Below are 115,343 nucleotides of genomic sequence, written 5' to 3' on the forward strand. Positions count from 1 at the left end.
AGCCGGCCGTCGAGGTCGAGGGCCACTGGTTCGGCAACGACCGCCTCGACTTCCGGCCGGAGCAGTACTGGAAGGCCGGCACCAAGGTCACCGTCGACCTCAACCTCGACGGCGTCGAGGGCCGTGACGGCGTCTACGGCGAACAGGCCAAGACGGTCTCCTTCACCATCGGCCGCAGCCAGATCTCCGTGGTCGACGCGAAGAAGCACACCATGAAGGTGATCCGCGACGGCAAGGTGATCAAGAAGATCCCCGTCACCACCGGCGCCCCGGGCTACGAGACCTGGAACGGCAAGATGGTGATCAGCGAGAAGCACACGGTCACCCGCATGAACGGCGAGACGGTCGGCTACGCCGGCGAGTACGACATCGCGGACGTCCCGCACGCCATGCGCCTGTCCACCTCCGGCACCTTCATCCACGGCAACTACTGGGGCGGCGACGCCTTCGGCAACCGCAACGCCAGCCACGGCTGCATCGGCCTGCGCGACGTGCAGGGCGGCTGGGACAAGAAGGCCCCGGGAGCCTGGTTCTTCGACAACTCGCTGATCGGTGACGTGGTCGAGGTGAAGAACTCCGACGACGCGGTGATCGCCCCGGACAACGGCCTCAACGGCTGGAACATGTCCTGGGAGAAGTGGAAGGCGTAGGACGCCCTCTTCCCGATCCACGGCCCCGGTGCCCGCACCGGGGCCGTCGTCGTATCTCCGCGATGTGAGCCACGGCACCGGCTCACCCGCCGTTGGTCACCGTGCTGTGCTTGCCCGGGGGGCGGCCCCCGGGCCCCCGGCACGGGTGTGAGCCACGGCACCGGCTGCCCTGCCGTTAGTCACCGTTAACCTGCTGGCATGACCGTACATCTCGAAGTCGCCGAGGGCGTCGGCACGCTGCGTCTGGACCGCCCTCCCATGAACGCGCTGGACGTCGCCACGCAGGACCGTCTGAAGGAGCTCGCCGAGGAGGCCACGCGCCGCGAGGACGTGCGCGCCGTGGTGATCCACGGCGGCGAGAAGGTGTTCGCGGCGGGTGCGGACATCAAGGAGATGCAGGCCATGGACCACACGGCGATGGTCCTGCGCGCCCGTGCCCTCCAGGACTCCTTCACCGCCGTCGCCCGCATCCCCAAGCCGGTCGTGGCCGCCGTCACCGGCTACGCGCTCGGCGGGGGCTGCGAGCTCGCCCTGTGCGCCGACTACCGCATCGCCGGGGAGAACGCCAAGCTCGGCCAGCCCGAGATCCTGCTCGGCCTGATCCCGGGCGCGGGCGGCACCCAGCGGCTGGCCCGGCTGATCGGCCCGTCCAAGGCCAAGGACCTGATCTTCACCGGCCGTCAGGTGCGGGCCGACGAGGCGCTGTCCCTCGGCCTGGTGGACCGCGTGGTGCCCGCCGACGAGGTCTACGCCCAGGCCCACGCCTGGGCCGCGAAGCTGGCACAGGGGCCGGCGCTCGCGCTGCGGGCGGCCAAGGAGTCGGTCGACACCGGACTGGAGACGGACATCGACACCGGACTCGCGGTGGAGCGCAACTGGTTCGCGGGCCTGTTCGCCACGGAGGACCGCGAGCGGGGCATGCGCAGCTTCGTGGAGGAAGGCCCCGGCAAGGCGAAGTTCCTGTGATGGGCGGGTGAAACCCCCACATCGGAATTGCAGTTGACGTCATGCCCGGCCCGGCCCCCCGGTGGTGCGCATCATGGGTGTCTTGACGCACCCTTAAACCGTTTCCGTCGAGGGGCCCGTCGATTGCCCGAGCATGCGTCGTCGCAGGCCGAGCACGCTTTCGAAGCCATGGAAATGCCTTTGGCGTATACCGGAGCACGGGGGTCGACCGGGGGCGCGCGGGGGGCGTATTGCCTCGGAACGGCCCCTGCCTCCCCGGCGTTCGGCCATGATGAGGGCATGGCGGGGCTGGAGGGCACGGAACAGCCGCGGGGAGACGGGCGCGCCGCCGCGTCGCGCTGGTCGCCGACGGTCGAGGACGAACGTGCGGTAGAGGCACTGGAGTTGTACGGCGACCCCGCGGAAGGTGAAGTTCCGCTCCCGTCCCGTCCCGAGTCCGCCGCCCTCGCCCGCCGATTGGTCCAGATCGTCATCCTGCGCCGGTGGGGCCTGACCCCCAAGCTCACCGAGGACGCCGTGCTGCTGGTCTCGGAGCTGGTCGGCAACGCCGTACGCCACACCGGGGCCCGCGCCTTCGGCCTGAGCATGCGGCACCGCCGGGGCTGGATCCGCGTCGAGGTCCGCGACCCGTCCCGCGCCCTGCCGTGCCTGATGCCGGTGCAGGAGACGGACGTCAGCGGCCGCGGCCTCTTCCTCGTCGACAAACTCGCCGACCGCTGGGGCGTCGACCTCCTCTCCCACGGCAAGACCACCTGGTTCGAGATGCGCGTGGCGGACCGCTGACCAGCGGCGCCCCCGGGCCGGATAATCTGGCCCGCGTCAGTACACGTACGAAAAGAACGAGGGGCGGATCGGTGGCGGACATCGAGGAAGCACGGAAGCAGTTCGAGCGGATCGACACGAACGGGGACGGGTTCATCACCGCTGCCGAGTTCAAGACCGCGCTGGCCCAGGGCGGCGACTGGAACGTCACCGAGACGGTCGCCGAGGCCGTCATCGCGTCGCGGGACCTCGACGGCGACAAGCTGCTGTCCTTCGACGAGTTCTGGGCGCACCTGGACAGGTAGGCGTGCTCCGGGGGTGGGCCGGGGTCAGGCGCCCTCGGCCCACTCCTTCAGCGCCGACCTGCTGGAGAAGTCCGCGACGTTCTTGTCCAGCGGGTCGTCGGTGTACTGGTGGAAGCGCCACTCCGCCTGGATGCGGGGCTTCCCGGCGGTGACGTAGTCGGCGATCCAGAGGCCGTCGCCCGCGTAGGACGTCGTGTCGACGTTCAGCCAGAAATTCCGATTGCAATACAGAATGACCCTGTTGTTGGGTCGCAGCTCCTTCACCTTCCGGATGAAGCGGTCCTTCTCCGCGTTGCTCGCATGCGTTCCCTCGCCCGTCGTCTCCCAGTCGACCGCGAGGACGTCCCCCCGCTTCTCCGGGGCCCTGCCCACGAAGTACTCCGCCTGGGCCGTGAGGTTGCCCGGCCAGAGGAAGTGGTAGAAGCCGACGACCAGGCCGGCTTCGCGGGCCCTCTCCGTCTGGGCCGAGAGCCTGGGGTTGGTGTACGAACGGCCCTCCGTCGCCTTGATGAAGACGAAGGACAGGCCGTCGGTGTCGTACGAGGACGACTGGTACGCACTCACGTCGATGCCGCGCAGCATGGGGCTCCCTGAAGTGCTGGTGGGGGAGTCGGAATGACTTCTTCCCCACCCTGGCACGGGTGACCCGTCCGGGGCGGGGAAAGTCAGGTCCCGGAGGTCACCGACGTCTCCGGTGTCACTCCGATGTCGCTTCTCCGCCATGTTCCGCTCACTTCGCACGGATGAACTAGCCGGAGAAGTGGCGTGAGTCGACGCCCGATGAGAGCGTGGAGAGACGAAATGGCCGAACCGGCTGAGGCGGTGGCGTTACCCGCACCGCTCGACACCCTCCTCGCCGCCGCCGTCGCCCGGCGCTTCTACCTGGAGCAGCGGTCGAAGGTGGAGATCGCCAAGGAGTTCGGCATCAGCCGGTTCAAGGTGGCCCGCCTCCTCGACGCGGCCGTGGCCCACGACATCGTGCGGATCGACATCACCGTCCCGGCCGAGATCGACGTCCCGCTCGGGCGGGAGCTGACCGAACGGTTCGGCCTCCGGCACGGGATCGTCGTCGACCTGGGCCGCGACGAGGACGGTACGGCGGGTCCGGCGGACCAGCGGCAGAGCGGCCGCTGGCTCGGTACGGCGGTGGCCCGGCTGGTCTCGGAGATCGTCGAGGAGGGCGACGTCCTCGGGCTGGACGGCAGTCACGCGGTGGACGCGCTCAGCGAGGCGGTCACCCGGCTGCCGCCGTGCGACGTGGTCCAGCTGACCGGGGTGCACGGGCGGGACCTCGCCCATGACGCCGCGATCGCCGCGGTCCGCCGTACGGCCGCGGCGGGCGGCGGCAGGGCGTTCCCGCTCCACACCCCGTTCCTCCTGCCCGACGCCGTGACGGCCGCCGTCCTGCGCAGCCAGCCCGCCACCGCCGAGACGCTGGGCCGGTTCGGCCTGGTCACCAAGGCCGTGGTCGGCGTCACGGCGTGGGACGCCCCGCACTCCACGGTGTACGACGCCCTGTCCGAGCGGGAGCGGGAGGCGCTCCGGGAGGCGGGAGCGTGCGCCGAGGTGGCCGGCCACGTCCTGGACGCCGCGGGCCGGGTGATCCCCACCGAGCTGACCGCCCGCACGATCGCCGTCAGCCCCGCGGAACTCCGCGGCGTCACGGAACTGATCGGCGTCACGGCCGGTGGACGCGGCGCCGGGGCGGTCCGTGCCGTGCTGAGGTCCGGACTGCTCACCGGAGTCGTCACGGACGCCACGACCGCGCGCCGCCTCCTCCGGCACGACGACCCGGACGACCCGGCACGGACCGCACCGTCGTCCCGATCCACCGAATGAGGACAGCGATGAGCCAGCAGGACGAGGCGCTTCCGCCCGTTCCGGACGACATCCGCGAGGCGGGCCGCCTCGCCCCGGACCACTGGCTGGGGGTGGTCGACCCGATGTGGTCCGGGGAGGGGAGGCCCCCGGAGTGGGCGATGACCGGCCGGTGGCGGTCCGGCCTCGACGGGGAGATCGTCGAGTGGGAGGACAACCCCGAGTACCGGCCGTCCCCGCGCGCGCTCGGCTGGCCCGAGCCGGAGGACGAGGTGGACCGCGCCGTCCAGCTCGCGTCGACCGGGTACGGGCCCGGTGAGGCGGTGCCGGCCGCGCTGGCGGGACGCGAGGTGGCCGTGCTGACGGCGCCGGGCGGCGGCCCGCTGACCGCGGCGGCGCCGGACGGGACGCCGGTCGTCCCGGTGTTCACCTCGCCGGTGTTCCTGAACACGGCGGGGCGCTTCGCGTTCGAACTCGTCGGCGCGGACGACCTCGTGACGCGCGTCCCCGAGGGGCACGCGCTGTACCTGAACCCCTCGGCCGCGGTGAGCATGCTGCTGGACCCCGGCGCCGTGCGCGACGCGGTCCGGGACGGTGCGGGGGAGCGGCCCCCCGCTGCCGCCGCGCCCGCGGGCCGTACCGCGCGGGTGCTGACCGAGGCCGTCCACCCGGTGCGGGGGACGGACGCGTGAGCCGCTGGTCGTCCGTGATGCCGGGCCGGGGACGCAGGTCCGGCTCCGGTACGGGCCGCCGCGGCCCGGCGAGTCCGGCCGGCGGCGCGAACGGCGCCGGGAACGGCGCCGGGAACCGGGGCGTCGGCGGCCCGCCGGTCGAGGACGTCGACGGTGTGCTGCTGGTGCGCTCGGTCGAGGACGACTCGTTCCCGCTGGACGTCGTGGCCGAGGTGGCGGGCGCCGTCGGGCGGGAGGAGGACGTCGTCACGGTGATCGTGGGCTCCGCCGGGGGCGGGGGACCCGACGCCGACCACTGGGCACGGCTGGGCGCGCTGCTCGACTCCCTCCGCGCGCGGGGCACCGAACGGGTCCGGCTCGTGATGTCCGGCGCCGGTGACGACCGGCCGGACCGGCCCAGCGTCGCCCGCAGGATCGCGGACGCCTGGGAACTGGAGGTGACGGCCCCGGACGGGGCCGTCCTGATCACGCCCGGGGGAGCGCTCTTCGTCCACGGCGACTCCGGTCCCGGACGCGCGTGGTGGCGGTTCGCGCCCGGCGCGGAGCCGCGGAAGGCGGGCCGGCGCGCCCCGGCGCCCGTCTGGGAGGAGGCGCTGGACGGGGTGCCCGTGCGCACGGCCGGCGGCTGTGTCGTGGACCGTGTCCCGGCGGGCGTGGTGATCCGCCCGGCCGAGGCGCCCGGGCCGGCCTCCGACGCCCTGTGCTTCTCCGTGCCCGTCGACTTCGAACGGCTGACGGTGCTGGTCGGCGCCCCGCAGGCGGAGGACGTCGCCGCCGACGAGGTCGCCGCCGTCCTCAGCGGGCTGCCGGAGGCGGAGCGCGCCCGCACCCGGATCGCGCCCGGCGGCCGGCGCGACCTGCTGCGGCTCGGGCAGTCGGTCGCCGATCTGCTGGGCGCCGAGGTGGAGGTGCTCACCGGCCTGCCGCTGCTCGACGACCACGCGCCGCCCGGGACGCCTCCCCGGCCGACGCTGGTCGGGCTGGACGGCAGGCCGAGCTGGCGGCCGTTCGTGTCGTCCGTGATCTGCGGTCCGGTCGACTCCGAGGGGCGGGCTCCCGTCCCCAGGCCGGTGGAGGTCCACCCGCCCGACTGGATCCTCGGCGGCGGTGAGCGGGGGACGGTACGGCTGACGGACCGCTGGCAGGCGACGGTGACCCGGGCCGGCCTCGCCCTGTGGACGCCGGACGGCCCCCGCCCGGGACCGCTCGGACCGCCCGTCGACCCCGAGGTGTGCGCCATCGAACTGGGCATGCCCGGCCAGCCGCTGGACGACTCCCTGCTGCCCGCGCTGTCCCGCCTCGTGCGGGGCCTCGGAACCGACGTCCGCTCGCGCACCACCCTGCTGGTCCGCGGCAGGCTCCTGGCGGGCGACGGCGCCCTGCGCCGCCTGGCCGCCGAACACGGCATACCGGGCATCCGCTACGTCACCGCCGGCCGGCCCTCGCGCCCCGGCCCGGCCGCCGGCCGGCCGGGCGCGACCGCGGAGCCCGGCCGCGTCCCGCCGCCCGGAGGGGCGGCCCAGGGGCCGGGTCCCGCCGTCGGGACCGGCCGGGCTGTGCCGACCGTGGCCCACGGCCCCGGTACGGCCGCCGCCCCGCCCGCCGCCGAGGCGGGCCGTGCCGTGCCGCCCGGTGCGGGTGTCGGTGGCCCGGGGGCGGTCGAGTCCGGCCGGACTCCACCGCCCGCCGGAGTGGTCCGTGGGCCGGGGACGGCCGCCGAGTCCGGCGCCGGGGCGGGCCGGGGGGCCGGCGGGACCGCCCTCGGCCCGTCGGCCGCCGGTCCCGGTGGGGCTTCGCCGGCCGGCGAGGCGACCCGTGGGCCGGGGACGGCCGCCGCCGGCCCACGGGCCGGCGGTCCCGGTGGAGCTCCGGCGCCCGGTGGGACGGTCCAGGGCTCCGGCGCGGACCCTGCCCTTCCGGCCGCCGGACCCGGAGGCGGAGCGGTCCGCCCCGGCGGTGTGACCGCCGCCGATCCGCAGGCCGCCGGGCCCGGGGCGCCGACGCCTGCGCCTGCGGAGTCCCCGGATGCCCTTCAGGGCGGTGGGACCGCCGGGACGGACGGTCTTTCGGCCGTCGGTTCCGGGGGAGTGCTGTCGGACGTCCGCCCGGACGGGGGTGCTCCCGGTCGGTCGGCGGGCCGTGCCGGAGGTCTTGTGCCGCCGGGCTCCCCTGGGGAGGGCGGGACCGTGCCGTCGCCGGACTCGCCCCCGGACGGCGGGGCCGCCGGTTCCGGGGGAGTGCTGTCGGACGTCCGCTCGGACGGGGGTGCTCCCGGTCGGTCGGCGGGCCGTGCCGGAGGTCTTGTGCCGCCGGGCTCCCCTGGGGAGGGCGGGACCGTGCCGTCGCCGGACTCGCCCCCGGACGGCGGGGCCGCCGGTCCCGGGGGAGTGCTGCCGGGGTCTCCGCCGGAGGCCGCCGGCCCAGAGGGACCGGAGGCCGCCGGCCCAGAGGGCGCGGACGTCGGGGCGTCCGCGCCCGCCGCGCCGCCGGAGGCCGGGGACGGCGTCGGGAGCGAGCGGGGGACTTCCGGACCCGGTGCGGCGCCGGACGCCGGGACGGGTCCGGGCGCCACGGGGCCGCGGACCGTCTCCCCGGCCGGGCCACGCCCCGAAACCGCCGACGGGGGAGGCGGCCCGGGGCCGGACGGTGGCCGGGCCGGGCGTGCCGGGACGGGGACGGGACCGCGCGGGCGGAGCGGTGCGGCGCCCGTCCCGGAACGCGCCGCCCTTCCGTTCGTGCCCGGACACGTCAGCGGGGCCGCCGAGCGCGCCGCGTTCCGGGACGCCGCGGCCGGCGCCTGGGAGGGTCACGCCGCCGCCGTGTCCCGGGTGCTCACCCGGATGCCCGCCCTGCGCGGTCACGAGCTGGAGGCGGCGCGCACCGATCTCGTCGCCGCGCACGCCTACCTCACCGCCGGGGAAGGGCCGCTGCACCACCGCGAGCTGATCCGGGACCTGCACACCGGCGAGGGACGCCTGCTGCCCTACGCCGGCTGTCTGGCGTCCGCCCTGCGCCGGCTGCCCTCCTACCGGGGCGTGGCCCTGCGCGGCGGGGACGCCGACGGCCCCGAACCGGCGGTCGGCGCACTGCTGCACGACCCCGCCCCGGTCAGCGCCCTGACCGGGGCCTCGGCGCTCCCCGCCGGGTCCCCCGTGCGCTATGCGATCTGGTCCGTCACCGGCCGCAAGGTACGGCAACTGCTCGACCGGCCGGGCGGCCCCGCGGAGACGCACGAGGAGATCGTCTTCGTGCCGGGGACCGGCTTCCGGGTGCTGGGGGTGCGGACCGCGCCCGCGGGCCCTCCCGTCGTACTGCTGCGCGAGCTCCCCGGGAACGCGACCGCCTACATGGACGGGTCGCAGGAACTGAGCGGCCTGGACCTCAAGGCCCTCACGCACCTCGAGGAGTCGCTGGCCAAGGGCTTCCGCGTCGGTGACGGCCCGCAGTGGCCGGAACGCTGTTCCGGGCCCGTGGGCCAGGACGGATAGCGAGCGACGGGGAAGACACCACCACCCATCACCCCACAGCCAAGGAGAACGATGGCAATGCGCAATCAATCGCCCCCCGAGGGGCCCGACGGCACGGGCGGTTCGTCCGTCCGCAGGGCCGTCTCCCTCGGGTCGGCGGCGGCCGACCCCGGCCCGATGCTGGCGCCGGCCGCACGGCGTACGGCCGCACCGGAGCCGGACGAGGGCGGCACCGAGGGAGCGGAGGCGGCGCGGCCGGCCCCGCACACCGCCGGGAGCGAGGCCGCTCCCGAGCGGCCCGCCGCCACGGGCGGTACGACCGGGGAACCGGTCGCGGCGTCCGCCGCACCCGACGCGTCCGCCGCACCGCAGCGGTCGGAAGCGGAGGGCGGGAGCGCCGCCGAGCCGGCCACCGCCGTCCGGGCCGTCCCGGTCGCCGCAGCCGACGAGGCCGGCGGGGCCGTCGGAACCGCCGCCGGCGCCGGTGCGGACGGTCCGCCGTCCGGGAACCCGAAGAAGCCCCTGCTCGCCGCCGCCGGCATCGCGGGCGTCGTCCTCCTCGCCGTGCCGCTGCTGATCTGGGCCACGGACGACTCGCAGCGGAAGAAGAAGGACGACGTGGCGGTGGCCGTCGGGTCCGACACGCTGCTCGAGGAGGAGTCCCTGGAGGTGCCGAAGGGCGACTACGCCCCGGCGGAGCCCACCCCGGAACCCTCGACGAAGAAGCCGTCCGCCGAGCCGAAGCCCGTCGTCGAGAAGGCGGCCCCGGTGGTGAGTTCGGCGGCCCCGGTCAGCGAGTCGCCCAAGGCGACGGAGGAGAAGGCGGAGAAGAAGGCGGAGAAGAAGGCGGAGCCCCGGGCCGAGAAGCGCGAGGCTCCCGAACTCCCGCCGAACACCGCCGCCTACGCCGTCCAGCGGCTGGCCGCCCAGGACTCCGGCCGGCACATCTGCTACCGGGTCCACCGGAAGGGGGCCGGCTGGACGAACCCGAGGTGCGACGGGGCCATGTCGGGCAAGGGGCTGCCGATCACGGCCATCAACATCGCGGTGGTCGGCGCCAAGAAGGTGTCCGCCAACGAGTTCGTCCAGAAGGACGGCTGGACGACCGCCTGGTCGAGCGCGGCCGACGCGACGGATCTGACGCTGGGCAGCGACTCCCCGAACGCGCCCAACCTCAGCGGGTACGCCATCGGCGTCGACGACGGCAACGTCTGCCACCACCACAAGCTCGGCGGGCACGACTGGGGCGCCTATCTGTGCGAGTCGTCCCAGGGCTGGAGGTTCGGCGGGTCGCTGGACCCGGACGTGTGGCTGGAGAGCGTCAAGTTCAACCTCTGACTCAGCCTCTGAGGGGCGCGACAGCGCAGCGGACGCCCGCCGGCACCGGCCGGCGGGCGTCCGTCCTCACCGCGAGGGCTGCTGCCCCAGGACCTGCCGGACGGGCAGGTCCTGGGGCAGCAGGGTCGTGAGGTCGGCGAGGCTGGGCGAACTCAGCCCGCCCAGCCGGCGGGCCTGGCTCGTCATCATCGACTCCAGCAGCTGCCGGGCGAGCCGCGCGTTGCCGAAGGACCGGTCGCGCGGGATGGCGTCCACATGGGCGCGCAGCGCCTCGACGGTGGCGTCGGCGCACTCGTACCCGGAGGCGGCGGCGTGCCGGGACACGATGGTGACCAGTTCGTCCGTGCTGTAGTCCTCGAACGTCACGAACTTGGAGAACCGGGACGTCAGGCCGGGGTTGGAGGCGAGGAAGCGCTCCATCTCCTCGGTGTATCCGGCGACGACGACCACGATCTCGTCGCGGTGGTCCTCCATCAGCTTCAGCAGGGTGTCGACGGCCTCCCGGCCGAAGTCGTTGGAGGAGCCCTCGGGGGTCAGGGTGTAGGCCTCGTCGATGAACAGCACCCCGCCCAGCGCGCTGGTGAAGACGTCCTTGGTGCGCTGGGCGGTGTGGCCGACGTACTGGCCCACCAGGTCCGCCCGCGCCACCTCCACCAGGGAGTCGCGGGGCAGCACCCCCAGCGAGTGCAGGAGCCTGGCGTACAGCCGGGCGACGGTGGTCTTGCCGGTGCCGGGCGGTCCGCTGAAGACGAGGTGGTTGCTGATCCGGGGGGCGGGCAGCCCCGCGGCGATCCGCTGCCGGGCGTTGGTCAGCAGACTGACCAGGTCGGCGACCTCCCGCTTCACGGCGGCGAGCCCCACCATGGCGGTGAGTTCGGCCATCGGGTCGGACGCGCCGTCGGCGTCCTGGGCCGTGCCGCCGACGGCCGCCGCCTCCGCGTCGCCGACGTCCTGCGGCAGCAGCAGCGTCAGGTCGTTCTCCGCCGGGTCGGTCATGGCCGCGAGCCGGAACGCCTGCCGGTCCACCATGTTCTCGAACACGCCGCGGGCCGCACGGCCGTTGCCGAAGGTCGCGTCGCGCGTCATCTGCTCGAAGCGCACGGCGAGGGCCTCCCGGGTCAGCGGCCCGAGCTCGAACTGGTGCCGGCGGCAGAGGCTCTCGGTGATGGTCACCAGTTCCTCCACCGCGTAGTTGCCGAACTCGATGGTGCGGGTGAACCGGGAGGCGAGGCCCGGGTTGGCGGTGAGGAACGACTCCATCTGCTCGGAGTAGCCGGCCGCCACCACGACCACGTCGTCGCGGTGGTCCTCCATCAGCTTCAGCAGGGTGTCGACGGCCTCCCGGCCGAAGTCGTTGGACGTTCCCTCGACGGTGAGCGTGTAGGCCTCGTCGATGAACAGCACCCCGCCCAGCGCGCTGTTGAACGCCTCGGTGGTCTTGATGGCCGTACCGCCGATGACCTGCGCGACGAGATCGGCGCGGGCGACCTCGACCAGGTGCCCGCTCCTGAGCACGCCCAGGTCCGCGAGGATGCTGCCGTAGAGGCGGGCGACGGTGGTCTTGCCGGTGCCGGGCGGCCCCGCGAAGATCAGGTGCCGGCTCATGGACGGGACCGGCATGCCGAGCCGGCGCCGGCGCTCCGCGAGCTGGTTCAGGTTGACCAGCGTGCGCACCTGGTGCTTGACGTTCTCCAGGCCGGTGAGCGCCTCCAGTTCGGCCAGCGGGCCCTGGGGCTCCTGCTCCTTGCCGGTCCCGCCCGGGGCGCCGTCCTCGCCGGCCGTCCCGGCGGACTCGCCCCAGCTGTCCGGCAGGCCGTTGTCCGCGCTGGTCAGCAGCTCGACCGTGAGCCGTTCGCTCGCGCGGCTCTGGCGCAGCCCCGCGCCCCGGTTGTCGCGCACGACGCACCGGGTGACGTCGACCGGTTCGGCGCTGTCGATCCGTACGCCGTCGCCCGTGCTCCCGGTGATCTCGCAGGCGTCGAGGACGGCCCGGCCGCCGCGCGACACCTGGACGCCGTGGGCCCTCGAACCGTGCACCCGGACCCGCTCCAGGGTGATCTCGGCGCCGTCCCGCACCCCGACCCCGGCGTCGGCGCTGTCGCCGATCTCGCAGTCCCGCAGGGTGCCCCGGCCGCGTTCGCCGACGAGCAGGCCCGAGCGGGCGGCGGAGCTCAGCACGGTGTCGCTGATCTCGGGGTCGGAGTCGTCGTCGATGTGCAGCGCGCAGCCGCCTGCGGACTCGATCGCGCAGTGCTCGAGCCGGCCGCGGCCGTCGTCGGTGAACTCGACGCCGTGGCCGCCCGCGCCGGTGATCCGGGCGTGGCGCAGCAGGGGGTCGGCGGCGGAGCGCACGGAGACGCCGACCCCCGCCGCGTCCAGGACCTCCAGGCGTTCGAACTCGGCCGTGGAGTCGTCCCAGAGCTGCACCGCCCCGGCGGTGTCGGCGCAGTCGCTCACCACGGTGTCCCGCAGCAGCGGGGCGCTGCCCTCGACGACCCGTACGGCGCCCTCGGTGGAGCCGTGGAACGAGCAGCCCTCCAGGGTTCCGCGCGAGCGGTCCAGGACGAGCAGCCCGCTGGTCCTGGTGCGCCGGGTGACGCACCCGCGCAGCATCGGGTCGGCCCCGCCGGAGATGACGATGCCGCTCTGCGCGATGGACTCGAAGGAGGTCTCCTCGACCTCCGGGCGGGACATGCTGGTCACCAGCAGCCCCACCGAGGTGTGGTGCACGACGCACCGCAGCACCCGGGTCGAGCTGTGTCCCTCCAGGGCGATGGCCGGCTTGTCGGTGCCGGAGATGTCGCAGCCCTCCACGGTGCCCCGCGCCTCGCCGCTCGCCAGGACGCCGTTGGCCCGCGCGCCGCGGATGCGGCAGTCGCGGACCAGGGGCCCGGCGCTCTCGCCGATGACCACCGCGGAGGTGCCGAAGTTCTCGAACACGCAGTCCTCGACGACGCTCTCGGACTCCGAGGAGTCGACGAGCCCGGCGCCGCCGGGGTTGCCGATCCGGCAGCCGCGGGCGGCCAGCGAACCCTTGCCGCGGACCAGCAGCGCCGTCCATCCGGCGCCGGTCACGGTGCATCCGTCGAGGGCGGCCTGGCCGGCCGGTACGTCCACGACCGCGGCCTCCTTGTCGCGGCCCCGGAGGGTGAGGGCGCTGAGCATCACGGCGTCGGCCATGAGGGTGACGGCGGTGCCGTCCCGCGGGCAGAGCTCGACGCCGCCCGGCTCGCCCTCGCCGACGATCGTCACCCGGTGGCGGATGACGAGGTTCTCGGCGTAGCGGCCGGGACGGACCCGGATCACCGCCCCGGTACGGGCCTGGGCCAGTGCCTCACCGATCGTCCGGAATCCGTCCGACCGTTCCGGGCCGACCGTGAGTATTTGCCGTGCCACGCCTCGAACCTCCTTGTGCTGCTGCGGTAGTTGGCGTTGTGTGCCGTACATCTTGTGTGCCTATCATGCGGCTCATGCGGAATGTCATGAAAAGCCGGAGTGCGGGCTGTGTGCTGGCGATCGCCGTGGTCCTGCCGGCCGTCGGCGGGCCGGCCCTCGCCCTCCCCGCCGCCCCGGCCGCACCGTCGGAGAGCCCCGGCGCCGACGGCCCGGTGGCCACGCTGCTGCCCCCGCTGCCCGTCCGGCTCGGCGAGGACAGTCCGTGCACCGGGATCTCGGAGCGGACGGCCACCGGAGCGGCGTGGTCGCAGACGGCGCTCGGACTGTCCCGGGCCCAGCGGATCTCGCGCGGCGGCGGCGTGACCGTCGCGGTGGTCGACACCGGTGTCTCCACCGGCGTCCCCAGCCTGTCCGGCAGGGTGGAGGCCGTCGACGCGGCGGCCGACGACTGCGTGGGCCACGGCACGTTCGCCGCCGGCCTGATCGCCGCCGCGCCGGAGAGGGGCAGCGGCATCACCGGGGTCGCCCCGCAGGCGGAGATCCTCGCCCTGCGGGGCACCGACGACCGCGGGGTGCCCTCCGTGGAACGCGTGGCCGCCGGCATCCGGACGGCGGCGGACCGCGGCGCGCAGGTCATCTACGTCGGCCAGGCCCTGCGCACCGGCAAGGCCGAACTCACCGCGGCGGTCGCCCACGCCACCCGGCGCGACGCGCTGGTCGTCGCCCCCGCCGCCCCGGACGCCGTGCCCCGCGAGGAGCAGGGACCCGACGGCGAGATGCCCGAGGGCCCGTACTGGCCGGCCGCGGCGCCCGGCGCGCTCGCCGTCGTGGACTTCGGCCCCGGCGGCGCACGGCAGGAGAACGCGCCGCCCGCCCACGAGCCCGACCTGTCCGCGCCCGGCGACGAGATGGTCAGCGTCGGCCCCGGGGGCGCCGGCCACTACATCGGCTCCGGCGCCTCGCTGGCCGCCGCGGGCGTCGCGGGCACCGCCGCACTCGTCCGCGCCTACCACCCCGACCTCACGGCGGCCGAGGTCACCCGCCGTCTCCTCGACACCGCCTACCCCTCGGACACCCCCCGCCTGGACCCCTACGCGGCCCTGTCCCTGGTCCAGGACCGCACGGAGCCCTCCGCGCAGGACCCCGCCCCCGCACGGATGCCGCCTCCCGCCGACCCCGCTCCCCGCACCCGCTCCCTGACGATCGCGGCCGTGGGCCTGACCACGGTCCTCCTGCTCGCGGCCCTCGCCGCGGTGATCCCCCGGGGCCGCGCCCGCAACTGGCGCCCCCCGGCCGGCCCTTAGCCCCGTGACCGCGGGCAGTCGTGCCTCCCCCCGTGCCTGAACGGCCTGGGAGGCACCCCGCAAGCGCCGGGCTGCGCGACCGCCCCCCGGACCACCCCGGCGCGGCGCACTCCGCACACCCCGGCTCACCCCGTGCGGACGCCTCACCACGCGTCCTCCACGAGCCCCGTCTGCACCTGCAGGGTCTTGCGCCGGGCGATCCGGACCGCCCGCCCCGGAATCAGCTCCCGCCCCTTCACACTCCCGAACAGATACCCCTCGCTCGGCGGACACGACATCAGCAGACCGGGCGTGTTGACCTCCTGCAGCCTCCGCAGCAACGCCTCGTTCAGCCCGCGTCCGGCCCCCGCCGACGACCGTGCCACCACCAGGTGCAGCCCCACCTCGTGCCCCAGCGCCAGATGGTCCAGCAGCGGGGCGAACGGCTGCGTCATCGGTCCGCCGCCCACCATGTCGTAGTCGTCGACCAGGATGAACAGCCGAGGCCCCTGCCACCAGTCGCACAACCGCATCCGCGACGGAGCGATGTCCTCGCCCGGAACGCGCTGCTTGACCGCCCGCGCCGCCCCGTCCACCAGGTCCCTCAGCATGTCCAGGGACACGGCGTGCCCCAGCCGGTACGCCTCGGGAACGCTCTCCACCAGTTCCCGCCGGTAGTCCACCGTCATGATCCGCGCCTCGGCCGGCGTGTACCGCTCGGTGATGCCGCGTGCGACCAGCTTCAGCAGGTTCGTCTTGCCGCTCTCCGTGTCGCCCACCACGATCAGATGCGGGTTCTCGGCGAAGTCGTGCCACACCGGGGCCAGTTCGTTCTCGTCCAGGCCGATCGCGATCCGCAGCCCGTTCTCGCCCTCCGCCTCCGGCAGCTCCTCGACCGGCAGCCTCGCCGGCAGCATCCGCACCCGCGGCGCGGTCGGCCCCGTCCAGCTCTCGGCGATCGCGGCGACCAGCCCCGCGACCCCGTCCGCGAGGTCGTCGGCGTCCTCGACCCCGTCGACGCGCGGCAGCGCCGACAGGTAGTGCAGCTTGTCCGAGGTCAGCCCCCGCCCCGCGCTGCGCGGGATCGTCGCCGCCTTCCGGGAGTCGATCTGGGAGTCCATCGGATCACCCATCCGCAGCTCCAGCCGGGTCCCGGTCTGGTCGCGCACCGAGGACGACAGCTCCACCCAGCGGGCGGTGGTGACCACCAGGTGGACGCCGTAGTTGAGCCCGCGGGCGGCCAGCGCGTTGAACGTGGCGATGTGCCGGTCGAAGTCCTGGCGCACGGTGGCCCAGCCGTCGATGACCAGGAAGACGTCCCCGTGCGGCTCGTCGGGGAACTCGCCCGCCGCGCGCCGCTTGCGGTACGTCGCCATGGAGTCGATCCCGTGCTCCAGGAAGAACCGCTCCCGCCGGGCGAGCAGCGTGGTGACCTCCGCGATCGTACGGCCCACCCGCTCGGTGTCCACCCGCGCCGCGACCCCGCTCATATGGGGCAGCTCGTCCAGCGAGGCCAGCGTGCCGCCGCCGAAGTCCAGGCAGTAGAACTGGACCTCGCGCGGGGTGTGGGTGAGCGCCAGCGCGGTGATGAGGGTCCGCAGCAGCGTGCTCTTGCCGCTCTGCGGGCCCCCGGCGATGGCCACGTGGCCGCCGGCCGCCGACAGGTCCACGGTCAGCAGGTCGCGCAGCTGGTCGAAGGGCCGGTCCACGATGCCCACCGGCACGGTGAGCCGCCCCCGCAGCGGCCAGTCGACCGTGGTCAGGCCGTAGCGCGGATCGGGTGCCAGCGGCGGCAGGATCTGGTCCAGGGTGGCCGGCCGGCCCAGCGGCGGCAGCCACACCTGGTGCGCGGGCGGTCCCGCCCCGCGCAGCCGGTCGAGCGCCACCGACAGCAGGGTCTCCCCGCCGCCGTCCCCCTCGCCCTCCGGCTCGGGCTCCGGCTCACCGGTCCCGCCCGTCAGGTCCGGGTCGGCGGGCGCGCGCGGCACCACCCACTCCGCCGTCCACGGCACCACCTGGCGCGCCACCTGCGCCTGCACGACGGCCCGGCGCCGCTGGTACGGCCCCGAGACGTACGCGGCCCGGAACCGGGTCAGCGCGTCGACGCCGCTCTTGAGGAAACCGGCGCCCGGCTGCGCGGGCAGTTCGTAGGCGTCCGGCACGCCCAGCACGCCCCGGCTCTCCATCGCGGAGAACGTCCGCAGACCGATCCGGTACGACAGATGGCTCTCCAGCTGGTGCATGCGGCCCTCGTCCAGCCGCTGCGAGGCGAGCAGCAGGTGCACCCCGAGACTGCGCCCGAGCCGGCCGATCATCACGAACAGCTCCATGAAGTCGCGGTGCGAGGCGAGCAGTTCGCTGAACTCGTCGACCACCACGAACAGGCTGGGCAGCGGCTGCAGCGGGGTCCCGGACTGCCGTGCCTTCTCGTACTCCAGCGCGGAGGTGTAGTTCCCGGCGGCGCGCAGCAGCTCCTGCCGCCGGATCAGCTCCCCGTGCAGGGCGTCCTGCATCCGCGCGACCAGCGCCACCTCGTCCGCGAGGTTGGTGATGACCGCCGAGGTGTGCGGCAGCTCGTCGAGGCCGAGGAAGGTGGCGCCGCCCTTGAAGTCGACGAGGACGAAGTTCAGCGTCTCGGAGGAGTTGGTCAGCGCCAGCCCCAGCACCAGCGTGCGCAGCAGCTCGCTCTTGCCGGAGCCGGTGGCGCCGATCAGCATGCCGTGCGGTCCCGTGCCGCCCTGCGCGGACTCCTTGATGTCCAGCTCCACGGGCCTGCCCTCACCGCTCACCGCGATCGGCACCCGCAGCCGGGCGCTGCCGGTCGCCTTCTCCCACAGCGTGGCCGGGTCGTGCCGGTGCAGATCGGGGATGTTCAGCAGCGAGGTCAGTTCGACGTCGTCGGCGAGCGGCTTGGAGTCGTCGCCGCCCACGCTCATCCGGTACGGCGCCAGCAGCCGGGCGAGCGCGAGCGCGCCCACCGTGCCCAGCCGGTCGGGCCGGCCGAGCACCGTCGACTGCTCCTTGCGGTCGCGGTCGGTGCGCACCAGCGCGACACCGCCCTCGTCCACCTCCAGGCGCAGCGTGGTCCGGCCGGGCTTCCAGGCGAGTGCCCCGGTGAGGTCGAGCACCACCGCGTTGCGGAAGCCGTGGCCGTCGAAGCGGTGCCCGGCCGGCACCGTGCAGCCGTCGATCACGACGACCGTGTACGGCTCCTCACGTCCCGGGGCCGCGTCGGGGTCGGCGCCCGGCCGCTCCAGGAACTCGGCGCCGAGCAGGTTCTCCAGCTCGGTGAAGGCCGAGGCGATCAGGCGGGCCGGTCCGGCGCCGTCCTCCTCGTGCCGGTGCAGGCTGTGCGGCAGCCACTTCGCCCACTCCCACTCCGCACGCCGCTCGTCCGAGACGCACAGCGCGATCCACAGGTCGTCGGGGGAGTGGAACACCGCCAACTGCGCGAGCAGGGCCCGCACCTGGGCGCGTATCCGCTCCTCGTCCCCGCGGAACAGCACCTTCGACCAGGCCCGCAGGTAGATCGCGATGGGCTGGTCCCGGACGGTGGAGTAGGCCCGGGTGAAGCTGCGCAGCGCGTGCGCCGACAGCGGCTCCAGGTCCTCGACGGGCTTGGTCGACAGCGGCGTCAGCTTCATCGCCAGCCGCTGGTCGCCCACGCCCATCCGCACCTCGGCGAAGTCCTCGTCCGACGACCGCCGCTCCCACAGCCGGGTGCTGCGCACCAGCGACGACAGCGCGTCGGGTTCCGGGTGGCGCCAGGCGAGGGCGCGCTGCTGCTCGACGATGGACGCCCGCACCATGCGCCGGGTCTGCCGCAGGTACCGCAGGTAGTCGCGGCGCTCGCCCTTCATCCGCTGCTTGCGTTCGCCGTTGCGGCGCATGACCTGACCGAGCATCATGCCCGCCGACGCGATCACCATCACACCGAGCGCGATGTAGATGAACCCGCCGCTGCTCTGGCTCATCCCCGGCCGCATGAACATCAGCATCATGGAGACCGACATCAGCGCCATCGGCAGGTACGTCCACACCGCGGAACTGTCCGGCACGACCTCCGGAAGCGTGGGCGGCTCCTGAAGACTCAGTTCCCCCGACGGCATTTCCGGCCCTTTACGGCGGGCCGGCCGGCGGAACAGGATCACGCTCAACGAACGTCCTCCTCAATGATTTCGGAAGGAATTCCGGGGGAACCTCGCGGAAACGTCGCGGGTTTTTCCGTAATGAGTCAGAGTCCCGCGCGACGGCGTCGGGAAAATGACCGGGAGGTGCCGTGAAGGCGAACTCCCGGAGTGGTGTTGCGAAAAGCCCGGAGTACGGTCAAACTCGTCGGCGCATGCCCCGTCCGACTTTTCCGTCGCGTTCGGCGACCGGCCGGTGTGCCGCTGCCACCTTCCAGCCACCGCGTATCGCGTGGTCCGCCAGAAAGTGTGAACCCCGAGCCCATGACTGAGATTCAGACGGCGAGCCTGTGCCGCGTCACCGTACGTGCTCCGGCCAGGACCGTCGACCTGGCCGTGCCCTCCGACGTCCCCGTCGCCGATCTGCTGCCCACGGTGATCGGCTACGGAGGGGACGACCTGGAGGAGTCCGGCCTGGAGCACGGAGGGTGGGTGCTCCAGCGCCTCGGCGGTCCCCCGCTCGATCCCGAGAGTACCTTGGACTCCCTCGGTCTGCGGGACGGAGAGGAGCTTCATCTGCGGCCGCGCACCGAGGCGCTGCCCGAGGTGCACATCGACGACCTGGTCGACGGCATCGCCGACGGCATGGGCCGCAGGCCGCACGGCTGGAGCCCTCAGGCCGGCCGGCGGCTGCTGCTCGGACTGGCCGCGGCCACTCTCACGCTGGGCGTCGTGCTGCTGGCCATGCCGGGCACGGCGGGCTGGATGCGGGCCGTCGCCGCCTCGGCCGCCGGACTGCTGCTGATCGCCGGAGCGGGCTCCGCCTCCCGTGCCGTCGGGGACGCCGGAGCCGGCTCGGTGCTCGGCCTCATGGCGGCCCCCTACTTCGCCCTGGCGGGCTGGCTGCTGCCCGGCGGTGACCTGGGCGGCGCCGACGGCGAGGCCGTCCTCGGCGCGCGGCTGCTGGCGGCGTCCGCGGCCGGCGGCGCGGGCGCGGTGCTCGCCCTGGCGGCGGTCGGGGTGTACCCGGCGCTGTTCATCGGCGCGGCCTGCGTCGCGGCGGCGGGCGCGCTCGGCGCCGCCCTGATCACCCTGGACCTGGCGCCGGAGCAGGCGGCCGGCGTGGTGGCCGTCGTGGTGGTGCTCTTCGGCGGGTTCGTCCCGTCCCTGTCGTTCCGGCTGGCCGGCATGCGGATGCCGCCCCTGCCGACCAACGTCCAGCAGCTGCAGCAGGGCATCGACCCGTACTCCTCCTCGGACGTCGACGCGCGCTCCGCGCTGGCGGACGGCTGGATGACCGCCCTCTACGGCGCCATCGGCCTGGTCTGCCTGCCCTGCCAGGCGGCGCTCATGGCCGCGCCGGGCCTCGCCGAGGTCCTCACCGTCGTGGCCCTCTCCCTCCTCCTGCTGCTGCACAGCCGGGGGCTGGGCAACGTCTGGCAGCGGCTGGCGCTGACCTGTGCCGGGGCCTGGGGAACGGCCCTGCTGCTGTTCCTCTCCGCGCGCTCCCTCACCCCGGTGGACCGGCTGACCCTGACGGCCGGTCTGATGGGACTGGCCGCCGCGATCACCATCGCCTCGTGGACCGTGCCCGGACGGCGGCTCGTCCCGTACTGGGGGCGCGCGGCCGAACTGCTGCACTCGCTCGCCGCCATCAGCCTCCTGCCGCTGACGCTCTGGTCGATGGGCGTCTACGGCTGGCTCCGCGGCATCAACGGCTGACCCGGGAGAACGGCGACATGCACAGCAAGCGCGACCAAGTACAGGCGCACCTGTTCATCATGGGACGGCTGGCCTCGGCCATGCTGCGGTCCGAGCCGGACGCCCCGGAGAGCCCGCTGGGCCGGACCAACCGCGGCGCCGCGATCGGCGTGATCATCGCCGTGCTGGTGTGCGCCGGCGCCTTCGTCTTCGGGCTCATCAAGCCCGGCGGCAACGACTCGTGGCGCTCGGGGGAGAACCTGATCGTCGACAAGCAGACCGGCGCGCGTTACCTGTACCTGGACGGGCGGCTGCGCCCGGTGCGCAACTACGCCTCGGCCCGGCTGGTCACCGGCGGCGAGATCGGCGTCACGACGGTGGGCACGTCCTCGCTGGCCGGCACCCCGCACGGAACGCCCGTCGGCATCCCCGACGGGCCCGAGGCGCTGCCGGGCACGGGCGACCTGGACCGCGGCCCCTGGCTGGTCTGCTCGGACGTCCTGCCGCGGACGACGGGCGTCGTCACGGCGACCACCACGCTCGCCCTCGGCGCCGACGCTCCGCAGGACGTGCCCGGCGGCAGTCGACTGGGCGAGGACGAGGGCGTGCTGGTCACCGGCCCCGACGACGCCACGTACCTGCTGTGGCAGGGCAGCCGGCTGCGGCTGGACGAGCGGGCGAAGGCGGCCGAGGCCCTCGGGTACGGCGACGTCACCCCGCGTCCCGTCTCCGCGGCGTTCCTCGACGCCTTCCCGCTGGGACCCGACCTGGCCCCCGCCGACGTACCCGGCCGGGGCGAGCAGGGTCCCGAACTGGCCGGGCGGAGCACCAGGATCGGGCAGCTCTTCAAGGCCGGCGTGCCCGGCTCCACCGCCCGCCACCACCTGCTCACGAAGGACGGGCTCGTGCCGCTGACGGACACGGAGGCGACCCTCCTGCTGGGCGATCCGCGGACCCGTGAGAAGGCGTACGGCGGGGACGACGCGACCGTGACGATGCTCGGCGCGGACGCCCTGGCCGGGCACCTCGCCCCCGACGCGCGGAGCGCGGAGTCGGCGAGGCTGCCCGCGACGCCGCCGAGGGCGGTCACCGTCGCCACCGGCTCGGTGGCCTGCGCCGAGGTCGACTCCGCGGACTCCGGCGTGCGGGTGGGCGCTTCGGTGCTGCCCCGGAGCGCCCTGCCCGGGGCCGTGCAGGCGCCGTCGCCCGAGGTCGAACCGGGGTGCCTGAAGGTCGACTCCATCGCCGTACGGGCCGGAAAGGGTGCGCTGGTCAGGGCGTTGAGCGCGAGCGGCAGCGCTCTGGGCGACACCACGTACCTGGTGACGGACGAGGGCGTGAAGTACCGGCTGCTGTCCCAGGAGGCGGTGACGGCGCTGGGCTACGAGGGCGTCGAGGCGCGGACGATGCCGTCCCCGATGCTGGCCATGCTGCCCAGCGGCCCGGACCTGACCCCGGAGGCGGCGTCCGAGGGCGAGGCCCGGGTGACGCTGCGGTGCCCCGGGCAGTAGGGGGGCGGGAGGGGGCGGCCGGGCACCGTCGGCGATCGTCCGGGAGGGAAATTCTTGGCGTCCACCCGGTCACCCCACGTTTATCCGGGTACCGGGTGGCGCCCGGCGGACGGCGCCGATGTCCGGTCTGTCCGGCTGGATTCACCATGCCGCTCACCTGAGCGGCATGAATTCCGGGCCATTGCTCAATTGAGCTCCTTAATGGGGGAGTTCGCGGTTCCGTCGGCAATTGCCAAACAAGTTGCAGCCTGCATAGCATCTGGCCACCCCATGACCCCGGCGTGTCATCCGTGAGCGCGGGGAAGCCCTGTCTGCCCGCAGGGTGAAGTGAGGGCCGCAGTCCGGTGAGTTGTGCCGAAAGGGAGTTCTCTCATGGCCATGCAGCAGTCCGAAGAACGCGCGACCCGCAACGGGATCATGGCACTGGAACAGGCCTTCTCCGGTGTTCAGCGCTGTCAGCAGGACGTGCAGACCACGTCGCACACGCTCGCCTCGAATTACGGGGGCGTGGACGGCGGCAAGTACAAGAAGCTGCTGGAGCAGTGGGACGAGCACGTCGACACCATCCTGATCAACCTGGACCGGATGGTCGACGAGCTCAACGGCACCCTCCGGGAGCACGGGCTGGTGCAGGGATCCAGCAACGACGCGATCGACGCGGAGTACTCGCGCTCCACGCAGGTGTTCGACGAGCTCAACGGCACCAACACGTCGTCGAACTGACTCCCGGCGCACCCGCCAGGCACTGCCCCTTCCCCCACTCGTCATTCCCCCGGTGAATCGAGGAATCCGATGGACTTCTCCGACGGCTACATCTACGTCGACTACAACCACGCCGAAGGCGCGGCGGACGACATGGTCAGCCAGTCCAAGGCGATCATGAGCATTCTGGCCAACCTGGAGATGGAACTGGCCGACCTCCGGAACAGCTGGATCGGTGACGACCGGGACGTCTACAGCGAGGTCCAGGCGAAGTGGGACAACGCTGTCGAGAACATCAAGAACCTGCTCGCCAACCACTCCGGTCTGCTGACCGAGATCTCCAACAACTACCGGTACACGGAGCAGAACCTGTCGCAGCGGTGGGGCGACATCAGGATCGGCAGCCGCTGACGCCGACCGGTGACGGAAGGGTGATCGCATGGCCGTCACGGTCCTCGACAGCACGTTCCTGAAGAACTTCATCAACAACCAGATCGACGACTTCCGGACGTCCCTGGAGAACATCCTCAAGGACAGCCCGACCGCCGGCCCGGCGATCTCGTTCATCGCGGACAGCATCTCGACCACGACGATCCTGTCCTCGAAGCCGCTCGTCCTCGGCCCCATGGCCGACGAGAACAGCCTGGTCGGCGGAGGATCCCTGAACAAGGTCATCCGGCAGGGCGCGGGCGAGGTCGAGCGCATCCTGGAGGACCAGACGGTCCTCTTCGAGGACCTCGAACAGGCGTTGTGGGACACGATCGACGAGCTGGCCAAGGCCCAGGGCAAGAACCTCGAGAACATCACCGCGGACGAGTTCATGGACATCTTCGAGGATGTCGACAGTGACCTCGACAATCCGGGTGGCACCGAAGAGGAAGAGTAGCGGAGTTCGGCGATGGCCAGCCCCAAGGACAACAACGACGACTACTGGAAGAAGGCAGTCGACCTGCTCACCGGCTACGTTCTGCCGGAGCGGAAGACGTTGTTCGACACCCTCAAGGGCAACGACGACATCCCGATGATCCACGTCCGGGTGGAGGACGAGGGCGGTCCGGACTATTCGTCGGGTTTCATGAACTCCGGTGGCTGGGGCACGCGCAACACCAACTACACCATTCCGTACTACCAGCCGGCCGGAAACGGCACGGACGTCTCCGAGGGCAGCTACCTCTACCAGTACCGCGTGTACATCACCTTTCTCGCCACGCCCTCGGCCGCGCCCCCGAGCGGGGAGAACGTGATCGCGAAGTTCGAGAAGACGAGCAAGGTCCTGATGGACAAGGGCGGCTCGAACAGCGAAGGCGAGAAACTCGACTGGGACACCAGCGCCCTGGTCCAGTACATCTACGGTTCCAAGGCCGCCCTCGATCAACTGACGATGTGGCCCTACTCCACCCACGGATTCGAGAACCGCGGCATCACGGTGGGCGACGGCGCCTACGTCGACCTGCTCTCCTTCACGAAGACGGCCCAGGCGTTCGACCGGGTCGTCGAGTTCTTCAAGGACAGCGCGGTCACCATCGGCAAGTGGGACAACGAGAACATCGGAGAGGGCAGCGACTCCTGGGACGGCACGTCGGCCGCCATCTTCAAGGAACTCATCCACAAGCTGGCCCGGAACTACGAGGGGTACGCCGACCAGATCGACGGCAAGGGCACCGGGGGCTCCGCGGTCACCATCGACACGGTGACGGTGACGTCCGAGCCGGCCCGGGCGCTGGCCGCGGCCCAGGCTGTCATCCTCGAACAGGCGCAGAACCTGCGCAACGCCTGGGTGGCGTGGAGGGCCGAGAGCAATCCGCAGCGCTGGCTCTACGACATGCTGCAAGAGGCCCGGTTCTTCCTCATCGACAACCAGTTCGGCAATACGGACTTCGACACGGTGTCCAGTGGTTCCGGGCCGTACACCACCTGGCACAACTACGTGGTGTCGACCGCCAAATTCCGGAACGAGATCGTCATCGAGGGGAAGCCGTACGGCAAGCCGAGCGACATGACCACGTGGAAGGCGATCGCCGACGAGGCGGTGCGCCGGTGGGAACAGTCCGTGCAGGACTGGCTCAGCACGAAGGGCGCCGAGGCCATCGTGGCCATCAACAAGGCGTTCAAGGAAGCCGAGAAGGCGTTCGACACCAGCATCACCGACAGGGACGGCCGCCCCCTCTCCGAGATCTCCGCCAAGGCGGAGGCCGACGCCGAGAAGAAGAAGGCGGAGGCCGAAGCGGCGGCTGCCAAGGCGGCAGCCGAGAAGGAGAAGGCGGAGGCGAAGGCGGCGGCAGAGAAGGAGAAGGCGGAGGCCAAGGCCGAGCGGGACCGCGAGAAGGCGGAGGCCGATAAGGAGAAGGCCGAGGCGAAGGCGGCGGCCGAGAAGGAGAAGGCGGAGGCCAAGGCCGAGCGGGACCGCGAGAAGGCGGAGGCCGATAAGGAGAAGGCCGAGGCGAAGGCGGCGGCCGAGAAGGAGAAGGCGGAGGCCAAGGCCGCGCAGGAGGCGGCCAAGGCGGCAGCCGAGCAGGAGAAGGCCGAAGCCAAGGCCGAGCAGGAGAAGGAGAAGGCCGAAGCCAAGGCCGCGCAGGAGGCGGCCAAGGCGGCAGCCGAGCAGGAGAAGGCCGAAGCCAAGGCCGAACAGGAGAAGGAGAAGGCCGAAGCCAAGGCCGAACAGGCTGCCGCCAAGGAAGCGGCGGAAAAGGAGAAGGCCGAGGCCAAGGCGGCGGCGGCCGAGCAGCAGGCGTTCGTTCTCGCGCAGAACCAGAAGGCGCAGGACGAGGCGAAGAAGGAGCGGGAACGGGCCGCGGCCCAGGCCGAAGCCGACCGCGCCGAGGCCGAGGCCGAGCAGGAGGCGGCCAAGGCGCAGGCGGAGCAGGAGAAGGCGGAGGCGAAGGCCGAGCAGGAGGCCGCGCAGGCCGAGGCCAAGCGCGAGCAGGAGGCGGCCAAGGCGCAGGCGGAGCAGGAGAAGGCGGAGGCGAAGGCCGAGCAGGAGGCCGCGCAGGCGCAGGCGAAGGCCGAGCAGGAGGCGGCCAAGGCGCAGGCGGAGCAGGAGAAGGCGGAGGCGAAGGCCGAGCAGGAGGCCGCGCAGGCCGAGGCCAAGCGCGAGCAGGAGGCGGCCAAGGCGGAGGCCGCCGCCGAGCGGGAAGCCGTCAAGCAGGACCAGGCCGACGCGCAGGCCAGGGCGGAAGCCCAGCAGGAGGAGGCCCGCCGCGAGGCTCTGCAGGAAAGGCAGCAGGCCCGGCTGGACGCCGAGAACGCCAAGGCCGAGGCGCAGGCCGACTACGAGCAGCAGAAGGCCGAGGCCCGCGCCGAGCGCGACGCCGCCCTCCAGGAGGCCGACCGCCAGGAGGCGGCGGCGCGACGGGAGTACGAGCAGGAGAAGGCCGAGGCCCAGGAACAGCGGGACCAGGCGCGCCGGGACGCCGAACAGGAACGCGCCGAGGCCCGCCAGGAGTACGAGCGGGAGATCGCCGCCGGCACCGACGAGGCAGAGGCCCGCGAGGAGTACGACCGGCGGATCGCGGAGATCGACGCCGCCGAACGGGAGGCCCTCGAACGGGCGGACGCCGCCGAGGCCGAGGCCAGGCGCGAGTACGACCGGGCGAAGGCCGACGCCCAGGCGGAACGCGAGGAGGCGCGTACCGAGGCCGAGCAGGCGCGCAAGGACGCCAAGTCCGAGTACGACCAGCGCATGCGCGACATCCAGGCCGAGTACGACCGGATCAACGCCGGTGAGAAGAACATCGACGAGCTGATCCGGCAGCGCATCGCCGACCTTCCCCAGCCCCCCGATCTCTCCGCCTACAACGGGGGCGGCTCCATGGGTTCCGTCGGCTCCGCCGGCTCCGCGTACTCCTCCGTGTTCGACGACAACCTCTACAACCAGGACGACCTCGCCTCGGCGCTCGGGCGTCCGCAGAGCGGTGACGCCCTGGCGGGCGCCTCCGCCGACGGCACCGGCACCGGCACGGGGGCGGGATCGCCGGGGATGTATCCGCCGATGACGCGCGGCGCGGGCGGCGAGGCCGGCGGCAACAGCGGCGAGCGCACCAGGACCGTCATCGAGCCCGCGGTCGGCCGCTCCGGCCGGACGGCCGCCGCGCGGACCGTCGAGGACGAGGAGCACCGCGTCGTCCCCAGGACCACGCAGACCAGCAGCAGCACGCCCTTCATGCCGCCGATGGGACCCATGGGCGGGGCGGGGGACAGGCCGCAGACGGAGAGCGGGGACCGGGAACGGACCACGTGGCTGGCCGAGGACGAGGACGTCTGGGGCACCGACGAGGGCGGCGCGCCGCAGGCCCTGGGGCGCTGAGGGAAAGGGGAGCGGGATGAGTCAGCCGATGGAGGACCGGGTGGCCCAGGCGATGGCCCACCTCAAGGCGGCGGAGGAGGCCGCGGCCTCGGCACGGGCCGAGCTGGACGCGGCGTCGGCCACCGCGCGTTCGGCGGACCGGTCGGTGCGGGTCTCCGTCGGTGCGAAGGGGGAGCTGACCAGTCTGGAGTTCCTCGACGGCAAGTACCGGACCATGGCCGCCGCCCAGCTCTCCGCGGCGGTGCTGGAGGCCGCGAACACGGCGCGGGCCGAGATGGCCCGCCGGGTCGTCGACGTGCTCGACCCGCTCACCCGGATGACCGCGCGCGGCGCCGCCCCGGAGCGGATGGGCGTCGACTGGGGGTCGGTCTTCGGCTCGCTGCTCAGCGAGACCGCCGTGCCGAAGGGACCCACGGCGATGAGCAGGCTCCGCGACGAGATCGTCGAGGACGACGAGGAACCCGCGGCCCCGCCCAGGGCGGTCCGCGCCGCGGGCGACGGACGACGGGAACGACAGGGAGGCGCGTGACCATGGCCGGCAACTACTCCGCCGACATCGAGGCGATCCTGCAGGGTTCCCGGCACCTCGCCGACGCCGTGCGCCACGGCGACGAGATGCTGCCCCGGTTCGAGACCGGCTGCGCGGAGTACGCGGGCTGGTGGGGCGAGGAGGGCGGCGACGACGAGTTCGCCAACGCGGTCGGCGAACAGGTCCGGCGCGAACAGGAACAGGTGAGGGACACGGTCCTGTCCATCACCAGCGGGTTCATGGCGCTGGTCGACGCGGTCGCCGCGGAGGCCGACCACGTGCAGCGGCCGCAGATCCAGGCGGTGGAGGACATCGAGGCACACGGCTCGGAGAGCGAGAACAGGCGCTGAATGGCCATCATGTTCCCGCCCGGGCTGCGGGAGTTCATCGAGGTCTGGGTGGGCGCGAACGTCGCCACCGGCAACGAGGACCGGGGCTTCGACAGCCGTAACCCCTACAAACGGCTGGCCGACGACGTCAGGGACCTCTCCGACGCGATGAAGGGGGCGATCTCCACCGCCGGGAACTCGCTCCCCCCGCAGATCGCCAAAGAGTTCGTCGCCGCGATGAAGCTCTTCGTCGACGACAACGGCCAGAACCACCTGCAGAAGTTCTCCGACGAACTCCGGGACCTGGGCGCCCAGCAGGTGAACCGTTCCATCAAGCTGTCCGAGGCGAAGTACCAGATCCTCATCGAGTTCATCCTGATGAACATCGAGCTGGCCCTGATCGCCGCGCTGGCGGTCTTCACCGGCGGTACGTCGCTCACCGAGATCGCCATCCAGAAGGCGCGCACCGCGCTCACCATCCTGCTGATCCTCCAGCGGCTGGGACGCGCCGTCCCCACACCGCTCTCGGTGCTGCTGGAGGCGATCCAGGAGGCGTTCGTCGCGTTCGCCTCGCAGTTGATCTCCATGACCGCGCCGGACGACCCGGAGCGCCGGCGCACCAAGTTCGACTGGACGGAGATCGGCCAGTCGGCGGTCGCCGGCGCGTTCGCGGGGCTCTTCGGAGGCATCTTCGGGGAGATCGGCGGAAGGTTCATCAACAAGTACTTCAAGAACAACAACTTCTGGAAGGAGGCCTCCGAGCTCCCGTTCAGCTTCCTCAACGAGGGGCAGGCGGAAACCTTCGCCGAGGCCTTCACCGGCCTGATCTTCCTGGGCACGTTCACCCTCAATCCCGGTACGTTCCTGAGCGCCGGCCTCAGCGGACTGATCTTCGAAGCGGCGTCCACCGGGGCGGAGTTCGGCGGGAAGTTCGTCTACAAGAACTACTTCCAGAACACCGGATCCGGCGACGTGAACGGCCTGCCGGGCGGCGGCAGCGGGAACGGCGGCACGAGCGCGGGCGGCGACCGGTACGAGGACGAGAACCGGTACGACGGCGCGTACGGCGGCGGAAGCACGCACCAGGACCTCTACGGTGACACGTACACGTCCGACGGCACGAGCGGCGGCACGTACAACGCCCCGTACACGAGCAGCGGCACGTACCGGGACGCCTACGGCGACACGTCCGGCGACACGTCCGACACGTACACGTCCGGCGGCACGCACAACGCCCCGTACACGAGCAGCGGCACGTACCGGGACGCCTACGGCGACTCCGTCCCCTCCGCCGGTGACACCAGCGACACCGCGTCGGTCCTCAGCGACACCAGCCACATCAGCGACGTCCCGTCGGTCTTCAGCGACACCAGCCACATCAGCGACGTCTCGTCGGTCTCCTCCGTCTCCTCCGTCTCCTCCTCGTCCCTCCCGGACCACGACGCGGTCCACGGCGTGGACGACAGCGCCGACGCGTACGGACTTCCCGGGGCGACGGGAACGGTCAAGCCGTCGTCCTCCACCACCTCGCCGAACACGTACGGGGATCCCTACCGGGACTCCCCGGCGGACGTCACCGACACCGCCACCGACACCGTCTTCTCCACCCTCACCCCGTCGGCGACCCGGACCCCGGGGACCGACTGGACCGGCCACACGGACGACACCCTGCCGGTCGACGGAACCGCCACCGTCGGCTCCTCCGTCCCGGATCCGCCGTCGGCCCGGACGGGCGGCAGCGACTTCACGCCGGACGGGACCGGACGACAGCGGTCCACGGACGACGACACGACCCGGTCCGCCTCCGACGGGCAACAGCAACAGCCGAACGCACAGGCGCCCCTCGCGACCTCCCCCGCGCCCACCCCGTCGACCACCGCATCCCCGGGCCACGCCTCGCCGAGCGCCACCGCGCAGTCGCGGCCCCAGACCACACCGTCCGGCGACCCGGCGGTCACCGCCGGGACGCCCGACCCGGACACGGCCGACCCGGACACGGCCGACCCGGACGGCACCCGCGCCCCCGCGCCCGAGGAGTCCGGGCAGTCCCGCCCGTCCTCCGCGGTGCCGAGGGCCGAGACCCGGACCACGTCCGACGATCCGGAGCCCTACCGGCCCGTACGCACCGAGTCCGAGGACCTGCCGGCCACCACCGGCTCCACGGCGGAGCCCGCCCCGGTCCTCTCCCGCGAGGCGCCGGCCGCCCAGCCGCTCACCGTCGACGAGACGCCGCTCAGCTCCCGGGCGCCGGACGGGATCCCGACCGGGGAGTCCTCCGCGCCCGGTTCCCCGGACTCGGTCGACATGATCATGGACTGGGAGGACGACCAGGACGCGTCCGAAACCGAGTTCGGTTCCGAGCCCGAGCCCGAGCCGGACCCGGCCGCCGGGGCGCCGTACGACCGGCTGCTGGCGGACGTGTTCGGTCCCGCGATCGGGACGAGCCACCTCCACCCCGCCCTCCGCGACACCCTCGCGCACCTCGACCAGCTCCGGCAGGCCGTCCCCGCGCTCCGCGACGGCCCGCTCGACCTGGACGCCCTGACCCGTCAGGTGCTGCTCCTGGACCCCGCCCACCCGGTGACCGACGCGCAGCGCGGCGAGCTGTTCCGGGTGGCGATGGCCCCGGAGGTGGAGTCGGCGGGCAGTCTGGCCGCCCTGGCCGCCTTCCACCTGGAACTCCGCGGCGTGCTGTCCCCCACCCAGGCGCTGACCGCCGACGACGGCGCCGTGCGGGGCCGCAACTGGACGAACGCCACGATCCCCGACCTCGACCTCACCGAGGTGGGGAAGGTGGTCCGGCAGCCCGACGGCGCCCTGGGCCGCGGCGACGTGCAGCCCGCGCCCTGGCACCGGCCCGGTGAGCCGGAGCCGTACGTCGTCATGGCGGAGGGCGACCACCGGCAGATCGTCGTACGCGGCTACGACGGCGCCCCGCGTCAGGTGCCGGTCGACGTGTTCGCCGAACTGCTGGCCCGCGACCCCCGGCTCGCCGGGCTGCCCCCGGGCACCCCCGTGGTGCTGCTCGTCCCCGGCGCCGGTGCCCGCGGCCTGGACCTGCCGCGCCGGGCGGCGGACCGGATCGGCCGGGACGTCTGGTCGGCCAACGGCGCCGTGAAGGTGTCCCCGCAGCGCGACCCGTCGCAGCCGCACGTCGTCTCCCTGCTGTTCGGGGAGGGGCTGCCGCGCGCCGACTGGATCCGCAGTACCCCCGGCCAGGTGCTCGACCCGGCGGAGCGCGAGGACGCGCCGGAGTGGGAGCGCGAGATGCTGTCGCACAGCGTCGTCGGCGACGGGGGCACGACCATCGGCAGAGGTGTGTTCGAGGACGCCGAGGCCCCGCGCCGGATCGCGGTGCTGAAGCTCGCGACGGAGTCGTCGGAGCTGTGGCACTACAACCCGGTCACCAAGGAGACGGTCAAGGACGACGAGCCGGTACCGTTCGCCGGCAAGCCGACGTACGTCTTCAGCGCCCACGCCCGGCCGGGCGCGACCCGGGTGCCGACCACGACGGACCCGAGGCACCACACCCACCAGCGGGAGACCGGCCGGATGCTCAGGCGGCGTCCGAGCCTGGCACAGCTCCCCAAGGACCACGCCGTGCTGATGGAGGCGTGCTCGAGCGCCAAGCCGCCGGGAGTGGTCCGCACCCGCAGGGGCATCGACGACACCTTCGTCCCCGACCCGCTGGCGGTCGTCAGCGAGAGCCAGCACGTCGCCAACGAGACCGGACGCACGGCGTACGGCGGCACCCACATGGTCAGCTTCGCGACGCTGCCGGACGGGAAGTTCGTCCACCGCCTCTACACGGACTCGCGGGGACGGCGCGGCCAGTGGGTGGAGCACCGGCCGGAACCCGCCGGCGACCTGCTCGACGACCGCGCCCGGGCGGCCGGCCTGCACACGGACCCCGCGCGGCCCGTCACGGACGCCGCCCGCGAGCGGACCCTGCGGCTGGTGCGCGCGCTGCGACTGGCCTTCGGGGCGGCGATCGAGGACGACAGCCGGTACGGCGACCTCCTCGCCGGGATCGGCGCGCTGGAGACCATGCGGGCGGCCGACCCGGCCCTGCGCGACCTCGGCCCGTTCTCCATGGACCTGTTCGAACGCGCGGCCCACGCCCGCCGGCCGGGTGTCACCGGTCCCGACGCCTACCGGGACCTGCTCACCGACGCCGCCGACGCCGTACGCCGCGGGCCGGACACCGTGCTGTCCGATTTCGTCGCCCTGCCCCACGTCACCGCCGCCGCACAGCGTCTTGGCGGCCTGACGGACCAGGAGCTGGACACCGAGGCCGCCCGCGTCCTGAACCTGTACGGCGGACCGGCGGCCGTCGGGGAGCCCGAACGGGCCCGGCTGTTCTGGGCGACGGCCAAGGCCCTGGAGTGGGAGAGCCGGACCCCCGACCCGGACGCCCTCACCGGCAGGGTCCTGCACCTGGACCGGCCCGACCCGGCCCGGCGGCCCGAACTGCTCGACCTGGTCGCCCGGGCGGCGGCCGTCGGCGTCGACGTGGACAACCCGACCGAGCTGGGCGCGTTCCACCTGGAGACCCTGGGCGCCCTGGCCCCCCAGACCCAGTTGCTCGACCTCAACGGCGTGCCGACCGGGCGGCGCTGGTCCCCGACCCCGCCGAACGCGGCCACGACCACGCTCACCGACCGCGTCGTCGTCGCCGCCCCGCAACCGGGCGGCGGCTACCAGCCCGTGGGCCAGGAACGCCCGCCGTGGAGCGCCCCCGGCGGAACGCCGGCCTACCTGGTGTGGGCGGGCGGCGGCCCGGACCACCTCCTCATGACCCTGCCCGGCGGCTTCCGCGCCCGGGTCCCCTACGACGAGGTCGCCGAGCTGCTGGCCCGCGATCCGGTGCTCAACACCCGGCCGCAGGACACCACGGACATCGTCCTGGCCGTCCCGAAGGCGGCCCCGGCGACATCCACCGCACCAGCCGGCGGCGGCACCCCGGACACCGATCCGCGGGCCGTCGTCAGTGCCGGGACAGGCCGTACCGTATGGGCCTCGCGGGGCAGTGTGAGCCTGGCCCCGACCGGACCGTCACGGCCGTACGTCCCCTCCCTCCTGCCCAGCGCGCCGGGGCGTCCCGCGGCGGCCGACTGGGCGGCCGTCCGGCCCGGCGCCGACGGCACCGGAGCGGACGACGTCACCTTCCCGGACCGTCACGGGAGCGAGGACCCGTCCGAGCCGCCCGCCGCCCTCGCCGACCTTCTCGATCCCGGACCGGCCGGGGGCCTCGACACTCCGTTGCCGAGCCTGGACGGTGTGCTGGAGGGCCTCGACACTCCGTTGCCGAGCCTGGACGGTGTGCTGGAGGGCCTCGACACTCCGTTGCCGAGCCTGGACGGCGTGCCGGACGGCCTCGACACCCCGTCGGCGGACCACCAGGACGACGACACGGACGGGGACCGGGCGAAGGAGCCGACCCCGGAGGAGGCCCGGCACCGGGAACTGCTGGCGGACGTCTACGGCCCCGACGTCCTGTCGAGCCCCCTGTACCCGGACATCCGCGACGGGCTCGCGCGCCTCGACCGGCTCCGCAGGACCGACCCCCTGCTGGACTCCGGCCCGCTCGACCTGGACGCCGTGGCCCGCCGGGTGCTGCTCCTGCACCCCGCCGACCCGGTGAGCAACGTGCAGCGCGGCCGGTTGCTGGGGCTGGCCACGGCACCGGAGGCACGGGCGGCGGGCGGTCTGGCCGCCCTCGCCGCGCTCCACCTCCAGCGCCAGGGCGTGCTGTCGCCCACCCACGCCCTGACCACCGGCCTCGACGGGCGCCCCCGCGGCCGCGACTGGACCCGGGGCAGGGACGGACTCGACGACCTGGACCTCACCCGTACCGGAAGGACCGGGCCCCGGGCCGACGGCGGCCTGTCCCGCGACGAGACGGGGCCCGCGCCCTGGCACCGGCCCGGCGGCCCGGACCCCTACGTCGTACGGGCGGACGGCGGCCGTGACCAGGTCGTCGTACGCGGCCACGACGGCGCCCCGCGCGAGGTCCCCCTCGACGTGTTCGCCGAACTCCTCGCCCTGGACGCCGAGCTGAGCGGGCTCCCGGCGGACGTGCCGGTGCTGCTGCTCGTCTCCGACGCCGGCGGAGGGGGCCTGGAGCTGCCGCGGCGGGCGGCGGACCGGATCGGCAGGGACGTCTGGGCGGCCAACGGGGTCGTGGACGTCGCCGAAGGCCCGGACGGGAACGCCTCCCACCCGTACGTCGTGCCCCTGCGGAGCGGCCGGGGCAGTGACCGCACCGACTGGATCCGCAGCTCCCCCGGCCTGCTGCCCGACCCCGCGGAGTCCGCCCGCGCCCCCTTCTGGGAACAGGACCTGCAGTCCCACACCATCGTCACCGATCAAGGGCCGATCGGCAGGGCCGTGTTCCGGGACGGCGAACGCGTGCGGCTGCTGCGGGGGATCCGGCACGCGGCGACGGCGACCGAGCTCTACCACATCAACCGGCAGGACGGGACCTGGACCAAGGACGACGAGCCCGTCCCGTTCGCCGGCAAGCCGGTGTACGTCTTCGCCGCGCACAGCTATCCCGGGGGGACGGCGCTGCCGACCCGGGCGAACCCCCGCCACCAGAAACGGGATCGAGCGGTGGGCGGCATGCTCAGGCGCCGTCCGAGCGTGGCGCGGCTCCCCAAGGACCACGCCATCCTGATGCAGGACTGCTTCGCCGCGACACCGCCGAGCATCACCCGCACGCGCAAACTGGTCACGGACACCTTCGTCCCCGACCCGCTGGCCGACGTCAGCCAGAGCCAGCACGCGGCCAACGAGACCGGCCGGACCGTCTACGGCGCCACCCAGGAGATCGGCTTCAAGTTCGAGGACGACGGCCGGGTCTCCCACTACATCGTCATGGATTCGCGGGGCCGGCGCGGGAAGTGGGTGGAGCACCGGCCGGAACCCGGCGACGCCGCGCTCGACGACCGCGCCCGCGCGGCGGGCCTGCACTCCGACCCGGTGGGGCCGGCTTCGGAGGAGGTCCGCGAGCGGACGCTGCGGCTGGTGCGCGCGCTGCGGCAGACGTTCGGGGTGGCGATCGAGGACGACAGCCGCTACGGCGAACTCCTCGCGGGCATCGGCGCGCTGGAGTCCCTGCGCGCCGCCGACCCGGTGCTGCGCGCCGCCGTTCCGTTCAGCCTGGACCTGTTCGAGCGCGCGGCCCGCGAGATCCGGGCGACGGAGCACGGCGACCCGGACGGCGACCTGGGCCCCGACGCCTACCGGGACCTGCTGGCCAGGGCCGCCGACACCGTGCGCCGGGACCCCGGAGCCGTGCTCACCGACCTCGTGACCCTGCCGCACGTGATCACGGTGGCGGAAGGACTGGACGGCCTCACGGACGAGGAGGTGAACGAAGAGGCGGCCCGGTTCCTGGGGCTCGACCCGGACCAGCTGGTCATCGGGGCGCCCGAGCGGGCCCGGTTCTTCTGGGCGACCGTGAAGGCCCTGGAGTGGGAGAGCGGGACGCCCGACCCGGTCGCCCTCACCGGCAGGGTGCTGCACCTGGACCGGCCCGATCCGTCCCGGCTGCCCGACCTCCTGGACCTGGTGGCGCAGGCGGCGGCCGTCGGCGTCGACGTGGACGACCCGGTCGCGCTGGGCGCGTTCCACCTGGAGACCCTGGGCGCCCTCACGCCGGACACCCTGCTGTTCGACGGCTCGGGCGCCCCGGCCGGCCGGAGCTGGACACCGGGCCCCCCGGGTGCGGCGGTGGACGTCAAGTCCGCCCTCGTCATGGCGGCGACCCCGGACGGCGGCCACCGTCCGCTGCGCCAGGCGAGGATGCCGTGGACCACCGACACCGCCAAGCCCGCCCCGTACCTGGTGCGGGGCGAGGCCGGGCCGGACCACCTCACCATGGAGCTGCCCGGCGGACTCCGCGTCGCGGTCCCCTACGAGGAGGTCGCCGAACTGCTCGCGGTGGACCCGGCGCTGAACGACTTCCCGCGCACGGCCGACATCGTCCTCGCCTCCACGACCGCGACCCAGGCCCCGACGGACCCGCAGGCCACCGACCGGCGGGCCCTCGTCGGCGCCGGGACCGGCCGCGGGGTGTGGACCTCACCGGGGCCCGTGGGCCTGCTCGCCCAGAGCGACCCGTCGAAGCCGCACGTCCTCTCCCTGCTTCCCAAGGCGGACGGCCGGCGCCAGCAGGCCGACGACTGGTCGGCCGTCCGGCAGGCCCCCGCGTCCCCGGCGGACACCCGCCTGTCACCCACCACGGCCACGACCGGGAACGGAACCGCCACTCCTCCCGGCCCGCCGCCGCCCCCGGAGCCGGATCCGCCGTCTCCGAACGCCCCGCGCCTCGACCCCGCCATGGAGCCCCCGCCGGTACGCCGCACCCCGGCCCGGTTCGAGGACGGCAGGCGGATGCCCGCGTACGTCGACGACCTCCGGTCGCTGCTGCCGTCCGACCTGACCCCCGCCGAGCTCGAACAACTCCTCGCCAGCCCGAGCACGTTCGGCCAGAGCACGGTCGTCCTGCGGGGCTACGAACAGGCCCTGGACGCCATCGGCCGGGAACTGGGGAGCCGGCCGAACGCCCGGCCCGAGGACGGCGCACGACTGCTGGACGACGTCCGGCAGACGCTCCGGGACAAGCCGAAGACGCTGGCGGACGGCAAGGGGCGCCCCTTCCCGTACGTCAACGCGGACGGGAAGAAGCGCGTCCTGTGGGTCAGAGCGCGTCACTACGGCAACTGGACCCCGTTCGACGACGGCGTCGGCGACTCGACGAAGATCGACAGCATGCACCGGGCGGCCGCGGCCTTCGGGCTGACCAAGAACATGCAGGCCAACTCCCAGTACGGCCTCGGCGGGCCGATCGGCCCGGCGGGCAGCGCGGCGTTCGGCGGCTTCGGCCGGATCGCCGTGCGGTTCGGCTTCATCGACAAGGTCGGCTACGCCCTCACCGACCAGCGCATGAACCAGATGGAGACCCGGACGCTGGACAAGTCGCGGGCGTACCTGGACGACATCCACTACGAGATGCGCGTCACGGACGCCGCCGGACAGGACATCACGGGCACCGACACCCGTACGGACAAGACCGAGAGCAGCACCGACACCGGGACCACGACCGGGACCGGCACCAGGACCGGCACCGGGGCCGAACCGGCCCCGCCCGCCCGGTTCGCCTTCGGCATCCGGGGCGGCCTGCGCGTGCGCCTGCCCGACAGCGTGACCAAGATCCCGGAGCCGGGCCGGATCCCCCGGACGATGACCCTGGACCGCGACTCCCAGTACCGCTTCGTCCGCATCGAGGGCTTCGGCCCCGTCGCGGCGATCCGTGACTGGGCGGCCGCCCGGATCGGAGCCCTGCCCGGCACTTCGGCCTACACCGAGCTGGACAGCTTCTTCTCCGGCGACAGCTTCCAGCGGCACGGCGGCACGATGGCGCGCGGCCGCATCACCACCCCGCAGCTGTTCGCCGACGACAAGAAGAAGTCACCGCTGGGCGCCTTCGTGGTGGAGGAACTGATCCCGATGTCGGCGGTGCTCGTCGGGGAGACCGACCAGGCCGAGATGCGGGACGTCAACACCTCGACGGTCCGCAGCGAACGGAGCCGGGCCCACGGCAGGAGCCTGCTGCTGCAGGCCGTCGCCGGACCCGCCTTCAACTTCCACGACCCCGGCACGGCCCCCTTCGACCTGCGGCTCCAGCTCGGACCGACCCTCCAGGCCTCGTTCGCGAAGACCTGGTCGATGGGGCTCGGCGCGGCCGGCACCCTGAAGTCCGCCGGACAGGTGAAGGGCCCCAGGACCGCCCTCTACCTGGTCGTGAAGTCGGTGCGGGTGCGACGGTCCGGTGACAACACACCGCCGACGCGCTTCCTCACCTGGAGCCTGGACCGGATGACCAGCTCCGAGGCGCGGCGGCTGGCCGGATGGGACGACGGGACCACGTTCGCCCTGCGCAACGGCGTCGCCCCGCCGTTCGTGCCCGCCTACCTGACCGTGGACCGGCCGCGCACCCTGGGCATGCACCGGGTGAAGGAGTTCGCCTTCGACGACGGCCGGCGCACCCGTGTCACACCGGACGCGGCGGACGGCATCGGCCGCACCCTGCTGGACGCGTTCGCCGACGGCTTGGTCGACGCCATCTCGAACCTGCGCCAAGGCCTGGTGGTGCCCCTCGACCAGCTGCTGCCGCCGAACCTGCCGAAGGGCTGGCGCGCCCGCCTGGGCGACCTGCTCACACGCGATCCCGACCGGGTGCTCCAGGCCGCCCAGAGCCTTCCCGTGCCGCCCCGGTGGACCGACCCCGTCAAGTACCGGATCGCGCTCCAGAACACCCTGCAGGTCCTCGGCGTGCTGTCCCAGCAGAACGTCACCGCGACCCTGGAGGGGCTGACCACGGTCGGCCTGCCGATCAGACTCACCGATCCCGACTCCGTCGGACAGACCTACTACACCGTCCGGGTCCACGGGACGCTGACCGGACGGCGGTACGAGGGCAGGGACGACAGCGAGGGCATGCGCTTCAGCGCCCAGGGCGTCGACCGGATCGACGGCCAGACGAGCGCGAAACGCGGCCTGGACCTGGGCTTCGAGGGCGCCTTCTCGGGCCGTGACAACAACGTCGACGACCTCGCAGGCCTGCCCCGGAACACGCTCGGGCTGACCCTGGGCGCACGCGGGGGCTGGCAGTGGGAGACGGAGACCGGCTTCGGCTCGACCGTCACCAACGAGCCGATGTCGGTGAGCAACCAGCCCACCCATCTGTACCGCTACGACCTGTCCCTCACCGCGGCCATGAGCGGCTATTGGCGGCCCCGCGGCCTGATCCGCGGTCTCGGCCTCGGGCTGCCGGGCCTGCTGGTCCTGGACGAGCCGGTCAACGTGCTCTTCGGCCGGACGCCGCTGGGCCACCTGCGGGGCGGCGGTCCGAGGACCGGGCAGGTGCTCATCGGCGTCCCCGTCCAGCACACCCCCGACGCGGACCCGCACGCGGCCGGGGCGCCCAACCCCTACCTGTCCGACGAGCCCGCCCCCGCGCACATGACCACCGAGGGGGCCCTCGCCCTGGCGAGGGGCGACCTCGTGCTGCCCGCGGACCCCGGCGCGAACCGGCCCGCCGGACGGCTCGCCGACCGCGGGACGGAGCAGTTCAAGGCCTTCCGGCAGCATCCGTTCGTCATCGTGAACATGGTGGTGTCGCCCGTCCTCCTCGCGGAGGTGGACCGGGTCCTGGGGGAGGCGTCGGGCAACGCCTGGCAGCTGACGAAGGAGGGCGCCGCCACCCGGGACGCGATCGTCCGCTCCTTCACCCCCCAGTCCATGGCGTCGGGATTCGACCAGAGCTCGGGACCGCTGGGCCTGGTGGGCAGCGGCCTGCTGGGCAAGGGGCCGTACGGCGAGCTGTGGGGGACCTTCCGGTACGCCACGGCGGTCGGGAACCTGCGGGCTCTCACCCCGTCGGTGTCCATGGACACCGAGATGACGCTCGGCGGGACCCGTCAGGCGGCCGGAAAGATCAGCACCAGCACCGGCTTCGTCTTCGGCGGCCAGCTCGTCTACTCCGTCGCCCAGAACCCGGGGCACGGCCTCATGGGCGCGTACGGCCTCGTCGCCAACCCCGTGTCGACGTCCCACGCGCAGAGCCGCAGCGTCGTGCGCACGGTCGTCGCGGACATGAACCGCAAGGGGTTCACCCACCAGGTGCTGGTCGCCGGCGACGTGCAGCACTGGTTCGCGCTGTTCACCAGCCGGCTGGGCACGGGCCGGACCGGAACGGCCGCGGCGGCCAGGACCTTCGTGCCGAGCCTCTTCGCCGGAGCGGCGGGGACCGCGCTGACCAGCCAGGGCGGACTGCTGGGGCACCTGCCGGAGAAGAGCGCCCACCGGATGGGACTGATCGACGACGGCATGGGCGACGTCCCCCGCTACACGGACCAGCTCTGGGCGCCGCAGCCCTGGATGCGCGGCACCGCCTTCGGCACGTACGCGGTGAACCCGCTGGACCCCACCGACGCACTGCTCGCGTTCGACAGGCGGATCGGGGAACTGGGGCTCGACGACGAGAGCCGGGAGCGGATCCGGCAGCTGGTGACGGCCCGCGCCACGCGGGCGCTGAAGGGGGAGATGACGACCACCGCCCCGTCGACGCTGGTCAAGGCCGGAGGCTGGGGCTGGGACAGCATCCGGATCGGCAGCCGGCAGGTGCGGGCGCGCGTCGAGCTGATCCCCGGGACGCCGGTGTTCGAGGGACTCGACCACAGCGCGGAGCTGGAGGAGAACCGGCGGGCCATCGAGACCGCCCAGGAGAACTCGGAGGCCTCCTCCGGGGCGGACCTGGGCCTGCTGACCAGCCAGCTGGTGTACACCGGCAACACGCAGGTCCCGGCCGCCGGACCCACGTACACCGAGGGCGGCTCGAACCGGAAGACGGTCTCGTCCAGTCACACGGTCACCACCGTCACGATCTACCGGGCGGCGTCCACCGAACCGCACGCGGAGATCGTCACCCCGTACCGGATGCGCATCACCCTGGAGGCCGACGACACCCCGAACACCGGCGCACCGGCAGAGGCGGAGCCGGCGGAGGCGAAGTCCACGGTCCTCGCCCGCTTCCGGGGCCGGCTGCGCATCGTCGAGGAGGGCGACGTCGGCGAGCTGCGCGAGCACGTGCCGCTCAGCCTGATGGAGCCGGTGCGGCCGCGGGAGGACGAGGGGACCGGCCGGCTGCTGCCCGCGCCCGACCCGGCGGCCGACCCCGCCCTGGCCGGCCCGCCCCGGCCGATACCCCTTTCCAGGGCGGTGGAGGAACTGAAGGTCCGGGACGGGGACGGCGTCGTACGGTCGTTCACCTTCCCCGAGAACGGCATGCACCCCCGCGGGATCATCGGCACCGAGAACATCCGCACGGCCGGCGAGCTCCTCCTCACGAAGGCGTACGACGCCGGCTTCCCCCTCCAGAGGCTGGAGGCCGGGGACGGCTCCGGCGCCACCGCCCTCACCGAACTCCTCCGCAGGACCAGGGAGACCGGGCTGACCCGCCTCGGTACCGGCTCGGCGCAGGCGCTGGAGGACGGCACCAGCTCCACGGCGGTCACGGCGTTCTTCCCGCGCACCACCGAGCCGGGCGGCTACCAGGTGGCGGGGCTGACCGAGAAGTCCCTCCTGGGCACCGACACCGGACAGCTGTCACTGCGCTCGGCACCCGACTTCAGCCGCGCGCGGCTGCTGACGGTCGCCGACGGCAAGAAGCTGGAGGTGCTCAGACGGTACGGGGACAACACCGGCACGTCGTCGTCCGTCGAGCACAGCCAGTCCTCGAGCCTCGGCGGAGGCTTCCTGTACGACTCTCCCCACAACGCCGGACTCAACCAGATCGGAGCCTTCGGCCCCGGCCCCAACGACCTCGACGGCGACGGCATGCCGGTCGGGGACGACCACCTGACCTCGCGCAACCTCAAGCCCACGACGGGCCGGTCCTTCCTCTTCGCCGTCCCGGCCACCTGGATCGGCGTCGGCGACGTGCACCGCAACATCCTGGACTCGAAGCTCGCGAACCGGGTCCGGGCCGGGACTCTCGCCAAGGCCAGGCCGGGTCCGCAGGCGATGAGGTCCGAGGCGTACGTCGTCACCTGGATCCGGGAGGACGTCGCCCGCGATCTGCGGATCATCACCGACGCGAACTTCCCCCCGCGCGTCTCGAAGGCGTGGGACGCGGTCGGGAAGGCGAGCAAGGCGTGGGTCGAGGCCGACAAGGCCTACTGGAAGAAGCGGCGCGCCTCCGGCGGGCTGCGCGCGGACCTCGACGCCGCGCAGGCCGCTCTCGACAAGGCCGTCCGGGTCGCCCGCGCGGCCGTGCGCCCGGTCGACCTGGCCCGGGCCGACGTCGATGCCGCGGACACCGCCCTGTCGCAGGCCGAGACCGACGCGCGCCGCGACCACGACCTCGCGGACGGGTCCGTGGCCGCCGCGCAGGCCGAGGTCGACGCGTTCGCCGAGAACGCGTACGGCTCCGCGCCCGAGCACGACGGCTGGGCGGAGGTCCTGCGGGAGGAGGAGGACGCCGCCCTGGCCCGCCTGGCCGACGCGCAGGAGGCCGCCGGGAAACTGCGGGAGGCGGCCGATCTGCGGCTGGAGGCCGCCCGCGCCGAGAAGGCGGCGGCCGACGCGCGGCTCGAGGCGGCCCTGCTGTCCGCGAGAGGACCCGGCCGGGAGCTCGACGAAGCCACCACCCGCCGGGACGCGGCACGCGACGCCCTCGAGACCCGGCGTGCCGAGCTGGACGCGCTCAGGGACACGGCGGAGAAGGCCGCGGCGGAGTACCACCGGGTACGGTCCGGGGCGGACCAGCTCACCCGCTGGCACCGGCTCGCGGCCACCGAAGAGGGCCGCGAGGAACTGGACGGTCTCGCCGAGCCGCCCGAGGTGACCTACCAGGCCCCGCCCGAGGCGCCCGGGGCCAAGCCCCCGGCCCCGCCCCGCTACACCAGGACGACCGAGGGGCCGGGCACCGTCCTCACGTCCCCCACGAGCGAGACGTACACGCTCCAGGACGTGCCGAGGGACGGCGACGCCTTCTTCCACGCGCTCGCCCGGAGCCTCGAACACGTCGCCCCGGGGCTGCTGGCCGCACAGGGCATCGACCTCGCCGACCCGCGGGCGACGTCCGGGATGCGCCGGAGGATGGCCTCCTGGCTCACCGACCACGCCGACGAGGACCTGCTGGCCGCCGTCGCCCCCGACCACACCGACGCCTTCAGCGCGGAGGAGATCGCCGCGGCGGGCCTGGACCTCGGGACGGACACCCCCGCGCGCCGTGAGTTCGACGGCCTGGGCGGTCTGATCCCGCACATCGCCGACCTGACCCCCGAGGTACGGGCCAACCTGGCGATCACCCAGCTCCTCCGACGGGGTGACGCCCCGTCGGAGGCCGGCTGGAACCACGGCGCGGCGGACCTGCTCCCGCTGCTCGCCGCCCGCACCTTCGGCGTGCGCGTCACGGTGGTCGGGAGCGACGGCGGCTTCCAGGACTTCGCCCCCGAGGATCCGGCGGGACTCGGGAACCTCGAGGGACTCGTCGGCGCGTCCCCCCACTCCGGCGCACACGTGGTCCTGAGCCTCGACGACCGCCACTACCAACCGGCCCTGCCGACCGACCCGGAGCCGCCTGCGCCGGAGCTGAAGCCGGGGCCGAGGCCGGAGTTGAAGCCGCCTGCGCCGGAGCTGAAGCCGGGGCCGGGGCCGGAGTTGAAGCCGCCTGCGCCGGAGCTGAAGCCGGGGCCGGGGCCGGAGTCGGAGCCGCCTGCGCCGGAGCTGAAGCCGGGGCCGGGGCCGGAGTCGGAGCCGCCTGCGCCGGAGCTGAAGCCGGGGCCGGGGCCGGAGTTGAAGCCGCCTGCGCCGGAGCTGAAGCCGGGGCCGGGGCCGGAGTTGAAGCCGCCTGCGCCGGAGCTGAAGCCGGGGCCGGGGCCGGAGTCGAAGCCGCCTGCGCCGGAGCTGAAGCCGGGGCCGGGGCCGGAGTCGAAGCCGCCTGCGCCGGAGCCGGAGCCGGAACCGCCCCGAGGGGACGGCAAGAAGGGCACCGCGCCGGAGAGCGACAGCGGTCGGGCGAGGGGGCGCCGGGTGCCGGTGCCCGGCACGGGGGAGTGCCTTCTGTACTCCTTAGTGGCCGGCGACCCCGTGCACGTCCGCAGCCGTCTGGGCGGTCTCGCCGCCACCGACCGCGCCGCGTACGACTGGCTCGGGGACCCCGACGCGGTCCGCGCCGACCTGCGCCGGCAGGCCGGGTCCGGCACCGTGGCCGGCCCGTCGCGGACCGTGCTCCGTGCCATGCGGTCCTACGTCGAGGACTACGTGCGCCGCAGCGCGGGGCGGCTGCACCCGCAGATCGTCGGCCAGTTCCGGCAGACGGTCGCCGACGCCTTCGCCGCACGGGTCCGGGGAATGAACCGGGCCGAGATGCTCTCCCTCCTCGCTCACCACGGCGTCCGGCAGGTCCCCGTCCCCGAGGCCCTCGACCCCGCCGGTCTGCTGAGGCGGTACGTCGACGCCCGCATGGCGTCGGGCCCCGCCGACCCGGGCGTCTCCCCGCAGGACGCCCGGACCGTACTGGAAGCGGAGGCCGAGGACCTGGGTCCGCGCCAACTGTTCGAGTACCTCAGGCAGCACGATCTGCTGCCGGCGCCCCGTGACCTCGACGACACCGCACTGGGCCGGCTGCTCACCACCGCCTACACACAGAGCGCCGCACCGCTGGACGACACGGAACTGCCCGCGCTCCTGGACGCCGTCGTCCACTGGGAGGACAGCTGGGGGACGCCGGAGGGGGAGGCCTTCCTGCCCCTTGCCGCGCACGCGTTCGACCTTCGGGTCGACGTGGTGCGGCGGTTCCCGACGGGCGCCCGACGGATCAGCAGTGCCGGCCCCGACAACGCCACGCGGCAGACGGAGGTCTACTACAACGGCGTCGACCACTACGACGGCAGCGACGCCGATCCCCGCGACCGGTTCGGCGACCCGGTCCTCCCGAAGCGGATCAAGGACGAGGAACGCGACCAGGACGGCGACGTCCGGCTCAACCCCCTGTGGGTGCCGCTGGACGAGGTCGATCCCGACCTGCTGATCACCGGCAACCGGGACGCGGTGTGGCTGTACACGGTCACCGATGACGGGCGGGTGATCCTCGGCACGGAGGACCTGAGCGGGATCGTCACGCCGGAGCAGTTCGACGCGCTGCTGGCGGGCATGCGGGAGAAGGACCCCGGTCTGACGGCGGAGGCGCTGCGCGGGACGCTGGACGGACTGGGCCACACCGGCATCGCCGCCGGTTTCGTCGACGGCGGCGGGGAGACGGCCGGCCGGACGCTGCCGGGCCGCAGCCGGGTGTCCGGCGAGTTCCGCTGGAGCGAGAAGCTGCGTTCCTGGGTGGTGAACGACAAGTCGGGCCGCTACATGAGCGAGTCGGTCCGGCCGGGGCTGGACGCCGCGGAGGCCGCCGACTGGCTGACCAACGTGGCGGCCCTGTTCAGCGACCGGCTGGGCGTCGTGGTCCGGACCGACCAGGTGAAGACCGCCGCGGCCGCCCCCCCGCCCCCGCCCCCGCCTCCGCCCCCGCCTCCGCCTCCGCCCCTGCCGGAGCCCCCGCAGACGCGGACGGCGGCACTGGGCCCCGACGGGCACGACCCGGCCCCCCGGCCGGGACCCGGTGCCGGGGACGACGTCCTCGATGCCGAGGAGGTCCTGCGCGGCGACGGTGTCCAGGCCGAGGGCACGGCGACGCCGGACGACGGCGGCCCCGCCGGGCCCGCCCCGGAGCCTCCCCCGTCCCGCTCCCGGGTCGCCTTCGAGCACCGCCACCGGGACATCGCCGACGTGGACCAGCGCCGGCAACTCGTCGGCCTGGCCGAGCAGATGGTGCTGTCCGGCCTGCGGGACCTCACGACCGGCGACGGCACCCCGCTCCAGGAGCCGCCCCCCGAGGAGGCCCGGCGCCGGTGGATCGCCGGCCAGGTGGGCGCGGACGACCTGCCCGGCGACCCGCCGGGGTTCACCGGGTCCGAGACCGTCACCCTGGACGAACTGAGGGACGCGGGCATCGGGATCACCCCCGGCATGGACGTCGAGGCGCAACTCGGCGGAGGCGTGCGGGGCGGCGGACTGGCACCGCTCGACCAGGTGCGGCTGCTGCTGGCCCGCCCCGGCCCGTGGCCGGACGCCCTCGACGCCGTCGCGGCCACGGTGTCGCGCCGGATCTGGCGCTCGGCGTTCACCGACTTCGAGAACGCGTTCCCGGACACGGACGCCGCCCGGGTGTGGGACACGGCCCTCGGGCTGCTCCTGCCGGGCGACCCGGACTCCGTGCTCGCGGAGTGGCGGTACGCCGCGGAGGCGTACCGCGACGCGGTGCGCCGGCTCGCCGGCCTGCTGGCGGCGGAAGGGACGGACCCCCGGACGCTCGCGCGTCTCGCCGCCGAGTTCCGGGAGATCCTCGGACTGCCACCCCTCGGGAAAGTGAAGACGGGCGAATGAGATGGGTGAGCGGATCGGGGCGGCGGCGCCCCCACCCGCCCCCGCCGCTCCACGGGCTCTTCGCAGCCGCCGGCGCCGGCCCGGCCCTGCTCGCGGTCGTCCTGCCGGCGCGAGCGGCGCTGCGCCGCCGGCGATCGCGTGCGAGCGGGCCGGTCGGGGCCGTTCCCTCAGCACTCGATGATGTTCACCGCGAGCCCGCCCCGGGCCGTCTCCTTGTACTTGACCGACATGTCCGCGCCGGTCTCCTTCATGGTCTTGATGACCTTGTCCAGGGACACCTTGTGCGAGCCGTCGCCGCGCATCGCCATCCGCGCGGCGGTCACCGCCTTCACCGCGGCCATGCCGTTGCGCTCGATGCACGGGATCTGCACCAGGCCGCCCACCGGGTCGCAGGTCAGGCCCAGGTTGTGCTCCATGCCGATCTCGGCCGCGTTCTCCACCTGCTCGGGGGAGCCGCCCAGCACCTCCGCGAGGGCGCCCGCCGCCATCGAGCAGGCGGAGCCCACCTCGCCCTGGCAGCCGACCTCGGCGCCGGAGATGGAGGCGTTCTCCTTGAAGAGCATGCCGATGGCGCCGGCCGCGAGCAGGAAGCGCACCACGCCCTCCTCGTCGGCGCCCGGCACGAAGTTCATGTAGTAGTGCAGGACGGCCGGGATGATGCCGGCCGCGCCGTTGGTCGGGGCCGTGACGACCCGGCCGCCGGCCGCGTTCTCCTCGTTCACCGCCATCGCGTAGAGGGTGATCCACTCCATGGCGAGCGCCTGCGGGTCGCCCTCGGAGCGCAGCTTGCGGGCGGTGGTGGCGGCCCGGCGGCGGACCTTCAGCCCGCCCGGCAGGATGCCCTCGCGGGACATGCCCCGCTCCACGCAGGCCCGCATCACGCGCCAGATCTCCAGCAGCCCCGCGCGGATCTCCTCCTCGGTCCGCCAGGCGCGCTCGTTCTCCAGCATCAGCGCGGAGATCGACAGGCCGGTCTCCTTGGTCAGGCGCAGCAGCTCGTCACCGGTGCGGAAGGGGTACTTCAGCACGGTGTCGTCGAGCACGATGCGGTCCGCGCCCACCGCGTCCTCGTCGACGACGAAGCCGCCGCCGACCGAGTAGTACGTCTTCGTCAGCAGTTCCGCGCCGGAGGAGTCGTACGCCCACAGCGTCATGCCGTTGGCGTGGTAGGGGAGCGCCTTGCGGCGGTGCAGCACCAGGTCGTCGTCGAAGGAGAAGCCGATCTCGTGCTCGCCCAGCAGGCGGATCCGGCCGCCGTCCTTGATCTTCTCCACCCGTTCGTCGGCCGACTCCACGTCCACCGTGCGCGGCGAGTCGCCCTCCAGGCCGAGCAGCACCGCCTTGGGCGTGCCGTGTCCGTGCCCGGTGGCGCCCAGGGAGCCGTACAGCTCGGCCCGCACCGAGGCGACGGACTCCAGCAGGTCTTCGTTGCGCAGCCGCCGGGCGAACATCCGGGCCGCCCGCATCGGGCCGACCGTGTGCGAGCTGGACGGGCCGATGCCGATCGAGAACAGGTCGAAGACCGAGATGGCCACGGGAGGACTCCTCAAGGTTCGGCGGACGGCGCTGTCCACCGGGGGAAGGGCGGTTCAGTGGGTCGAGAGCGTGGGTGAATCGTTCATGCGGGGCATGGTGCGGGGCACCGCGCCCACCGACCCAGTGTGCGCGATGCCCCGTACATCCGTACAAAAAGCGGATGAAGTTACCGCAGACCGGGGTACAGCGGGTGCTTCGCGGCCAGCGCCGCGACCCGGCCCCGCAGCGCCTCGGCGTCGTAGGACGGCTTCAGCGCCTCGGCGATCACGTCCGCGACCTCGGCGAAGTCCTCGGCCGTGAAGCCGCGGGTGGCGAGGGCGGGCGTGCCGATGCGCAGACCCGAGGTGACCATCGGCGGGCGCGGGTCGTTCGGGACCGCGTTGCGGTTGACCGTGATCCCGACCTCGTGCAGCCGGTCCTCGGCCTGCTGCCCGTCCAGCTCCGAGTTCCGCAGGTCCACCAGGACCAGGTGCACGTCCGTGCCGCCGGACAGCACGTCGACGCCCGCGGCCTTCGCGTCGCCCTGCACCAGACGCTCGGCCAGGATGCGGGCGCCCTCCAGGGTGCGGCGCTGGCGCTCCTTGAACTCCTCGCTCGCGGCGACCTTGAAGGCGACCGCCTTGGCGGCGACCACGTGCTCCAGGGGGCCGCCCTGCTGGCCCGGGAACACCGCGGAGTTGATCTTCTTGGCCAGCTCGGCCGTCGAGAGGATCACACCGCCGCGCGGACCGCCCAGGGTCTTGTGCGTGGTGGTGGTCACCACGTGGGCGTGCGGCACCGGGTTGGGGTGCAGGCCCGCGGCGACCAGACCGGCGAAGTGCGCCATGTCGACCATCAGGTACGCGCCGACCTCGTCCGCGATCCGGCGGAACGCGGCGAAGTCGAGCTGACGCGGGTACGCCGACCAGCCGGCCACGATCAGCTTCGGCTTGCTCTCCTTGGCCAGCCGCTCGACCTCGGCCATGTCGACCCGGCCGTCGTCGCCCACGTGGTAGGCGACCACGTCGTAGAGCTTGCCGGAGAAGTTGATCTTCATGCCGTGGGTCAGGTGCCCGCCGTGCGCGAGGTTCAGACCCATGATCGTGTCACCCGGCTTGAGCAGCGCGAACATCGCGGCAGCGTTGGCCTGGGCGCCCGAGTGCGGCTGGACGTTGGCGTGCTCGGCGCCGAACAGCTCCTTCACCCGGTCGATGGCGATCTGCTCGATCACGTCGACGTGCTCGCAGCCGCCGTAGTAGCGGCGGCCGGGGTAGCCCTCGGCGTACTTGTTGGTGAGGACCGAGCCCTGGGCCTCCATGACCGCGACCGGGGCGAAGTTCTCCGAGGCGATCATCTCGAGGGTGGACTGCTGCCGGTGCAGCTCGGCGTCGACCGCGGCGGCCACCGCCGGGTCGAGCTCGTGCAGGGACGTGTTCAGAAGCGACATGCGGCTACGGCTCCTCAGCCCGCGATGAACGCGTCGTACTCGGCGGCGGACAGCAGGTCGGCCGGTTCGTCGGTGACCCGCACCTTGAACAGCCAGCCGCCCTCGAGGGGGGCCGAGTTGACCAGCGCCGGGTCGTTCACCACGTCCTCGTTGATCTCGGTGACCTCGCCGGAGACGGGGGAGTACAGGTCGCTGACCGACTTGGTGGACTCCAGCTCGCCGCAGGTCTCGCCCGCGCTCACCGTGTCACCGACCTCGGGGAGCTGGACGAAGACCACGTCGCCGAGCGCGTTTGCCGCGTGCTCCGTGATGCCGACCGTCGACACGCCGTCCTCGGCGGCCGACAGCCACTCGTGCTCCTTGCTGTAGCGCAGCTGCTGGGGGTTGCTCATGGCTGGAATTCTCCTGTACGCGGGAAACTGCTGATGACGGGGACGGCGCGGGACGCGGCCGGACGGGTGGGGCGCCCGGCCCGCGGACGCGCGGGGACGGCCCGGGGGCCGTCTACGACGGTGTCACTTCCGCCGCTTGTAGAACGGCAGCGCCACGACGTCGTACGGCTCGTGGCTGCCGCGGATGTCCACACCGACGCCCTCGGCGCCCGGCTCGGCGTGGCTCGCGTCGACGTAGGCCATGGCGATCGGCTTGCCCAGGGTGGGGGAGGGGGCGCCGGAGGTGACCTCGCCGATCACCTCGCCGCCGGCCACCACCGCGTACCCGGCGCGCGGCACCCGGCGGCCGTGCGCCACCAGGCCGACCAGGACGCGGGGCGGGTTCTGCGCGGCGCGCCCGGCCGCCTCGGCGAGGGCGGCGCGGCCCACGAAGTCGCCCTCCTTCTCGAACTTCACCACCCGGCCCAGACCGGCGTCGAAGGGCGTGAGGGAGGTGCTCAGCTCGTTGCCGTACAGCGGCATGCCCGCCTCCAGGCGGAGCGTGTCCCGGCAGGACAGGCCGCACGGGACCAGCCCGTGACCCTCGCCCGCCTCGGTCAGCGCCTGCCACAGCTCCACGGCGCGCTCCGGCTTCACGAACAGCTCGAAGCCGTCCTCGCCGGTGTAGCCGGTGCGGGCGATGAGCGCGGGGATCTTGGCCACGGTGCCCGGCAGGCCGGCGTAGTACTTCAGGCCGTCCAGGTCGGCGTCGGTCAGGCTCTTGAGGATCGCCGGGGACTCGGGGCCCTGCACGGCCAGCAGCGCGTAGGCGTCACGGTCGTCGCGCACCTCGGCGTCGAAGCCCGCGGCCCGCTCGGTCAGCGCGTCCAGCACCACCTGGGCGTTGGAGGCGTTGGCCACGACCAGGTACTCGGTCTCACCGAGCCGGTAGACGATCAGGTCGTCCAGGATGCCGCCGTCCTCGCGGCAGATCATCGTGTAGCGGGCGCGGCCCGGCTTCACGCCCGAGATGTTGCCGACCAGCGCGAAGTCCAGCAGCGCGGCGGCCTGCGGGCCGGTGACCGTGATCTCGCCCATGTGCGAGAGGTCGAAGAGGCCGGCCCTGGAGCGCACGGCGTTGTGCTCGTCGCGCTCGGAGCCGTAGCGCAGGGGCATGTCCCAGCCGGCGAAGTCGGTCATCGTCGCGCCGAGCGACCGGTGCAGGGCATCGAGCGCGGTGCGGCGGGGTTCGTTACTGCTCATCGGTCGGTCTCCCAAGGCGATGGGGGTCCCTCCCGCGCGAGTTCATTCGAGCGTGGGGGAAGGCGAGGACGTTTCCTCCCCATCTGTCATCGGAACCTGAGAGGTTCGCCATGACCACCGGTGGTACGGCGGTCAGGACTTGCACCTTGGGTGGAGCCACCGGAGCACTGCGACGGCGGCCCGCTTTTCAGATGTGCCTCGCCCGCGCGGTAACGGTGCCTGAGAGATTCAAGGGAGGGACTTGCTCCTTCGGCGCCCCGGCGGCACACGGTGCCGGGGACTCTCCCGCGCGGATTCAAACGGCCGGTATGCAGTTGGCGCGCACATCATTGCACGCATCGCCGGACACCGGCAGGGGGACCCTTGCCGGGGGTGCACCGTTCGTGCAGGCTCGGTCACAGGGAGCTGTGACAGGCCTGTATCGGGAAGAACACGGAACCGAGAGCGACCTGGCATTACCTTCTCTTTACACACGGCGGGGATCGGACCCCTTATCCGGCCCCAGGGGAGGACGACCACGGTGAACAGGCCCACGGCGCACGCCGGCACCACAGGCGTCGCGCTGCCGCGGCAGCACGCGGACGGGGCCGGCGGCGCGGCGCCCGCCCCGCTCGTCCAGGACCTGCGCGAGCGCTCCGGCCGCAGCCCGCGCGCCCTGCTCTTCGGCCCCCGCGACCTCGTCGTCGTCACCGGACTGCCCGGCAGCGGCAAGTCCACGCTGATGCGGCGCACGGTGCGCGGCGCCCGCGTCGACTCCCAGGACGCCCGCGACCGCTGGGACCGCCGCATGCCCCGCCCGCTGCCGTACGCGGTGTACCGCCCGCTGGTCCGGCTCGCCCACTACGCGGGGCTGCGCCGCGCGCTGCGCTCCGGCCGGCCGGTCGTCGTGCACGACTGCGGCACACAGACCTGGGTCCGGCGCTGGCTGGCCCGCGAGGCCCGGCGCCGCGGGGCCGCGCTGCACCTGCTGCTGCTGGACGTCACGCCCCAGGAGGCCCTGGCCGGCCAGCTGGAGCGGGGCCGGGGCGTCTCGCGGTACGCCTTCCGCCGGCACCGCACGGCGTGCGGCCGGCTGCTGGACGCGGTGGAGGCCGGCCGGGTGCCGGAGGGCTGCGCGTCGGCGGTGCTCGTCGACCGGGACGCCGCGAACGCCCTGCGCCGGATCGGCTTCACCGGGGAACCGGTTAGCCTTTCCGCCACAGCAGTGGCACCAGGCAGGCGGTAGGCGACAGATGGACTTCCCGGCGGACATCCCGGACCGGACGCACTTCCACCCGCACGGCGGGTGGCCCGGCAACGAACTGGAGGAGGCGCTCTCCGCCTCCCTGGGCGTCCCCTCGGCGGGCCCCCGGATCGTCGAGGTGCTCGGCCGCAGCTTCCTGTGGGTGCCGCTGCCAAGCGGCGGCGGCCCGCACAGCGGCCCCCTCGACCTGCCCACCATGGAACTGGACGGCCAGGCGTACGTGCCGGTCTTCAGCTCCGAGGAGCAGTTCCGCCAGGTCGTCGGCTCCCACATGGGCTGCACCGTCGCGCCCGCCGTGGAGTTCGCCCGCGGGCTGCCCCCGCAGGCCGGCATCGTGGTCAACCCGGGCGGCACGGTCGCCGTCCCGCTCCCGCCGGCCGCGGTGGCCGACCTGTGCCGGGCCGGCCGCTCCCCGCTGGACGGCCCGTCGGGCGGCGGCCGGGTCCGGCTGTTCGAGCCCGACTGGCAGGACGACCCGGTGGACTTCCTCGCCGCGGCCTCGCAGGAGTTCGACTCCCTCGGCGTGGTGGCGACCGCCCGCCGCTGCCTCGCCGCCATCGAGACGGCCGACCCGGTGCTGTTCGTCGGCGTGGAACTGCTGCACTGGGAGGGCGACCCCCGGTCGCTGCCGCTGGACGCCCTCGGCCGGGCCCTGGGCCGCAGCCCCGCCCGCTGGCCGGTCAACCTCATCGTCCTCGACGTGGCCCAGGACCCGGTCGCCGACTGGCTGCGCGCCAAGGTCCGCCCCTTCTACCAGCGGGCCTGACGCGCCGCTCCCCGCCTTCCGCGCACCGACCGCTCCCCGCCTTCCGCGCACGGACCGCAGACCGGCGGAGGCCGTCGGCTTAAGCTAGGGGACATTGGCCGGCTGGGTGTTGTACGGAGGGGCGATACAAGTGAGCGCTGGCACCGCGGCGGCCGGACAGGTCGAGCACATGCTGCGCCAGGTGACGCCCGGGCGTTACGACGCCTACGAGGCCTTGCTGCGCGCCCTCGCCACCCCCTCGTCCGGCCGGGTCTGGATGCTGCTCTGGCACGGCCAGGCCGGCTCGCCCGACGCCCAGTACGGGACCATGGAGGTCGAAGGACACGGCTACGCGCCCTGCGTGACCTCCGCCCAGGAGCTGTCCGCGAGCGGCTGGAACCGCTCGTACGAGGTGGTCGACGGGCTGGAGGTGGCCCGTGCCCTCTACCCGGACCGCCACGGTCTCTGGCTCAATCCGCACGCGCCCGGCGGGGGCGTCGGCATCCCCTGGCTGGATCTGCGCCGTATCGCCGGCGGCCTCGACCAGCAGCCCGCCGGACCGCTGCGGCTGTCCGAGCCGGCCATCGAGATCCCGCAGTTCTACGCCCTCCTCGCGCAGAACGCCCACCGCACCCCGGCCGTGCGCGCGCTGCGCCGCGCCTGGGTGCAGCCCGCGCTGGGCGCCCCGTACCTCGCCATCGGCCTGGACGTGTACGACACCTCGCCGCCCGCCGTGGAGTCGGTGCGGGCGATGATGCGGCAGTCCCTGCCCGCCGTGCCCGACGGGCTGCCCGTCTCCACCGTCGCCCTGGCCGACGAACACGACCCGGTGGCGATGTGGCTGCGCGTCAACGCGCGCCCCTTCTACGACCGCGAGGCGCACGCCCCGGCGCCCGCCGCGGGCTACGGCTATCCGCCCGCGCACCGCCTCTGACCGGTACGTCCTCCCAGAGCCCCCGGCGCGGCCGACCCGCCGCCGGGGGCTCTCGCGCAGGGTGACGCAGCGTCACCGTGTCCAGCATGTGGACACGGTGATCCGGTTCGGCCCCCGTCCGGACCCTTCGACCGCTGATTTTGCGTCAGATTCCGCCGAACGCGCTCAGCTACCTTTCGCTAACCGCCTGTCACCTGCGGTTTCACTGCGTCTTCAAATCATCCGGGGCCTGGCGAAAGGCACTTGCCGAGGTGTCATATGTGTCCGGCGCGTTACATCACCGCGCGAAGATGCCGGAAGAGTCCCTTATGTCAACTGTTCAGATCTCAGGTAGGTATCACCGCTATCCGGACTGTTCCTGACTCACTGCGAACGTCTGTAGTGTTCGGCCGGTCAAGATGCATCCACATAGCGGACCCGGAGTGGCCCCAGTATGCGCATATTCAAGCCCCGAGCCGCTCGGGCGATCACGACCGCGGTCGCGGTCGGTCTGATCGCCACGGGCTGCGCCAGCGAGCGGGACAGTGACAACGAGAGCGGCGGCAAGAAGGACACCTTCGTGTTCGCCGGTGCAGGCGACCCGGGCTCCCTGGACCCTGCCCTCGCGAGTGACGGTGAAACCTTCCGCGTGACCCGCCAGGCGTTCGAGGCCCTCCTCGAGCACGAGTCGGGCGGCACCAAGCTGGTCGGCGGCCTGGCCGAGACCTGGTCGAGCAACGACGCGGGCACGGTCTGGACCTTCAACCTCCGCAAGAACGTGAAGTTCCACGACGGCGAGGAGTTCAACGCCGCGGCGGTCTGCGCGAACTACGACCACTGGTTCAACTGGAAGGGCACCTACCAGTCGAGCGCGGTCTCCTACTACTGGCAGACCATCATGGGCGGGTTCGCGAAGAACGAGGACCCGGAGACGCCCGAGGCGAACTACAAGAGCTGCACGGCCAAGGACGAGCACACCGCCGTCATCGAGGTCAAGAAGCCCTCCGCGAACCTCCCCGGCGGCTTCTCCCTGAACGCCCTCGCGATCCACTCGCCGAAGGCCATCGAGGCGTACAAGAAGCAGGACGCCACGGCCAAGGGTGACGCCATCACGTACCCCAAGTACAGCCAGGAGGCCGGCACGGTCGCCGGTACCGGCCCGTACAAGATCGTCAAGTGGAACAAGGGCAACAAGGAAGTCACCCTCGAGCGCTTCGACGACTACTGGGGCGAGAAGGCGAAGATCAAGAACCTGGTCTTCCGCACCATCGACACCGAGGAGGGCCGCCGCCAGGCGCTCCAGGCCGGTGACATCGACGGTTACGACCTCGTCGCCCCGGCCGACGTCAAGACCCTCGAGGAGCAGGGCTACGTCGTCCCGACCCGTGGCGTCTTCAACCTCTTCTACGTGGGCATGAGCCAGTCGGCGAACCCGGCCCTGAAGAAGAAGGAAGTCCGCCAGGCGATCGCGCAGTCGATCGACAAGGAGAACCTGGTCAAGACCCAGCTGCCCGAGGGCGGCAAGGTCGCCGACCAGTTCATGCCGGACACGATCGAGGGCTACTCCAAGAACGTCACGCAGTACCCCTTCGACCCCGCCAAGGCCAAGCAGCTGCTGAAGAAGGCCGGCGAGGAGAAGCTGCAGATCGAGTTCTGCTACCCGACCGAGGTCACCCGCCCGTACATGCCTGCCCCGCAGGACCTGTTCGAGCTGATGAAGGCCGACCTGGAGAAGTCCGGCATCACGGTCAAGCCGCGGGCCATGAAGTGGGCCCCGGACTACCTGGACGCCACCGAGTCGGGCTCCTGCGCCCTGCACATGCTCGGCTGGACCGGTGACTTCAACGACGGCTACAACTTCATCGGCACCTGGTTCGCCGGGTTCGACAAGCAGTGGGGCTTCAAGGACAAGAAGGTCTTCGACGCGGTGAACGCCGGCTCGAAGATGGGCAAGGCCGAGGAGCGCATCGCCGCGTACCAGAAGGCCAACGAGGTCGTCATGGACTACCTGCCGGGTGTCCCGGTCTCGTCCTCCCCGCCGGCCATCGCCTTCGGCAAGAACGTCAACCCGCCGAACGTGTCGCCGCTGACGCAGGAGATCTTCGCCGAGGCCTCCTTCAAGTAGGCGGAAACGGCAGGAAGCCAATAACGGGGGGGTCCGCCCGGCCACCGCAACTCGGCGGCCGGGCGGGTCCATTCATGTAAGACCTCACGCAAGAAAGGGGCATGCGGGGTGCTGCGTCTCGTCGTACGAAGACTGCTCCAGCTCATACCCACGCTGCTCGGCCTGTCGGTTCTGCTCTTCCTGTGGCTCGACCGGCTGCCCGGTGGACCCGCCTCAGCGATCCTGGGGGAAAAGGCCACCGAAGCCGAAGTGGCGCGCATCAACCGTGCGCTCGGGCTCGACCAGCCCGTCTACGTTCAGTACTGGCGCTTCCTCAAGCGCATCTTCGAGCTCGATCTGGGCACCTCCACCCAGACCGGACAGCCGGTGTGGGACGAGTTCGTCCTGCGCTTCCCCGCGACGGTGGAGCTGTCCCTCCTCGCGATCCTCATCGCGGTCGCCGTCGGCGTGCCCCTCGGCTACTTCGCGGCCCGCAACCGCGGCGGGTGGCTCGACGTCAGCGCCGTATCCGGCTCCCTCGTCGGCATCTGCGTCCCGGTCTTCTTCCTGGCCCTGATCCTCAAGCAGATCTTCGCCGTCCAGCTCGGCATCTTCCCCAGCTACGGACGCCAGGAAACCGGTATCAACGCCACCGACGTGACCGGCTTCGCCGTCCTGGACGGCATCCTCACCGGGGAGTTCGACGCCTCGTTGAGCGCCCTCCACCACCTGGTCCTGCCGGCCGTCGCCCTGGCCTCCATCCCGCTCGCCGTCATCGTGCGCATGACCCGCGCCAGCGTGCTCGAGGTGCAGGACGAGGACTACGTCCGCACCGCCGAGGCCAAGGGCCTCAAGCGCAGTGTCGTCCGCGGCCGGCACGTGATGCGCAACGCGCTGCTCCCCGTGGTGACGGCGGTCGGTCTGCTCACCGGCTCCCTGCTGTCCGGCGCGGTCCTGACCGAGTCCGTGTTCTCCTTCGGCGGCATCGGCTCCTTCATCCGGACCGCGATCGACGGCCGTGACTACCCCGTGCTCGTCGGATTCATCATGTTCATCGCGCTGGTTTACGTCTTGATCAACTTGCTGGTGGACCTGGCGTACAGCCTGATCGACCCGAGAGTGCGGGTGCACTAATGAGCGTCGCCACCAAAACCGACAAGATCCAGCGTCTCGCCGAACTGGCCGCGACCAAGGACACCAGTACCGGAGCCAGCCTGTGGCGGGAGGCGTTCCGACGCCTCAAGCGCAGCAAGATGGCGATCGTCGGCGCGATCGTCATCGCCGTCTTCATCGTCCTCGCGGTCATCGGGCCGTACATCGCCCCGTACTCGCCGACCGCCCAGACCTGGCGCAACGAGGTCTTCGCCAACCGGGGCGAGTTCGTCGGCATGCGCGGCGAGAACTGGTTCGGACTCGACCACCTCGGCCGGGACATGTTCTCCCGCATGCTGGTGGGCGCCCGTCAGACCCTGCTCGTCGGCGTCGTCGCCACGACGATCGGTCTGATCATCGGCTTCCTGATCGGCGGCCTCGCCGGCGCCTTCGCCACCCTCGGTGGCGACAGGGGCAGGCGCATCGACTCCGTCATCATGCGGTTCATCGACATCATGCTGGCGATGCCCTCGCTGCTGCTGGCGGTGTCCATCGCGGCCGTCATGGGACAGTCGCTGACCACGGTGATGATCGCCGTGGGTGTCGTGCAGATCCCGGTCTTCGCCCGGCTGCTGCGCGGCTCCATGCTGGCGCAGGGCGGCTCGGAGTACGTGCTCGCGGCCAGGTCCCTCGGTGTGCGCAAGCGGCGCATCGTGCTGTCCCAGATCATCCCCAACTCGCTCAGCCCGGTGATCGTGCAGGCCACGCTCTCCCTGGCCACCGCGATCATCGAGGCGGCCGCCCTGTCCTACCTGGGCCTCGGCAACCCCGACCCGGCCATTCCCGAGTGGGGCGTCATGCTCACCCAGGCGCAGCGCTTCTTCGACAACGCGCCGATGATGGCGGTCTACCCCGCCGTCGGCATCATCATCACCGCCCTCGGCTTCACCCTCCTCGGCGAGGCCATGCGGGAAGCCCTCGACCCGAAGCTGAGGGGCTGAACCACCATGTCTCTGCTCACTGTCGACGAACTGACCGTCACCTTCGGCGGCCAGGGCCGCAAGGAGTCCCGGGCGGTCGACGGCGTCTCCTTCGAGGTCGACCAGGGCCAGGTCGTGGGCCTGGTCGGCGAGTCCGGCTGCGGAAAGTCCGTCACCTCGCTCGCCCTGATGGGCCTGCTGCCCGCCAAGGGCCTCACCCTCGGCGGCCGTGCCGAGTTCAACGGCACGGACCTGTTCACGATGAGCCCGTCCGCCCGCCGCGACCTGCGCGGCAGCGAAATGGCGATGATCTTCCAGGACCCGCTGTCCTCACTGAACCCGGTCGTCCCGATCGGCGTGCAGGTCACCGAGATCCTGGAGCGCCACCGCGGGATGAAGGGGGAGGCCGCCCGCAAGGAGGCCGCCCACCTGCTGGACCGGGTCGGCATCCCCGACCCCACCCGGCGGCTCAAGGAGTACCCGCACCAGCTCTCCGGCGGTATGCGCCAGCGCGCGCTGATCGCCATGGCGGTGGCCTGCGCCCCGCGCCTGCTCATCGCGGACGAGCCCACCACGGCCCTCGACGTGACGATCCAGGCGCAGATCCTGGAGCTGCTGAAGGAGCTCGTGGACCAGGAGGGCACCGCCCTGCTGATGATCACCCACGACCTCGGCGTGGTCGCCGGCCTCTGCGACCAGGTCAACGTGCTCTACGCGGGCAAGGTCGTGGAGTCCGCCGGGCGCCGCGAGCTGTTCGCCCACCCCACCCACCCCTACGCGCACGGACTGCTGGGCTCCATCCCGCGGCTCGACGCACCCCGGGGCGAGCCGCTCAACCCCATCCGCGGCTCGATCAACGACCGCATCGCCTGGGCCGACGGCTGCGCCTTCGCGCCCCGCTGCGACCGGTACGAGATGGGCTGCCTGACCGGCACCCCGCAGCTCACCGAGCCGCGCGCCGCCGGTCACCAGGTGCGGTGCGTCAACCCCGTACTCGACGACGCGAAGGCCGAGGAGGTCCCCGCATGAGCCTGCTCGAACTGGACGGCGTCAAGGTCCACTTCCCCATCAAGAAGGGCGTCCTGTTCGACCGCACGGTCGGCCACGTGTACGCCGTGGACGGGGTGTCCCTGAAGGTCGAGGCCGGCCAGACCTACGGCCTGGTCGGCGAGTCCGGCTGCGGCAAGACCACCCTCGGGCGGTCGGTGCTGCGGCTGGTGGACATCACCGAGGGCTCGGTCGTCCTGGACGGCACCGACCTGGCGAAACTGCCCGGCGAGGAGATGCGCCGCTTCCGGCGCCGGCTCCAGATGGTCTTCCAGGACCCGCTGGGCTCGCTCAACCCGCGGCAGAACATCGAGTCGATCCTGTCCGAGGGCATGATCGCCCACGGCATCGGCAAGGACCAGGAGGAGCGCCGCGAGAAGATCAAGGCCATCCTGGACAAGGTCGGCCTGCCCTCCAACGCGCTCGCCCGCTACCCGCACGAGTTCTCCGGCGGCCAGCGGCAGCGCATCGGCATCGCCCGCGCCCTCGTCCTCGAACCGGACGTGATCATCTGCGACGAGCCGGTCTCCGCGCTCGACGTGTCGGTCCAGGCCCAGGTCATCAACCTGCTGGAGGAGCTCCAGGAGGAACTCGGCCTGACCTACGTGGTGATCGCCCACGACCTCGCGGTGGTCCGCCACATCTCCGACGTGATCGGCGTGATGTACCTGGGCGCGCTGGTCGAGGAGGCGCCGAGCGACGCGCTCTACGCCGAGCCGAAGCACCCGTACACCAAGGCCCTGATGTCGGCCGTGCCGGTGCCGGACCCGGAGGTGGAGGACAAGCGCGAGCGGATCCTGCTCACCGGTGACCTGCCCTCCCCGGCGAACCCGCCCAGCGGCTGCCGGTTCCACACCCGCTGCCCGTGGGCCCAGGCCGAGCGCTGCTCGACCGAGCGCCCCCAGCTGCGGGACATCGGCGGCGGACACCGGGTGGCGTGCCACTACGCGGAGGACATCGCGTCCGGCAAGCTGCGGCTGACCAAGGGCGAGGTCGTCTCGGCCACCCGCGAGGGCGTCGACGACAACCCGGAGACGGACACCGCGACCGGGGACACCGGGGCCGAGGGCACCGCGGTCAAGGACACCCCGGCCAAGATCCCGGCCCAGGCGGAGAAGGCCTCGAAGGACGGGGAGCCCGCGAAGGCGGAGAAGGCCTCGAAGGACGGGGAGCCCGCGAAGGCGGAGAAGGCCTCGAAGGACGGGGAGCCCGCGAAGGCGGAGAAGGCCTCGAAGGACGAGGAGCCCGCGAAGGCGGAGAAGCCCTCGAAGGACGAGGAGCCCGCGAAGGCGGGGAAGGCCTCGAAGGACGGGGAGCCCGCGAAGGCGGAGAAGGCCTCGAAGGACGAGGAACCGGCCAAGGCGGAGGAGCCCGCCAAGCCTGAGGCGTCCGAGGAGGAGCCCGAGAAGGCTGTCTGATCGGTACCCGGAGGAACCCCTCGCCTTGCTTTGCAAGGTGAGGGGTTCTTTCTGCGCCACAATGTGTAAGTGCTTCAGCAACTGTTCAGCCCGTCCGTCCTGCACACGCTCGACCTGATCGGCATCTTCGTCTTCGCCATCTCCGGCGCCCTGCTGGCCGTCCGGAAGAACTTCGACGTGTTCGGGATCGCCGTGCTGGCCGAGATCACCGCCCTGGGCGGCGGTCTCTTCCGCGACCTGATCATCGGCGCGGTGCCGCCCGCCGCCTTCACGGACCTGGGGTACTTCGTCACCCCGCTGCTGGCCACCGTCCTCGTGTTCTTCCTGCACCCGCACGTCGAACGCATCCAGACCGCCGTGAACGTCTTCGACGCGGCCGGCCTCGGCCTCTTCTGCGTCGTCGGCACCACCAAGGCGTACGACTACGGGCTCGGCCTCACCGCCTCCGCCTGCCTGGGCCTGGCCACCGCGGTGGGCGGCGGTGTGCTGCGCGACGTGCTCGCCAACGAGGTGCCCTCGCTGCTGCGCTGGGACCGCGACCTGTACGCGGTGCCCGCCATCGTCGGCGCGACCATGGTCGCCCTGTGCCTGCGCTTCGACATGCTCAACCCGGTGACCAGCACCGCCGCCGCCGTCACCGCCTTCGTGCTGCGGCTGCTCGCGATGCGCTACCACTGGCGGGCGCCGCGTGCCTGGCACAGGCGTTCGACGGTCACCGAGGAGCAGCCGCCCGCCTGACCGCAGGGGCGGTCATGTCCACAGGGCGACACAAAGCTACCGCTTAGTATTGCCTTCTTGTACTGTTCACCCATGCCAGAAGCAGCCTCCGCCCAGGCCACCCGGGCCGTCATCGGCGACAGCGAGTTCGACCGCGACACCGCGCTCACCGCGCGGGAACCCGGCGTCTACGACATCGACCTCTCCGCCGGCTGGACGATCATCACCGCCGTCAACGGCGGTTACCTGCTGGCCGTCCTGGGCCGCGCGCTCGCGGACACGCTGCCGCACTCCGACCCGTTCACCGTCTCCGCGCACTACCTGACGGCCTCCCAGCCGGGTCCGGCGGTCGTCCGCACCGAGACCGTCCGCACCGGGCGCACGCTGTCCACCGGGCAGGCGTCCCTCTTCCAGTTCGACGAGCGGGGCGACGAGGTGGAGCGCATCCGGGTCCTCGCCTCCTACGGCGACCTGGACTCCCTCCCCGACGACGTCCGGACGACGGCCGTACCGCCCGCGCTGCCGCCGATGGACCGGTGCTTCGGTCCCGAGGACGGCCCCGCCCCGGTCGACGGCAGCTCCGAGATCACCGGCCGGCTGATGCTGAAGCTCGATCCGTCGACGCTCGGCTGGGCCCTCGGACAGCCGTCCGGCAAGGGCGAGATGCGCGCCTGGTTCGGTCTCGCCGACGGTCGGGACCCCGACCCGCTGGCGCTGCTGCTCGCGGTGGACGCGCTGCCGCCGACCGCCTTCGAGATGGGCCTGACCGGCTGGGTGCCCACGGTCGAGCTGACCGTCCACGTGCGCTGCCGCCCGGCCCCCGGCCCCCTGCGCGTGTCCGTCACCACCCGCAACCTGGCGGGCGGCTTCCTGGAGGAGGACGCCGAGGTCTGGGACAGCGCCGACCGCCTCGTCGCCCAGTCCCGCCAGCTGGCCCGGGTGCGTCTGGGCTGAGCCGACGACAGGGGGTGGCGGGGGCCTTGGACGGCCCCCGCCACCCCCCTTGTCGTCGGGTCACCGGCCCCCGGCCGCGGCCGTCTCGTCGAGCCGGTGCCGCCGCCCCACATGGATCAGCCGCGGCCGGCGCGCCGCCGTCTCCGCCACCCGCTCCCGCGCCTCGGGCGAACCCGTCCGCTTCCGGGCCTGCCGGATGCCGGTCGTGCGATTCGTGCCCCGCGGTCGGCAACTGTTCCCCGCCGTTGGGAAGTGGGGGCGGCGCCGGGACGTGAGGGTGGTGTTGTACCGGGTAGTCAGTGAACGAGTGTCACCACAGTCGTTCACTCGGATATGGGGGTCCGACCCATGCTGTTCCTGGTCGCCGCGCTCCTGCTGCTGGGCGTCGTCCTCGGCACCGTCGCGCACGCGCCGCTCACCTTCTCCGTCGCCGCCGGCGCCGTCATCGCCGTCTGGCTCGGCCTTTTCGCCCTGCGCGAGCGCCAGCGCCGTGACCGCGGCCACTCGGCGCACTGACCCGCGCGCGTCGCGTCCCGCGCGCCGCGCCCGCTCGTGGCGGGGAGGCGCGCCGCCCCTCCGCTCCCCCTCCGACCGACCGCAGGAGCCGATCACCATGCAGCTCACCGCACCGGCCGGCCGCCGCACCGGCATCCGCGACACCGACGGCATGGCCGTCGCGTCCTTCGTCCTGGGCCTGCTCGGCCTGCTCGTCCTGAACATCCTCCTCGGCCCGGCCGCCATCGTGCTGGCGTCCGTCGCCCTGCGGCGGGGCACCGCCCGCCGCGGCCGCGCCCTGCTCGGCCTGGGCCTCGGCATCGCCGACCTCGTCGTCCTCGTCGCGTTCATGCAGGCGGACGGCACGCTCTCCTGGAGCCTCTGACCGGAACCCCCGGCGAGACCTCCGCGGGGGCGTCGCATCCCGGCCACCGCGATCCGTGTGTCGTGCACCGAGCCCGTAGAATCGGCCGCACCATGGCTTACCTCGACCACGCCGCGACCACCCCGATGCTGCCCGAGGCGGTCGAGGCGCTCACCGCGCACCTGGGCGTCGCCGGCAACGCCTCCTCCCTGCACGCGGCCGGCCGCCGCGCCCGGCGCACCGTCGAGGAGGCCCGCGAGACCCTCGCCGAGGCCCTCGGCGCCCGCCCCAGCGAGATCGTCCTCACCTCCGGCGGCACGGAGGCCGACAACCTCGCCGTGAAGGGCCTGTACTGGGCGCGCCGCGACGCCGACCCGGCCCGCACCCGGGTCCTCGCCAGCCCCGTCGAGCACCACGCCGTCCTCGATGCCGTCGACTGGCTCGGCGCGCACGAGGGCGCCACCGTCGAGTACCTTCCCGTCGACGCCCACGGCCGGGTTCACCCCGACGCGCTGCGCGAGGCCATCGCCCGCAACCCCGACGACGTCGCCCTCGCCACCGTCATGTGGGCCAACAACGAGATCGGGACGATCCTGCCGGTCACCGAACTCGCCGCCGTCGCCGCCGAGTTCGGCGTCCCCCTGCACTCCGACGCGGTCCAGGCCTTCGGCCAGGTCCCGGTGGACTTCGCCGCGTCCGGGCTCGCCGCCATGACCGTCTCCGGCCACAAGATCGGCGGTCCGTACGGCATCGGCGCCCTGGTCCTGGGCCGCGAGCACACCCCCGTGCCCGTGCTGCACGGCGGCGGCCAGGAGCGCCACGTCCGCTCCGGCACCCTCGACGTGCCGGCGACCGCGTCGTTCGCGGTCGCCGGGCGGATCGCCGCCGAGCGGCGGGAGCGGTTCGCCCTGGAGGTCGGACGGCTCCGCGACGACCTGGTCGCCGCGGTGCTGGAGGCCGTCCCCGACGCCGTCCTCGGCGGCGACCCCGCCCCCGGCGGCCGGCTCCCCGCCAACGCCCACTTCACGTTCCCCGGCTGCGAGGGCGACTCCCTGCTGCTCCTCCTGGACGCCCAGGGCATCGAGTGCTCCACCGGCTCCGCCTGCACCGCCGGCGTCGCCCAGCCCAGCCACGTCCTCCTCGCCACCGGCACCGACCCCGACCTCGCCCGCGGCACGCTGCGCTTCTCCCTCGGCCACACCTCGACCGACGCCGACGTCGAAGCCCTCGCCAAGGCCATCGGTCCGGCGGTGGAACGCGCGCGGGCGGCGGGTCTGAGCTGAGGCGGCGGGTCTGAGCCGAGCGGCCTCCGCCGTCCCCCGGGTGGCTACGAACCCGGTGCGGGGCTCCCCGAGCCCCCCGCCGGGGCGGCCGAGCGCTTCTCCTCCGTCCGCGCCGTCCCGGCGCGGCGGACGAGGTTGAGGTAGCGGTCCCAGTCCCAGTGGGGGCCGGGGTCCGTGTGGTCGGTGCCCGGCACCTCGACGTGGCCGAGGATGTGCTCGCGGTCCACCGGTATGCCGTACCGGGCGCATATCCCGGCCGTGAGGCGGGCCGAGGCCGCGTACATCTCGTCGGTGAAGTCCTCCGGGCGGTCCACGAAGCCCTCGTGCTCGATGCCGACGCTGCGCTCGTTGTAGTCGCGGTTGCCCGCGTGGTACGCCACGTCCAGCTCGCGGATCATCTGCGTGACCCTGCCGTCCTTGCCGACGATGTAGTGCGCCGCCGCCTGGTGGCCCGGGTTCTGGAACGCCTTCACCGCGCTGTCCAGGCTGCCCTGCGTGACGTGCACGACCACCATGTCGATGCCGTAGTCGTCGGGCCGGTCCGCGCCGCGCCAGTTGGCGTCCGAGGCCGCCACCCAGCGGGCGCCCGCGAAGTCGACCGCGCCGGGGGTGCGCGGCTTGTCGACCCCGGGCAGCCGCCACCACAGCCGCGCCAGCTCGTCGCGCGCCAGCGCCGCCGTCCCCGCCGCTGCCGTCAGCCCGCCCACGATCAGGGCGCGCCGCCCGATGCGCCGGTCGCCGTCCTCGGATGCTCCTCTGACCCCCATGTGATCGTGAACGCATGTGCGGCGCCCGTGGTTCCCGCGCCCCCGTACCCTGGAGGGGCTATGACTGACACCCCGCAGCCCACCCGCCCCCTCCGCGTCCTGGCCGCCATGTCCGGCGGCGTCGACTCCGCCGTCGCCGCCGCCCGTGCCGCCGAAGCGGGCCACGACGTGACCGGCGTCCACCTCGCGCTCTCCGCGAACCCCCAGTCGTTCCGCACCGGCGCGCGGGGCTGCTGCACCATCGAGGACTCCCGCGACGCCCGCCGGGCCGCCGACGTCATCGGCATCCCCTTCTACGTGTGGGACCTCGCCGACCGCTTCCGCGAGGACGTCGTCGAGGACTTCGTCGCCGAGTACGAGGCCGGCCGCACCCCCAACCCGTGCCTGCGCTGCAACGAGAAGATCAAGTTCGCCGCGCTGCTCGACAAGGCGCTCGCGCTCGGCTTCGACGCCGTCTGCACCGGCCACTACGCCAAGGTGATCCTCCGCGAGGACGGCACCCGCGAACTGCACCGCGCCTCCGACCTGGCCAAGGACCAGAGCTACGTCCTCGGCGTGCTCGACGACCGCCAGCTCGCCCACGCCATGTTCCCGCTCGGCGACACGGTCACCACCAAGGAGGAGATCCGCGCGGAGGCCGAGCGCCGCGGGCTCTCCGTCGCCAAGAAGCCCGACTCGCACGACATCTGCTTCATCGCCGACGGCGACACCCAGGGCTTCCTCGCCAAGCGCCTCGGCAAGGCGGAGGGCGACATCGTCGACGAGTCCGGCGCCAGGATCGGCACCCACGAGGGCGCGTACGGCTTCACCATCGGCCAGCGCAAGGGCCTGCGCATCGGCACCCCCGCCCCCGACGGCAAGCCGCGCTACGTCCTCGACATCTCCCCGGTGGACAACACGGTCACGGTCGGCCCGGCGTCCGCCCTCGACGTCACCGCCCTCACCGCCATCCGCCCCCGCTGGTGCGGCGCCGCCCCCACCGGCCCCGGCACCTACACCGCCCAGCTGCGCGCCCACGGCGACGAGACCGAGGTGACGGCGGAGCTCGTCGGCGAGGAGCTGCGCGTGCGCTTCACCGATCCGGTCCGCGGCGTCGCCCCCGGCCAGGCGGTCGTCCTGTACGACGGCACGCGCGTGGTGGGCTCGGCGACGATCGCCTCGACGGAGCGGGTGGCGGAGCGGGCGGCGACGGTCTGACGCGTGAGCCGGGGGTGAGCGGTGCGCGGCCCGCCGCGTGCGGTGTACGCCCCCGGCGGGTGAAGGCACCCACCCCGTCAGGAGGTCGGCCGTGCTGCACGGCCCGCGTTTCATGCGGACGGCGGTGTTGGACCGAGGGCGCCCGTCAACTCGGTGCGCTCGTCCGCAGCCGGGCGACGAACGCGGTGAACGCGGTGCGGCTGATCCTGATGACGTGTTCCGGGCGGGTGCTGTTGCGTATTGCGACGTCGTCGCCCTCATCGTCGATGGCGACTTCCACGCAGTTGTTGCCGCCCCCGCCGCAGAACGACGAGCGCTTCCAGTCGAGTGTGGTCAACGCTCCGGCCCTCTCAGAGTTCGCGTGCGATGGATCTGATGAGTTCCTGGGACGCGTCCGGCGGGAGTGCCGTCCGCTCCATCAGGTCCAACAGCGAACGATAGGTGGCCAGTGGCGTCGGGGCGTCCACGAAATTGGCCCCGAGGGCGGTGTCGAGCTGAACGGTGTCCAACTGCCGCACCGGTCCCTCGGCGTAGAGGATGGACTGCCCGGCTCCGTGAAAAGCGCCGACGCTGAACGGGATCGCCAACGAGGTGATGTGGGGGAGGCGCCGACCATGGCCCCGGACCACGGCGTCCGGGCCCACCCGTGCTCGCCGCCTGACCGGCCGGCCCTCCTGTCGGCACCCCTCTCACCCCACCGCGCGAAGTCGTGAGCACTTTCCCCCGAAGTGTTCACGACTTCGCGGAGAGGCACCCGCCCGCACCGCGCCCCCACCGGTGCGCACCCGTACCGCAGCCCTCGGCCGCAATCCCGCCCCCTCCGGATGCCACCCCGGACCGGATCACCGTGAGAAGAACTCCGCCAGCACCGGCGCCTGGACATCCGGTTCGGCCATGTGGGTCTGGCCCTCCAGGGTGCGGTACGCCCCCTGGGGGACCGACTCCGCGATCGCCCGCGCCGCCTGACGCATCCACGCGGGACTCGCGTCGCCCGCGATCGACAGCACCGGCACCGCGACCGACGCCAGCATCTCCCGCGGCACGCCTCCGCCCCCCATCACCGCGTCGTCGTACGCCAGGCTCGGCGCCAGTGACTCCATGCCGGCCCACAGCGGCGACTGCCGCGCGCTCTGGATCACCTCGTCGCCCAGCCCCGTGAGCTGGAGGAAGAGCTCCACCGCGTCGCCCCGCCGCCCTTCCTCCAGGGCCGCCGTCAGCCGCTCGGTGTACCGGGCGCGCTCCGCGAGGTGCTCCTCCGACAGGGCGTACGGCGTCTCGTACACCGCGACCTGACGCACGGGCAGCCCGCTCGCCGCCGCCCGCAGCGCCAGCGCGCCGCCCGAGGAGACGCCGTACAGCGCCGCCTCGCCGCCCGTCGCCCCGATCAGCGCCGCCAGGTCCTCCACCTCGCGCTCCACCGCGTACGGCGGCGTGTCACCGCTCGCGCCCCGGCCGCGGCGGTCGTAGACCACCACCCGGAACCGCTCGGAGAGCGGGGCGGCCAGCGGCGCCACCGTGGCGCCCGTGGACATCGCGCCGCTGACGAGGACGATCGTGGCGCCGCGCCCGGCGCTCTCGTAGGCGAGGGAGGTGCCGTCGCGCGAGGAGATGTTCTGGTCCATGCCTCACCAGACTGCCGCACGGCGCGGGAATCGTCCGTGAGGCGGGCGGCGCGTCCGCCGATCGCATCCGAGGGAAGCGGTCAGTCCGCTTCCACGCCCCCTTCCACGCCCCCTTCCACGCCGTATTCCGCGTCGTAGAAGCACAGGTGGTCCTTGATCGGGGCCACCGCCGGCTTCGGCTCCGGGTACGCCCACACCAGGTCGGGGGCGTCCGGCAGCGGCCAGTACGACGCGGTCCCCTTGAACGGGCAGTACGTGTGCGTCGCGGACGGCGTCAGCAGGTCGAGCCGCACGTCCTCGGGCGGGATGTAGTAGCGCACGGGACAGCCCGTCTCGCGCAGTACCAGCGCCCGGTCGCTCTCCGCCAGTACCCGCCCGTCGCGCACCACGCGCACGTGCCGGTCGCCGGGCTCCACGGTGATGCGATGGCCTGTGGTCACGGTGTCCTCCTTCGGCAGTCGTCCCACCCCCTGCAGCGCCCCTCGGGGCGGCCTTCTTCCCGAGCGTAGGCTGACGCCCGTGAACATCTGCGTCTTCCTCTCCGCCGCCGACCTCGCCGACCGCTACACACGCCCCGCGCGGGAGTTCGCGCGCCTGCTCGGCAAGGGCGGCCACACCCTGGTCTGGGGCGGCTCGGACGTCGGCCTGATGAAGGTCGTCGCCGACGGGGTGGAGGAGGCCGGCGGCCGGCTCCTCGGCGTCTCGGTGGAGTTCCTCGCGGCGACGGCCCGCGACGGCGTCGACGAGATGGTGGTCGCCAAGGACCTCGCCGAGCGCAAGAGGCTGCTACTGGAGAAGGCCGACGCCGTCGTGATCATGGTGGGCGGCACCGGCACCCTCGACGAGGCGACCGAGATCCTGGAGCTGAAGAAGCACGGCCACACCGACAAGCCGGTGGTGCTGCTCAACACCGCGGGCTTCTACGACGGGCTCAAGGAGCAGTTCCGCCGCATGGAGGAGGAGGGCTTCCTGCCCCGCCCGCTCGGCGAACTGGTCTTCTTCGCCGAGGAGCCGGTCGGCGCGCTGGCCTACCTGGAGGAGAGCCTGGGCGTCGCCTGACCCCGCGGTGATGCGAGCATGGCGGTCATGGCTACACATGTGATCACCGGAGCCGGCTCCGGCATCGGCGCGGCCGTCGCGCGCCGCCTGCACGCGCGCGGGGACGACCTCGTGCTCCACGCGCGCGACGCCGGCCGCGCGAAGGAGCTGGCCGCCGAGTTCCCCGGTGCCCGCACCCTGGTCGGCGACCTGGCCGACCCCGACCGGCTGAGCTGGGCGTTCTCCCACCAGTCGCTGCCCGACCGGGTGGACTCGCTGCTGCACGTCGCGGGCGTCGTCGACCTCGGCCCGGTCGGCGACCTCACCCCGAAGAGCTGGCGCCACCAGCTCAACGTCAACCTCGTCGCCCCCGCCGAACTCACCCGCCACTTCCTGCCCCAGCTCCGCGCGAGCCGCGGCCACGTGGTCTTCGTCAACTCCGGCGCCGGCCTGAACGCCCACGCCGACTGGTCCGCCTACGCGGCGTCCAAGCACGGCCTGAAGGCCCTCGCCGACTCCCTCCGCGCGGAGGAGCACGCGAACGGCGTCCGCGTCACCTCGGTCTACCCCGGCCGCACCGCCAGCCCCATGCAGGCCAAGGTGCACCAGCAGGAGGGCAAGGAGTACGACCCGGCGAAGTGGATCGACCCCGAGTCGGTGGCCACGACGATCGTCATGGCCCTGGACCTCCCGAGGGACGCGGAGGTCAACGACCTGACGGTCCGGCCGGGACGCTGAACTCTCGTGGGCCGGTCCGGCGATTCCAGCCCGTCCGGCGCTTGAGGACGAGGCCCGAAGGGCTGAAGGGGGTCCGGGGCGCAGCCCCGGGGACGGGAAGGGGCGGCGGGGGCGAAACCCTCCGCCGCCCCCTGCGTACGCTTCCCGTGTGAACGACACCCTTCACCTCCCGCCCGCCCCCGCCACCGGCGTCGGCTCCCTCCCCGGCACCGATGCGAGAGAGGCCGCCAAAGCGGCCACCGGTAGCTTCGAGGACTTTCCCCACCTCCCCGAACTCCCCGCCCGCGGCCCCGGCGCCGACATGATCGGCCGCACCGCCGGCCTGCTCGTCGAGCTCTACGCGCGCGTGGAGCCCAGCGGCTGGCGGATCGGCGACCGCCCGGGCCGGGACACCCGCCGCGCCCGTTCCTGGCTCGGCGAGGACCTCGACGCGCTGGAGGAGTTCACACAGGGCTACGAAGGACTGCTGAAGGTCCAGGCGGTCGGCCCCTGGACCCTCGCCGCGTCCCTGGAGCTGAGGAACGGCGAGGCCGTCCTCTCCGACCTCGGCGCCTGCCGCGACCTCACCGCCTCCCTCGCCGAGGGCCTGCGGCTGCACCTCGACGAGGTGCGCCGCCGCGTCCCCGGCGCGCGGCTCGTCCTCCAGCTCGACGAACCGTCCCTCACCGCCGTCCTGCGCGGGCAGGTCAGGACCGCCAGCGGCTACCGCACCCACCGCGCCGTCGACCGGCAGATCGTCGAGTCCGCCCTGCGCGACGTCGTCGGCGTGCACGACGGCGGGCCGGTCGTGGTCCACTCGTGCGCCCCGGACGTCCCGTTCGCCCTGCTGCGCCGCGCCGGAGCGGCGGCGGTCTCGTTCGACCTCTCCCTGCTCACAGAGCGTGACGACGAGACGATCGGGGAGGCCGTGGAGGCCGGGACCCGGCTGTTCGCCGGAGTCGTGCCGGGCACGGACGGCCCGTTGTCGGACCCTGCCGGTAGCGTCATGGGGGTCAGGACGCTCTGGCGCAGGCTGGGGCTGCGGCCGGGACTTCTCCCGGAGGCGGTCACGGTCACCCCGGCGTGCGGACTCGCGGGGGCGTCCCCCGGGTACGCGCGGTCGGTCTACGCCCACTGCGTCCGGGCGGCGAGATCCCTCGCGGACAACCCTGAGTAACGGGAGGACACACACGGTGGCCGGCGACAAGCAAGCGGAGACGACGAGCGTGCCCGCACAAGCGCGGGAGCGGCACGCCACGCTCGCCGAGCAGATCGAGGAGCACCGCTTCCGGTACTACGTGAACGACGCGCCCGTCATCAGCGACGCGGAGTTCGACCGCCTCCTGCGCGAGCTCGAGGAGCTGGAGGAGCGGTATCCGGAGCTGCGCACGCCGGAGTCGCCGACCCAGAAGGTCGCCGGGTCCTACGAGACGGAGTTCACCTCCGTCGAGCACCGCTCCCGGATGCTCTCCCTGGACAACACGTTCAACGACGAGGACCTCGCCTCCTGGGCCGACCGCATCCACCGGGAACTGGGCGACCAGACCTACCACTTCCTGTGCGAGCTGAAGGTCGACGGCCTGGCGGTCAACCTCACCTACGAGCGCGGCCGGCTGGTCCGCGCGGCGACCCGCGGCGACGGCCGCACCGGCGAGGACATCACGCCCAACGTCCGCACGATCGCCGAGATCCCGGACCGCCTCAAGGGCGACAAGGTGCCCGACGTCGTGGAGATCCGCGGCGAGGTCTACTTCCCGATGGAGAAGTTCCAGGGGCTCAACGCCCGCCTGGTGGAGGCCGGCGACAAGCCGTTCGCCAACCCGCGCAACGCGGCGGCCGGTTCGCTGCGCCAGAAGGACCCGCGGGTCACCGCCACCCGCCCGCTGCACATGGTGGTGCACGGCATCGGCGTGCTCGAGGGCTACAAGGGCCTGACCCGGCTCTCCCAGGCCTACGACCTGCTGAAGGAGTGGGGCCTGCCGACGTCCGCGCACAACAGGGTGGTCGACGGCCTGGAGGGCGTGCGGGAGTTCATCGCGCACTACGGCGAGAACCGCCACTCGGTGGCGCACGAGATCGACGGCGTCGTGGTCAAGCTCGACGAGATCCCGCTCCAGGGACGCCTCGGCACCACCTCGCGCGCCCCGCGCTGGGCCATCGCGTACAAGTACGCGCCGGAGGAGGTCAACACCAAGCTGGTGAACATCCGGGTGGGCGTCGGCCGCACCGGCCGCGTCACCCCGTACGCGCAGGTCGAGCCGGTGACGGTGGCCGGCTCGGAGGTCGAGTTCGCCACGCTGCACAACCAGGACGTGGTGAAGGCCAAGGGCGTGCTGATCGGCGACACGGTGGTGCTGCGCAAGGCCGGTGACGTCATCCCCGAGATCCTCGGGCCGGTGGCCGACCTGCGGGACGGCAGCGAGCGGGAGTTCGTGATGCCGTCCGAGTGCCCCGAGTGCGGCACACCGCTGCGGCCGATGAAGGAGGGCGACGTCGACCTGCGCTGCCCCAACGCCCGCACGTGTCCGGCCCAGTTGCGCGAGCGGCTGTTCTACCTCGCCGGCCGCAAGGCGCTGGACATCGAGCACTTCGGGTACGTCGCCGCCACGGCGCTCACCAGCCCGCTGGAGCCGAAGGAGCCGCCGCTGAAGGACGAGGGCGACCTGTTCGACCTCACCGTCGAGCAGTTGCTGCCCATCAAGGCGTACGTCCTCGACCAGGACAGCGGGCTGCCCAAGCGGGACCCGAAGACCGGCGAGGAGAAGATCGTCACGGTCTTCGCCAACCAGGAGGGCGCCCCGAAGAAGAACGCCCTGGCGATGCTGGAGAACATCGCGGCGGCCAAGGACCGCCCGCTGGCCCGGATGCTCACCGCGCTGTCGATCCGTCACGTCGGCCCGGTGGCGGCGGAGGCGCTGGCCCGCGAGTTCCGGTCCGTCGACCGCATCGAGCAGGCGTCGGAGGAGGAACTGGCCGCCACCCCGGGCGTCGGCGAGACCATCGCCGCCTCGCTCAAGCAGTGGTTCGCCGAGGACTGGCACCGGGAGATCATCCGCAAGTGGAAGGCGGCCGGCGTCCGCATGGAGGACGAGCGGTCCGGCGAGGACGAGGGCCCGCGTCCGCTCGAAGGACTCACGGTCGTGGTGACGGGGACGCTGGAGAACTTCACCCGGGATGGCGCGAAAGAGGCCCTGCAGAACCGGGGCGCCAAGGTGACCGGATCGGTGTCCAAGAAGACGTCGTTCGTCGTCGTGGGCGACAACCCCGGGTCGAAATATGACAAAGCGATGCAGTTGAAGGTGCCGGTTCTGAACGAGGACGGTTTCACGGTGCTTCTGGAGCAGGGGCCCGACGCCGCGGCCGACGCCGCCCTTTCGGCCGAGGAGTAACGGTTGAAGGCCACCCGATCGGCGCATACCAGATGCATACGGGTGGCTGGGGCGCATTCGGGCAACCGTCGACGACCGGTGCCCGTACAAGCCTTCCGCGGCCTACTGTTGAGATGTGCGCCTGCCGTGCCCAGTTGCGGCCGGGGCAACCCCCGTACCCGTGACGGGTCCGGGGAAGGGCTTTCCACGGCGGAGCCGCTGAGGGATGTCGGGCATCGGGCCGCGTGGCGTGGGCACCGCCGGCTGTGAGAGGGACGGGAATGGAACCGACCGAGAGCGCCGCCCCGGGCTCACGGCTGCGCCTGCGCCGCCTGGCGGTCGTCCGGCGGCGCGGCCGTGAGGCCGGGCGGCCCGCGGAGCGGCCGGACGCGCGGGGCCGCGCCGGGGCGGGCGCCGCGGACGCGCGCGACGCCGGCGCGGCACGCCCGGCCGGCGGGCACGGCATCGGAGAGGCCGGCGCGGAGACCGAACGGCACCCGTCCTGGCCCGCGTTGCCCACCGCGGTCGTCGCCGCGGCCGGCTTCGTCCTCGGCGCCGGCTTCCTGCGGGCCTTCACCGGAGGGCACGCCCTCTTCCCGTCCGGCACCGTCGGCTGGTCGCTGGCGGTGCTCACCGGCATCGTCGTCGGACACCTCGTGATGCTGGGCCGCTCCCGCTGGTGGGGCGGCACCGGCTCCGGCGCGGCCCTCACCCTCGCCGTGCTGCTGCTCTACGGCTGGGTCCCGGCCGGCATGGTCAGCCTCACCGTCGTCGTCCTGGTCGGCATAGCCCGCCGGGGCCGCTGGCGGCAGGGCGTGCTGCACGGCGCGGTCGACCTGCTCGGCATCGGCGCCGGAGCGCTCGTCCTGGCCGCCTTCGGCACCGTGCCGTCCGTCGAGTCGCCGTCCACCCCGGACACCTGGACCCTGTACACCGGTCCCGGGGTGGTGCTCGTCGCCGTCGTCTACCTCTCGGTCACCCGCACCCTGTTGTGGTACCTGCACACCCCCCGCTCGGGACTGCCCACCGTCGCCCGCACCGCCCTGGTCCGCCAGGGCCTCGTCGCGGTCGCCCTGCTCGGCATCGCCCCGCTGGTGTGCGTGGTCGCCGACGCCAAGCCCGTCCTGCTGCCGCTGTTCGCCATCCCGCTGATCGCCCTCGACTCCACCCTGTGGATAGCCCGCGCACGGGCCGAGGAGCAGCTGCGCGACCCGCTGACCGGGCTGCCCAACCGGCAGTGGCTGCAGGAGCGCATCTGGACCGCGCTGGACGACGCGGAGCGGGCCGGCTCCCGCGCCGCGCTCATGCTCATCGACCTCGACCGCTTCCGGTCGGTCAACGACACCCTCGGCCATCTCGCCGGCGACCGGCTGCTGCTGCAGATCGCCGACCGGCTGAGACTGGCCCTGCCGCGCGGGGCGGAGGCCGCGCGGCTCGGCGGTGACGAGTTCGCCGTGTTACTGCCCGCGGCGGACTCCACGACGTCCGCGACCCGCGCCGCCCGCGCTCTCGTCGCGGCCCTCAGCTCCCCGCTCGACCTCGACGGGCTCACCCTCGTCCTGGAGGCGAGCGCGGGAGTCGCCGTCTTCCCGGACCACGCGGCCGACGCCGAAGGGCTGCTGCGGCGGGCGGACGTGGCGATGTACCAGGCCAAGCGGGACCGCACGGGAGTCGAGGCGTACGAGTCCAAGCGGGACTCCAACACCCCCGACCGGCTGGGCCTGCTGGGCGACCTGCGCCGCGCCCTCGACGCGCACGAGGTGGAGCTGCACTACCAGCCGAAGGTCCGCTTCGACGGCCAGGTCTCCGGCCTGGAGGCGCTGGTGCGGTGGGTGCACCCGGAGCGCGGACGGGTCCCCCCGGACGAGTTCATAGCGATAGCCGAGTCGTCCGGGCTGATGCCGCAGCTCACCGAGTACGTGCTGGAGACCGCGCTCGGGCAGGTCGCCGAGTGGCGCTCCCAGGGGCTGTTCGTCCCGGTCGCCGTCAACGTCTCGCCGCGCGACGTCCACAGCCCCGGCTTCGCCGGCTCCGTCGCCGCACGGCTGGCCCGGTACGGGGTGCCCGCGGGCGCGCTCCAGCTGGAGATCACCGAGCACGTGCTGCTGGAGGACCCGACGCGGGCCGCCGACACGCTCAACGCGCTGACCGGGCACGGCGTGAAGATGTCCCTCGACGACTTCGGCACCGGCTACTCGTCGCTGGTGCATCTGCGGCGGCTGCCGGTGAGCGAGCTGAAGATCGACCGCTCGTTCGTGGCGCGGCTGGCCTTCGACGCGGAGGACGCGGAGATCGTGCGCTGCACCATCGACCTGGCCCACTCGCTGGGCCTGCTGGTGGTCGCGGAGGGCGTCGAGGACGACGAGACCTGGGAACGCCTCCGCGACCTGCGCTGCGACGCGGTCCAGGGCTGGCTGGTCGCGGCGGCGATGCCCCCGGACGAGACGACGGCCTGGCTCCTCGCCCGGGGCTCCCGAGGCTGGCAGCGCCCGGCGGCGGCACTCCCCGCGGCGACGGGCCCGGCGGAGGACTAGGCACCCGCAGGCTCAGGACGCCCAGCACTCGGGCGGCCGAAAGGCGACCGGGGAGCGGCCGAAAGGCACCCGCAGGCAGGCGGTGTGACGCCGTGGACCGGGAGACGCGCCGGCCGGCCGCGGGGCCGTCCGGGACCCGGATGCCCGAGGGCGCGGCCCTCCGGACGGCCGTGGGACAGCGGGGCCGGGAGGGGCCGGACGGCCGTGGCGACGGGCGGCCGGGGAAGGGTTTCACGGGCACGCCCGCCCGCCCCATAGGATTGGTCCCAAACCACACACACTCACCCCAGAGGATCGCTGCATGCCTGGCATCACGCGCGAGGAGGTCGCCCACCTCGCCCGGCTGGCGCGTCTGGAGCTGAAGCCCGAAGAGCTCGACCACTTCGCGGGCCAGCTCGACGACATCATCGGCGCGGTCGCCCGCGTCAGCGAGGTCGCCGACCAAGACGTACCGCCGACCTCGCACCCGCTCCCGCTGACGAACGTCATGCGGGCCGACGAGGTCCGTCCCTCGCTCACCCCCGAGCAGGCGCTCTCCGGCGCCCCGGCCCAGGAGCAGCAGCGTTTCAAGGTGCCGCAGATCCTGGGGGAGGAGTAGAACGCCATGAGCGATCACATCATCAAGCTCACCGCGGCCGAGACCGCCGCGAAGATCGCCTCCGGCGAGCTGACCGCGGTCGAGGTCACCGAGGCCCACCTGGCCCGCATCGAGGCCGTCGACGAGAAGGTGCACGCCTTCCTGCACGTCGACCGTGAGGGCGCCCTCGCGCAGGCCCGCGCCGTCGACGAGAAGCGCGAGCGCGGCGAGAAGCTCGGCCCGCTGGCCGGCGTCCCCCTCGCGCTGAAGGACATCTTCACCACCGAGGGCGTCCCGACCACCGTCGGCTCCAAGATCCTCGAAGGCTGGATCCCGCCGTACGACGCGACGCTCACCAAGCGCCTGAAGGCCGCCGACGTCGTCATCCTCGGGAAGACCAACATGGACGAGTTCGCCATGGGGTCCTCCACCGAGAACAGCGCCTACGGCCCCACCGGCAACCCGTGGGACCTCACCCGCATCCCCGGCGGCTCCGGCGGCGGTTCCTCCGCCGCGCTCGCCGCGCACATGGCGCCGCTCGCCATCGGCACCGACACCGGCGGCTCCATCCGCCAGCCGGCCGCCGTCACCGGCACGGTCGGCGTCAAGCCGACGTACGGCGCGGTGTCCCGGTACGGCATGGTGGCGTTCTCCTCCTCCCTCGACCAGGGCGGCCCCTGCGCCCGCACGGTCCTGGACGCGGCCCTGCTGCACGAGGTGATCGCCGGGCACGACCCGATGGACTCCACCTCCATCGACGAGCCGGTCCCGCCGGTCGTGGAGGCCGCCCGCAACGGCAGCGTCCGGGGCATGCGCGTCGGCGTCGTCCAGCAGTTCCGCGGCGAGGGCTACCAGGCCGGCGTCGTCCAGCGGTTCGACGAGTCGGTCGAGCTGCTCAAGGAACTGGGCGCCGAGATCGTCGAGCTGGACTGCCCGTCCTTCGACCTGGCGCTGTCCGCGTACTACCTGATCGCGCCGTCCGAGTGCTCCTCCAACCTCGCCCGCTTCGACGGCCTGCGCTACGGCGCCCGCGTCGGCGACGACGGCACGCACTCCGCGGAGGAGGTCACCTCGCTGACCCGCGAGGCCGGCTTCGGCGACGAGGTCAAGCGCCGCGTCATGCTCGGCACGTACGCGCTCAGCTCCGGCTACTACGACGCGTACTACGGCAGCGCCCAGAAGGTCCGCACGCTCATCAAGCGGGACTTCGACCAGGCCTTCGAGCAGGTCGACGTGATCGTCTCCCCGACGACCCCGACCACCGCCTTCCCGATCGGCGAGCGCGCCGACGACCCGATGGCGATGTACCTCGCCGACCTGTGCACCATCCCGACCAACCTGGCGGGCAACGCCGCCATGTCGCTGCCCTGCGGTCTCGCGCCGGAGGACGGCCTGCCGGTCGGCCTGCAGATCATCGCCCCGGTCATGAAGGACGACCGCCTCTACAAGGTCGGTGCCGCCGTCGAGGCCGCCTTCGTGGAAAAGTGGGGCCACCCGCTGCTCGAGGAGGCTCCGTCGCTGTGAGTGCACTGACCAAGGCCAAGGGATTCAAGAAGTCCCGGTCCGGTACGTACCTGTCCATGGCCGCCACCGCGTTCGGCGCGTTCGGCGTCGCCAAGCGGCTGAAGAAGGCGCGCGCGGAGAAGGACACCCTGGTCCTGATCGACGCCACCGTGTCCGCCGCCGCGATCGTCACCAGTCTCGCCATCCTCTACCGCGAGCTGAAGCGGCTGGGCGACGACGACGTCCTGCTGGGCTGAGAGGGAAGTTTTCACCGTGACCACCACGACCGACCTGGTGTCGTACGAGGACGCACTCGCGTCGTACGACCCCGTCATGGGCCTCGAGGTCCATGTCGAACTCGGCACCAAGACCAAGATGTTCTGCGGCTGCTCGACCGCGCTCGGCGCCGACCCGAACACCCAGACCTGCCCGGTCTGCCTCGGCCTGCCCGGCGCGCTCCCGGTCGTCAACGCGACCGGCGTCGAGTCCGCGATCAAGATCGGCCTCGCGCTGAACTGCGAGATCGCCGAGTGGTGCCGCTTCGCCCGGAAGAACTACTTCTATCCGGACATGCCGAAGAACTTCCAGACCTCCCAGTACGACGAGCCGATCGCCTTCGACGGCTACCTCGACGTGCAGCTGGAGGACGGCGAGGTCTTCCGCGTGGAGATCGAGCGCGCCCACATGGAGGAGGACACCGGCAAGTCGACGCACGTCGGCGGCGCCACGGGCCGCATCCACGGCGCGTCCCACTCCCTGCTCGACTACAACCGCGCCGGCATCCCGCTCATCGAGATCGTCACCAAGCCCATCGTGGGCGCGGGCGAGCGGGCCCCCGAGGTCGCGCGGGCGTACGTCCGCGAGCTGCGCGAGGTCATCCGTGCGCTCGGCGTGTCCGAGGCCCGTATGGAGATGGGCCAGATGCGCTGCGACGTCAACCTGTCGCTGATGCCGAAGGGCGCCGGGAAGTTCGGCACGCGCTCCGAGACCAAGAACGTCAACTCGCTGCGGTCGGTGGAGCGCGCCGCCCGGTTCGAGATCCAGCGCCACGCGGCCGTGCTGAACGACGGCGGGACGATCGTCCAGGAGACCCGGCACTTCCACGAGGACACGGGGTCCACGACCTCCGGCCGGGTGAAGGAGGAGGCCGAGGACTACCGGTACTTCCCGGAGCCCGACCTGGTACCGGTCGCCCCGTCCCGCGAGTGGGTCGAGAAGCTGCGCGCGCAGCTCCCCGAACTGCCGCTGGTGCGCCGCAACAGGCTCCGCGAGGAGTGGGGGATCTCCGGCACCGACATGCAGGCGATCCTCAACGCCGGTGCGCTGGACCTGATCGTCGCCACGATCGAGGCCGGAGCCGACGCGGCCTCCGCCCGCAAGTGGTGGATGGGCGAGCTGGCCCGCGCGGCCAACGAGTCGCAGAAGGCGCTGGACGAGCTGGCGATCACCCCGGCGCAGGTGGCCCGCGTCACCGAGCTGGTGGCCGAGGGCGACCTGAACGACAAGCTGGCCCGCCAGGTCATCGAGGGCGTCCTCGCCGGTGAGGGCACGCCGGACGAGGTCGTCGAGAAGCGCGGCCTGAAGGTCGTCTCCGACGAGGGTGCGCTCACCGCCGCCGTCGACGAGGCCATCGCCGGCAACCCGGCCATCGCGGACAAGATCCGCGGCGGCAAGGTCGCCGCGGCCGGTGCGCTGGTCGGCGCGGTCATGAAGGCCACGCGCGGCCAGGCGGACGCGGCCCGGGTGAAGGAACTGATCCTGCAGAAGCTGGGCGTCGAGGGCTGAGCCCGTACGACGTGAGGGAGGGGGGACGCATCCGGCGGATGCGTCCCCCCTCCCGTGCGTCCTCTTCCCGCGCGGCGCGCTAGCGGCGGCGGCCCACCACGCGAGTGAAGCCCAGCGTGCGGCCCCGGTCGGCGCGCAGCATCCGCGCGTTCTCCCGGCTCATCCGCACGTGGAACGCGTCGGTGTGGTGCTCGGCGACCACGTCGCACCACAGCAGCCACTCCCGCCAGCCGTCCTCCAGCCAGTCGGCCGTCCCGACGTCCACGGCGCCGCTGCGGGTCCAGTGGCGGCGCCACCAGGCGGGGCTGTGGAAGCACCAGAACGCGGGCTCCCAGTAGGGCTTCAGGTGCTCCGGCGGCTCCGTGCCCCCGATCTCCTCGGGGACCGAGGGGACGACGATCCCGATCCGCCCGCCGGGCTTCAGCAGCCGGGTCAGCGTCGGCAGGTACAGGTCGTCGGTGCCGAAGTACTGGTACGCGTCGACGGAGACGATCGCGTCGAAGGTCCCCGCCCCGAAGGGCAGGTCATGCGCCTCCGCGAGGACGGGCTGGACGCGGTCGGCGACGCCCGCCTCGGCGATCCGGCGGGCGTTCTCGTCCGGTTTGATCCACAGGTCGGCGGCGGTGACCTGGACGTCGTACTCCCGCGCCAGGAAGACGGACGTCATGGCGCGGCCACAGCCCAGGTCGAGCACGCGGGCGCCGGGGCGCAGGGCGTCCGGGCCGAGGGCGGGGGCGAGCCACTCCAGCAGCCACAGCGCGTGCGGGCCCATCTGGTTGTCGATGGTCCAGCGGGCGTCGTAGGCGCTGCTGCGGGGGTACCGGGGAAGGTTGAGGCGGTCAGCGAGGTCGTCGTGCGAGGTGTGCGGTGTGAGGTCCGACATCGGTGAACGGGCTCCTTGAGGCCGTGAAGAGGGACGGAGTCGCGTCGGAGATCGGACGGACGAGCATCAAAGCACCTGCTTCGGCCGGCGGCGCACTGCCGCGGGAGTGTCGGACCCGGGGACGCTAACAGCGGGCCGGGCGCCCCCGCATCCGGGTTTCCGGAGGTGAGGCGCTACGCTCCGGCGCCATGAGTGGACGCCCTGATTCCGACGTACCCCCGGACACTCAGACCGCTCCGGAGACGACCGGGGCCGCACCCGAGGGCAACGTCGAGGAGCTCCTCGACGAGGTGCGGCGGGCCCGCTGGGTCGCTGCCGGCACCGGCGCCGTGCTCGCCCTCGCCGGGACGGCCGCCGCCCTCCTCCGGGCCGCCGGCACCGCCCCGGTCCTGGTCCCCGTGGCCTACGCCTGCGGGGCGGCCGTCTGCGTCCTGGCGGCGGTGCTGGGAGCGCGCGGACGCACCCGCAGGGCGCTGTGGACGGCCGTCGCGGGCGTCATGGTCATGGCGCTGGGCGACCAGTTCGACTGAGACGACCGGCCCGCACCCGCCGTGACCGGCCCGCGACCCGCCGTGACCCGCTCGCGTGCCCGCCGTGATCGGCCCACGCGCCCGTCCCGAACGGCCCGCGCGCCCGCTCCGAACGACCCGAAGAAGAAATGTGAGTTAGTGCACGAAAGCGACAAACGATCATTTTTGCCTGCAACAGTGGCAGGGCATTGCTCATGCGTTCTTTGCGGGCTGTTCGATCGTTCGTCGGCGGTACCCGGTCAAAGATCCACCCCGAGTCCTCACCGGGAGCACGTCTGTGGCAGCCCTAGCACGTTGGTGCGTCCAACGCCGTCTCTTCACCGTTCTGCTGTGGCTGCTCACGCTCGCCGGGATCGCGGCGAGCGCCTTCGTCGCCGGCTCCGCCTACTCGAACGACTACGACGTGCCCGGCACCGAGTCCGGGCGCGCCACCGAGCTGTTGAAGGAAGGCTTCCCCGGCATGGGGGGCGACAGCGACACCGTGGTCTGGCACACGTCGTCCGGCACCGTCCGGGACAGCGGCGTCGAACAGACCATGACCCGCACCCTGGACCGGCTCGAGGACCTGCCCGGCGTCGCCTCCGTCAGCGGCCCGTACGACGACGGGGGCGCCGGACGCGTCAGCGCCGACGGCCGCACCGCCTACGCCACCGTGACCTTCGAGCGCTCCGGCGCGGACATCACCGCCGGCGAGGCCGGGGCCGTGGCCGAGACGGCGAAGGCCGCGGAGACCGACGGGCTCGACGTCGAGCTGGGCGGCAGCGCCGTCGAGCTGAGCGAGATACCCGGCGGGCACACCGCCGAGATCGTCGGCGTGGCCGTCGCCGCCGTCGTGCTGTTCCTCGCCTTCGGCTCCCTCGCCGCCTCCCTGCTGCCCATCGCCACCGCGCTGGTGAGCGTCGGCACCGCCTACGCGGGCATCGTGCTGCTCGGCCATGTGATGACCGTCGCGGACTTCGCGCCGATGCTCGGCCTGCTGATCGGGCTCGGCGTGGGCATCGACTACGCGCTGTTCATCGTCACCCGGCACCGGCGCGGACTGAAGCGCGGACTGAGCGTCACCGAGGCCGCCACCAACGCCGTCGCCACCACCGGGCGGGCGGTCGTGTTCGCGGGTGCGACCGTCTGCATCGCCCTGCTGGGCATGCTGATCCTCCGCCTGAACTTCCTCAACGGCGTCGCCGTGGCCGCCTCGCTCACCGTGCTGCTCACCGTCGCCGCCTCCGTCACCCTGCTGCCCGCCCTGCTGTCCCTGATCGGCATGCGGGCGCTGAGCCGCCGGGAGCGGCGCCGGCTCGCCGAGCACGGGCCGGAGCCGGAGGTGCCCACCGGGTTCGCCGCCCGCTGGTCGGCGTTCGTGGAGCGCCACCCCAAGCTGCTCGGCGCGGTCGCCGTCGCCGTCATGGGCGTCCTGGCCCTGCCCACCTTCTCGCTCCACCTGGGCACCTCCGACCAGGGCAACGACCCGAAGACCTCCACCACCCGCCAGGCCTACGACCTTCTCGCCGACGGTTTCGGGCCGGGCGTGAACGGGCCGCTCACCCTGGTCACCGAGGTCGACGACGCCCAGGACCGGCTCGCCCTGGACAACCTGGGCGCCACCCTGCGCACCACCGAGGGCGTCGCCTCCGCGTCGCCGGTGACGTACAGCCAGGGCGGCGACACCGCCTTCCTCACCGTCGTGCCGGACTCGTCCCCGCAGTCGAAGCAGACCAGCGACCTGGTGGACCGGCTGCGCGAGGACGTGCTGCCCCGCGCCGAGTCGGGCACGTCGCTCGACGTGCAGGTCGGAGGCGTGACGGCCGGCTACGACGACTTCGCCTCCGTCATCGTCGACAAGCTCCCCCTGTTCATCGGCGTCGTGATCGGCCTCGGCTGTCTGCTGCTGCTCCTCGCCTTCCGCTCCATCGGCATCCCGCTCAAGGCCGCCGCGATGAACGTGGCCGCGGTCGCCGGAGCGTTCGGCGTGGTCGTCATGGTCTTCCAGTGGGGCTGGGGGAGCGAGCTGCTCGGCCTCGGCAGCGCCGGTCCCATCGAGCCCTTCCTGCCCGTGATCATGGTGTCGGTGCTCTTCGGGCTGTCCATGGACTATCAGGTCTTCCTGGTGAGCCGGATGTACGAGGAGTGGCTGGAGACCGGCGACAACCGGCGGGCCGTCCGCGTCGGCCTCGCCGAGACCGGCCGCGTGATCAACTCCGCCGCCGTGATCATGATCGCGGTCTTCCTCGCCTTCGTGCTCAGCGGCGACCGCGTGATCGCCATGTTCGGCATCGCCCTCGCGGCGGCCGTCGCCCTCGACGCCTTCGTGCTGCGCACGCTGCTCGTGCCCGCGCTGATGCACCTCCTCGGCGGCGCCAACTGGTGGCTGCCGAAGTGGCTGGACCGGATCCTGCCCCGGATCAGCATCGAGCCGCCCGACCGCCGTCCCGACCATGAGAGGCTGGCCGCCGTCACGGACGCCGAGGTGGCGGACGTGCTGGCGGAGGAGGAGCGGCAGCGGGATGTACGCGATACGACTGGGTGACGACGGCGCCGAGATGCGTCCCCTGGAGATCTGGCACGCCGAGGAGTTCCTCGCCCATCTCGACCGGGGGCGTGAGTTCATCAACCGGTACGTCCCCTTCGGCTCCCGCGCCACCGACCTGGACACGGCGCGTGAGGCGCTCCAGCGGTACGCCGACCTGCGCGCCGCCGACACGGCCTCGCTGCACGGGCTGTGGCTCGACGGCAAGCTCGTCGGCGGGGTCCTCACCCTGAACCTCGACGCGGCGGCCGGCACCTGCGAGGTCGGCTGCTGGCTGGAGCCCGCCGCCACCGGACGGGGACTCGTCACCCGCGCCATGCGCGTGCTGATCGACTGGGCCGTCGAGGAGCGCGGGATCCACCGCGTCGAATGGGTCGCCGCGTCCGGCAACACCGCCAGCATCGCCGTCGCCCGCCGGCTCGGCATGACCCGCGACGGCATCCGCCGCGAGGCCCACCTGCACCACGGCGTACGGCACGACCTGGAGGTCTGGTCCGTCCTGGCTCCCGAGTGGCGCGCCCGCGGCCAGCAGCCCGACGGGCGTTGAACGGAATCCCGGACGGCCCCCGTACGGTGCGGAACACGGTTGAGAAGCCTGCGGAACACGGTTGAGAAGCCGGAGGACGAAACCGGAACCGCGACCGCGACCGTCGTGGCGCCCGACGAGCGGAAGGCGGAGCAGGGGCGGGAAGCCGCCAAGAAGCGCGCCGAGCCGGCCGGGGCCCCGCCCGCGGTCGGACAGGGCGCGGGTGCCGTCGTCTCCGCGGCGCCCGGCGTGGTCCCCCTCACCGGCAGCCGGCCGGGCACGGTGGCCGCCGCGCGCGGAACCCCGGTGGATCACATCCGTCGCCCGCGGCGGCGCCACCCTCGGGGTGATCGGACCGCTGCCGGCGGTGCTTACGCACACGGGCGTACTGCTGGGACCGCCCTCGGCCTCCTGAGAGGGTCTTAGGCGCCGCCTCAGCGGCCTGCTGCTCACCGCGCACGACTTCTGAGGCATCACCGTCCGCGAAGATATGGAACTCTCCCGATGTGACCCACCCGCCTCGGAGACGAAGGTGGAGGCATCGCAGAAAGCGATACCGACACCGGATCCGAGGGGAACCCACCATGTTCGCGCACGAACCGCACCGGCTTCGCCACGACGACCTGGTCCGCCGGGCCGCGGAGGAACGCCGGGCCCGCGAGGCGCTGCGGGGCCGTCGCGCCGTCCGCCACACGTCCGGCGCACGCGGCGCCGCCGAGAGCCATACCAGGCGGCGGTCCTGGTTCGCCCGGACCGCATGAGCACCGCACCGGGCGGTGGCCGCACGGAAGCGGCCGCCGCCCCGTCGTCGGTCCGGACAGCCGGTGGGGACACACGGGACACGGAGGAGGCGGTGGCGTGCTGGCACGCCGGGAAAGGAAAACCGCTGCGCCGTCGTCGGACGCGCATGCGATGCTCGGGAGCGTGGAGACCAGGTCCGTCAGTCCCGTGTTCGTCGGCCGCACCGCCGAACTCGCCGTTCTGAACGACGCGTTCGCCCGGGCCGCCGCCGGGGAGCCGCAGGCGCTGCTGCTCGGCGGCGAGGCAGGGGTGGGCAAGACCCGTCTCGTGGAGGAGTTCGCCGCCGCCGTCCGGGACCGGGGCGGGAGCGTCGCCCTCGGCGGATGCGTGGAGATCGGCGCCGACGGTCTGCCCTTCGCCCCCTTCTCCACCGCCCTGCGCCAGCTCCGCCGGGAACTGCCCGGCCGGCTCGCGGCCGCCGCCTCCGGGCAGGAGGAGGAACTGGCCCGGTTGCTGCCCGAACTCGCCACCGCCGCCGCCCGCGAGGCCCGCCGCGACGAGCAGGGCATGGCCCGCCTCTTCGAGCTCACCGCCCGCCTGCTGGAACGGGTCGCCGCCGAGCACACCGTCGTCCTCGTCCTGGAGGACCTGCACTGGGCCGACGCCTCCACCCGCCATCTGCTCACCTACCTCTTCCGCACCCTGCGCACCGGCCGCCTCGTCGTCCTCGCCACCTACCGCTCCGACGACATCCACCGCCGCCATCCGCTGCGCCCCCTCCTCGCCGAACTCGACCGGCTGCGCACCGTCCGGCGCGTCGAACTGGGCCGCTTCAACCGCGAGGAGGTGCACCGGCAGATCGCCGGCATCCTCGACCGCGAACCCGAACCGGACCGCGTCGACGACATCTTCGAACGCTCCGACGGCAACGCCTTCTTCGTCGAGGAACTCGCCGTCGCCGCCGACGAGGGGTGCCGCACCGGCCTCACCGACTCCCTGCGCGACCTGCTCCTGGTCAGGGTCGAGAACCTGCCGGAGAGCGCCCAGCGGGTCGTCCGGAGCGTCGCCGAGGGCGGCTCCACCGTCGAGGACCGGCTGCTCGCCGCCGTCGCCGGACTCGGCGAGGACGACCTCATCGAGGCCCTGCGCGCGGCCGTCAACGCCGGCATCCTCACCCCCGACCCCGAACGCGACGGCTACCGCTTCCGGCACTCCCTGGTCCGCGAGGCCGTCAGCGACGACCTGCTGCCCGGCGAACGCTCCCGCCTCCACCGCCGCTTCGCCGAGGCCCTGGAGGCCGACCCCGCCCTCGTCCCCGCCGACGAGCGGACCACCCGGCTGGCCAGCTACTGGTACCACGCCCACGACGCCGCCAAGGCGCTGCCCGCCGTCCTCGACGCCTCCGCCGAGGCCCGCGGACGCCACGCCTACGCCGAACAACTGCGCCTGCTGGAGCGGGCGATGGAGCTGTGGGACGCCGTCCCCGACGCCGTGCGCGCCGGACTGCGCCCGCTCGACCACGCCGAGGCCTACCCGCCCCCGCCGCCCGGCTGCGAGGACCCCGGCGACGACCCCGGGACGCGCCCGCTGCGCTACCTCGACCTGCTGGCCGAGGCCGCCGTCGCCGGCCGCCTCTGCGGCGAACGCGAGCGCTCCCTGAAGCTCACCAAGCGGGCGCTGCGCCTCCTCGACGAGGACCCCGACCCGCTGCGCGCCGCCTGGTTCTGGGTGCAGCGCTCCCTGCTCGTCCAGGCCCTCGCCCGCGGCGACGGCCGGGACGAGCTGGGCACCGCGCGGGAACTGGTGCGCGGACTGCCGCCCTCCGAGGTGCACGCCGAGGTGCTCGCCTCCGCCGCGAGCTGGTCGATGCTGCACGAACCCGGCCCCGACGCCATGGCCGCCGCGGAACGCGCCGTCGAGTACGCCCGCATGGTCGGCGCCCACGACATCGAGCTCAACGCCCGGCTCACCCTCGGCGGCCTCATGGTCGACGCCGGCGACATCGAGGCCGGGCTCGCCGGGATGCTCGAGGTGAAGGACCGGGCGACCGAGCTGGGCGTCGACATGGTGCTGGCGCGCGCCTTCGTCAACCTGCCCTCCGTGCTCGAGGGCGTCGGCCGCTCCGAGGAGGCCGTGCGGCTCCTCGAGGAGGGCGTCCGGGTCACCCGGCGGCTCGGCCTGCTGGACTCCGAGGGATGGGTGTGGGGCAACCTCGCCGAGTCCCTGCTGTCCGTGGGGCGCTGGGAGGAGGCCGCCCTGGCCGCGGCCAACGCGCAGCGGACCGAGCAGAGCGCCAAGCCGCGGGCCGGCGGCTCGATACGCCTGGCCCACCTCGCCTTCCTGCGGGGAGACACCGCCGAGGCGGCCCGCTGCCTCGCCGAGGCCCGCGCCCACTTCGGCACCCACGACCCGATGCCCCAGTACGCCCTCCCGATGACGTGGGTCGCCCTCCACCTCGCCGCCGCCGAGGGCCGCACGGAGGAGGCCCGCGCCGAACTGTCCGCCGCCCTCGACGCCGGCTTCCCGCCCGGCACCCAGCGCTACGGCTGGCCCCTGCTGCTCGCCGCCGCCACCACCGAGGCCGACCGGTACGGAGACCCGGCGGCCGGACCGGGCCGCCCGGAGATCCTCGACCGGATCCGCCGGGCGGCGAAGACCCTGGCCACCGGTGTGCCCCTGTGGAAGGCGCACGACGAGTGGCTGCGCGCCGAACTGCTGCGCGCCGAGGGCCGGACCGAGCCGGACGCGTGGTCCGCGGTCGTGGCGGCGCTGGAACCGCTGGGACGGCCCCACGACCTCGCCTGCGCCCGCCTCCGGCTCGCCGAGGCGCTGCTGGCCGCCGGCGGGAGCGAGGACGAGCGGGCCCGCGCCACCGAACTGCTGCGCCTCGTCGACGCCGTCGCCTCCCACCTGGGCGCGGCGCCGCTGGCCCGGGACACCGCGCTGCTGGCCCGGCGCGGCCGTCTGGCGCTCACGCCCGCCCCGCGCGAGGAGACGCCCCCGGCGCCCGCCGACCCGGCCGAGGCACTGGGCCTGACCAGCAGGGAGCGGGACGTGCTGCGTCTGGTGGCAGCCGGGCACACCAACCGCCGGATCGCCGAGGCGCTGTTCATCTCGCCGAAGACGGCCAGCGTCCACGTGTCGAACATCCTCGCCAAGCTGGGCGTCTCCGGGCGCGGCGAGGCGGCGGCGGTGGCCCACCGGTTGGACCTGTTCCCCGACGGAACCGCGCATCCCGCCACCGCGCGACAATCGGTCCAGGACACAAGCGGCCCGGCACCCGCGGCCCTGGGAAAGGGGAACGATGTTCAACGCCTTCGAGGAACTGTTCTCCCCCGGGCGCAAGCACACCCATGACGAACAGAAACGCCTGGAACTCTCCCGGGAGGACGTCGGCGACGCCGACCCCGGACGCGGGCCGATAGACCTCGCGTCCGGGAAGGTCACCGTCCGCCGGGCGGCCCCGGCCGACGAGGGGACGGACGGCACCGGGGACGTCCCGGACGCCCCCGCGGGGGGCTGAGCACCGGCTAGCGGACCCGCAGCTCCAGGACGCGGTCGTCGTCCTTCTCCGGGTCGCCCCGGCCGTCCGTGTTGCTGGTCACCAGCCACAGCCGGTCGCCGCCCGCCGCGACCACGGTGCGCAGCCGGCCGTACTCGCCCTCCAGGAACGCCTGCGGGTCCGCGGAGGACTCCGTCCCCTTGAGCGGTATGCGCCACAGCCGCTCGCCGCGCAGGCCCGCCATCCACACGGAACCCTCGGCGTACGCGATGCCGCTGGGGGACGCCTCGTCGGTGCTCCACTGGGCGATCGGATTGTGGAAGCCGCCCCCGTCCGCGTGGCCCTCGGCCTCCGGCCAGCCGTAGTTGTCGCCCGGCGCGACGGCGTTCAGCTCGTCCCAGGTGTTCTGGCCGAACTCCGAGGCGAACAGCCGCTGTTCACGGTCCCAGGCCAGGCCCTGCACATTGCGGTGGCCGTAGGAGTACACGGGGGAGTCGGGGAACGGGTTGCCCGGGGCCGGGTCGCCGTCCGGGGTCATCCGCAGGATCTTGCCGCCGAGGGACTCCTTGTCCTGGGAGAGCCCCGTGTCGCCGCTCTCGCCCGTGCCCGCGTAGAGCATGCGGTCCGGGCCGAAGGCGATCCGCCCGCCGTTGTGGATCACGCCCTTGGGGATGCCCCGGAACACCGTGTCGGGCGCCCCGAGCTGCTCGCCGGCCGGCTTCCGCTCGTTGTAGAGCATCCGCACGATGCGGTTGTCGGAGGCCGAGGTGAAGTAGGCGTAGATCATGTGGTCCGAGGCGAAGTCGGGAGAGAGGGCGATGCCCAGCAGGCCGCCCTCGCCCTCGGCCGTGACCCCGGGCACCTCGCCCAGCTCGGTCTTCTTCCCCGTCGTCCCGTCGATCCGGGTGATCGTGGCCTCGTCGCGGGAGGACACCAGGAGGTCGCCGTCCCCGACCGGGGCCAGGCCCCAGGGACTCTCCAGCCCCGTCGCCACCGTCCGGACCACGGTCACCGAGCCCTTCGCGGGCGGGGTCTCCTCGGCCTTCCCGGAGGGTGAGGACGGAGCCGCGGCGCCGGCCGAGGAGGAGGCGGCGGCGTCCTTCTCCGGCGGCGCCCCGTCGTCGGAGGAGCAGCCTGCGGTCAGCAGGAGCGCGGCGGCGGCCAGCACGGCCGGCACGGCTCGTCGTTGCACGATCTCGTCCCTTCGACGCGGCGGGTTCTGTCTGTCATACACCGCTCGCGCCTCCCAGGTTCCCGCTTCGCCGGGCGCGAACCTCGCCGAGGACCGCCCGCCGCCAGGACCGCCCGCCGGGGACCGGACCGCCCGCCGGGGACCGGACCGCTCGCCGGGGACCGGATCCGCCCGCCGCCGGGCGCGAACCTCGCCGAGGACCGCCCGCCGCCAGGACCGCCCGCCGGGGACCGGACCGCCCGCCGGGGACCGGACCGCTCGCCGGGGACCGGATCCGCCCGCCGCCGGACGGGAACCTCGCCGAGGACCGCCCGCCGCCGCCAGGACCGCCCGCCGGGGACCGGACCGCTCGCCGGGGACCGGACCGCCCGCCGCCGGACGGGAACCTCGCCGAGGACCGCCCGCCGCCGTCAGGGCCGGCCGTCCCGAGCCCCGGGCGGGAACCTCAGTCCCACGACCCCTGCGCCGGCGGCAGGCTCGCGATCTCCGCGAGATCCTCGTCCGTCAGCCGCAGATCCGCCGCCGCCGCGTTCTCCGTCACCCACCGCTCCTGCTTGGCGCCCGGCACCGGGATCACCTGGCGGCCCCGGCTCAGCACCCAGGCCAGGGCGACCTGCGCCGGGGTGACGTGCTCCCCGTGCCGGCGCGCGACCCGGCGCAGTCCCACCACGATCGGCTGGTTCGCGGCCATCATCTCGGCCGTGAACCGCGGGTGCCGGGCGCGCGGGTCGTCCGCCTCGAACCCCTGGCCGGGCGTCAGCGTGCCGGTCAGGAAACCGTTGCCCAGCGGCATCGCCGCCAGGAAGCCCACGCCCCGCGCCTCGCACCACGGCAGCAGCGTCTCCAGCGCCTCCGGCGACCACACCGAAAGCTCCGCCTGCACCGCGCTCACCGGGAACACCTGCTGCACCCGCTCCAGCTGCCGGATCGTCGCGTCGTGCAGCCGCGCCCCCGGCCGCCGCGACGAGCGCGCCCCGACCGCGCACAGGCCCAACGCCCGCACCTTGCCCGCCCTTACCAGATCCGCCATCGCGCCCCAGGTCTCCTCGACCGGGACCTCCGGGTCGGCGCGGTGCAGCTGGTAGAGGTCGATCACATCGGTCTGCAACCGCCGCAGCGACGCGTCACAGGCCCGCCTGACGTACCCGGGGCGGCCGTTGGCCACGATGTGCTGGTCGCCCACCAGCAGTCCGACCTTCGTCGACACGAAGGCGTCGGCACGCCGCTCCTTCAGCACCCGCCCGAGCAGCAGCTCGTTGGTGAACGGGCCGTACATGTCGGCGGTGTCGAGAAGGGTCGAGCCCGTGTCCAGCGCCCGGTGCACCGCCCTCAGCGACTCCTCGCCGCGCTGCCTGGACGTGCTGTAGGCCCAGCTCATCGGCATGCACCCGAGGCCCACCGCGCCCACCGAGAGCGCCGTCGCGCCGATCGTCCTGCGCTCCACCTGCTCGTGACCCTCCCTCTCCGGCCCCCAACCTAACCTCTGCCGCCCCGGCGGCCTGAACTAGCCTCCGGGGCATGACTCCTGACGTGTGGCTTCCCATCCCCCCGGACGAGATCGACGGGCTCCCCGAGGGGCCGCGCTACCACTTCTGGGACGGCGGCGAGACGTACCCGGCCGACCCGGAGGACTGCGACTTCTACGTCGTGCCGTACATGAAGGCCGCCGAGGTGTGCCTGCGTCCGCTGCCCCGGATGCGGTCCGTGCGCGTGGTGCAGACCCTGTCGGCCGGCGTCGACCACGTGCGGCCCGGCCTGGGGGACCTGCCTCCGGGCGTGCTGCTGTGCAACGCGCGCGGGGTGCACGAGGCCAGCACCGCGGAGCTCACGCTCGCCCTGGTCCTCGCCTCCCTGCGGGGCATCCCCGGCTTCGTGCGCGCCCAGGACCGGGGGGAGTGGCGGGGCGGCTTCCGGCCGGCGCTCGCCGACCGGACGGTGCTCATCGTCGGGTACGGCTCGATCGGCGCGGCCATCGAGGACCGGCTCGCCCCGTTCGAGCTCGCGCGGGTGGCGCGCGTCGCGCGCTCCGCGCGCACAACGGAGCGCGGGCCGGTGCATCCGCTCACCGAACTGCCCGCCCTGCTCCCGGAGGCGGACGTCGTCGTCCTGTCCACCCCGCTGACCGAGAGCACCCGGCATCTCGTGGACGCCGGGTTCCTGGCCCGCATGAAGGACGGCGCCCTGCTGGTGAACGTCGCCCGCGGGGCGGTCGTCGACACCAAGGCCCTGCTCACCGAGGTGGAGAGCGGGCGCATCACCGCGGCCCTCGACGTCACCGACCCCGAACCCCTCCCCGCGGGCCACCCGTTGTGGCGGGCGCCGGGCGTCCTGATCACCCCGCACGTCGGCGGACCCACGTCCGCCTTCCTGCCGCGCGCGAAGCGGCTGCTGCGCGACCAGGTGCGCCGGTACATGAACCGGGAGGAGCTCGGGAACGTGATTCTGGTGACGGGAAGGGAAGACGTGTAGTCCGCTTCGAGCACCGTCCGCGACTCCCCGGGAGCGGTGGGTGCTCGGCGGTTCGTTGATCGTCACGGAGCGTAGAGGAGCTATGTCCCTGAGTGACGATACTGGTGTATCGTCCCGACAGGGGCTGCGCCGTCGACCAACGGCGCGGGGGAGCGACACGCGGACTGTGAGGGGGGCGACGGGCGATGCACGGTCGAGGGACCAGCGATCCGACGCGGCGGATGCGTCGGCGGCGACACCGGCGCGCGGACACGCACAGGCACGGTCAGCACATCCGGCGCGGCGGCCGGACCGACGGCGCCGGCCCTCACCACCCTCCCCGGCAGCCCGGCCGGCGGACCCGGCCGCAGGTGCTCCTGGGATCCTGGGGTGCGGCGGCGAAGCGGACCGGGAGGAGCCGGTGAGCGCGCCGCCGACCCCCACCGTCGACGGAGCGCCGCGTCCCGAGTCCGCCCCGCGGACCCCGCTGTCCGGGGCGCCGGCCACCGGCCGCCGCCCCGGCCCCGCCCTCCGGCTGGCGCTCGCCCTGGTCTGCGGCGCCTACGCCGTCGGCGCCGCGTTCGGCTGGGGGTCGGAGCGACTCGCGCTGATCATGGGGGACTTCGGGCTGAGCGCCGCCGCCGCGGCCGCCGCCGTGTCCTGCGTGGTCTACGCCCGCAGCCGCCGCACCCGGTACCGGCCCGCCTGGCTGCTGTTCGGGCTCTCCTCGGCCATGGCGTCCCTGGGCAACCTGGTCTGGGGCTGGTACGAGGTCGTACTGGACCGCGAGGTGCCGAACCCCAGTTACGCCGACCTGTTCTTCCTCTGCTTCGCGCCGCCCGCCATCGTCGGGCTGCTGGTGCTCGCCAAACGGCCCGTGACCAAGGCCGGATGGGTGTGCCTCGGCCTCGACGCCTGGCTGATCGGCGGCTCGCTGCTGACCCTGGCGTGGAGCCTCGCCCTCGCCCAGGCCGCCCAGGCCGACGGACCGGGCGTCGCGCACACGGCGCTGTCCCTGGCGTACCCGCTGCTCGACATCGTCCTGGTCAGCATGGTGCTGGCGCTCCACTTCCGGCGCTCGTCGGTCAACCGCTCGGCGGTGAACACGGCGATCGGGGCGCTCGCGCTCACCGTGATGTGCGACGCCCTGTTCACCTCCCCGCTGCTGAACGCCGGCTACCGCTCCGGGCAGCTGCTCGACGCGGGCTGGTTCGCCGGGTCGCTGCTGCTGGCCTACGCCCCCTGGACCGCACCCCGCCGCGGCGGGCCCGAGCGGGAGACGTCCACACGCGTGGTCCGCGAGCACCTCCCGGGGCGGCGTCGCGCCCCGGACGACCAGCACGGACCGCCGTCCGCCGGAGGGCAGGGCCGGTACCAGCTCTCCCGGCCCGTCGCCGGATCGCTCGCCGCGCTCACCCCGTACCTCGCCGCGGCCGTGTGCACCCTGGGGATCCTCTACAACGTCCTCAACGGCCGCAGCGTCGACCGGGTCGTGCTGATCACCGGGGGCACCGTGGCGCTCGCGCTCGTCGTGCGCCAGGGCATCATGCTCCTCGACAACATCACCCTCACCCAGGAACTCGCCCAGGCGGAGAACCACTTCCGCTCCCTGGTGCAGGGGTCGAGCGACGTCATCATGATCGCCGCGCCCAGCGGGGTCCTGCGGTACGTCTCCCCGGCCGCCGCCGGGGTGTACGGCCGCCCGGCGGAGGACCTGGTCGGCACCGAACTGGCCTCCCTGATCCACCCGGAGGACCTGGGCCGCGTGGTGCACGAGGTCCGCAGGTTCCTCGCCGCCGACCCGGTGGAGGAGCCCACCCTGCGCATCGAGTGCCGGTTCCGCGCCGGCGGCGGGGGCGCCTCCCGCCCGAGCGAGGCCGGGAGCGAGGGAACCTGGCTCAACGTGGAGTCGACCGTCAACCGGCACCACGGCGGCCTCATCTTCAACAGCCGGGACGTCACCGAGCGGGTCCGCCTCCAGGCCCAGCTCCAGCACAACGCGGAGCACGACCCGCTGACCGACCTGCCCAACCGCGCCCTGTTCACCCGGCGCGTGCAGCAGGCCCTCTCCGGCCGCCGCGCCTCGGACCGGGGCGCGGCCCTGCGCGGCACGGCGGTGCTCTTCATCGACCTCGACGGCTTCAAGGGCGTCAACGACACCATCGGGCACCAGGCCGGGGACGACCTGCTGGTGCAGGCCGCCCGCAGACTCCAGGACGCCGTCCGCAAGGGCGACACCGCGTCCCGGCTCGGCGGTGACGAGTTCGCGGCCCTCATCGTCGGCGACGGCGTCCGCGACCGGGACGCGCGCGAGCGGCACATCCTCGAACTGGCCGACCGCCTCAGGGTCACGCTCTCCCAGCCCTACCTCATCGACGGCAACGAGGTCCGCGTCGCCGCCTCCATCGGGGTCGCCTTCGCCGAACCGGGGATCGACGCGGGCGAGCTGCTGCGCAACGCCGACCTCGCGATGTACCGGGCGAAGGCGGCCGGCAAGGGCCGGGTCGAGCTGTACCAGCCGCACATGCAGCAGGACGTCGCCCGCAGGGCGGAGCTGGCCACGCGGCTGCGGGCGGCGCTGCACCACGGCGAGTTCGCCCTGCTGCACCAGCCCGTGGTGTGCCTGGCGGACGGCCGGATCACGTCGGTGTGCGCCCAGGCGCGCTGGCGCTCCTCCCAGGGCGTGCTGTTCACGCCCGCGGAGTTCCTGCGCGTCGCCGAGGACAGCGAGAAGACCGCCGAGCTGGGCCGCTGGGTGCTGGAGGAGGCCGTCGAGCAGGCCGCCGAGCGGCACGCCACGGGCCTGCCCGTGCCGGTGGCCGTGCGGCTGAGCGCGCGTCGGCTGCTGGACCGCTCGCTGCCCCTCGGCTCGGTCGAGGCGCTGCTCACGCGGCACGGGCTGCCGTCCGGCTCGCTGATCGTGGAGCTGGCCGACACCGACCCCCGGGTCCCCCTGGACGAGCTGGAGCGCCGGCTCGCCGTGCTCAAGCGGCTCGGCGTACGGATCGCCCTCGACGGCTTCGGCAGCGGACGCGCGGCGATCACGGCCCTCAGGCGGCTGCCGGTCGACATGCTGAAGCTCGACCGCGGCCTGGTCGACGAGGTGGCGGAGTCCGCGCGGCTGTACAAGATCACCCACGGGCTGCTGCGGATCGCCTCCGACCTCGGTCTGCAGACCGTGGCCGACGGCGTGGACCTGCCCGAGCAGGCCGAGGCGCTGCGTGCGATGGGCTGCACCCACGGGCAGGGTCTCGCCTTCTCCGGGCCGCTCGACGAGTACCGGCTGCGCCGGGCGCTGGGCGCCGGGCACTACCCGGTGCCGCACGGTCCGGCCGAGCCGGTGCTGGCGGGCGGGGGCGGTGCGCCAGTGTACTCCACAGGGGTGACGGCGGTGCTCAAGAGCGCTACGGCCCTCCGCTCACATCATGAGACGCCCGTCCCACCCACTTGACAGTGAGTGTGCGCCGGGGGGAGGGTCAGTGCCATGCGCACCCGAATTCTCGTACTTGGACAGCGCGTCGGCTGACGCTGAGCGACGATCGCTCAGCGACCCACCACCCGGCGCGCTCCCCTCGCTTGCCTGACGGCACGAGGGGTTTTTTGTTGCACAGGCACCTGCCGAGCAGCACGCGTAACCCGCACGAACTTCGCAAAAAACCCTCAGCATCGAGAAGAGAATGCCGATGACCGAGCAGGCCACCGGGGCCCCTCACCCGCAGCCGCGGCCCCGTTCCGGAGGACAGCAGTCCGTCGAGCACGTCACGGGCGCGCAGTCCCTCATCCGCTCTCTCGAGGAGGTCGGCGCCGACACCGTGTTCGGCATTCCCGGCGGCGCGATCCTTCCGGCGTACGACCCGCTGATGGACTCCACGCGGGTGCGCCACGTCCTGGTCCGGCACGAGCAGGGCGCGGGGCACGCGGCCACGGGGTACGCGCAGGCCACCGGCAAGGTGGGCGTCTGCATGGCGACCTCCGGTCCCGGCGCCACCAACCTGGTCACGCCCATCGCCGACGCGCACATGGACTCCGTCCCGCTGGTGGCGATCACCGGCCAGGTCTCCTCCAAGGCGATCGGCACGGACGCCTTCCAGGAGGCGGACATCGTCGGCATCACCATGCCGATCACCAAGCACAACTTCCTGGTCACCCAGGCCGAGGACATCCCGCGCGTCGTCGCCCAGGCGTTCCACATCGCCTCCACCGGCCGCCCCGGCCCGGTGCTGGTCGACATCGCCAAGGACGCCCTCCAGGCGAAGACCACCTTCTCCTGGCCGCCCGTCATGGACCTGCCCGGCTACCGGCCCGTCACCAAGCCGCACGCCAAGCAGATCCGCGAGGCCGCCAAGCTCATCACCTCCGCGAAGCGACCGGTCCTCTACGTCGGCGGCGGGGTCGTCAAGGCCCGTGCCACCGCCGAGCTGAAGGTCCTCGCCGAGCTCACCGGAGCGCCCGTCACCACCACCCTGATGGCGCTCGGCGCGTTCCCCGACAGCCACCCGCTGCACGTGGGAATGCCGGGCATGCACGGTGCGGTCACCGCCGTCACCGCGCTGCAGAAGGCCGACCTGATCGTCGCCCTCGGAGCCCGTTTCGACGACCGCGTCACCGGCAAGCTGGACAGCTTCGCCCCGTACGCCAGGATCGTCCACGCCGACATCGACCCGGCGGAGATCGGCAAGAACCGCGCCGCCGACGTGCCGATCGTCGGTGACGCCCGCGAGGTCCTCGCCGACCTCGTCCAGGCCGTCCAGAAGGAGCACGCCGAGGGGCACCGCGGCGACTACAGCGCCTGGTGGAACGACCTCAACCGCTGGCGCGACACCTACCCGCTGGGCTACGACCAGCCCGCGGACGGCTCGCTCTCCCCGCAGCAGGTCATCGAGCGCATCGGGCAGCTCGCGCCGGAGGGCACGATCTTCGCCGCCGGCGTCGGCCAGCACCAGATGTGGGCCGCGCACTTCATCCAGTACGACAGGCCCGCCGCCTGGCTGAACTCCGGCGGCGCCGGGACGATGGGCTACGCGGTCCCGGCCGCCATGGGCGCCAAGGCCGGCGCGCCCGGCCGCACGGTCTGGGCGATCGACGGCGACGGCTGCTTCCAGATGACCAACCAGGAGCTCACCACCTGCGCCCTGAACAACATCCCGATCAAGGTCGCCGTCATCAACAACGGCGCCCTCGGGATGGTCCGCCAGTGGCAGACCCTGTTCTACAACCAGCGGTACTCCAACACGGTCCTGCACTCCGGTCCCGACGACGTCAACCCGGAGGCGAGGGGCACCCGCGTCCCCGACTTCGTGAAGCTGTCGGAGGCCATGGGCTGCTACGCGATCCGCTGCGAGGACCCCGCGGACCTCGACAAGGTCATCGAGGAGGCGAACTCGATCAACGACCGTCCGGTCGTCGTGGACTTCATCGTCCACGAGGACGCGATGGTCTGGCCGATGGTCGCCGCCGGCACCTCCAACGACGAGATCATGGCCGCCCGGGACGTGCGCCCCGACTTCGGCGACAACGACGACGACTGAGCGAGAGAGACCGAAGAGATCATGTCCAAGCACACGCTCTCCGTCCTGGTGGAGAACACCCCCGGCATCCTGGCCCGGATCGCCGCCCTGTTCTCCCGCCGCGGCTTCAACATCGACTCGCTCGCCGTCGGTGTCACCGAGCACCCCGACATCTCCCGCATCACCATCGTGGTGAGCGTCGACGAGTTCCCGCTGGAGCAGGTCACCAAGCAGCTCAACAAGCTCGTCAACGTGCTGAAGATCGTCGAGCTCGAACCCGGGCAGGCCGTCCAGCGCGAACTCGTCCTGGTGAAGGTGCGCGCCGACAACGAGACGCGCTCCCAGATCGTCGAGATCGTCCAGCTGTTCCGCGCCAAGACCGTGGACGTCTCCCCGGAGGCCGTGACCATCGAGGCCACCGGGAGCAGCGACAAGCTGTCCGCCATGCTCCGGATGCTGGAGCCGTTCGGCATCAAGGAGCTGGTCCAGTCCGGCACCATCGCGATCGGACGCGGTGCCCGTTCGATCACGGACCGGTCGCTGCGCGCCCTGGACCGGTCGGCGTAAGACACGGAACGGGCGGCCGGGACACGGCCGGCCGCCCGTATCGCGAGACCCCCCACCTTCCCCCTCCCTCACCGTCATACGGTGGGACGCGACACCTGCACACAAGGAGAGAACCCAGTGGCCGAGCTGTTCTACGACGCCGACGCCGACCTGTCCATCATCCAGGGCCGCAAGGTCGCGGTCATCGGGTACGGCAGCCAGGGCCACGCCCACGCCCTGTCGCTGCGCGACTCCGGCGTCGACGTGCGCGTCGGGCTGCACGAGGGCTCCACGTCCAAGGCCAAGGCCGAGGAGCAGGGCCTGCGCGTGGTGACCCCGTCCGAGGCCGCCGCCGAGGCCGACGTCATCATGATCCTCGTCCCGGACCCGATCCAGTCCAAGGTCTACGAGGAGTCCATCGCCCCGAACCTGAAGGACGGCGACGCGCTGTTCTTCGGCCACGGCTTCAACATCCGCTTCGGCTTCATCAAGCCCCCGGCCGGCGTCGACGTCTGCATGGTCGCCCCGAAGGGCCCGGGCCACCTGGTGCGCCGCCAGTACGAGGAGGGCCGCGGCGTCCCCTGCATCGCGGCCGTCGAGCAGGACGCCACGGGCAACGCCTTCGCGCTGGCCCTGTCGTACGCCAAGGGCATCGGCGGCACCCGGGCCGGCGTCATCAAGACCACCTTCACCGAGGAGACCGAGACCGACCTGTTCGGTGAGCAGGCCGTCCTCTGCGGTGGCACCGCCGCGCTGGTGAAGGCGGGCTTCGAGACGCTGACCGAGGCCGGTTACCAGCCGGAGATCGCCTACTTCGAGTGCCTGCACGAGCTGAAGCTGATCGTGGACCTCATGTACGAGGGCGGTCTGGAGAAGATGCGCTGGTCGATCTCCGAGACCGCCGAGTGGGGCGACTACGTCACCGGCCCGCGGATCATCACCGACGCCACCAAGGCCGAGATGAAGAAGGTCCTCGCCGAGATCCAGGACGGCACCTTCGCCCAGACCTGGATGGACGAGTACCACGGCGGCCTGAAGAAGTACGACGAGTACAAGAAGCAGGACTCCGAGCACCTCCTGGAGACCACCGGCAAGCAGCTGCGCAAGCTGATGAGCTGGGTCGACGAGGAGGCCTGAGCCACACGTTCCGAAGGGTCGGGGCAGCACGCTCCGGCCCTTCGGGCGAACCAGGGGTAACGTCGGTGGTACGGCGTTGTCCGACCCGTCCGCCACGGACGGGTGATCCTTCCGAAGCGGCGTAAGACGACGCCCTCGGCGCCACTACACTGCTGCACTACATACGCGTCAGGCCCACAGCGTCGTGCGTCTTCCACGCGGCTAGCACTTCTTCACCGCCTGCGGCCGTCGGGACGGCCGTCCGCATTGGACTTGTGAGGACTCACGTGAGCTCGAAACCCGTCGTACTCATCGCTGAAGAGCTGTCGCCCGCCACCGTCGACGCACTCGGCCCGGACTTCGAGATCCGGCACTGCAACGGCGCGGACCGAGCCGAACTGCTCCCCGCCATCGCCGACGTGGACGCGATCCTGATCCGCTCGGCCACCAAGGTGGACGCCGAGGCGATCGCCGCGGCGAACAGGCTGAAGGTCGTCGCGCGAGCCGGCGTCGGCCTCGACAACGTCGACGTCTCCGCCGCCACCAAGGCCGGCGTGATGGTCGTCAACGCCCCCACCTCCAACATCGTCACCGCGGCCGAACTCGCCTGCGGTCTGATCGTCGCCACCGCGCGCAACATCCCGCAGGCCAACGCGGCGCTGAAGAACGGCGAGTGGAAGCGGAGCAAGTACACGGGCGTCGAACTCGCCGAGAAGACCCTCGGCGTCGTGGGCCTGGGCCGGATCGGCGCGCTCGTCGCGCAGCGCATGTCCGCCTTCGGCATGCGGGTCGTGGCCTACGACCCCTACGTCCAGCCCGCGCGCGCCGCGCAGATGGGCGTCAAGGTGCTGTCGCTGGACGAGCTGCTCGAGGTCTCCGACTTCATCACCGTCCACCTGCCGAAGACCCCCGAGACGCTGGGCCTGATCGGCGACGAGGCGCTGCGCAAGGTCAAGCCGACCGTGCGCGTCATCAACGCCGCGCGCGGCGGCATCGTCGACGAGGAGGCGCTGTACTCGGCGCTCAAGGAGGGCCGCGTCGCCGGCGCCGGCCTCGACGTGTACGCCAAGGAGCCGTGCACCGACTCCCCGCTCTTCGAGTTCGACCAGGTCGTCTGCACCCCGCACCTCGGCGCCTCCACCGACGAGGCCCAGGAGAAGGCCGGCATCGCCGTCGCCCGCTCGGTGCGCCTCGCCCTCGCCGGTGAACTGGTCCCCGACGCGGTGAACGTGCAGGGCGGTGTCATCGCCGAGGACGTCAAGCCGGGCCTGCCGCTCGCCGAGCGTCTCGGCCGCATCTTCACCGCGCTGGCCGGCGAGGTGGCGGTCCGCCTCGACGTCGAGGTGTACGGCGAGATCACCCAGCACGACGTGAAGGTGCTGGAGCTCTCCGCCCTCAAGGGCGTCTTCGAGGACGTCGTCGACGAGACCGTCTCCTACGTCAACGCCCCGCTGTTCGCCCAGGAGCGCGGTGTCGAGGTGCGGCTGACCACCAGCTCGGAGTCGGCCGACCACCGCAACGTGGTCACGGTGCGCGGCACCCTCGCGGACGGCGAGGAGATCTCGGTCTCCGGCACGCTGGCCGGCCCCAAGCACGTCCAGAAGATCGTCGCGGTCGGCGAGTACGACGTCGACCTCGCGCTCGCCGACCACATGGTCGTCCTGCGCTACGAGGACCGCCCGGGTGTCGTCGGCACCGTCGGCCGCATCCTCGGCGAGGCGGGCATCAACATCGCCGGCATGCAGGTCGCCCGTGCGACGGTCGGCGGCGAGGCGCTCGCCGTGCTGACCGTCGACGACACGGTGCCCACCGCGGTGCTGGGCGAGCTGGCCGCGGAGATCGGCGCCACCTCGGCCCGCTCCGTCAACCTGGTCTGAGAGCCCGGGGGCTCCGCCCCCGGCGCCCCGTTCGCCCTGAACGGGCTCGTCCTCACACGCCGGACGGGCTGAGTGTGTCAGCCCGTCCGGCGTTTTCCGCGGGCGCTTCCGGGCGCACCCGCACCCGGCGCAGCGTCACCGACGCCAGGACCGCCGCCCCGGCGAACACCGCGGCGCCCGCGATCGCCGCCGCGTTCATCCCCTGGGTGAAGGCCTCCCGGGCCGTCGCCGCGAGGGCGTCTCCCGCCCGCCCCGGCAGCCGCCCGGCGACGGCGAGCGCGCCGCCCAGCGTCTCCCGGGCCGCCGCCGGAGCGGAGTCCGGCATCCCGCCCCGGTACACGGCGGTGCCGACGGAGCCGAGGAACGCCATGCCCAGCGCCCCGCCGAACTCGGTGCCGGTCTCCATCAAGGAGGAGGCGGAGCCCGCTCGTTCCACCGGAGCGGCGCCCAGCGCGAGGTCCATGATCTGGGACATCACCGCGGTGACGCCCATGGCGAGCACACCGCAGGCGATCAGGACGAGCACCAGGTCGTCCGTGCCCACGGAGGCCAGCAGCGCGTAACCGCACACGGCGGTGGCGAAGCCCGCCGTCACGACATGGGCGCGGTTGACGCCCTTCTGCACCAGATGGGTCGCGAGCGGGGCCGCGAAGCCGATCGGAACCGACGGCACCAGGGCCCACAGGGCCGCCTCCAGAGCGCTCTTGTCGAGCACCGACTGGATGTACTGGCTGGTGAAGAACGCCGAGCCCATCATCCCGAACATGGTGACCAGGTTGAGGGCGGCGGCCGGGCCGAAGCCGCGACCGCGGAACAGGGCCGGGGAGATCATCGGGGAGGCGGCCGTCCGCTGCCGGTGCACGAACAGGGCCGCGAAGAGCAGGCCGACGGTGACCGACACGACGTACCGCACGTTCCAGCCCTCGGACGGGATCTCCTTCAGGCCGTAGATGACCGGCAGCACGGCGGCCATGGACAGCGGGACGCTCGGCCAGTCGAAGCGGCCCGGATCGGGGTCCTTGGACTCCGGCAGCAGGACCGGGCCGAGGACCAGCAGCAGGACCATCGCCGGCAGGTTCACCAGGAAGACCGAGCCCCACCAGAAGAACTCCACCAGCAGCCCGCTCAGCACCGAGCCGAGCGCCACGCCCGCCGTCATCACGGCGGACCAGATCGCGATCGCCTTCGCCCGCTGCGCGGGATCCAGGAAGAGCGAGCGGAGCAGGGCCAGGGTGGAGGGCATCAGGGTGGCGCCACCGATGCCGAGCAGCGCGCGGGCCGCGATCAGGGTCTCGGCGCTGTGCGCGTACGCCGCCGCCAGGGAGGCGGCGCCGAACGCGGCGGCGCCGATCAGCAGCAGCCTGCGGCGGCCGATCCGGTCGCCCACCGAGCCCATGGTGATCAGGAGGCCGGCCACGGCGAAGGCGTAGACGTCGAAGATCCACAGTTGCTGCGTGCCGCTCGGCCGCAGGTCCGCGCTGATCTCCGGGACCGCGAAGTAGAGGACGGAGACGTCCATCGAGACCAGCAGCAGCGGAAGCATCAGCACGAGGAGGGCGGTCCACTCACGGCGGCCGGCCCGGTGCGGGTTCGGTGTCATGACGTCGACTGTACGCACGTCTTATACGACTGTCTAGAACGCTTGTGTAATACGTCTGTATGGGCAGCGGGGTAGGCTGCGGCCATGGGACACCGTGAGGATCTGCTCGAGGGGGCCAAGCGCTGCCTGCTCGCCAAGGGGTTCGTGCGCACCACGGCGCGGGACATCGTCAAGGAGTCCGGCACCAACCTCGCGTCGATCGGCTACCACTACGGCTCCAAGGACGCGCTGCTCGCGCAGGCCTACATCTCCCTCCTGGAGGGCATGGGCGACGCCTTCGACGGCGACGGGACGGTGGACGAGGCCGCGCCGGGCTCACTGGAGCGGTTCGAGCGGGTGTGGGCGAACATCGTCGCCACCATGAAGGACCCCGGCTCGGTGTGGCGCCTCAGCATGGAGGTGCTGGCCCTCGGCGACCGGCTGCCCGAGGTGCGCGAGCATCTGGCCGCGGCCCAGCGGGAAGCAGGGCGCGGGCTGGTGCCGCTGCTGATGGGGGGCCGGGAGGAGGACGTGTCCGACGAGACCGCCGACACCTTGGGCGCCTTCTACGTGACGCTGATGACGGGTCTCATCGCCCAGTGGACCTTCGACCCCGGCAGCGCGCCCGACGCCGAGCGGCTCACCGTCGGCCTGCGCCAGGTGGTCGAGGCGGCCGGCGGTGCGGAGCCGCTCAGCGGGGGCGCACCCCGAGGGTGAGGCCGGCCGGAAGCAACGTCGTGCGCACCTGAGGGCGTGCGTCCATCGCCTCGACCGTGAAACGCAGACTGCCCGCCAGGCCGGTGAGCAGAGTCGTCAGCTCGGCGTCCGCGAGCGCCTTGCCCACGCACCAGCGACTGCCGATCCCGTACGGGAGATACGCGCCATGTGCGGGCTGCAGCGTGCTCCAGCGGTGCGGGGTGAAGGCGAGCGGGTCCGGGAAGTCGGGTGCGGTGCGGTGCAGCACGTACGGCGAGATCACCACGGCGGCACCGGCCGGAATCCGCCAGCCCGCGCAGACCTGCTCGCCGCGTGCGCTGCGTAGGATCAGCCAGTTCGGCGGCCACAGGCGCAGCGACTCGGCGAGCGTCCAGTGCAGGATCGGGGGCGTCGTTCCGGCCCGGTCCGCCGGGCCGCTCTCCGCGCACTCGTCCGCGACGCCGGGGTGGCGGGCCAGGGCGACGAGGGTCCAGGTGAGCGCGGCGGCGGGAACACGGTACGAGGCAAGGCCGTTGGCGATCATCATCTGGACGATCCCCTCGGTGCCGAGGCCCGAGGCGGCCAGGGTGTCGACCAGACCGCCCTCGCCCGGCAGTGCGAGAATCCGGCGCAGCTCTCGCTCCAGGTTCGCCTGCGCCGCGACGGACCGCCGGTAGCGGGGCAGGAGCCGACGGATCGGTCGGGGAAACTGGAACGGGCTGGCGATCAGCGGGGTGATCGCCTCCAGGAGTTCGCCGGTGTGACGCGGTGTCGCGCCGAAGTCGCGGGTCCCGAAGGAGAACCGGGCGAAGGAGCGTGCGGTGAGCCGCTCCAGCTCGCCCACCGGATCGGTCACTGTGCCGCGCTTCGCCCAGGAGGCGACCAAGCGCTCCGTCTCCTGCGCGAGCCACTGCCGGTGGGTGCTCAGTGCCGCGGGTGACATGCCCTTCTGGGTGGCGCGCCGGCCCCGCATCCAGGCGTCGGTCGCCGGATCGCCCCGCTCCCCGCTCACCTCGTCGCGCCGGATCGTCCTGGTGACCAGGAAGTCGGTGTTGGTGCGGCGCAGCACCTCATGGACCGCGGCGGGGTCGTTGACGAGGACGGTGCCTTCGGTGAGCTCGGTCACCGGGCCGTACCGCTCGGCGGCCCACAGGAGGAAGCCGAGCCGGTCCTGCTCGTAGCGCTCCAGGTACGCGGCGGGAGAGAGCCCGGTGGAGGCCGGGGGCCGTGGGGCGAGGGCTTCGGTCTCGGTCAACGCACCGCTCTCCGCTCGTACTTGCCGTGGCGCCGGCCCCGCCGGCGTGGCGGGGCCGGCTTTCACTGAGCCGGGTCCGCTACGGGACCCACGGGTACGCCCCGGCGGCGCCCTTCGTGGTGAAACCGAGCTTGCTCGCGGCCTTGAGCAGAATGCGCTTGGCCATCTCACACCTCCCTCTCAGCAGGAAACCGGCCGACGGCTGGATGATCACCGTCTCGACGGGTGGACGGTAACCCAGCTGTTCAGGCATCAGCCAGAGCACTATTCGGCCAGGTGTGCGGGTAGCGCTGGGGCATGGCCGACCTTCCCCTTGTGGATCTGCATGCCCTCGATCCCGACTTCGCGCTCGATCCGTATCCCGCCTACGCCAAGCTCCGCGCCCAGGGCCCCGTGCACCGGGTGCGCGGTCGCGGCAGCGAATTCTTCTGGCTCGTCGTCGGCGACGCGGCCTGCCGGGCGGCCCTGGCCGACCCCAGGCTCAGCAGCGACTGGCCCCACCACGCCGGACTCGTCACCGACCTCACTCCGCCGGACACCGATGGCCCCGGCCACGCCCACATGCTCTTCCGTGACCCGCCGGACCACACCCGGCTACGGCGCCTCGTCACGCGGGAGTTCACCCCGCGCCGGGTGGCCGCCCTCGCCCCGCGCATACAGCGGCTCACCGACACGCTCCTCGACCGCATGCTGGCCTCCCGCAGTCGCCGCGCCGACCTGGTCGCCGCGCTCGCCTACCCGCTGCGGATGCAGGTGATCTGCGAATTGCTCGGCATACCCGACCTGGACCGGGACGCCTTTCGCGGCTGGGCCGACGAGGTCACCGCGCCCACCAGCGCCGAGGCGGCCGCTGCCGCCCGGGCCGCGGCCCTGCCGTATCTGAACGGACTCATCGAAGCCAAGCGCCGCGCACCCGCGGAGGACCTGCTCAGCGCCCTGATCCACACCGTCGACGAGGACGGCGACCGGCTCACCGAGGACGAACTCCTCTCCATGGCCCTGCTGTTGCTCATCGCCGGTCACGAATCCACCGTCAACTTCGTCTTCAAGGGAATCCGCGCCCTGTTCGCCCACCCCGACCAGCTCGCACTGCTCCGCTCCGACCTCGACGGGCTCATCGACGGCGCGGTCGAGGAGATGCTGCGCTACGACGCCCCGGTGGAGACCGCGCCGCCTCGCATCGCCCTGGAACCGGTCGAGATCGGCGGGACGCGCCTTCCGGCGGGCGCCGTCGTCATGATCGCCCTCGCGGACGCCGACCGCGACCCCGCCCGTTTCACCGAACCCGACCGGTTCGACATCCGGCGCGGCACGGACGCGGGGCGCGGCCACATCGCCTTCGGGCACGGCATCCATCACTGCCTCGGGGCGCCGCTGGCCCGCGTGGAAGGCCGCATCGTCTTCCGTACGCTTCTGCAACGCTGCCCTGGCCTGCGTCCGGACGGCCGGTCGCGGCGGAGGATCTCCGGCCTGCTGGTGCGCGGTGAACGGAAGGTGTGGGTCCGGTGGTAGGCCGGGCGCGGCAGGAGGCGGGGTGGGACCGGGAGGCGGGGTGGCGTCAAGTGCCGTCGCGGCGCAAGCTGCCGGGCCGCGACCGCAGCTCGTGTACTGCCCCAGGGTGACCGCAGCAGAAGCGCGGCCCTGGCCGGTGTGCCGACTCAGGGTGACCGCAGCCGGGCCGCCTTGAGCGCCATGTGCAGCAGCAGGCGGTCCTCGCCGTCGTCCAGGTCCAGGCCGGTGAGCCGCTCGATCCGGGACAGCCGGTAGTACAGCGTCTGGCGGTGGATGCCCAGCTCCGCCGCCGTACGCCCGGCCTGGCCCGCGCGGTCGAGGTACGCCTCGGCGGTGCGGGCCAGTTCGCTGTGCGCGGGGGAGAGCAGCGGGCCGACGGCGGGGTCGTGGGCGGCGCCGGGGGGCAGCGCGGTCAGCAGGCGGTACGGGCCGATCGACGCCCAGTGGGCCACTGGTCCGAGGCGCGGCTCGGCCAGCGCCGCCCGCGCCGACGCCGACGCCTCGGTCCAGGCCGCGCCCAGGTCGGCGAGGCCCGTGCGGGGCGCGGCGATGCCCGCGGCCACCGGGGGCCGGCCGGACCGGCCCGCCGCACCGCCGTCCCGGGCCCGTTCCAGCAGCCGGCCGGCCGCGGTCGTCGCCGGCGTCGGCACGTCGGCGGAGCGCAGTCGCAGCAGCAGCGCGAGGGACACGGACGTGGCGCCCCAGGGCAGCGTGCACAGTGCCGTCGCGCCCGGCACGGTGCGGACCGAGGGGGCGTCGTCGGGGCCGGCCGACGGCCAGGGGGCGACGCACACCACCGTGTGCGGTCCCTCCGCGCGGGCGCCGAGGGCGGTGCGCAGCTCGGCGACCGCCATGTCCCGCTGCCAGTCCCGCTCCGCCGTCAGCACGGCCCGCAGCTCACGGGTGAGGTCCGCGCCGTGCTGCGCCTCGTCGGCGAGCAGCGCGCCGATCCGCGCCGTCACCCGCATGGCCGCGTCGAGCTGCTCCGGCGTGGGCCCGGGGTCGTCCTCCAGCAGCCAGACGTAGCCGAGGGCCACCCCGCGATGGCGTACCGGCAGGCAGACGCGCCCCCGGTGCACGCCCGCCTCCGGGGTGCGCGGGATGCGGACCGGGCCGGTCGCGCGGGTGATGCCGAAGCCCTCGAACCAGGCGCGGACGGCCGGTGTGGAGCGCCGGGTCAGGATCGAGCGGGCGCGCACCGGGTCCAGCGCGGACGGGTCCAGGTCGCCCTCGCTGTCGTACGCGCCGAAGGCGATCAGCTCGAAGTCGCGGTTCTCCAGGGTCGCCGGAGCGCCGAGGAGCTCCGAGATCTCGTCCACCAGCTCCTGGTAGTCGTCCCTGTGTTCCGGCGTCACCCGGGCATTCTGCCGCAGAAACCGGAGTCCTTCATACATCTGTCTGAGATCTCGCCCAGGGATGCGTGACGTCTGTCGATGGCCCAGGATCGGGGTCATCCTTAGGTTTCACGGTGGTTCTCCGTGCCGTCCCCGAACGACCGGGTGGCGGCCTCATGCAGCTTGTGGAGGTGCCCCGTGCTGGGTCCCGTGATTCTCGCCGCGTCGCGCAGCGACCGGATGCGACGCCTGATCTCGGCGGCCCCGGTGACCAAGCAGGTCGTCGACCGCTTCATCCCCGGCGAGACCGTGGACGAGATCCTGCCCATCGTCCAGGAGCTCACCGGCAAGGGCCTGGAACTCACCATGGACGTCGTCGGCGAGGACATCACCACCCCCGAGCAGGCCGAGGCCGCCCGTGACGCCTACCTGGAGCTGATCGACCGGCTGAAGCCGCTGGAGCTCGGCCCGCGCGCCGAGATGTCGGTGAAGCTGTCGATGTTCGGGCAGGCGCTGCCCGGCGGGCACGAGCTGGCCCTCGCCAACGTCCGCCCGGTCGTCGAGGCCGCCGCCGAGATCGGCACCACGGTCACCCTGGACGCGGAGGACCACACCACCCTCGACTCGATGTTCGCCATCCACGAGGAGCTGCGGAAGGACGTCCCGGGGACCGGCTGCGTCATCCAGGCCTACCTCTTCCGCACCGAGGAGGACGCGCGCCGGCTCGCCGCCGCGGGCAGTCGCGTACGGTTGGTGAAGGGCGCCTACAAGGAGCCCGCCGAGGTCGCCCACCAGCAGAAGCACGAGATCGACAAGGCGTACGTGCGCATCCTGCGGACGCTGATGGAGGGCGAGGGCTACCCGATGATCGGGTCCCACGACCCGCGCCTGATCGCCATCGCCCAGGAACTGGCCCGCACCGCCGGACGCAAGCTCGACGAGTACGAGTTCCAGATGCTCTACGGCATCCGCGGGGACGAACACCTGCGGCTCGCCGCCGAGGGCCACCGCATGCGCGTCTACACGGCCTACGGCACCGACTGGTACGGCTACTTCATGCGACGGCTTGCGGAGAAGCCCGCCAACCTGCGGTTCTTCGCCCGCAGCATGATCACCAAGGGCTGACACCACACCGCTCAGATAAGGAGTTACGGAACCCATGGACGCTGTGACCCAGGTCCCCGCCCCCGTCAACGAGCCGGTGCGCGGCTACGCCCCCGGAAGCCCCGAACGGGCCCGGCTGGAGGCCAGGCTCAAGGAGCTGGCCGACAACCCGATCGACCTGCCCTGCACCATCGGCGGCGAGAAGCGGATGGGCGGCGGCGAGCGCTTCGACGTCGTGCAGCCGCACAACCACAAGGCCCGCCTCGGCACCTACGCCAACGCCACCCGGCAGGACGCCCAGGACGCCATCGACGCGGCCCTCGCCGCCGCGCCCGCCTGGCGCGCGATGTCCTTCGACGACCGCGCGGCGATCATCCTGCGCGCCGCCGAGCTGCTGGCCGGCCCCTGGCGCGAGACCATCGCCGCCTCCACCATGCTCGGCCAGTCCAAGACCGCCCAGCAGGCCGAGATCGACAGCCCCTGCGAGCTGGTCGACTTCTGGCGCTTCAACGTCCACTACGCGCGCGGCATCCTCGCCGAGCAGCCCCCGGCCAACTCCCCGGGCGTGTGGAACCGCCTCGACCACCGGCCGCTGGAGGGCTTCGTCTACGCGATCACGCCCTTCAACTTCAGCGCCATCGCCGCCAACCTGCCCACCGCCCCGGCCCTGATGGGCAACGTGGTGGTCTGGAAGCCGTCCCCGACCCAGACCCACGCCGCCGTGCTGCTGATGCGGCTCCTGGAGGAGGCCGGTCTGCCCAAGGGCGTGATCAACCTGGTCACCGGCGACGGCCTGGAGGTCTCCGAGGTCGCGCTGAACCACCGCGACCTGGCCGGCATCCACTTCACCGGCTCGACCAAGACCTTCCAGCACCTGTGGAAGACGGTCGGCCAGAACATCGAGAAGTACCGCACCTACCCGCGCCTCGTCGGCGAGACCGGCGGCAAGGACTTCGTCGTCGCCCACCCGAGCGCGGACCGCGCGGTGCTGAAGACCGCGCTGACCCGCGGCGCGTTCGAGTACCAGGGCCAGAAGTGCTCCGCCACCTCGCGCGCGTACATCCCGGCCTCGATCTGGAACTCCGGCTTCAAGGAGGAGTTCGCGGCCGAGGTGGACGGCATCCCGATGGGTGACGTCACCGACCTGTCGAACTTCATCGGCGCCGTCATCGACGAGCGGTCCTTCGCGAAGAACAAGGCCGCCATCGACCGCGCCAAGGAGGACCCGGCCTGCACGATCGTCGCGGGCGGCACCTACGACGACTCGGTCGGGTACTTCGTCCGCCCGACCGTCATCGAGTGCACCGACCCGGAGAACGAGGTGTTCCGCACCGAGTACTTCGGCCCGATCCTCGCCGTGCACGTCTACGAGGACGAGAAGTACGACGAGATGCTGACCCAGATGGAGTCGGTGTCGGACTACGCCCTCACCGGCTCGGTCATCGCGAACGACCGCGCGGCGGCGGCGTACACGATGGAGAAGCTGCGCTACGCGGCCGGCAACTTCTACATCAACGACAAGTCGACCGGCGCCGTGGTCGGCCAGCAGCCCTTCGGCGGCGGCCGGGCCTCCGGCACCAACGACAAGGCGGGCGCCCCGCAGAACCTGATGCGCTGGACGCTGACCCGCGCCATCAAGGAGACGCTGGTCCCGCCGACCGACTACACGTACCCGCACATGGGCTGACGCCCTCCCCGGACGCGAACGGGCCAGGTCACCCCCCGACCTGGCCCGTTCGTGTGTCCGGACACGGAAGAACCGCAGGTCAGGGCGGTGTGACCCACTCCACCGTCTCAAATAGTAGGAAGCCCAAGTAATTGTGCAGACAGGCGCCTGTCGCGCCCTTACTTTTGTAGGAGCCGAACGCATCGCTCGATCCAGCGAACGGCGGATGTGAGCCGGTCCCGTGCAGGCGACCCCTGCGGCCGCGGCTCCCCGCCCCTTCCGGCGTCTCGTCACCCTCCGCGCCTCCCCGAGTCCGCGCGCCTCTTCGAAGGAGTCGATCCGTCATGCCCGAGACGACCGCCCGCCGCCGCGTCCGCCGTTCCGTCCGCAGCGCCGAGAACGACCGCAGGAACGCCGCGGCCGCCCTGCAGCGCGCCCTCGACCGCCGGGACAACGGCGGCTCGACCGGCCACTGAGCCGCCGCCGACCGGCCGCTGACACGCCCGAGGCGTCCGCATGCCGGACGCCCCATGTCATCCCGTGGGACGAAGAGTAGGGTGCCCGCATGTCTCGCAGCATCGATCTCGCAGTGATCCCCGGTGACGGCATCGGCCAGGAGGTCGTGGCCGAAGGCCTGAAGGTCCTCTCCGCCGTCCTCCCGCAGGATGTGAAGCTGGAGACCAAGGAGTACGACTTCGGCGCCCGGCGCTACCACGCCACCGGTGAGACCCTCACCGACGCCGACCTCGAGGCGCTCAAGCAGCACGACGCGATCCTGCTCGGCGCCATCGGCGACCCGGGCGTCCCGTCCGGAGTCCTCGAGCGCGGCTTCCTGCTGAAGCTCCGCTTCGCCTTCGACCACCACGTCAACCTGCGCCCGTCCAAGCTCCTCCCGGGCGTCGCCACGCCGCTCGCCGGACAGCCCGAGATCGACTTCGTGGTCGTCCGCGAGGGCACCGAGGGTCCCTACACGGGCAACGGCGGCACCATCCGCAAGGGCACCCCGCACGAGGTCGCCACCGAGGTCTCCGTCAACACGGCCTTCGGCGTCGAGCGGGTCGTCCGCGACGCCTTCGCCCGCGCGCAGGCCCGCCCGCGCAAGAAGCTGACGCTGGTCCACAAGAACAACGTGCTGACCTTCGCCGGCCACCTGTGGACGAACATCTTCACCAAGGTGGCCGAGGAGTACCCGGACGTCACCACCGACTACATCCACGTCGACGCCGCGACCATCTACCTGGTCACCGACCCCGGCCGCTTCGACGTGATCGTCACCGACAACCTCTTCGGCGACATCATCACCGACCTCGCCGCGGCCGTCTCCGGCGGCATCGGCGTCGCGGCCTCCGGCAACATCAACCCGAGCCGCGAGTACCCGTCCATGTTCGAGCCCGTGCACGGCTCGGCCCCGGACATCGCCGGCCAGGGCAAGGCGGACCCCACCGCCACGGTCCTGTCCGTCGCCCTCCTGCTGCGCCACCTCGGCCACGACGCCGAGGCCGCCCGCATCGAGGACGCCGTCTCCGCCGACCTCGCGGAGCGCGGTGCCCTGCCCGCCCGCAGCACCTCGCAGATCGGCGACGCCCTCGCCGCACGCGTAGCCGGCTGACCCGGCGCCCACCTCGACACACTCGAAGCCGCCGGGTCGCATCCGCACCCGGCGGCTTCGACGCGTTCTCCCGCCGGGTGCCGTCAACGACCACCGGGCCGCATCCACCCTGTTCCTTCCGCCGCTCCCGCCGGGCGATAATCGAACGCGGAGCCGCGGATTGAGGGAATGCTCGGACGTCCTAGTACTGGCCACGGGCCGTACGGGCGTGTGCGCGGCCCGTCACTACAACCGGTGAAGGACAAGCACTCATGACGACGCCCACGATCGAGCTCAAGCCCTCGGCCCACCCCCTCTCCGACGCGGAACGCGAAGCGGTCCTGGCCAACCCCGGCTTCGGCCGCCACTTCACCGACCACATGGTGACGATCAAGTGGACCGAGGGCCGCGGCTGGCACGACGGCCAGCTCGTCCCGTACGCGCCGATCTCCCTCGACCCGGCGACCACGGTGCTGCACTACGCGCAGGAGATCTTCGAGGGGCTCAAGGCCTACCGGCAGCCCGACGGGTCCGTCGCCACGTTCCGCCCCGAGAAGAACGCCGAGCGGTTCCAGCGGTCCGCCCGCCGTCTCGCCATGCCGGAGCTGCCGGTCGAGACGTTCATCGAGGCGTGCGACGCCCTGGTCGCCCAGGACCAGGCGTGGGTGCCGGCGCACGGCGGCGAGGAGTCCCTCTACCTGCGCCCCTTCATGATCGCGACCGAGGTCGGGCTGGGCGTGAAGCCCGCCAACGAGTACCTGTTCCTGGTGATCGCCTCCCCGGCCGGCGCCTACTTCCCGGGCGGCGTGAAGCCGGTCTCCATCTGGGTCTCCGAGGACCGCGTCCGCGCCGTCCCCGGTGGCATGGGCGACGCCAAGACCGGCGGCAACTACGCGGCCTCCCTGCTCGCGCAGGCCGAGGCGGCCGCCAAGGGCTGCGACCAGGTCTGCTACCTCGACGCCGTCGAGCACACGTGGGTCGAGGAACTGGGCGGCATGAACCTGTACTTCGTGTACGGGAACAAGATCGTCACGCCGACCCTCACCGGGTCCATCCTGGAGGGCGTCACCCGTGACTCCCTGCTGGCCGTCGCCCGCGACCTCGGATACGAGGCGGTCGAGGAGCGCGTCTCGGTCGAGCAGTGGCAGCGCGACGCGGAGAACGGCACCCTCACCGAGGTCTTCGCCTGCGGCACCGCGGCCGTCATCACGCCCGTCGGCACGGTGAAGCGGGCGAGCGGCGAGTGGCAGCAGAGCGGCGGCGAACCGGGCGAGGTCACCCTCCGCCTCCGCCAGGCCCTCCTCGACATCCAGCGCGGCACGGTGGAGGACAAGCACGGCTGGATGCACAGGCTGACCTGACGAAAGAGGGGGCCGGGGCCGTCGCCCCGGCCCCCTCTCGTCCCTCTCGAGACCGCGGGGCCGCCCTCCTCCCGGCCCCGCCCTGGGGCCGTGCCCGTTCCGGCCTCCGCTGTACGGCCGTGCTTTCGTTCCCGCCCGGGTTCGGTCCCGACGTCCCGGCTCCGCCCTGAGCCGCGCCCGCCCCGGCCCCGCCACGCGGGCGCTGAGAGCTGGTGCTCGTGGTTCGGGCGATCCGGGGCGCCGGGCGGTTCCGCGCGTGGGGGCGGGTGCTCGCTCACCCGGTTGTCGCGGTGCCCGAGGCGCGCGACCGGCAGGCCGCCGTCGAGGATGCCTGGCACCGCGACGCGGTGGCGCTGCTCGTCGAGGGCGCCTCCCGGAGCGGGATCCGACCCGCGGACGGCCGGCCGTCACGCCGTCCGGCCGTGCGCCCCGCCCGACGGTCCGGCCGCCCCCCCGTGGCGACCGGCCTGCGCGGCACCGGCCGGCCCCAGGCCCCGGACCACGCACGGAAGTCGCTCGACGAGACGATGCTGGCGGGCGCCCGCGCCCCGCCCGGAGAGCACCGGGCCGCGTCTCACCGTGCCACGCCGGCCGCCCGCATCCTGAGACGGGCGGTGAGCGGGAGGGCGGTGTGTGCCAAAATCCCCCCGTGCTCTCGTTCGCCACGATTATTGGCAGCAGGCGCGCCGGTCCGCAGTGACCGCACGTACGACACCGTACGGGCGGACACCGTCGTCCTCGACCCGCGCGCAGACCTCTCGCACCCGCGAGGGGTTTTTCTGTTTCTCGGCCCACCCGCAGCCGGGAACCGGGCGCGAGGGACCATGGGGGAACGGTGGAACCGGTCATTCCGGTAGACCGAGATCCAGTACAGGAGCCTTCAGACCATGACCGCAACCAGCGAGCCCGACGACTCGTTCCACGTCTTCGACACCACTCTGCGCGACGGCGCCCAGCGTGAGGGCATCAACCTCACGGTCGCCGACAAGCTGGCCATCGCACGGCACCTGGACGAGTTCGGCGTGGGCTTCATCGAGGGCGGCTGGCCCGGCGCGAACCCGCGGGACACCGAGTTCTTCGCCCGGGCCCGGGAGGAGATCGAGTTCCGCCACGCCCGGCTGGTCGCGTTCGGCGCCACCCGCCGCGCCGGCACCACCGCCGACCAGGACCCCCAGGTCAAGGCGCTCCTCGACTCCGGGGCGCAGGTGATCACACTGGTCGCCAAGTCCCACGACCGGCACGTCGAGCTCGCCCTGCGCACCACCCTCGACGAGAACCTGGAGATGGTCCGCGACACCGTCTCCCACCTCCGCTCCCAGGGCCGCCGCGTCTTCGTCGACTGCGAGCACTTCTTCGACGGCTACCGCGCGAACCCCGCCTACGCCAAGGCCGTCGTCCGCGCGGCCTCCGAGGCCGGCGCCGACGTCGTCGTCCTGTGCGACACCAACGGCGGCATGCTTCCCGCGCAGATCCAGGCCGTGGTCGCCACCGTGCTCGCCGACACCGGCGCCCGCCTCGGCATCCACGCCCAGGACGACACCGGCTGCGCGGTCGCCAACACCCTCGCCGCCGTCGACGCGGGCGCCACCCACGTGCAGTGCACCGCCAACGGCTACGGCGAGCGGGTCGGCAACGCCAACCTGTTCCCGGTGGTCGCCGCGCTGGAGCTGAAGTACGGCAAGAAGGTGCTCCCGGACGGCCGGCTGCGCGAGATGACCCGCATCTCCCACGCCGTCGCCGAGGTCGTCAACCTCACCCCCTCCACCCACCAGCCCTACGTCGGCGTCTCCGCCTTCGCGCACAAGGCCGGACTGCACGCCTCCGCGATCAAGGTCGATCCGGACCTGTACCAGCACATCGACCCCGAGCAGGTCGGCAACACCATGCGCATGCTGGTCTCCGACATGGCCGGCCGCGCCTCGATCGAGCTCAAGGGCAAGGAGCTCGGCATCGACCTCGGCGACGACCGCGAACTGGTCGGCCGGGTCGTGGAGCGGGTCAAGGAGCGCGAGCTCAAGGGCTACACCTACGAGGCCGCCGACGCCTCCTTCGAGCTGCTGCTGCGCGCCGAGGCCGAGGGCGGGCCGCTGACGTACTTCGAGGTCGAGTCCTGGCGCGCGATCGTCGAGGACCGCCCCGACGGCACCCACGCCAACGAGGCCACCGTGAAACTGTGGGCGAAGGGCGAGCGCATCGTCGCCACCGCCGAGGGCAACGGCCCGGTCAACGCCCTCGACCGCGCCCTGCGGGTCGCCCTGGAGACGATCTACCCGCAGCTCGCCAAGCTGGAGCTGGTCGACTACAAGGTGCGCATCCTGGAGGGCAAGCACGGCACCCAGTCCACGACCCGCGTGCTGATCTCCACCTCCGACGGAGCGGGGGAGTGGTCGACGGTCGGCGTCGCGGACAACGTCATCGCCGCCTCCTGGCAGGCGCTCGAGGACGCCTACACCTACGGCCTGCTGCGCGCCGGGGTGGAGCCCGCCTGACCCGGCCCGGCACGGCGGGTCCCGCGCCCTGAGACGTCCGGACCGGAGGGCGGAGGAAATGCCCACCGGTCCGGATGTCCGTTTCGCGGTGTATTCGGGTAGCGTCGAACATATGAAGGTCGCACGGATGCGCACCCTTGTCCGCCTGTTGATCGTGCCGGTGGCCGCCGCGCTGGCGGTCCTGATGGCCGGTGCGCCGGGGGCGCAGGCGGCCACGGACGTCTCCGTCGTCGCCGAGAAGCTGCGCGAGAGTCCCGTCTACGTCGACCCCGGGGCCCGGGACATCCTGTCGGAGTCCGACGCCGAGGCCCTCGCCGACAAGATCGAGGACGCCGACAAACCCGTCTTCGTCGCCGTCCTCCCGGCCGACTTCCCCACCCAGAACCTCTTCCGCGACCTGCGCACCGAGACGGGCGT

81 protein-coding genes and 2 riboswitches (2 of these 83 cut by a window edge) are annotated in these 115,343 nt (G+C 72.9%); of the genes, 62 read left to right on the forward strand and 19 right to left on the reverse strand.

The annotated features are described in order from the left end of the window. From ACWH4W_RS12770 to ACWH4W_RS12785, 4 genes are all read left to right on the forward strand, one after another. Positions 1-650 carry the 3' portion of a L,D-transpeptidase gene (locus ACWH4W_RS12770; protein ID WP_473077485.1) on the forward strand. The gene continues 565 nt to the left of window position 1, outside the view, so 650 of the gene's 1,215 nt are visible here — the last part of the coding sequence; its start codon lies beyond the left edge, outside the window; its stop codon occupies positions 648-650. Positions 651-848: 198 nt separating this feature from the next. Beyond that, complete coding sequence (locus tag ACWH4W_RS12775) at positions 849-1,616, forward strand: enoyl-CoA hydratase/isomerase family protein (RefSeq protein ID WP_473075861.1); 768 nt, start codon at positions 849-851, stop codon at positions 1,614-1,616. A gap of 279 nt (positions 1,617-1,895) precedes the next feature. Continuing rightward, the gene (locus ACWH4W_RS12780) at positions 1,896-2,399 is read left to right on the forward strand and encodes an ATP-binding protein (protein WP_473075862.1); all 504 of its coding nucleotides are present in this window, start codon (positions 1,896-1,898) and stop codon (positions 2,397-2,399) included. Between the two features lie 71 nt (positions 2,400-2,470). After that, positions 2,471-2,683 carry an EF-hand domain-containing protein gene (locus ACWH4W_RS12785; protein ID WP_473075863.1) on the forward strand — a complete coding sequence of 71 codons (213 nt, stop codon included), beginning with the start codon at positions 2,471-2,473 and terminating at the stop codon, positions 2,681-2,683. A 24-nt stretch (positions 2,684-2,707) separates the two neighbouring features. Here ACWH4W_RS12785 and ACWH4W_RS12790 read toward each other — a convergent pair whose 3' ends face one another. After that, positions 2,708-3,265, reverse strand: a complete 558-nt coding sequence (locus ACWH4W_RS12790) for a glycoside hydrolase family 25 protein (protein ID WP_473075864.1) — start codon at positions 3,263-3,265, stop codon at positions 2,708-2,710. Positions 3,266-3,484: 219 nt separating this feature from the next. Here ACWH4W_RS12790 and ACWH4W_RS12795 point away from each other — a divergent pair, with 219 nt between their 5' ends. The 4 genes from ACWH4W_RS12795 to ACWH4W_RS12810 are packed head-to-tail and all read left to right on the forward strand — an operon-like array spanning position 3,485 to position 9,998. Further along, the gene (locus tag ACWH4W_RS12795; protein WP_473075865.1) at positions 3,485-4,522 is read left to right on the forward strand and encodes a sugar-binding transcriptional regulator; all 1,038 of its coding nucleotides are present in this window, start codon (positions 3,485-3,487) and stop codon (positions 4,520-4,522) included. A gap of 8 nt (positions 4,523-4,530) precedes the next feature. Then, on the forward strand, positions 4,531-5,193 hold the full coding sequence (locus ACWH4W_RS12800; protein WP_471589989.1) for a type VII secretion system-associated protein: 663 nt from the start codon (positions 4,531-4,533) through the stop codon (positions 5,191-5,193). Further along, positions 5,190-8,681: a DNA polymerase III subunit gamma/tau domain-containing protein gene (locus tag ACWH4W_RS12805; protein ID WP_473075866.1), complete on the forward strand. Its 3,492-nt coding sequence runs from the start codon at positions 5,190-5,192 to the stop codon at positions 8,679-8,681. Before ACWH4W_RS12800 ends, ACWH4W_RS12805 begins: the two co-directional genes overlap by 4 nt. A gap of 57 nt (positions 8,682-8,738) precedes the next feature. Continuing rightward, a complete protein-coding gene (locus ACWH4W_RS12810) occupies positions 8,739-9,998 on the forward strand; it encodes a hypothetical protein (RefSeq protein WP_473075867.1) in 1,260 nt (419 codons plus the stop codon). Positions 9,999-10,064: 66 nt separating this feature from the next. On the opposite strand, the gene ACWH4W_RS12815 is transcribed toward ACWH4W_RS12810, so the two are convergent. Further along, entirely contained in the window at positions 10,065-13,394 is a 3,330-nt protein-coding gene (locus ACWH4W_RS12815; protein WP_473075868.1) for a right-handed parallel beta-helix repeat-containing protein, read from the reverse strand. Between the two features lie 74 nt (positions 13,395-13,468). Here ACWH4W_RS12815 and ACWH4W_RS12820 point away from each other — a divergent pair, with 74 nt between their 5' ends. After that, positions 13,469-14,698: a S8 family serine peptidase gene (locus ACWH4W_RS12820; RefSeq protein ID WP_473075869.1), complete on the forward strand. Its 1,230-nt coding sequence runs from the start codon at positions 13,469-13,471 to the stop codon at positions 14,696-14,698. 143 nt (positions 14,699-14,841) lie between these two features. Here ACWH4W_RS12820 and eccCa read toward each other — a convergent pair whose 3' ends face one another. Further along, a complete protein-coding gene (eccCa, locus tag ACWH4W_RS12825) occupies positions 14,842-18,786 on the reverse strand; it encodes a type VII secretion protein EccCa (protein WP_473077486.1) in 3,945 nt (1,314 codons plus the stop codon). Positions 18,787-19,128: 342 nt separating this feature from the next. On the opposite strand from eccCa, the gene eccD reads away from it, so the two are divergent. The 9 genes from eccD (at position 19,129) to ACWH4W_RS12870 (ending at position 45,891) form a co-directional block, all read left to right on the forward strand. Continuing rightward, positions 19,129-20,526: a type VII secretion integral membrane protein EccD gene (gene eccD, locus ACWH4W_RS12830; protein WP_473075870.1), complete on the forward strand. Its 1,398-nt coding sequence runs from the start codon at positions 19,129-19,131 to the stop codon at positions 20,524-20,526. 17 nt (positions 20,527-20,543) lie between these two features. Further along, a complete protein-coding gene (gene eccB / locus ACWH4W_RS12835; protein ID WP_473075871.1) occupies positions 20,544-22,016 on the forward strand; it encodes a type VII secretion protein EccB in 1,473 nt (490 codons plus the stop codon). Between the two features lie 372 nt (positions 22,017-22,388). After that, positions 22,389-22,739, forward strand: a complete 351-nt coding sequence (locus ACWH4W_RS12840) for a hypothetical protein (protein ID WP_473075872.1) — start codon at positions 22,389-22,391, stop codon at positions 22,737-22,739. A 69-nt stretch (positions 22,740-22,808) separates the two neighbouring features. Next, positions 22,809-23,129 (forward strand): WXG100 family type VII secretion target, encoded by a 321-nt coding sequence (locus ACWH4W_RS12845; RefSeq protein ID WP_473075873.1) that lies wholly within the window; start codon positions 22,809-22,811, stop codon positions 23,127-23,129. Positions 23,130-23,157: 28 nt separating this feature from the next. Continuing rightward, entirely contained in the window at positions 23,158-23,604 is a 447-nt protein-coding gene (locus ACWH4W_RS12850; protein WP_290010160.1) for a type VII secretion system-associated protein, read from the forward strand. Between the two features lie 12 nt (positions 23,605-23,616). Continuing rightward, positions 23,617-27,021: an AAWKG family protein gene (locus tag ACWH4W_RS12855; protein ID WP_473075874.1), complete on the forward strand. Its 3,405-nt coding sequence runs from the start codon at positions 23,617-23,619 to the stop codon at positions 27,019-27,021. Positions 27,022-27,037: 16 nt separating this feature from the next. Continuing rightward, entirely contained in the window at positions 27,038-27,550 is a 513-nt protein-coding gene (locus tag ACWH4W_RS12860; RefSeq protein ID WP_290010157.1) for a YbaB/EbfC family nucleoid-associated protein, read from the forward strand. Positions 27,551-27,552: 2 nt separating this feature from the next. Next, positions 27,553-27,900, forward strand: a complete 348-nt coding sequence (locus ACWH4W_RS12865) for a hypothetical protein (RefSeq protein WP_473075875.1) — start codon at positions 27,553-27,555, stop codon at positions 27,898-27,900. Then, entirely contained in the window at positions 27,901-45,891 is a 17,991-nt protein-coding gene (locus ACWH4W_RS12870) for a lonely Cys domain-containing protein (protein ID WP_473075876.1), read from the forward strand. It begins immediately after the preceding gene. A gap of 167 nt (positions 45,892-46,058) precedes the next feature. Here the strand turns inward: ACWH4W_RS12870 and ACWH4W_RS12875 are convergent, their stop codons facing one another. The 4 genes from ACWH4W_RS12875 to gcvT all read right to left on the reverse strand — a co-directional run bounded on the left by ACWH4W_RS12875 (position 46,059) and on the right by gcvT (position 50,487). Next, the gene (locus ACWH4W_RS12875) at positions 46,059-47,426 is read right to left on the reverse strand and encodes an L-serine ammonia-lyase (protein ID WP_473075877.1); all 1,368 of its coding nucleotides are present in this window, start codon (positions 47,424-47,426) and stop codon (positions 46,059-46,061) included. A 167-nt stretch (positions 47,427-47,593) separates the two neighbouring features. Beyond that, positions 47,594-48,853 (reverse strand): serine hydroxymethyltransferase, encoded by a 1,260-nt coding sequence (glyA, locus tag ACWH4W_RS12880; protein ID WP_473075878.1) that lies wholly within the window; start codon positions 48,851-48,853, stop codon positions 47,594-47,596. 14 nt (positions 48,854-48,867) lie between these two features. Next, entirely contained in the window at positions 48,868-49,245 is a 378-nt protein-coding gene (gene gcvH / locus ACWH4W_RS12885) for a glycine cleavage system protein GcvH (RefSeq protein ID WP_106412329.1), read from the reverse strand. Positions 49,246-49,368: 123 nt separating this feature from the next. Next, positions 49,369-50,487, reverse strand: coding sequence for a glycine cleavage system aminomethyltransferase GcvT (gcvT, locus tag ACWH4W_RS12890; protein ID WP_473075879.1), 1,119 nt, complete (start codon positions 50,485-50,487; stop codon positions 49,369-49,371). Between the two features lie 73 nt (positions 50,488-50,560). Next, positions 50,561-50,684: riboswitch (glycine riboswitch) on the reverse strand. After that, positions 50,685-50,785: riboswitch (glycine riboswitch) on the reverse strand. Between the two features lie 222 nt (positions 50,786-51,007). On the opposite strand from gcvT, the gene ACWH4W_RS12895 reads away from it, so the two are divergent. The 13 genes from ACWH4W_RS12895 to ACWH4W_RS12955 all read left to right on the forward strand — a co-directional run bounded on the left by ACWH4W_RS12895 (position 51,008) and on the right by ACWH4W_RS12955 (position 63,842). After that, entirely contained in the window at positions 51,008-51,712 is a 705-nt protein-coding gene (locus ACWH4W_RS12895) for an AAA family ATPase (protein WP_473075880.1), read from the forward strand. A 7-nt stretch (positions 51,713-51,719) separates the two neighbouring features. Next, positions 51,720-52,496 (forward strand): enhanced serine sensitivity protein SseB, encoded by a 777-nt coding sequence (locus ACWH4W_RS12900; protein ID WP_473075881.1) that lies wholly within the window; start codon positions 51,720-51,722, stop codon positions 52,494-52,496. 130 nt (positions 52,497-52,626) lie between these two features. Next, entirely contained in the window at positions 52,627-53,409 is a 783-nt protein-coding gene (locus ACWH4W_RS12905; protein WP_366252858.1) for an enhanced serine sensitivity protein SseB C-terminal domain-containing protein, read from the forward strand. 433 nt (positions 53,410-53,842) lie between these two features. After that, entirely contained in the window at positions 53,843-55,513 is a 1,671-nt protein-coding gene (locus ACWH4W_RS12910; RefSeq protein ID WP_473075882.1) for an ABC transporter substrate-binding protein, read from the forward strand. Positions 55,514-55,621: 108 nt separating this feature from the next. Then, positions 55,622-56,626: an ABC transporter permease gene (locus ACWH4W_RS12915; protein ID WP_473075883.1), complete on the forward strand. Its 1,005-nt coding sequence runs from the start codon at positions 55,622-55,624 to the stop codon at positions 56,624-56,626. Continuing rightward, complete coding sequence (locus tag ACWH4W_RS12920) at positions 56,626-57,585, forward strand: ABC transporter permease (RefSeq protein ID WP_473075884.1); 960 nt, start codon at positions 56,626-56,628, stop codon at positions 57,583-57,585. Before ACWH4W_RS12915 ends, ACWH4W_RS12920 begins: the two co-directional genes overlap by 1 nt. A 6-nt stretch (positions 57,586-57,591) precedes the next feature. Beyond that, positions 57,592-58,593 (forward strand): ABC transporter ATP-binding protein, encoded by a 1,002-nt coding sequence (locus ACWH4W_RS12925; protein ID WP_290010126.1) that lies wholly within the window; start codon positions 57,592-57,594, stop codon positions 58,591-58,593. Next, positions 58,590-60,029, forward strand: coding sequence for an ABC transporter ATP-binding protein (locus ACWH4W_RS12930; RefSeq protein ID WP_473075885.1), 1,440 nt, complete (start codon positions 58,590-58,592; stop codon positions 60,027-60,029). Before ACWH4W_RS12925 ends, ACWH4W_RS12930 begins: the two co-directional genes overlap by 4 nt. 69 nt (positions 60,030-60,098) lie before the next feature. Continuing rightward, on the forward strand, positions 60,099-60,767 hold the full coding sequence (locus ACWH4W_RS12935) for a trimeric intracellular cation channel family protein (RefSeq protein ID WP_473075886.1): 669 nt from the start codon (positions 60,099-60,101) through the stop codon (positions 60,765-60,767). Between the two features lie 72 nt (positions 60,768-60,839). Continuing rightward, on the forward strand, positions 60,840-61,700 hold the full coding sequence (locus ACWH4W_RS12940; RefSeq protein ID WP_473075887.1) for a thioesterase family protein: 861 nt from the start codon (positions 60,840-60,842) through the stop codon (positions 61,698-61,700). A 333-nt stretch (positions 61,701-62,033) separates the two neighbouring features. Then, a complete protein-coding gene (locus ACWH4W_RS12945; RefSeq protein WP_366252868.1) occupies positions 62,034-62,216 on the forward strand; it encodes a hypothetical protein in 183 nt (60 codons plus the stop codon). Between the two features lie 97 nt (positions 62,217-62,313). Further along, positions 62,314-62,580, forward strand: a complete 267-nt coding sequence (locus ACWH4W_RS12950; protein ID WP_473075888.1) for a DUF4190 domain-containing protein — start codon at positions 62,314-62,316, stop codon at positions 62,578-62,580. Between the two features lie 92 nt (positions 62,581-62,672). Then, positions 62,673-63,842, forward strand: a complete 1,170-nt coding sequence (locus ACWH4W_RS12955; protein WP_473075889.1) for a cysteine desulfurase family protein — start codon at positions 62,673-62,675, stop codon at positions 63,840-63,842. A 44-nt stretch (positions 63,843-63,886) separates the two neighbouring features. On the opposite strand, the gene ACWH4W_RS12960 is transcribed toward ACWH4W_RS12955, so the two are convergent. Continuing rightward, the gene (locus tag ACWH4W_RS12960; protein WP_473075890.1) at positions 63,887-64,609 is read right to left on the reverse strand and encodes an N-acetylmuramoyl-L-alanine amidase; all 723 of its coding nucleotides are present in this window, start codon (positions 64,607-64,609) and stop codon (positions 63,887-63,889) included. A 60-nt stretch (positions 64,610-64,669) separates the two neighbouring features. On the opposite strand from ACWH4W_RS12960, the gene mnmA reads away from it, so the two are divergent. After that, positions 64,670-65,806 (forward strand): tRNA 2-thiouridine(34) synthase MnmA, encoded by a 1,137-nt coding sequence (gene mnmA / locus ACWH4W_RS12965; protein WP_473075891.1) that lies wholly within the window; start codon positions 64,670-64,672, stop codon positions 65,804-65,806. Positions 65,807-65,951: 145 nt separating this feature from the next. On the opposite strand, the gene ACWH4W_RS12970 is transcribed toward mnmA, so the two are convergent. The 4 genes from ACWH4W_RS12970 to ACWH4W_RS12985 all read right to left on the reverse strand — a co-directional run bounded on the left by ACWH4W_RS12970 (position 65,952) and on the right by ACWH4W_RS12985 (position 67,868). After that, on the reverse strand, positions 65,952-66,143 hold the full coding sequence (locus ACWH4W_RS12970; protein ID WP_473075892.1) for a DUF397 domain-containing protein: 192 nt from the start codon (positions 66,141-66,143) through the stop codon (positions 65,952-65,954). A gap of 13 nt (positions 66,144-66,156) precedes the next feature. Further along, entirely contained in the window at positions 66,157-66,450 is a 294-nt protein-coding gene (locus tag ACWH4W_RS12975; RefSeq protein WP_473075893.1) for a Scr1 family TA system antitoxin-like transcriptional regulator, read from the reverse strand. 198 nt (positions 66,451-66,648) lie between these two features. Beyond that, complete coding sequence (locus ACWH4W_RS12980; RefSeq protein ID WP_473075894.1) at positions 66,649-67,428, reverse strand: alpha/beta fold hydrolase; 780 nt, start codon at positions 67,426-67,428, stop codon at positions 66,649-66,651. An 80-nt stretch (positions 67,429-67,508) separates the two neighbouring features. Next, a complete protein-coding gene (locus ACWH4W_RS12985; protein WP_473075895.1) occupies positions 67,509-67,868 on the reverse strand; it encodes a DUF427 domain-containing protein in 360 nt (119 codons plus the stop codon). 79 nt (positions 67,869-67,947) lie between these two features. Here ACWH4W_RS12985 and ACWH4W_RS12990 point away from each other — a divergent pair, with 79 nt between their 5' ends. From ACWH4W_RS12990 to gatB, 9 genes are all read left to right on the forward strand, one after another. Beyond that, positions 67,948-68,487: an LOG family protein gene (locus ACWH4W_RS12990; RefSeq protein ID WP_473075896.1), complete on the forward strand. Its 540-nt coding sequence runs from the start codon at positions 67,948-67,950 to the stop codon at positions 68,485-68,487. An 18-nt stretch (positions 68,488-68,505) separates the two neighbouring features. Further along, the gene (locus ACWH4W_RS12995) at positions 68,506-69,204 is read left to right on the forward strand and encodes an SDR family oxidoreductase (RefSeq protein WP_473075897.1); all 699 of its coding nucleotides are present in this window, start codon (positions 68,506-68,508) and stop codon (positions 69,202-69,204) included. A 148-nt stretch (positions 69,205-69,352) separates the two neighbouring features. Further along, positions 69,353-70,360: a methionine synthase gene (locus ACWH4W_RS13000; protein ID WP_473075898.1), complete on the forward strand. Its 1,008-nt coding sequence runs from the start codon at positions 69,353-69,355 to the stop codon at positions 70,358-70,360. A gap of 16 nt (positions 70,361-70,376) precedes the next feature. Further along, on the forward strand, positions 70,377-72,572 hold the full coding sequence (ligA, locus tag ACWH4W_RS13005) for an NAD-dependent DNA ligase LigA (protein ID WP_473075899.1): 2,196 nt from the start codon (positions 70,377-70,379) through the stop codon (positions 72,570-72,572). A 260-nt stretch (positions 72,573-72,832) separates the two neighbouring features. Continuing rightward, positions 72,833-75,085 (forward strand): putative bifunctional diguanylate cyclase/phosphodiesterase, encoded by a 2,253-nt coding sequence (locus tag ACWH4W_RS13010; RefSeq protein ID WP_473075900.1) that lies wholly within the window; start codon positions 72,833-72,835, stop codon positions 75,083-75,085. A 301-nt stretch (positions 75,086-75,386) separates the two neighbouring features. Further along, on the forward strand, positions 75,387-75,683 hold the full coding sequence (gene gatC / locus ACWH4W_RS13015; protein ID WP_006130840.1) for an Asp-tRNA(Asn)/Glu-tRNA(Gln) amidotransferase subunit GatC: 297 nt from the start codon (positions 75,387-75,389) through the stop codon (positions 75,681-75,683). 6 nt (positions 75,684-75,689) lie between these two features. Next, positions 75,690-77,186 carry an Asp-tRNA(Asn)/Glu-tRNA(Gln) amidotransferase subunit GatA gene (gatA, locus tag ACWH4W_RS13020; protein WP_473075901.1) on the forward strand — a complete coding sequence of 499 codons (1,497 nt, stop codon included), beginning with the start codon at positions 75,690-75,692 and terminating at the stop codon, positions 77,184-77,186. Beyond that, on the forward strand, positions 77,183-77,422 hold the full coding sequence (locus ACWH4W_RS13025) for a hypothetical protein (RefSeq protein ID WP_473075902.1): 240 nt from the start codon (positions 77,183-77,185) through the stop codon (positions 77,420-77,422). Before gatA ends, ACWH4W_RS13025 begins: the two co-directional genes overlap by 4 nt. A gap of 16 nt (positions 77,423-77,438) precedes the next feature. Then, entirely contained in the window at positions 77,439-78,950 is a 1,512-nt protein-coding gene (gene gatB / locus ACWH4W_RS13030) for an Asp-tRNA(Asn)/Glu-tRNA(Gln) amidotransferase subunit GatB (RefSeq protein WP_473075903.1), read from the forward strand. Positions 78,951-79,029: 79 nt separating this feature from the next. Here gatB and ACWH4W_RS13035 read toward each other — a convergent pair whose 3' ends face one another. Next, a complete protein-coding gene (locus ACWH4W_RS13035; RefSeq protein WP_473075904.1) occupies positions 79,030-79,833 on the reverse strand; it encodes an SAM-dependent methyltransferase in 804 nt (267 codons plus the stop codon). 188 nt (positions 79,834-80,021) lie between these two features. Here ACWH4W_RS13035 and ACWH4W_RS13040 point away from each other — a divergent pair, with 188 nt between their 5' ends. The 6 genes from ACWH4W_RS13040 (at position 80,022) to ACWH4W_RS13065 (ending at position 87,677) form a co-directional block, all read left to right on the forward strand. Beyond that, positions 80,022-80,363, forward strand: a complete 342-nt coding sequence (locus ACWH4W_RS13040) for a hypothetical protein (protein ID WP_473075905.1) — start codon at positions 80,022-80,024, stop codon at positions 80,361-80,363. Between the two features lie 277 nt (positions 80,364-80,640). Further along, on the forward strand, positions 80,641-82,887 hold the full coding sequence (locus ACWH4W_RS13045; protein ID WP_473075906.1) for an MMPL family transporter: 2,247 nt from the start codon (positions 80,641-80,643) through the stop codon (positions 82,885-82,887). Then, the gene (locus ACWH4W_RS13050; RefSeq protein WP_473075907.1) at positions 82,865-83,434 is read left to right on the forward strand and encodes a GNAT family N-acetyltransferase; all 570 of its coding nucleotides are present in this window, start codon (positions 82,865-82,867) and stop codon (positions 83,432-83,434) included. The genes ACWH4W_RS13045 and ACWH4W_RS13050 overlap by 23 nt, the downstream gene beginning before the upstream one ends. A 563-nt stretch (positions 83,435-83,997) precedes the next feature. Continuing rightward, the gene (locus ACWH4W_RS13055) at positions 83,998-84,174 is read left to right on the forward strand and encodes a hypothetical protein (protein WP_473075908.1); all 177 of its coding nucleotides are present in this window, start codon (positions 83,998-84,000) and stop codon (positions 84,172-84,174) included. Positions 84,175-84,325: 151 nt separating this feature from the next. Then, on the forward strand, positions 84,326-87,511 hold the full coding sequence (locus tag ACWH4W_RS13060) for a helix-turn-helix transcriptional regulator (RefSeq protein ID WP_473075909.1): 3,186 nt from the start codon (positions 84,326-84,328) through the stop codon (positions 87,509-87,511). After that, entirely contained in the window at positions 87,459-87,677 is a 219-nt protein-coding gene (locus ACWH4W_RS13065; RefSeq protein ID WP_473075910.1) for a DUF6191 domain-containing protein, read from the forward strand. The genes ACWH4W_RS13060 and ACWH4W_RS13065 overlap by 53 nt, the downstream gene beginning before the upstream one ends. A gap of 7 nt (positions 87,678-87,684) precedes the next feature. On the opposite strand, the gene ACWH4W_RS13070 is transcribed toward ACWH4W_RS13065, so the two are convergent. Next, positions 87,685-88,833 carry a PQQ-dependent sugar dehydrogenase gene (locus ACWH4W_RS13070; protein ID WP_473077487.1) on the reverse strand — a complete coding sequence of 383 codons (1,149 nt, stop codon included), beginning with the start codon at positions 88,831-88,833 and terminating at the stop codon, positions 87,685-87,687. Positions 88,834-89,293: 460 nt separating this feature from the next. Beyond that, positions 89,294-90,292: an aldo/keto reductase gene (locus tag ACWH4W_RS13075; RefSeq protein ID WP_473075911.1), complete on the reverse strand. Its 999-nt coding sequence runs from the start codon at positions 90,290-90,292 to the stop codon at positions 89,294-89,296. A 74-nt stretch (positions 90,293-90,366) separates the two neighbouring features. Here ACWH4W_RS13075 and ACWH4W_RS13080 point away from each other — a divergent pair, with 74 nt between their 5' ends. From ACWH4W_RS13080 to serA, 6 genes are all read left to right on the forward strand, one after another. Further along, entirely contained in the window at positions 90,367-91,317 is a 951-nt protein-coding gene (locus ACWH4W_RS13080; RefSeq protein WP_473075912.1) for a 2-hydroxyacid dehydrogenase, read from the forward strand. Positions 91,318-91,717: 400 nt separating this feature from the next. Further along, positions 91,718-94,747 (forward strand): putative bifunctional diguanylate cyclase/phosphodiesterase, encoded by a 3,030-nt coding sequence (locus tag ACWH4W_RS13085; RefSeq protein WP_473075913.1) that lies wholly within the window; start codon positions 91,718-91,720, stop codon positions 94,745-94,747. Between the two features lie 232 nt (positions 94,748-94,979). Then, complete coding sequence (locus ACWH4W_RS13090) at positions 94,980-96,824, forward strand: acetolactate synthase large subunit (RefSeq protein WP_473075914.1); 1,845 nt, start codon at positions 94,980-94,982, stop codon at positions 96,822-96,824. A gap of 21 nt (positions 96,825-96,845) precedes the next feature. Continuing rightward, positions 96,846-97,370 carry an acetolactate synthase small subunit gene (gene ilvN / locus ACWH4W_RS13095; protein ID WP_019524397.1) on the forward strand — a complete coding sequence of 175 codons (525 nt, stop codon included), beginning with the start codon at positions 96,846-96,848 and terminating at the stop codon, positions 97,368-97,370. A 117-nt stretch (positions 97,371-97,487) separates the two neighbouring features. Then, complete coding sequence (gene ilvC, locus ACWH4W_RS13100) at positions 97,488-98,486, forward strand: ketol-acid reductoisomerase (RefSeq protein ID WP_106412293.1); 999 nt, start codon at positions 97,488-97,490, stop codon at positions 98,484-98,486. A gap of 266 nt (positions 98,487-98,752) precedes the next feature. Beyond that, positions 98,753-100,342: a phosphoglycerate dehydrogenase gene (serA, locus tag ACWH4W_RS13105; protein WP_473075915.1), complete on the forward strand. Its 1,590-nt coding sequence runs from the start codon at positions 98,753-98,755 to the stop codon at positions 100,340-100,342. Between the two features lie 52 nt (positions 100,343-100,394). Here serA and ACWH4W_RS13110 read toward each other — a convergent pair whose 3' ends face one another. Then, positions 100,395-101,942, reverse strand: coding sequence for an MFS transporter (locus ACWH4W_RS13110; RefSeq protein WP_473075916.1), 1,548 nt, complete (start codon positions 101,940-101,942; stop codon positions 100,395-100,397). Between the two features lie 84 nt (positions 101,943-102,026). On the opposite strand from ACWH4W_RS13110, the gene ACWH4W_RS13115 reads away from it, so the two are divergent. Then, positions 102,027-102,638 carry a TetR/AcrR family transcriptional regulator gene (locus ACWH4W_RS13115; RefSeq protein WP_473075917.1) on the forward strand — a complete coding sequence of 204 codons (612 nt, stop codon included), beginning with the start codon at positions 102,027-102,029 and terminating at the stop codon, positions 102,636-102,638. Here ACWH4W_RS13115 and ACWH4W_RS13120 read toward each other — a convergent pair. Together ACWH4W_RS13120 and ACWH4W_RS13125 are read right to left on the reverse strand one after the other, a co-directional pair. After that, the gene (locus ACWH4W_RS13120) at positions 102,613-103,872 is read right to left on the reverse strand and encodes a cytochrome P450 (RefSeq protein ID WP_473075918.1); all 1,260 of its coding nucleotides are present in this window, start codon (positions 103,870-103,872) and stop codon (positions 102,613-102,615) included. The genes ACWH4W_RS13115 and ACWH4W_RS13120 overlap by 26 nt on opposite strands. A 79-nt stretch (positions 103,873-103,951) precedes the next feature. Further along, positions 103,952-104,125: a hypothetical protein gene (locus ACWH4W_RS13125; protein WP_473075919.1), complete on the reverse strand. Its 174-nt coding sequence runs from the start codon at positions 104,123-104,125 to the stop codon at positions 103,952-103,954. Between the two features lie 62 nt (positions 104,126-104,187). Here ACWH4W_RS13125 and ACWH4W_RS13130 point away from each other — a divergent pair, with 62 nt between their 5' ends. Continuing rightward, complete coding sequence (locus ACWH4W_RS13130; protein WP_473075920.1) at positions 104,188-105,384, forward strand: cytochrome P450 family protein; 1,197 nt, start codon at positions 104,188-104,190, stop codon at positions 105,382-105,384. A 146-nt stretch (positions 105,385-105,530) separates the two neighbouring features. On the opposite strand, the gene ACWH4W_RS13135 is transcribed toward ACWH4W_RS13130, so the two are convergent. Next, positions 105,531-106,778, reverse strand: a complete 1,248-nt coding sequence (locus ACWH4W_RS13135) for a PucR family transcriptional regulator (protein ID WP_473075921.1) — start codon at positions 106,776-106,778, stop codon at positions 105,531-105,533. A gap of 138 nt (positions 106,779-106,916) precedes the next feature. Here ACWH4W_RS13135 and ACWH4W_RS13140 point away from each other — a divergent pair, with 138 nt between their 5' ends. The 7 genes from ACWH4W_RS13140 to ACWH4W_RS13170 all read left to right on the forward strand — a co-directional run. Then, positions 106,917-107,843 (forward strand): proline dehydrogenase family protein, encoded by a 927-nt coding sequence (locus tag ACWH4W_RS13140; RefSeq protein ID WP_473075922.1) that lies wholly within the window; start codon positions 106,917-106,919, stop codon positions 107,841-107,843. 34 nt (positions 107,844-107,877) lie between these two features. Continuing rightward, positions 107,878-109,509, forward strand: coding sequence for an L-glutamate gamma-semialdehyde dehydrogenase (gene pruA / locus ACWH4W_RS13145; protein ID WP_473075923.1), 1,632 nt, complete (start codon positions 107,878-107,880; stop codon positions 109,507-109,509). A gap of 323 nt (positions 109,510-109,832) precedes the next feature. Beyond that, entirely contained in the window at positions 109,833-109,964 is a 132-nt protein-coding gene (locus ACWH4W_RS13150) for a hypothetical protein (protein WP_473075924.1), read from the forward strand. 89 nt (positions 109,965-110,053) lie between these two features. Further along, a complete protein-coding gene (locus tag ACWH4W_RS13155) occupies positions 110,054-111,097 on the forward strand; it encodes a 3-isopropylmalate dehydrogenase (protein WP_473075925.1) in 1,044 nt (347 codons plus the stop codon). Between the two features lie 251 nt (positions 111,098-111,348). After that, the gene (locus ACWH4W_RS13160; RefSeq protein WP_473075926.1) at positions 111,349-112,437 is read left to right on the forward strand and encodes a branched-chain amino acid aminotransferase; all 1,089 of its coding nucleotides are present in this window, start codon (positions 111,349-111,351) and stop codon (positions 112,435-112,437) included. Positions 112,438-113,324: 887 nt separating this feature from the next. Beyond that, complete coding sequence (gene cimA / locus ACWH4W_RS13165) at positions 113,325-114,926, forward strand: citramalate synthase (RefSeq protein WP_473075927.1); 1,602 nt, start codon at positions 113,325-113,327, stop codon at positions 114,924-114,926. 112 nt (positions 114,927-115,038) lie between these two features. Further along, positions 115,039-115,343, forward strand: partial view of a hypothetical protein gene (locus ACWH4W_RS13170; RefSeq protein ID WP_473075928.1) — the start only. 1,033 nt of this gene lie beyond the right edge of the window; the window shows 305 of its 1,338 coding nt (coding positions 1-305); the start codon lies at positions 115,039-115,041; the stop codon falls past the right edge of the window.

This window comes from Streptomyces sp. DSM 120436 (assembly GCF_055778765.1).

Excerpts from the sequence above, each read along its gene's own strand:
- ilvN (WP_019524397.1), top strand. The coding sequence starts at position 96,846 with ATGTCCAAGCACACGCTCTCCGTCCTGGTGGAGAACACCCCCGGCATC.
- glyA (WP_473075878.1), bottom strand. The coding sequence starts at position 48,853 with ATGTCGCTTCTGAACACGTCCCTGCACGAGCTCGACCCGGCGGTGGCC.
- pruA (WP_473075923.1), top strand. The coding sequence starts at position 107,878 with ATGGACGCTGTGACCCAGGTCCCCGCCCCCGTCAACGAGCCGGTGCGC.
- ACWH4W_RS12860 (WP_290010157.1), top strand. The coding sequence starts at position 27,038 with ATGAGTCAGCCGATGGAGGACCGGGTGGCCCAGGCGATGGCCCACCTC.
- ACWH4W_RS13110 (WP_473075916.1), bottom strand. The coding sequence starts at position 101,942 with ATGACACCGAACCCGCACCGGGCCGGCCGCCGTGAGTGGACCGCCCTC.
- ACWH4W_RS12795 (WP_473075865.1), top strand. The coding sequence starts at position 3,485 with ATGGCCGAACCGGCTGAGGCGGTGGCGTTACCCGCACCGCTCGACACC.
- gatC (WP_006130840.1), top strand. The coding sequence starts at position 75,387 with ATGCCTGGCATCACGCGCGAGGAGGTCGCCCACCTCGCCCGGCTGGCG.
- gcvH (WP_106412329.1), bottom strand. The coding sequence starts at position 49,245 with ATGAGCAACCCCCAGCAGCTGCGCTACAGCAAGGAGCACGAGTGGCTG.
- ACWH4W_RS12810 (WP_473075867.1), top strand. The coding sequence starts at position 8,739 with ATGCGCAATCAATCGCCCCCCGAGGGGCCCGACGGCACGGGCGGTTCG.
- ACWH4W_RS12870 (WP_473075876.1), top strand. The coding sequence starts at position 27,901 with ATGGCCATCATGTTCCCGCCCGGGCTGCGGGAGTTCATCGAGGTCTGG.
- ACWH4W_RS13150 (WP_473075924.1), top strand. The coding sequence starts at position 109,833 with ATGCCCGAGACGACCGCCCGCCGCCGCGTCCGCCGTTCCGTCCGCAGC.
- eccCa (WP_473077486.1), bottom strand. The coding sequence starts at position 18,786 with ATGCCGTCGGGGGAACTGAGTCTTCAGGAGCCGCCCACGCTTCCGGAG.
- ACWH4W_RS13050 (WP_473075907.1), top strand. The coding sequence starts at position 82,865 with ATGTACGCGATACGACTGGGTGACGACGGCGCCGAGATGCGTCCCCTG.
- ACWH4W_RS12780 (WP_473075862.1), top strand. The coding sequence starts at position 1,896 with ATGGCGGGGCTGGAGGGCACGGAACAGCCGCGGGGAGACGGGCGCGCC.
- ACWH4W_RS13060 (WP_473075909.1), top strand. The coding sequence starts at position 84,326 with ATGCTCGGGAGCGTGGAGACCAGGTCCGTCAGTCCCGTGTTCGTCGGC.
- cimA (WP_473075927.1), top strand. The coding sequence starts at position 113,325 with ATGACCGCAACCAGCGAGCCCGACGACTCGTTCCACGTCTTCGACACC.
- ACWH4W_RS12925 (WP_290010126.1), top strand. The coding sequence starts at position 57,592 with ATGTCTCTGCTCACTGTCGACGAACTGACCGTCACCTTCGGCGGCCAG.
- ACWH4W_RS12865 (WP_473075875.1), top strand. The coding sequence starts at position 27,553 with ATGGCCGGCAACTACTCCGCCGACATCGAGGCGATCCTGCAGGGTTCC.
- ACWH4W_RS12800 (WP_471589989.1), top strand. The coding sequence starts at position 4,531 with ATGAGCCAGCAGGACGAGGCGCTTCCGCCCGTTCCGGACGACATCCGC.
- ACWH4W_RS12955 (WP_473075889.1), top strand. The coding sequence starts at position 62,673 with ATGGCTTACCTCGACCACGCCGCGACCACCCCGATGCTGCCCGAGGCG.
- ACWH4W_RS13135 (WP_473075921.1), bottom strand. The coding sequence starts at position 106,778 with ATGTATGAAGGACTCCGGTTTCTGCGGCAGAATGCCCGGGTGACGCCG.
- eccD (WP_473075870.1), top strand. The coding sequence starts at position 19,129 with ATGACTGAGATTCAGACGGCGAGCCTGTGCCGCGTCACCGTACGTGCT.
- ACWH4W_RS12950 (WP_473075888.1), top strand. The coding sequence starts at position 62,314 with ATGCAGCTCACCGCACCGGCCGGCCGCCGCACCGGCATCCGCGACACC.
- eccB (WP_473075871.1), top strand. The coding sequence starts at position 20,544 with ATGCACAGCAAGCGCGACCAAGTACAGGCGCACCTGTTCATCATGGGA.
- ACWH4W_RS12960 (WP_473075890.1), bottom strand. The coding sequence starts at position 64,609 with ATGGGGGTCAGAGGAGCATCCGAGGACGGCGACCGGCGCATCGGGCGG.
- ACWH4W_RS12940 (WP_473075887.1), top strand. The coding sequence starts at position 60,840 with ATGCCAGAAGCAGCCTCCGCCCAGGCCACCCGGGCCGTCATCGGCGAC.
- ACWH4W_RS12775 (WP_473075861.1), top strand. The coding sequence starts at position 849 with ATGACCGTACATCTCGAAGTCGCCGAGGGCGTCGGCACGCTGCGTCTG.
- ACWH4W_RS12995 (WP_473075897.1), top strand. The coding sequence starts at position 68,506 with ATGGCGGTCATGGCTACACATGTGATCACCGGAGCCGGCTCCGGCATC.
- ACWH4W_RS12790 (WP_473075864.1), bottom strand. The coding sequence starts at position 3,265 with ATGCTGCGCGGCATCGACGTGAGTGCGTACCAGTCGTCCTCGTACGAC.
- ACWH4W_RS12980 (WP_473075894.1), bottom strand. The coding sequence starts at position 67,428 with ATGGACCAGAACATCTCCTCGCGCGACGGCACCTCCCTCGCCTACGAG.
- ACWH4W_RS12840 (WP_473075872.1), top strand. The coding sequence starts at position 22,389 with ATGGCCATGCAGCAGTCCGAAGAACGCGCGACCCGCAACGGGATCATG.
- ACWH4W_RS12820 (WP_473075869.1), top strand. The coding sequence starts at position 13,469 with ATGCGGAATGTCATGAAAAGCCGGAGTGCGGGCTGTGTGCTGGCGATC.
- mnmA (WP_473075891.1), top strand. The coding sequence starts at position 64,670 with ATGACTGACACCCCGCAGCCCACCCGCCCCCTCCGCGTCCTGGCCGCC.
- ACWH4W_RS12920 (WP_473075884.1), top strand. The coding sequence starts at position 56,626 with ATGAGCGTCGCCACCAAAACCGACAAGATCCAGCGTCTCGCCGAACTG.
- ACWH4W_RS12850 (WP_290010160.1), top strand. The coding sequence starts at position 23,158 with ATGGCCGTCACGGTCCTCGACAGCACGTTCCTGAAGAACTTCATCAAC.
- ACWH4W_RS13040 (WP_473075905.1), top strand. The coding sequence starts at position 80,022 with ATGAGTGGACGCCCTGATTCCGACGTACCCCCGGACACTCAGACCGCT.
- ACWH4W_RS13080 (WP_473075912.1), top strand. The coding sequence starts at position 90,367 with ATGACTCCTGACGTGTGGCTTCCCATCCCCCCGGACGAGATCGACGGG.
- ACWH4W_RS13125 (WP_473075919.1), bottom strand. The coding sequence starts at position 104,125 with ATGCCTGAACAGCTGGGTTACCGTCCACCCGTCGAGACGGTGATCATC.
- ACWH4W_RS13055 (WP_473075908.1), top strand. The coding sequence starts at position 83,998 with ATGTTCGCGCACGAACCGCACCGGCTTCGCCACGACGACCTGGTCCGC.
- ACWH4W_RS13160 (WP_473075926.1), top strand. The coding sequence starts at position 111,349 with ATGACGACGCCCACGATCGAGCTCAAGCCCTCGGCCCACCCCCTCTCC.
- ACWH4W_RS13035 (WP_473075904.1), bottom strand. The coding sequence starts at position 79,833 with ATGTCGGACCTCACACCGCACACCTCGCACGACGACCTCGCTGACCGC.
- ACWH4W_RS12845 (WP_473075873.1), top strand. The coding sequence starts at position 22,809 with ATGGACTTCTCCGACGGCTACATCTACGTCGACTACAACCACGCCGAA.
- ACWH4W_RS12945 (WP_366252868.1), top strand. The coding sequence starts at position 62,034 with ATGGGGGTCCGACCCATGCTGTTCCTGGTCGCCGCGCTCCTGCTGCTG.
- ACWH4W_RS13115 (WP_473075917.1), top strand. The coding sequence starts at position 102,027 with ATGGGACACCGTGAGGATCTGCTCGAGGGGGCCAAGCGCTGCCTGCTC.
- ACWH4W_RS13010 (WP_473075900.1), top strand. The coding sequence starts at position 72,833 with ATGGAACCGACCGAGAGCGCCGCCCCGGGCTCACGGCTGCGCCTGCGC.
- ACWH4W_RS13065 (WP_473075910.1), top strand. The coding sequence starts at position 87,459 with ATGTTCAACGCCTTCGAGGAACTGTTCTCCCCCGGGCGCAAGCACACC.
- ACWH4W_RS13155 (WP_473075925.1), top strand. The coding sequence starts at position 110,054 with ATGTCTCGCAGCATCGATCTCGCAGTGATCCCCGGTGACGGCATCGGC.
- gcvT (WP_473075879.1), bottom strand. The coding sequence starts at position 50,487 with ATGAGCAGTAACGAACCCCGCCGCACCGCGCTCGATGCCCTGCACCGG.
- ACWH4W_RS13090 (WP_473075914.1), top strand. The coding sequence starts at position 94,980 with ATGACCGAGCAGGCCACCGGGGCCCCTCACCCGCAGCCGCGGCCCCGT.
- ACWH4W_RS12930 (WP_473075885.1), top strand. The coding sequence starts at position 58,590 with ATGAGCCTGCTCGAACTGGACGGCGTCAAGGTCCACTTCCCCATCAAG.
- ACWH4W_RS12900 (WP_473075881.1), top strand. The coding sequence starts at position 51,720 with ATGGACTTCCCGGCGGACATCCCGGACCGGACGCACTTCCACCCGCAC.
- ACWH4W_RS12855 (WP_473075874.1), top strand. The coding sequence starts at position 23,617 with ATGGCCAGCCCCAAGGACAACAACGACGACTACTGGAAGAAGGCAGTC.
- ACWH4W_RS12910 (WP_473075882.1), top strand. The coding sequence starts at position 53,843 with ATGCGCATATTCAAGCCCCGAGCCGCTCGGGCGATCACGACCGCGGTC.
- gatA (WP_473075901.1), top strand. The coding sequence starts at position 75,690 with ATGAGCGATCACATCATCAAGCTCACCGCGGCCGAGACCGCCGCGAAG.